Consider the following 98,499-nt stretch of genomic DNA (forward strand, 5'->3'; position numbering starts at 1 on the left):
GCCAGCATGTTCAATTTGACGGCGAGAAGATCGGCTTTCAGGGACGACAAGTCCTGGCCGCGCAACAGCAATACGAGTATCCCGATCGAGACAACGAACTTGACCAGAGTAACCAGTGCTTTTGCAGGCGGCCTCATCGGCTGGTGTCGTCCTCGGTCAGACACGGCGGGATAGTCGAGCAGCGATAGCGGTTGATGTCTATTCTCTCGCCACACGTTCCGCGGCGAGCGCACCAACCTTCGTGACGTAGTCCTGGACCTCGGCGGCATCGCTGCCGTCGGGAGCCCAGTCGGGAAATGCCGTGCGGGAGGGATCGAACGGACCGGCGGTGGTTTCGTGAAACACCAGCCATTCCGAGGTGATCAGGATCGAGTGAAACACCTGCTCGGGCATCCGGTAATAGCAGCGCTTGCCCTGGCCGTAAGGCGCCATCTCGAGCACGTCGCGAATGCGGCCGTCGTCCTCGAAGATCACGACCTGCGCGGTGCCCTCCATCACGTGAAACGATTCAGGTTTGCCAAAATGCTTGTGAGGCCGCACATAGGCCTCGCGATGATGCACGATCAGCATCTCGTGCAGGCCGGACGAGGGATCGGGATGGGTGCACAGCCGGCTGCGCAGACGCGGATTGCCGGCGGCGATGCGCTTCAGTTCCGCGATCGTGGCGTCATCCGCCGTGACGATGGCGTCGTCCGAATAATACACTTCGGGATTTTGCGCACGCAGCGAGACCGGCCGGCGCAGGCCCGCTGCTTCATTCGAAGAAGATGAACCCATGATCGCCCCGGTACCCGCATTTGTCGTAGATCCAGGCCCACGTTTCCGGACCGTGGAAACTCAGGCAGGTGAGCTGCCAGTAGAGCAGGTTGGCCTTCTCGCGCTCGTCGCGGAACGATTCCACCATCAGATATTTCGAGGCGTCGCGGCCGACGCGCTCGATCTCCGACACGGCGCGGAAAACGTCCTCGAGCGGAAGATTGTGGAGCACGCCGAGCGACACCACGAGATCAAAACTGTGGTCGGGGTAGGGGAGTTCGACGGCGTTGCCGACCTTCAATTGCGGCCGCACCTCCTCCTTGGCGTTGGCGATGCCATAGTCGGAGATGTCGATGCCGGCGATCGTGAGGCCGGGGACGAGCTGGGTGAACTCGTAGAGCAAATAGCCCTTGCCGCAGCCGACATCGAGCACGCTCATCCCGGGCTTGATGCCATAGCGGTCGATCAGGGTCTGGGCGAGCGGGCGCCACCGTCCGTCGTAGCGGTAGCCGCCATAGCCATAGCGGCGGTCGCCGTCCCAGTAGTCGTGTCCCCATTGCCGGGCCACGGTGGCGGATTCCGCCTTATCGTGCTCGACGACCCGCTGAACGTAGTTCCGCTTGGTCGATGCGTGCATCGGCTGGAGCAGGTTGATCTCGGTCATTGTCCCCAACCGGTCCGCGGCATCGTCACAGGATGGTCGCGAATTTGTTGACGAGCAGGATGTCCTCGACGGCCTGGATGTTGTCGCGCGAGGACAGCGTGATCTCCTCGACGGCCGCGTGCAGATCGCAGCCCTCGCTCAGCACGCGGTCGTAAATCTCCCGCCGCCGTGCCTCGTCGGGCGGCAGCATGAAGATGCTGTAGAGAATCAGGCCGCGCAACCGCGGCAGCTCGTCCAGGATGTCCTCGAGCACCATGTAGCTGCCCTGCATGGTGTGCTCGGCGGCGCTGAGCAGATAATGCAGGTTCTTCCGCCGCGCGTAGTCGCGGATCACGATGTTCTGGACGTGCTGCGGGGTACGGCTGCCGTTCAGCGGCCGGGCGCCGATATAGCCGCGATGGCCGGTTCGCTCAGCCATGAAAGCCTCCGGGCAGCTTGTATTGCATGCCGACGCGTGTCGCCGGGCGCAGCAGGATCGGTTCGAAGAACTCGCCGAATCGCTTGTCCGCGTACGGCGACATGATGCTCTTGAAGCGGCAGTTCATGCTCCAGCGCGAGCCGGCTTCCTCGTTGACGCGATTGCCGTGCATCAGGGTCTGGTTGAACAGCATCACGTGGCCGTAGGGGATCTCGATGAAGGTCGCGTGCGGCTTGATGGTCTTGTAGAGTTCCTCGGCGCTGCGCAGGCTGGCCATCCGGTCCTGCATGTCGCCGTTCAGGGACGGCGGCAGCAGATACATCGATTTGGTGCGGTGGACGTCGACCAGCGGTACCCATACCACGACCTCGAACGGCGAGTCGCCCGACCAGACGTCGGAATGGGTGGCGAGCAGCGAGGAATCGTCGCCCGGCAGCTGGATGCTGAGATTGACGCGGCGCTGCATGCAGAGCTCGTTGCCGACGATGGTCTCGATCGTCGAGCGCGCCAGACGGAAATAGGTCGGCCGGAACCAGGGCTCGGCGTTGAGGCCGTTGAAGACGTGCAGCCGCAGGCCGTTGAGATCATCCACACTCACCCGCGTGTGGATGGTGTCGAGCATCGCGTAGGGGTCGTTGCCGTGCGGCAGTTTCAGATGGTCCGCCGCGAGCTCGGCGGCGCGCCGCTGGATCCGGTCGAGCCCGGCGCGATCGTCGGCCGGTGTGGTGACGAAGCCGTCGTCGATGAACCGTTGCGCCAGCGCCTGCTCATCGGCCTCGAGGAAAGCCGTGTCCGTCATGCAAAATACTCCCGGGCGGTCGCGCAAACATAGCTGATATCCGAGGCCGAGAGGAACTGGTGGATGGGAAGCGTGAGGATCTGATTCGCCTGCCGCTCGGTCACCGGGAACGCGCCGCGGCCGTGACCCAGATGCGCCGCCGCCTCCTGGAGGTGGATCGGTACCGGATAGTGGATCGCGGTCTCGATACCCTTGGCGGCAAGATATTTCTGGAAGTCGTCGCGACGGTCCGTCTGCACGACGAAGGTGTGGAAGGTGTTGAACTCGATGTTGCGGCAAACCGGGATGAACAGGGGAAGGCCGGCGAGTTCGGCGCGGTATTGCGCGGCGTTGCGACGCCGGCGTTCGATGACAGAGGGCAGGTGACGCAGGCGAATGCGAAGCACCTCGGCCTGGACCGTGTCGAGGCGTGACACGATGCCCCACTCCTGGACGTCACTGCGATTGATCAGGCCGTGATTGCGCAGGCGTCGAATTCTCGCGGCAAGCTCGGCGTCGGCGGTGACGACGAAGCCGGCGTCGCCCGCGGCATTGAGATTCTTCAGCGGATGGGCGGAGAAGCAGCCGAACGTTCCGATGGTCCCGCTCATCCGCCCGTCATAGGTCGAGCCGACCGCCTGGGCGCTGTCCTCGATCACGGCGAGAGCGTGCTTGGCCGCGATCGCCATCAGCGGGTTCATGTCGGCCATGCGTCCGGTCAGGTGCACCGGCATGATCGCCCTGGTCCGCGGGGTGACGGCGGCCTCGACCGCCGCGGGATCGATATTCTGGTCCGGCAGCACGTCCGCAAACACCGGCGTGGCGCCGACGGCGATGATCGCGGCGGTCGATGCCACGAACGAATTCGGCGGGGTGATCACCTCGTCGCCGGGACCGATGTTGAGCGCCCTCAACGACAGGATCAGCGCATCGGTGCCGGAATTCAGCGTCACCACATGCGGCGAGCCGAGATAGGTGGTGAGCTCCTCTTCGAGCTTCGCAACGGCCGCGCCGCCGATGAAATCGCCGCGGCGGAACACACCCTCGACCGCCTGCATGATCTCAACGCGCTCTTCCTCGAATTGCGCGGGAAGATTGACGTAACCGATGCGCCGGCGGCCGGTGTCAGCGTCCATGGCAGAACTTCCGGACGGTCTCGATGACGCGGTCCTGCTGCGCCCGCGTCAGATGCTGGTCGACGGGGAAGCTGATGACTTCCTTGGCGTGGCGGTCGGTGACCGGGAAGCTGCCCGGCGCGTAGCCGAGATGCTTGAGGCCTTCCTGCTGATACAGCGGGATGGGGTAGTGGATCTTCGCTTCAATGCCGTTGTCCAGGCAGTATTTGTAGAGCTCGTCGCGGCGCTCGGCGAACACCATGTAGAGATGGTAGACGTGCTTCACGTTGGGCCGGCGCGGCGGAATGCGCAGGCCGGGCAGGCCGGCAAGGCCCGCGTCGTAATAGGCCGCGTTCTCGATCCGACGGCGCGTGATCTCGCTGGTCTGGCCGATCAGCCAGTTGCCGACCACCGCCTGGAGGGAATCGAGCCGCGAATTGCAGCCGAGGATCGCGATCTCGTCGCGATTCTTCATGCCGTGGTTGCGGATCAGACGAAGCCGCTCGTTCATCCCGTCGTCATTGGTGACGACGACACCGGCATCGCCCCAGACGTTGAGGTTCTTGAGCGGATGCAGGGAGAAGCCCGCCGCGATGCCGTGGGTACCGGACCGTTTTCCTGCAAACTCCGACAGGATGCCCTGGCAGGAATCCTCGACGACGGGGATGTTGTGACGCTGGGCGATCGCCATCAGCTTGCCCATGTCGGTGACCTCGCCGGTCAACTGAACCGGCATGATCGCCTTGGTCTTCTCCGTGATCGCGGCTTCGACGTAGTCGACGTTCATGCAGAAGGAATCGTCGCAGTCGACCAGCACCGGCGTCGCGCCGGTTTCCGCGATGGCGCCGACGGTGGCGATGAAGGTGTTGGCGGCGGTGATGACCTCGTCGCCATGGCCGATGCCGAGCGCCTTGAGCGGCAGCTTGAGCGCATCGGTGCCCGATCCGACGCCGATGGCGTGACGCACGCCGATCAGCTCGGCAAAGCGCCGTTCGAATTCGGCGACCGGCTTGCCCAGGGTGAAGTCACCGGTCGCCACCAGTCGGCCGATCTCGGCCAGGATCGGTGCCGGATCGGAGAATTGCTCGAGCAGATAGGAATATCGAACGTCGTGCATGGGGCCCGTCAGGTGGAATGAAGTTGAGGGGAGGAGGTGTGCGAGGCGGCGAGGGCGCGCTCGATCGAGGTCGCAATGGCGCTGGCGGAAAGTCCGTGCTTCTTCAGCAGCGAGTCCTGCGATCCATAATTGTGCATGAACCGGTCCGGCAGCGACAACCGCAGCATCGCCGGAAGGCCAGAGCCGAGCTTGTCGATCAGCGCCTCCGCGACCGCGCTGCCGAGGCCGCCGGAGGGTACGTGCTCCTCCAGCGTCGCCACGAGCTTGGTGCCCCGGATCGCTTGCAGCAGTGCCTCGGTGTCGAGCGGCTTGACCGTGTGCATGTGCAGGATGCCGGCGCGAATGCCCTGCGCTGCCAGCAGGTCGGCCGCAGCGAGTGCGCGCTGGAGCATGATGCCTGTCGTGACCATGACGACGTCGCCCGGCGGCCGCATCAGGATGGCCTTGCCGATCTCAAAGCCGTGCTCGGCCTTCGAGACGACGGCGTCGCCACCCTTGCCGAGCCGGATGTAGATCGGCCCGGTCCAGTCGAGCGTCTGCTCCATCAGCCGCGCCGCCTCGTCGGCATCGCACGGGCAGACCACCGTCATGTTCGGCAGCGCCCGCATGATGGCGATGTCCTCGATCGCCTGGTGGGTGGGGCCGAGCGGCGCATAGACGAGCCCGCCGCCATTGGCGATCAGCCGCACCGGCAGATTGTGCAGGCAGAGATCGACGGCCACCTGCTCGTAGCAGCGGCGGGTGAGGAATGTCGCGATGGTGTTGACGTAGGGCACGAAGCCTTCCATCGCGAGACCGGCCGACATGCCGATGATGTGCGCTTCCGAAATGCCTTCGATCAGGTGGCGCTTGGGAAACTCCTTGCTCATCGCGCGCAAGGTGCCCGCGCCGGGATCGGAGCCGATGTAAAGCACACGCTCGTCGCGCGTGGCGAGCTTGTGGACCATGTTCATGGCGGTGTTGCGCATGGGGAGCCGATCAAAAATCGCCGACGGCGACGCGGATGGCGTCGAGCTCGCTGTCGGTCAGCTTGTTCTTGTGATGCCAATCGGCGTTGGATTCCGCGGCCGGCAGACCCTTGCCCTTGACGGTATGGCAGATGATCGCGGTGGGCTTTCCCGGAACGGCCGGGACCTGCTTCAGGACGGTGCGCAGGGCGCCGACGTCGTGGCCGTTGAGCTCCTGCACGGCAAAGCCGAAGCTGCGCCATTTGTCCGCGAGCGGCTCCAGCGGCAGGACATAATCGGTGGGCCCGTAGCTCTGCAGCTTGTTGTAGTCGATCAGCGCGACCAGATTGTCGAGCCCGTGCTTGGCCGCGCCCATGGCGGCTTCCCACACCGATCCCTCATTGATCTCGCCGTCGCCGAGCAGGACGAAGGTGCGGTAGGTGCGCCCGCGCATGCGCGCGGCGAGCGCAAGGCCGACACCGATTGACAGGCCGTGTCCAAGCGCGCCGGTCGACGCCTCGACCCCCGGCACCATTCCGTACTCGGGATGTCCGCCCAAAATGCTGTCGGGGCCGCAGAAGCCGTCCAGCTCCGACAGCGGGAAGAAGCCGCGATCGGCGAGCAGGGCGTAGAGCGCGAGACACCCGTGCCCCTTGCTGAGGATCGCGCGGTCGCGGTTCGGATCGCGCGGGTTGTTCGGATCGATCCGCAGCACGTCGTCGTAGAGCACGCGGACCATTTCGATCAGCGACAATGCCGGACCGACATGTCCGCGTCCCGCGGAGCGGACAGAACCGAGGACCAGGCGACGCAAATAGAGACTGCGCTCGTCCAGCGTGCAGGTGAGGGCGGCTTCAGCGTGGGGTGAGATCTGGATCACGTCTGCGAATCGTTTGGGTAAATCGTTTGGTGGAGCCGTCGGGCTTTGTCGAGCTGACCGGCAAGGCGAACCGTCAGATCGCCACCTTGCGCAGTCAACGCGCGCCGGGAGCGGCTTTCCGGCAAATAGGCATTCAGGACAATCAGGCACCAAATCGCCCCGAACACAGGATACAGTACGTCACGGCGGATCGCAAACGCGTCATCCCCAGCCTCGAAGGCACGCGACAGCCGTTCGATCAAGCGATTCGCGCTCGCCTCAGGCAGATCGCTGCCGGGATGAACGGCCGTGTCGGACACCAGCTTGACCGGATCGTCCCAGCCGAAATATTCGAAGTCGATGAATCGTAAGCACCCGTCTTCGGCGCGCAGCGCGTTGTGCAGTCCGAAATCGGACGGACTTAATGCGCGATGGGTGGGCGCAAGGTCCGCCGCGGGATCCCGGCCCAGTTCCGCGTAACGTTGGCGGAGCTGCCGAATCGCGACGGCGGTGCTGGGAACGAGGCTGCCCTCCATGAACGCGCGCAGGTCGGGATGATGATCCGAGACCCGCCTCAGTCCGTCCAGGCGCTGCTCATACTGGGCAATGGCTGCCTCGGGCGAAAAGATGCTGGCCGAGGCGTTCCGCAGATTCTGCGCGCCTTCGGCGTCGCGCAGCTTCTGCAGCTCGATCAGGAAATCGGCGAGTTGATCGGCATCGTCGTCTTGGGGGCGCAGCACCGCGGCCTCGCCGTCGAACCATTGGTACAGCGCGCAGAACGCATCCGCGTCCTTGGCGACCGGCCGCGGTGTCGAGGTGATGCCGTGGCGCGACAGAAACGAGAGCGCGTCATATTCCTGTCCCAGGCGATCGCGTCCGTCGGACGGATAATGCTTGAGGGCAAGGGGCGGTCCTTCCGCCATCTCCAGCCGAAACACCCTGTTGTTGCCGCCGGACCGTGCCGGCTGGGCGGCGGCGACCCGCGCACCGGCCAGGCGGCTGCCGATCGCCATCGCATCCGGCGCGGTGATGTCGGTCTCGCTCATGCCGCAAACACCTCGCGGCGGATATCGGCCCATGTCGCGATCGGCTTGCAGTGTTCCGGGTGGGGAGACTGCGACCGCGTGAACAGGATCGATCGCGTGGCCTTCGGAAAATGCGGTTGCTCGAAGACGTCGACGAGATCGTCGATGAAGACATCGAGCTCCAGGCTCGCAAGTCTCTCGACCTTGGCGGCCAGTGTGTCCTCGAAATAGACGTCGCCGATGGCCAGCGCCGCATCCGCAGCGTCGATCAGGCTGGCCCCACGCAGCCAGCTGCGCGCGGCGTCGCGCAGATCGGTGCGGTCGGGGTCCTGATGACCGAATCGGGTCTTGTGGCTGACGATGGAGACCTTCGAGCCGGCCTGCTTGCACATCGCCAGGAATTCCCGCACGCCCGGATAGATTTCGGCGCCGCCAATTCCCTTGCCGTAGACGAAGCCTTGCAGTCCTTGCCAGGCAAGCTCGCCGCCCACGCGGGACCGGAGATGATCCCGCACGTCGGTCTTGAGCCCCTCCCACCCCTCCGGCACCAGCCCACGCTGACGTGCGACGGCGGCAAAGACCTTGTCGTAGCAGACGATCGTGTTGTCGAAATCGATGCCGATCCGCACGCCGCTCACTTCAGGCTGATGTTCTGCATCATCTTGATATTGAAGTACCGGGGGTCGTTGAGCGAGTTCGGCAGGCGGCCGCCCTTGAAGGCGTTGACGAGGCCGGACACGGCCTGCTCGATCGTGTGGGTCGGCGCAAAGCCGAGCTCGCGGCGGATCTTCTCCGAAGAGACGTGGTACGAGCGGAGATCGTCGGTCGGCTCGACGACGACGTCGACATTGCTGCCGACCACCGACTTGACGATGTCGGCGATCTTCATCAGCGAGTGGTTCTCGTAGCCGATATTGTAGGTCTTGCCGTCGATCTTTGCGTCATCCTGCTGGAGCAGGAACAGATAGGCGGCGGACATGTCCTCGATGTGCAAATTGGGCCGGCGCTGCGTTCCGCCGAACACGCGGATGCGGCCAGTATTGACCGCGAGATTGGTCAGGATGTTGACGACGACGTCGAGCCGCTGCCGCGGCGCGTAGCCGCAGACGGTTGCGGGACGAACCGTGCAGGTGACGAACCCGGACGCGGCCTCGTCGGCAAGGTCGGTCTCGCACATCGCCTTGAACTTCGAGTAGTCCGTGAGCGGCTCGCAGGACAGGTCCTCGGTCACCTCGGCCTCGTCCTTGATGCCGTAGACGCTGGACGAGGAGGCGTAGATGAAGCGCTTGATGCCCGCCTTCTTGGCGGCGCGCACCATCGGCCGGAAGCAGTCGTAATTGATGGACTTGCCGAGCCCCGGATCCAGCTCGAACGACGGGTCGTTGGAGATGCAGGCGAGGTGGATCACGGCGTTGTTGCCGCGCAGGGCCTCGTTGATCGCGGCTTCATCGCGGATGTCGCCCTTGATCAGGCGCAAATTGGGGTTGTTGCGGACGGCATCGAAGACGTCCTCGCCATACATGAACAGGTCGAGCACGGTGACCTTGTGGCCGGCGGCGAGCAACTGGGGAACCAGCACGCTGCCGACATAGCCGGCACCACCGGTGACCATCACATTCCATTTTTGACCAATCACTGTCGTTCTCCAGTATTTGCCGTTCGCGCTACTTCAACAATGCGGTGACGAACTTGACCAGCGGCACCTTTTCGACCGAGCTGCGGTGGCCGACGATCCCGACCTTGATCGCGCCGGCCGCGTTGCCGATGAAGGCGACGTCCTCGATATTGCCACCGGCGGCGACCAGCGGCGCGGTAATCGTCAGGAAGGCGTCCCCCGCGCCGACGGTGTCGACGACGGTCTTGGTGAAGGCGGGAACGCGCGCGACGCCGGTTTTCGACGAGAACGGGTAGCAGCCGAAGGAGCCGTGCGTGATGATCATGTTGTCGCAGTCGATCTTGCCATGCAGGCCGGCCGCGATCACGGATGCGATGTCGCTGAACTTGTCGGTTGCCGCCAGACGCGCCTCCGGCGCGTCGATGCAGATGTAATCAGCGCGCGGATATTTCGTGATCAGATTGTAGCCGTGGTTGCCGCTATTGCTCTGGGCGTTGACTGCCAGGAACTTGGAGTTGGCGATCAGCGCGTCGATCGTGCTCGACGCGATCATGCCGTGACCGAAATCGGTGACGATCACCACGTCCGCGCCGCGCACGCGCTCCGTAGTGATACGGTCGATCTCCTTCCGATCGGCCTCGTCGAGCGGCGTGTCGTCCATGGTGTAGACTTCGAACAGCTTGTGCAGATATCCCAGCTCGACGAACCGCGATTTGCGGGTCGTCGGACGGCCCTGAATGCGGATCGGCGTCAACGTGACATTCGGACGGACATGCGCGCGGATGAACTCCTCGGGGTAGTCGTTGCCGCCCAGCGTCGTGACGATCTCCACCGACTTGCAGAAGCTCGCGACATGGTTCGCCGCGGCAATGACGCCGCCGGCAAATTGCTCGCCGTTCTTGAACAGCGTGGCGACGATGTTTTCCTTCGAGGCCTTTCCGAGCGCCGTGACGTACTGGTATTCGTCGATGATGGTGTCGCCGACCAGCACGACGTGCATGTCCTGCACCTTGTCGATCAGCTTCAGGAGGCGATCGGCGCCGCCGCCTTCACGAACCTTTTGCAGATAGTCGCGTAGTGGAGGGTCGTAGATGTCGAAATACCGGTTCACCAGCGATGAGGAGCTGAAGGTCACGTCGCGCGTGAACACGATGCGCCCACCGTGACGCTCGACGGCGTCGCGCTCGGTCCGGATCTTGCCGGTTACGTCGTCTTCGGGGTTCTCGTAGTCGGACCCCTTCACATAGATGTCCGGCCGCACCGTATCCAGGATCGGCTCGGCGCTGGAGGTGTGATTGATGCCGACCCAATCGACGTTCGCGAGCGAGGCCAGCATCTCGGCCCGCATGTTTTCGGGGAAGATCGGCCGACCCGGTCCCTTGTTGACGTAACGGTCGGCGGTGATCGTCACCATGACGACGTCGCCTTCGTTGCGCGCCGCCTGGATATGCCTGATATGGCCGAGATGCACGAGGTCGAAGACGCCGTGGCACAGTGCAACCTTCCGGCCCTGCGCTTGCGCGGATCGCGCGATCTCGCCCAGTTCCTCGATCGTCTTGATCTTGTCGTGCGTCGCCAGTTGGTCGGTCGACGCCGCATTGTCGGTCGGAAGATTACCCATGTGAATTATCCAAAGCGCCGGTCGGCCTCAGCTGGTCGGCCCGGAATTGATCGGCTCGCGGCAAAGATATCCGGCGAACCTGTTCACGGGCTTGCCTTCTGCGGCGTGCCGGACGCCGCGGCGTTGTCGTCACCAAGATACTTGAACCAGTCCTTCGTGGCGTCCGCGATCTTGTCCACCGTCCACAGCGGCGCGTCCTTGTACTGATCCATCGAGTTCAGCATCGTCGCGACGCCGTCCTCGAATTTCACCTTCGGCGTCCATTTCAGGATGCGCTTGATCTTGGTGATATCGGCGTAGGTGCAATCCGGCTCGCCGGGACGCTTGGGAATGTGGACCTTGTCGCCGCCGAGAAGATCGACCAGCCGGTTGACACTGTAGGTGTTGTCGGAGCCGACGTTGAAAATCTCGTTCGAGACCTCGGAGCGCGCGGCAGTCACGAAGGCGTCGGCGACATCGCTGACGAAGGTGAAGTCGCGGGTCTGCTCGCCATCGCCGACCACCGTGAAGGGCTTGCCGGCGAGTTTCTGCGCCATGAACACGCCGAACACGGCGCCATAGGTGCCCGTGGTGCGATGGCGCGGCCCGTACACGTTGAACAGGCGCAGCGCTACCGCGGGCAGCTTGTAGACCTGGCACCAGTGCATGACGCACTGCTCGCCGAGATTCTTGGTCAGCGCATAGGGATACATCGGCCGGATCTCGGCGCTCTCCGGCGTCGGATAGGCGTCGGGAATTCCGTAGCAGGACGACGACGCGGCGTAAACGAAGCGGCTGACGCCCGCCTGCCGTGCAGCCTCGAGCACGTTGACCGTGCCGTCGACATTGGCGCGATGATACGGGATCGGGGACTCGATCGAGGGAACGATGTCGGCCAGCGCCGCGAGATGGAAGACCCAGTCGATGCCGACGAAATGCGGCTTGATCGATTCGAGTTCGGTGACGTCGGCCCGCACGATCTTCAGCCGGCTCGAATCAGCGCGCGACGCCAGATTTTCGGGGCGTCCGATCACGAAATTATCGAGCGCGATGACCTCGTGGCCGTCGTCGAGGAGGCGGTCGACGAGGTGACTGCCGATGAAACCGGCGCCACCAGTAACGATGCACTTCATGGGCAACATCCGTGATGCGAATGCCCAGCGAAACAGGCCCGCCAATGTTGAGTGAAACTCTCAAGCCGACTAACAGTCGCTCGCAGCTTTTGCAAGTATTATCCCTTTGCAATCCCTAGTAATAGCCGGTATCAGGGCGTCATGTTGCAGTCGAGCCGCGAGCCCATGCCTGCCGAGTCCGTCGATCCCGATCACAAGGCTTTCCTCGACGATTACGTGGGGCGCCTCCATCGCGCGACGGCGGTTGACGCCGGCGTTTTCGCCAGGATCTCCGCCACCCGCGCAACCTGGTTGCGCGCGCGCGAGCAGGGCGGTCGCGTCATCTTCATCGGCAATGGCGGCTCGGCCGGCATCGCTTCGCATCTCGCGATCGACCTGGCGAAGAACGCATCGGTGCCCGCACTCTGCTTCAGCGATGCCAGCATGATGTCGTGCCTCGCCAATGATTACGGTTTCGAGGACTGGCTTGCGCATGCCGTGCGGCTGAGCGCCCGCGCCGGCGACTGCCTCGTCGCGATCAGCTCGTCGGGACGCTCGAAGAACATTCTCAATGCGGTCGCGCAGGCGCGGACGATGAAGCTCGATGTGATCACGCTGTCGGGCATGAACGAGGACAATCCGCTGCGCAATCTCGGCGACGTCAATTATTACGTCGACAGCCGCAGCTACAACATCGTCGAAACCACGCACCAGTTCTGGATGATGGCCGCGATCGACCTCGTCATCGGTCGCGCGGAATATCCGGCGTCCTGAGGCGGGCATCCGATGCAGTCGCGGTTCAAGCAGGCGGCCCTGTTTTCGGTGAAGTTGCTGCTGTCGATCGCGGTGCTGGTCTACATCGCGCGCGGGCTCGACCTGCGCCAGTTGCGGACCCATCTCGTTTCCGTCGATCCCTTCCTGTTCGTCCTCGCGCTTGCGCTGATCTTCTTTCAGACCTTCGTGCTCAACGGTCGGTGGGAGCTGATCATGCGTGCGCTCGGCGTGCCGCTTGACTGGCTCGCGGGCTGGCGGATCCTCATGATCAGCCTCTGGTTCAACCAGGTGCTGCCGTCGTCGGTCGGCGGCGACGCGGTGCGGATGTGGCTGCTGCGCCAGCGTGGCGTGCATTGGTCGGACGCAGTCAAGGGCGTTGCGGCAGACCGTTTCACGGCGTTGATCGGGCTGATCGTGCTGATGGTGGCCGGATTGCCGTTCCTGATGTCACGCGTGTCCAATCAGGCCGCGATCCTGGCCATCGGCGGGCTGACGCTGGCGGGCGTCGCTGGCACCGTGGTTCTGTTGACGCTCGATCGTCTGCCCAAGCGCCTCATCGCGCTTCCGGCGATCGCAAGCTTCGTCCGGTTCGGAACGCTCGTCAGGTTTCTTCTCCTGCAATCCGAACGCCGCGGTCTGCTGTTCGGATCGGCGCTCCTCATCCATCTCGTGACGGCGGCGGCCTGCTACGCCTTGGCGCGCGGCGTCGGAGCGCAACTCTCCCTGCTGGATGCCGGCATCCTGATTCCGCCGGTGGTGCTGTTGACGGCTGTTCCGATCTCGATCAGCGGCTGGGGCGTTCGTGAGGGGGCGATGGTCGCCTGTCTTGGCCTCGCCGGCGTTCCTTCCGAGGAGGCGCTGTCGGTCTCTCTCCTGCTGGGCGCCGTCAGCGTGATCGTCGGTCTCGCAGGGGGCGTGATCTGGCTGATCAGTCCGGAGCGCGGCTTGTATTCAGCGGACAAGGCCGCGAAGGCTGCGGATGATTCGCCGAACTACCGGCTGGCAAAGGCCGAGGAGGTATCGAGCCACCCTTGACTCTCTTGACCATTACCATTGCCGTCGATCTGATCTCCATGGGGTGAGATTGCCTTACCCGCTCGCATGTCTCCGTTTTCCGGTTCCACGATGAAAAATCTGTTCTACGTCCGCCATACCTGCCGTCTCTGTCATTCGGACAAGCAAGAGCTGGTCGTCCCGATGGCAGGCATGCCCATCGGCACGCCGAACTTCCAGGTACCGAACGCCAGCGTCGACGATCCCGTCTTTCGGGCCGCGGTGCCGATGGCGCTGCACCTGTGCGCAGACTGCGGCCACCTCCAGATTCTCCATGTCGGCAATCCGGAGATCCAGTACCGCAACTACGTCTACACCACCTCGCTCTCGCTCGGCCTGCGGGAGCATTTCGCGGGCTATGCCAACGACGTCGTCAGCCGGTTTGGGATTGCGCCGGGCTCGCTGGTCGTCGAGCTCGGCAGCAATGACGGATCGCTGCTCGGCTTCTTCAGGGAGCGCGGCATGCGGGTGCTGGGTGTCGATCCCGCCGTCGACATCGCACGGCGGGCGACGGAAGCGGGGATCGAGACCATCGGCGATTTCTTCACCGATGCCATTGGTCACCGCATCCTGCAAAGCCACGGTGCGGCGAGCGTCGTGATCGCCAACAACATGATCGCGAATGTCGACAATCTCGATCCGCTGGTGATCGGGGTTCGCGACGTGCTTGCGCCGGACGGGCTGTTCGTTTTCGAAACGCAGTACGGCGTCGACGTCACCGAGAAAAACCTTCTCGACACCGTCTATCATGAGCATCTGTCGTATTTTAACATCAAGCCGCTGACGCGCTTCTTCGCCCGGCTCGGCATGGAAGTCATCGACGTCCAGCACATCGAGACCAAGGGCGGCTCGATCCGCGTGACGGTGCAACGTGCCGGCGGCGCCAAGAAGCCGTCCGCGGAAGTCGCGCGCTTCATCGCCGAGGAAGACCGGCTCGGTGTCGACCAGCCGGCCTACTATGCGCCCTACGCGAAGAGGATCGCTGCCATCCGCGACGAGTTGGTCGCGATGGCCGATGCCGCCCATGCGCGCGGTCAACTCGTGGCCGGCTATGGCGTCTCTGTCGGTACCACGACCTTGCTGCCGCAGTTCGGCCTGGAGAACAAGATCGACTTCCTGGTGGACGACGACACCAAGAAGGGGAACGTGATGGCCGGCCCGGGGTACGACATCCCGATCCTGCCACCCGCCGCCCTTTACGAGCGCAAGCCGGCGTTCGTCGTCGTCTTCGCCTGGCGCTATGTGGACCCGATCCGGGCCAAGCATGCCCGCTATTTCGCCGAGGGCGGAAAGTTCGTTGTGCCATTGCCGGGCATTTCGATGGTCGATCGGGCCGACTGACGGTGCAAGGTCGCCAAAGGGGCGGGGCGCCGCAGTGGTGTCGTTCTGCAAGGAATCGGATGAGGCCTCCGGACCGCGCTTTGCAGGGCGGCAGATAAGCCCTTGATCGGCCTGGGCTCTGCTCGGTCGCCCGCGGAGGTCGGTTACCCGGGCGAGCCCTCTCTATCTTGACCTTTGGTCCCATCCGCAGTAGATACCGCGCACTCGCAGCCGGCCCGTTAGACGCGGATCTCCGGCGCGGCTTTGAAACCCCCGAACAATCGAGCCCGGTTTCCGGCTCATCCTTCGAGACAGAGGGCTGGGCCAACGGCGGCTGTTCGGATCCCTGAAATTCATTCGCGTCTGTCGACGGACGTTGGACATCAAACGATGGCAGTCAGCCCGTTCAAGTTCTTGCAGGAAGTGCGCTCGGAGACCGCCAAGGTCACCTGGCCGACCCGCCGCGAGACCACGATCACCACCATCATGGTGTTCGTCATGGTCGCCGTGGCCTCGATCTTCTTCTTCGCCGCCGACCAGATCATCCGTTACCTCATCACCTTCCTTTTGGGCATTCACTGATGGCAATAGCCGCTGCAACCCAATCGTCCGACAAGCGCTGGTACATCGTCCACGCCTATTCGAACTTCGAGAAGAAGGTCGCCGAATCGATCCGCGAGCAGGCCAAGCAGCGCGGGCTCGAGGAGCTGTTCGAGCTGGTGCTGGTTCCGACCGAGAAGGTCACGGAAGTGCGCCGCGGCCGCAAGATCGACGCCGAGCGCAAGTTCTTCCCGGGCTACGTGCTGGTGAAGATGAAGCTGACCGACGAGGCGTTTCATCTGATCAAGAACACGCCGAAGGTGACCGGCTTCCTCGGCGCGGAAAACAAGCCGATGCCGATCTCGGAAGCCGAGGCCATGCGCATCCTGCACCAGGTGCAGGAGGGCGTGGAACGGCCGAAGGCGTCGGTGTCGTTCGAAATCGGCGAGAACGTGCGCGTGGCCGACGGCCCGTTCGCCTCGTTCTCCGGTGTCGTCGAGGAAATCGACGAGGCGCGTTCGCGCGTGAAGGTCGCGGTGTCGATCTTCGGCCGCGCCACGCCGGTCGAACTGGAATTCGGTCAGGTCGAGAAGGTCTGATCGGGCAGGCGTGAGACTTCGGTCTCGCGCAACAAGAGGCCGTGGGAGGGAGAGGGCGGTTGCCAGCCGCATCCGACCCAGACCACGAACCTGAAACCGCTGGCCCAGCCGGCACAACAGGAGTGATACATGGCAAAGAAAGTGACCGGATACCTGAAGCTTCAGGTCCCGGCCGGTGCGGCGAATCCTTCGCCCCCGATCGGTCCCGCGCTTGGTCAGCGCGGTCTCAACATCATGGAGTTCTGCAAGGCGTTCAACGCCCAGACCCAGAAGGAAGAGAAGAACACCCCGATCCCGGTGGTCATCACCATCTATGCGGACCGTTCCTTCACCTTCGAGATGAAGACGCCGCCGATGTCCTTTTTCCTCAAGCAGGCTGCCAAGATCCAGTCCGGCTCGAAGGCGCCGGGCCGTGACAAGGCCGGCGCCGTGACCAAGGCGCAGGTGCGCGAGATCGCCGAGAAGAAGATGAAGGATCTCAATTGCGATTCCATCGAATCGGCCATGAAGATGGTCGAGGGCTCTGCCCGCTCGATGGGCCTGGAAGTGGCGGGGTAACGGTCATGGCAATCGGAAAGCGTTTGAACAAAGCCCGCGAAGGTGTTGATCGCGAAAAGCTTTACCCGCTCGCGGACGCCATCAAGATGGTCAAGGAACGCGCGAAAGCGAAGTTCGACGAGACCATCGAGGTCGCGATCAATCTCGGCGTCGATCCGCGTCACGCCGACCAGATGGTCCGCGGCGTCGTGACCCTGCCGAACGGCACCGGCCGTACGCTCCGCGTCGGCGTGTTCGCCCGCGGCGCCAAGGCCGATGAGGCCAAGGCTGCGGGCGCCGACGTCGTCGGCGCCGAGGACCTGGTCGAGAAGGTGCAGAACGGTACGATCGATTTCGACCGCTGCATCGCCACCCCCGACATGATGCCGCTGGTCGGCCGTCTCGGTAAGGTGCTCGGCCCGCGCGGCCTGATGCCGAACCCGAAGATCGGCACCGTGACCATGGACGTCACCGGTGCGGTGAAGGGTGCCAAGGGCGGCTCGGTCGAATTCCGCGTCGAGAAGGCCGGCATTCTGCAGGCTGGTGTTGGCAAGGCCTCGTTCTCCGAAGAGAAGCTGGTCGAGAACATCAAGGCCCTGGCTGACGCTGTCTCCAAGGCCAAGCCGGCCGGTTCCAAGGGCACCTACATCCAGCGCGTTGCGGTGTCCTCGTCGATGGGCCCGGGCGTGAAGGTCGAGCCGGGCACCATTCTCGGCTAGGGTTTGGAAATTGCATGAGGCGAGGGGCGGAATTGGGCAACCGATTCCGCCCCTCGACGTTTGTGCGCGGCATTCACCGGAAACAAGAACAATGGCTGACAAGGTCCTGATCTATTCGCGCTTTCCCAAGTCGATGATGGCCCGTTTCGCCGAGCGGTTCGAACTGCTCGACACCGGCGGCAAGCCCGTGCGGGAGGTGTTCTCGGCCGACGAGCTCGGCGGCATCCGCGCGATGCTGACCGCAGGCGGCTCGCCGCTTGGCGCGGACGCGATGGACCTGTTTCCGAAGCTCGGCGCCATCGTCTGCTACGGCACTGGGTATGACGGTGTTGACCTGAAGGCCGCTGCTGCCCGCAACATCGCGGTCGGACATAGCCCCGGCGCCAATGCGGCCTCGGTCGCCGACATCGCGATGACCCTGATGCTGGCGACGACGCGGCGGATCCTGGTTGCCGACCAATATGTCCGCAGCGGGGATTGGGCCGCGTCAAAGCCCTCGCCGATGATGCGCCCGCAGGCGGGCATGCCCGGCCGCCGCATCGGCGTCTACGGCATGGGCGAGATCGGCCGCAAGATCGCGGCGCGCTGCGCCGCCTTCGAGAGCGAGGTCGGTTATTTCAGCCGGAGCAAGTACGATCTGCCCTATCAGTATTTTCCGACGCTGGAGGCACTCGCCGACTGGTGCAGTGTGCTGATGATCGCGGTCCGGGCCGGCGCCGAGACCCAGCATGCCGTCAACGCCGATATCCTCAAGCGCCTCGGAGCGGACGGCCATGTCGTCAACATCTCCCGCGGCTCAGTGATCGACGAGAAAGCCCTGGTCGCGGCGCTCTCCGACAAGACCATCGCCGGCGCCGGCCTCGACGTCTACGACAAGGAACCGCACGCCCCGGATGCACTGACGGCGCTGCCCAACGTGGTGTTCGCCCCCCATATCGGCGGCCACACCCTGGAATCGCACGTCGCCATGCAGGATTGTGTGCTGGCGAACCTGACCGCGTTTTTCGAGGGCGAGCCACTGCCTTACGGGGTCAAATGAGCCTGAATCGGCCCTTGTCGGCCCGGGTCAAGCCCCGCGGCCAATCGATTGGAACTGGTGTGAATTTTGCTCTTGGCAAGCAGGCAGAGAGCGGTTAAAGAACCGCTTCCGGACGTACCGGCCTCGGCTGGCGCGTTCGTGCACGCATTCCGAAAACCCAACACGATAGGAGATCATTCCTTTTCAGGACGTCCGCAAGGATTGGCCGGAAAAGGAAGGAAAGCCCGTCGGATGGTGGAATGCGGGCAGGGGTCGGACGGTTCGCCGGCTGACCTTGTCCTGTCCAAGACTGCAGGCGCCCGCGGGGAATTTCGATTTCTCAACGGCTTAATCGCATGGCCTGCATAGACGGGTGAAGACCGGATTTCACTTCGCTTCCCACCTTGAGGTGGTTGCGGAATGGGTTTGGTTCGGACCTCGACACGCCGTGGGCTCCAATGGGCTCCCGGAGGGCAGGCTTTGAATTGTCGTCTTGCCCGGCGTGTCCGATGGGTTTGGCCCTGAGGTTCAGGTTTGGGCGGGACGATGGGTGCAACCCGGCGGTCCCGCTTCTTGCGATGACCGCCAACCGGAAAGAGCTTGCTGTGGAACGAGCGGCAAAAAAGGAAGCGGTCGAACAGCTCAATGGGGTCTTCAAGGCCACGAGCGTCGCGGTCGTTGCCCAGTATTCCGGCCTGACCGTTGCCCAGATGCAGAAGCTGCGCATGCAGATGAAGCAGGCTGGCGCCTCGGTGAAGGTCTCGAAGAACCGTCTCGCCAAAATTGCTCTTGAAGGCACTGACGTCGTTGCCATCGGTCCCATGTTGAAGGGACCGACCGTGATCGCCACTTCGGACGATCCGGTAGCGGCGCCAAAGGTCGCCGTCGAATTCGCCAAGGCGAACGAAAAGTTCGTCATCGTTGGCGGCTCGATGGGAAAGACCGTCCTGAATGTCGACGGCGTGAAGGCACTTGCCTCGCTGCCGTCGCTTGACGAACTGCGCGCCAAGATCGTCGGCCTGCTTGTGGCCCCGGCGACCAAGATCGCTCAGCTCGCCAACGCGCCCGCGGGCAAGCTCGCGCGCGTCATCCAGGCTTATGCCTCAAAGGGCGAAGCGGCCTGACGCCCTTCGCAAAACTCAAACCCGAACCAGACTTACATTCAAGGAAACTGAACAATGGCTGACTTGCAGAAGATCGTTGACGACCTCTCGAGCCTCACCGTGCTCGAAGCTGCCGAACTCGCGAAGCTCCTCGAAGAGAAGTGGGGCGTTTCGGCTGCCGCGGCTGTCGCCGTGGCCGGCCCGGCTGGTGGTGGCGCTGCCGCCGCTCCGGTCGAAGAGAAGACCGAGTTCACGGTCGTTCTTGCCGCCGCCGGCGACAAGAAGATCGAGGTCATCAAGGAAGTCCGCGCCATCACTGGCCTGGGCCTGAAGGAAGCAAAGGACCTCGTCGAGGGCGCGCCGAAGCCTGTCAAGGAAGGCGTGAACAAGGACGAAGCCGAGAAGCTCAAGGCCCAGCTCGAGAAGGCTGGCGCGAAGGTCGAGCTCAAGTAAGCAACGCTTACTGGCGCGAGATCCCGGTGAGCATCAGCGCAACCGGGATCTCGGTCCACTCCCCCGAAAGGGTGGGCCAGATGCAAAAGGCGTGCGACGGAACGGCCCGACGCAGGTCGAACACGAAAAAGTGTGGGGATTTGAGGGTTTACCCCTCGAATCTGCACTATTGTCGTCCCATATCGGGTCGACAGCACGAAAGCGCGATGGGCAGGGATACCGCACTTCCCTGTAAGTCGTTGGGAGAGCAAGCTATTTCGGGCTTTTGCAGTCCGTGAAGAGGTTGGTTGTGACGGGCGGGCGCGCTACTGCGCCCCGCACGTCGTTTTGCGTTTTGAAGGTCTGAAGAACAGATTCAGGACATTCCTGCCTGAACTTGAGTCTCCGGCCCCCAAAGCGGGTTCGAAAAATTCAACCCGGGGAGCGGCGGTAGCCGCGTTCCGGACGGCGCGCCCAGATCGGGCGACGAAAATGAGAGGCCACGATGGCGCAGCAGACATTCACCGGTCGCAAACGCGTTCGCAAGTTCTTCGGACACATCAAGGAAGTTGCCGAGATGCCGAACCTCATCGAGGTTCAGAAGGCATCCTATGACCAGTTCCTGATGGTCGACGAGCCCCAGGGCGGTCGGTCCGATGAGGGCTTGCAGGCGGTGTTCCGCTCGGTGTTCCCGATCTCCGACTTCTCGGGCACCTCGATGCTGGAATTCGTCCGTTACGAATTCGAGCCGCCGAAATACGACGTCGACGAGTGCCGCCAGCGCGGCATGACCTTCGCGGCCCCCCTCAAGGTGACGCTGCGCCTCATCGTGTTCGATATCGACGAGGAAACCGGCGCGAAGTCGGTCAAGGACATCAAGGAGCAGGACGTCTACATGGGCGACATCCCGCTCATGACGATGAACGGCACCTTCATCGTCAACGGCACCGAGCGCGTCATCGTCTCGCAGATGCACCGTTCGCCGGGCGTGTTCTTCGACCACGACAAGGGCAAGACCCATTCCTCGGGCAAGCTGCTGTTCGCCGCCCGCGTGATCCCGTATCGCGGCTCCTGGCTCGACATCGAGTTCGACGCCAAGGACATCGTCTATGCGCGTATCGACCGTCGCCGCAAGCTTCCGGTGACGTCGCTGATGTTCGCGCTCGGCCTCGACGGCGAGGCGATCCTCAGCACGTTCTACAAGAAGATCCAGTACAAGCGGATCAAGGAAGGCTGGCGTGTTCCGTTCGATGCCAATCGTTTCCGCGGCTACTCGACCATCAACGACCTGATCGACGCCGATACCGGCAAGGTCGTGCTCGAAGCCGGCAAGAAGCTCACCGTGCGCGGCGCGCGTCAGATGCAGGAGAAGGGCCTGAAGGCGCTGCGCCTGTCGGATGCGGAGCTCGTCGGCAACTACATCGCCGAGGACCTCGTCAATCCGAAGACCGGCGAGATCCACGCGGAAGCCGGTGAAGAGATCACCGACAAGTCGATGAAGGCTCTCAACGAGCACGGCTACAAGGAGCTGCCGCTGCTCGACATCGACCACGTCAATGTCGGCGCCTACATCCGCAACACGCTCTCGGCCGACAAGAACATGACGCGTGAGGACGCGCTGTTCGACATCTACCGCGTGATGCGTCCGGGCGAGCCGCCGACGCTGGATTCGGCGCAGGCGATGTTCCAGTCGCTGTTCTTCGACGCCGAGCGCTACGACCTCTCCGCGGTCGGCCGTGTCAAGATGAACATGCGCCTCGACCTCGATGCGCCCGACACCCAGCGCACGCTGCGCAAGGAAGACATCCTCTCCGTCATCAAGACGCTGGTGGATTTGCGCGACGGCAAGGGCGAGATCGACGACATCGACCATCTCGGCAACCGCCGCGTGCGTTCGGTCGGCGAGCTCATGGAGAACCAGTACCGCATCGGCTTGCTCCGCATGGAGCGCGCGATCAAGGAGCGCATGTCCTCGGTCGACATCGACACGGTCATGCCGCAGGACCTGATCAACGCGAAGCCGGCGGCCGCCGCCGTGCGCGAGTTCTTCGGCTCCTCGCAGCTCTCGCAGTTCATGGACCAGACCAACCCGCTGTCGGAGATCACCCACAAGCGCCGTCTCTCGGCGCTTGGACCGGGCGGTCTGACCCGCGAGCGCGCCGGCTTCGAGGTGCGCGACGTGCATCCGACGCATTACGGCCGCATCTGCCCGATCGAGACGCCGGAAGGTCCGAACATCGGCCTGATCAACTCGCTCGCGACGTTCGCGCGCGTGAACAAGTACGGCTTCGTCGAGACCCCGTATCGCAAGGTCAAGGACGGCCGCGTCACCGACGAGGTCGTGTACCTCTCGGCGATGGAGGAGGGCCGCTACACGGTCGCGCAGGCCAACGTGCCGCTCGATCCGAAGGGCCGCTTCACGGAAGATCTCGTGGTCTGCCGTCACGCCGGCGAAGTCTTGCCGGTGACCCCGGACAAGGTCGACTACATGGACGTGTCGCCGAAGCAGCTCGTTTCGGTCGCAGCCGCGCTGATCCCGTTCCTCGAGAACGACGACGCCAACCGCGCGCTGATGGGCTCGAACATGCAGCGCCAGGCGGTGCCGCTGGTTCGCGCCGAGGCGCCGTTCGTCGGCACCGGCATGGAAGGCGTGGTTGCGCGTGACTCGGGTGCTGCGATCGCGGCGCGCCGTTCGGGCGTGATCGACCAGATCGACGCAACCCGCGTCGTCATCCGCGCCACGGAAGATCTCGATCCGACCAAGTCGGGCGTCGATATCTACCGGCTGATGAAGTACCAGCGCTCCAACCAGTCGACCTGCATCAACCAGCGTCCGCTGGTGAAGGTCGGCGACATCGTCAAGAAGGGCGACATCATCGCGGACGGTCCGTCGACCGATCTCGGCGAGCTCGCTCTGGGGCGCAACGTGCTGGTCGCGTTCATGCCGTGGAACGGCTACAACTTCGAAGACTCGATCCTGCTCTCCGAGCGGATCGTGAAGGAAGACGTCTTCACCTCGATCCACATCGAGGAGTTCGAGGTGATGGCCCGCGACACCAAGCTCGGGCCCGAGGAAATCACCCGCGACATTCCGAACGTCTCGGAAGAAGCGCTCAAGAATCTCGACGAAGCCGGTATCGTATACATCGGCGCGGAAGTGCGCGCCGGCGACATTCTGGTCGGCAAGATCACGCCGAAGGGCGAAAGCCCGATGACGCCGGAGGAAAAGCTCCTGCGCGCCATCTTCGGCGAGAAGGCCTCCGACGTCCGCGACACCTCGCTGCGTGTTCCTCCGGGCGTGCAGGGCACCATCGTCGAAGTGCGCGTGTTCAACCGTCACGGCGTCGACAAGGACGAGCGTGCGCTGGCGATCGAACGGGAAGAGATCGAGCGTCTGGCCAAGGACCGCGACGACGAGCAGGCGATCCTGGACCGCAACGTCTATAACCGTCTTGCCGAGCTGCTCGAGGGACGGCAGGGCATCGCCGGTCCGAAGGGCTTCAAGAAGGACACCAAGATCACCCGTGCGGTGCTCGAGGAGTACCCGAAGTCGCAGTGGTGGCTGTTCGCTTCGCCGAACGACAAGCTGATGGCCGAGATCGAGGCCATGCGGAAGCAGTACGACGAGTCGAAGAAGGGGCTGGAACAGCGCTTCCTCGACAAGGTCGAAAAGCTGCAGCGTGGTGACGAATTGCCGCCCGGCGTGATGAAGATGGTCAAGGTCTTCGTCGCGGTGAAGCGCAAGATCCAGCCCGGCGACAAGATGGCCGGCCGCCACGGCAACAAGGGCGTGGTGTCGAAGATCGTGCCGATCGAGGACATGCCGTTCCTCGAAGACGGCACGCACGCCGACATCGTGCTCAATCCGCTCGGCGTGCCCTCGCGCATGAACGTCGGACAGATCCTCGAGACCCATCTGGGCTGGGCCTGCGCCGGCCTCGGCAAGCGTATCGGCCAGACGGTCGATGCCTACCTGTCGAAGCAGGACATCAGGCCGCTGAAGGAAACCTTGAAGAAGGTCTACGGCGAGGACGAGACGATCAAGTCGCTCAACGACAACGAGTTGATCGAGCTCGGCCACAATCTGAGCCGCGGCGTGCCGATCGCGACGCCGGTGTTCGACGGCGCCAAGGAAGCCGACATCGAGGAGATGCTGAAGCTTGCCGGTCTCGACGCTTCGGGTCAGTCGACCGTCTATGACGGCCGCACCGGCGATGCCTTCGATCGCAAGGTGACGGTGGGCTACATCTACATGCTCAAGCTGCACCATCTGGTCGACGACAAGATCCACGCGCGTTCGATCGGTCCGTACTCGCTCGTCACCCAGCAACCGCTGGGCGGCAAGGCGCAGTTCGGCGGCCAGCGCTTCGGCGAAATGGAGGTGTGGGCGCTCGAGGCTTACGGCGCGGCGTACACGCTCCAGGAGATGCTGACCGTGAAGTCGGACGACGTCGCCGGCCGTACCAAGGTGTACGAGGCGATCGTGCGTGGCGACGACACCTTCGAGGCCGGTATTCCGGAATCGTTCAACGTGCTGGTCAAGGAAATGCGCTCGCTCGGCCTCAACGTCGACCTGCACAATTCCAAGGTCGGACCGGGGACGGCGGAAGCGGCCGAGTAATACGACCCTCATGCCCGGCCTGAACGGCCGGGCATCGGCGCCTAGTCCCCGAGTCGCGAGGGCAGGGCGCCCCGCATAGTGATTTTCGAATTTGCTGCCGGAGGCGACCGGCACGCGAGGAGAAGACGATGAACCAAGAAATTATGAATCTCTTTAATCCGACGACGCCGGCTCAGGTCTTCGACCAGATCCGGATCTCGATCGCGAGCCCTGAGAAGATTCTGTCCTGGTCGTACGGCGAGATCAAGAAGCCGGAAACCATCAACTACCGCACCTTCAAGCCCGAGCGCGACGGCCTGTTCTGCGCCCGCATCTTCGGGCCGATCAAGGACTACGAGTGCTTGTGCGGCAAGTACAAGCGCATGAAGTACAAGGGCATCATCTGCGAGAAGTGCTCGGTCGAGGTCACGCTGTCGCGCGTCCGGCGCGAGCGCATGGGCCATATCGAGCTCGCAGCCCCCGTCGCCCACATCTGGTTCCTGAAGTCGCTGCCCTCGCGCATCGGCCTCCTGCTCGACATGACGCTGAAGGATCTCGAGCGGATCCTCTACTTCGAATACTACGTCGTGCTCGAGCCGGGCCTCACCGCGCTGAAGGACCGTCAGCTGCTGTCGGAAGACGAGTATCTGAAGGCGCAGGACGAGTACGGCCAGGATTCCTTCACCGCCATGATCGGTGCCGAAGCGATCCGCGAGCTGCTCAAGGGCATGGACCTCGAGAAGCTCGAACTGACCTTGCGCGCGGAGATGCAGGAGACCGACTCCGACATCAAGCACAAGAAGCTCGCCAAGCGCCTGAAGATCGTGGAAGCGTTCCGCCACTCCGGCAACAAGCCGGAATGGATGATCATGACCGTGGTTCCGGTGATTCCGCCGGACCTGCGTCCGCTGGTGCCGCTGGACGGCGGCCGCTTCGCGACCTCGGACCTCAACGACCTCTACCGCCGCGTCATCAACCGCAACAACCGCTTGAAGCGGCTGATGGAGCTGCGCGCGCCGGACATCATCATCCGCAACGAGAAGCGCATGCTTCAGGAGGCCGTCGACGCGCTGTTCGACAACGGCCGCCGCGGCCGCGTCATCACCGGTGCCAACAAGCGCCCGCTGAAGTCGCTCGCCGACATGCTCAAGGGCAAGCAGGGCCGCTTCCGTCAGAACCTGCTCGGCAAGCGCGTCGACTATTCGGGCCGTTCGGTGATCGTGGTCGGTCCCGAGCTGCGCCTGCATCAGTGCGGCCTGCCGAAGAAGATGGCGCTCGAGCTGTTCAAGCCGTTCATCTATTCGCGGCTTGACGCCAAGGGCCTGTCCACCACCGTGAAGCAGGCGAAGAAGCTGGTCGAGAAGGAGCGGCCCGAGGTCTGGGACATCCTGGACGAGGTCATCCGCGAGCATCCGGTGCTGCTCAACCGCGCCCCGACGCTGCATCGCCTCGGCATCCAGGCGTTCGAGCCCGTGCTGATCGAGGGCAAGGCGATCCAGCTCCACCCGCTGGTCTGCGCCGCGTTCAACGCCGACTTCGACGGCGACCAGATGGCCGTGCACGTTCCGCTGTCGCTGGAAGCGCAGCTGGAAGCGCGCGTCCTGATGATGTCGACCAACAACATCCTGCATCCGGCGAACGGCCAGCCGATCATCGTGCCGTCGCAGGACATCGTGCTCGGTCTCTACTACGTCTCGGTCATGCGCGAAGGTCTGCCCGGCGAAGGCAAGAGGTTCGGCGAGATGGCCGAGCTCGAGCATGCCCTGCACGCGAAGGTCATCCACCTCCACACCAAGATCAAGTATCGGTGGCAAGGCATGGATGAGACCGGCAAGGTCTCGACGCGCTGGATCGAGACGACCGCAGGTCGCGTCATGCTCGGCAATCTGCTGCCGAAGAACCCGAGAATTTCGTACGAGATCATCAACAAGCTGATGACCAAGCGCGAAATCTCCGGCGTGATCGACCAGGTCTACCGCCACTGCGGTCAGAAGGAGACCGTGATCTTCTGCGACCGCATCATGGCGCTCGGCTTCTACAACGCGTTCAAGGCCGGCATCTCGTTCGGCAAGGACGACATGGTCGTGCCGCACGCCAAGTGGAAGATCGTCGACACCACCCGTGCGCTGGCGAAGGATTTCGAGCAGCAGTACAACGACGGTCTGATCACCCATGGCGAGAAGTACAACAAGGTCGTCGACGCCTGGTCGAAGGCCACGGAAGAAATCGCCAAGGCGATGATGAAGGAGATCTCCTCGACCAAGAAGACGGCGAGCGGGGCGGATGCCGACATCAACTCGATCTACATGATGGCGCACTCCGGTGCGCGCGGTTCGCCGGCGCAGATGCGTCAGCTCGCCGGCATGCGCGGCCTGATGGCCAAGCCGTCGGGTGAGATCATCGAGACGCCGATCATCTCGAACTTCAAGGAAGGCCTCTCGGTGCTCGAGTACTTCAACTCGACCCACGGCGCCCGCAAGGGCCTCGCGGACACCGCGTTGAAGACCGCGAACTCCGGCTACCTGACCCGTCGTCTCGTCGACGTCGCGCAGGACTGCATCATCACGCAGGACGATTGCGGCACCAAGCTCGGCATCAAGATGCGCGCCATCGTCGATGCCGGCACCGTGGTCGCTTCGCTCGGCTCGCGCATCCTCGGACGCACGGCCTGCGAAGACGTGCGTGACAGCTCGGGCAAGGTGATCTTCAAGCGCGGTACGCTGATGGAAGAGAGCCATCTGGATGCCATCCACCAGGGCGGCGTCCAGGAGGTGAAGATCCGCTCGGCGCTGACCTGCGAGCTCGTCAACGGCATCTGCGGCAAGTGCTACGGCCGCGATCTCGCTCGCGGCACGCCGGTCAACCACGGCGAAGCGGTCGGGGTCATCGCGGCGCAGTCGATCGGCGAGCCGGGCACCCAGCTCACCATGCGCACCTTCCACATCGGCGGTGCGGCGCAGCTGAACGAGCAATCTTTCGTCGAATCCAACTTCGACGGCAAGATCGTGATCAGGAACAAGGCCATCGCCCGCAACAGCGAAGGTCACCTGGTCGCGATGGTTCGTAACATGGTGGTGGCGATCGTCGATGCCGACGGCACCGAGCGTGCGACGCACCGTATTCAGTACGGCTCGCGCCTTCACATCGACGAGGGCGACACGGTCAAGCGCGGCCAGCGTATCGTCGAGTGGGATCCCTACACCCGTCCGCTTCTCACCGAGGTCGAAGGCACCATCGGCTTCGAGGATCTGGTCGAGGGGCAGTCGATCTCGGAAACGCTCGACGAGGCCACCGGCATCGCCAAGCGCGTGGTCATCGACTGGCGCTCGATGCGCGGCGGCGGGGACCTGCGTCCGGCCATCGTGATCAAGGGCAAGGACGGCAAGGTGCTCAAGCTCGCTCGTGGCGGCGATGCTCGCTACATGCTGTCGGTCGACGGCATTCTGTCGGTCGATATCGGAGCCAAGGTCCAGGCGGGCGACATCCTCGCCCGTGTCTCGACCGAAAGCGCCAAGACGCGTGACATCACCGGCGGTCTGCCGCGGGTGGCGGAACTGTTCGAGGCTCGGCGTCCGAAGGATGCGGCGATCATCGCCGAAATCGCGGGCACCATCCGGTTTGGGCGCGACTACAAGAACAAGCGTCGCATCTCGATCGAGCCGATGGACAAGACCGACGAGCCGCGCGAGTACCTGATCCCGAAGGGCAAGCACATCCACCTTCAGGACGGCGACGTCGTCGAAAAGGGCGACTTCATCGTGGAAGGCAACCCGGCGCCGCACGACATTCTGGCGGTCAAGGGCATCGAGGAACTCGCGGCCTATCTGGTCAACGAGATCCAGGAGGTCTACCGGCTCCAGGGCGTGCTCATCAACGACAAGCACATCGAGGTGATCGTCCGTCAGATGCTCCAGAAGGTGGAAGTCACCGACCAGGGCGACACGGACATGATCTCGGGCGAGCAGATCGACAAGATCGAGTTCGACCAGATCAACGAGAAGGCCAAGGAAGAGGGCAAGAAGATCGCCACGGGGACGCCGGTTCTGCTCGGCATCACCAAGGCGAGCCTTCAGACCCGCTCCTTCTTCTCGGCGGCCTCGTTCCAGGAGACCACCCGCGTCCTCACGGAAGCGGCGGTCAACGGCAAGGTCGATCCGCTCGAAGGCCTCAAGGAGAACGTCATCGTCGGCCGGCTGATCCCGGCAGGCACCGGCGCCTCCATGGCCAAGATCCGCGAAGTCGCCGTGAAGCGCGACAAGATGATCCTCGACGAACGCGAGAAGCAGGCGGCCGTCGTGTCGCCCGCGCCGGAAGTCGAGCCGATGGCGCTGCCGCCCGCGGAATGATCGTTCATCCGTAGGAATACCGAGGACAATGAAAAGGCCGGCGCAAGCCGGCCTTTTTGCTGCTTTGTTTGCCCGTTGCGGTGCAGGATCAACCTTTGTTCATCTTTCCTTCAGCCGCAAAAGCGCTTCTGCTAGGGGAGTTTAGACCGGTGGGGTCCCGTGACGGGGGCGGGGCCGGAGACCACGGATCTGACATGCTTGATCTCGCAATCGTAGGCGGCGGCCCCGGCGGGCTGATGAGCGCCTGGTACCTGAAGCGCAAGCTCGGGGAGCTCTGCCGCGTCACCATCTACGAGGCATCCGACCGGCTCGGCGGCAAGATCGTCACGCGCAAATTCGATTCGGCGCCCGCGATGTACGAGGCCGGCGTCGCCGAGATCTACGACTACTCGATGACCGGGCCGGATCCGCTGCGCGAGCTGATCCAGCATTTCGGCTTGCAGACCATTCCGATGGATGCCGAGCAGGTGCAGTTCGGCGGCGAGCTCCTCAACGACGTGCCGGGCATGCGCCGCAAATACGGCGCCAAGACCGCGGCCGCGATCGAGGGGTTCCGCAAGCGTTGCGCCGAGGCGATGTCGCCGATCGAATATTACGAGGGTGTCGGCGCGCACGACAACGAGAACCCCTGGGCCTACAAGACCGCCGAGCAGGTGCTCGACGAGGAGGTCGAGGACGAGACCGCAAAGCGCTTCTTCAAGGTGATGGCGCGCTCGGACCTCGCCACCGAGAGCCACAACACCAACGGGCTCAACGCGCTCAAGAACTACCTGATGGACGTCGACGGCTATATCGGCCTCTATTCCATCCAGAACGGCAATGAGCAGCTGATCGAATGCCTGCAGTCGGAAGTCAACGCCGACATCCAGCTCAACCACCGCGTCCTCACCGTCGGCAGGGCGCCGACCGGTCGCTACCAGCTCAAGATGATGAACGGCAAGGGACCGGAGACGCGGGACTTCGATCTCGTGCTGGTCTGCCTGCCGCATTCCTGGCTCGCCACCGTCGGCTGGGAGGGCGAACAGCTCCGCCAGTCGATGGTCAAGCACGTCTCCTATTTCGACCGCCCCGCGCACTACCTACGCGTCTCGATCCTGTTCGACACGCCGTTCTGGGGCGACAAGATCGCCGGCGCCTGGTTCATGTCGGAGGCCTTCGGCGGCTGCTGCGTCTACAACGAGGGCGCGCGCCACGACGTCGGCAGGCACGGCGTCTTGAACTGGCTGATTCCCGGCTCCGATGCGCTGGCCTTCGCCAATTTGTCGGACCAGGAGCTGATCGATGCCGCGCTGAAATCGCTGCCGGTCTCGCTCGGCGATGCGCGCGCGCATTTCAAGGAAGGCAAGATCCACCGCTGGCTGTCGTCGGTGAACGCGATTCCGGGCGGTCTGCCCGTGCGCGACGTCATGACCAATCACCGACCCGAACCGAAGGAGCATCCCGGCATCGTGGTGGTCGGCGACTATCTGTTCGACTCGACGCTGAATGGCCTGCTCGATTCCTCGGACGCCGCGACCGACATCATCCTGACCGAGATGATGCGCCTGCGCCGCGAGCGCGCGCAGGACGACAAGCCGCTCTCCGACAAGATCGATCGCGACTATTTCGCGAACTATCGCGGCCTCGGCCCCTATAGTGAGGCATGGCGTCACTTCACCGATCCCGATTACCTCGTCAAGCTGATCGGCATCGTCTGGGGCAAGGCCAAGGGCGCCAAGCTATTGGTCGCGGGCTCGGCCAGCGGCGAGCTGGTCGGCGCGCTGCGCGATCGCGGCATCGACGCCTTCGGCATCGAGAACAACCGCGCCATCCACGCCAAAACGCCGAAGGCGCTGAAGAAGTACAACAAGCTCGGCTCGATCACCGACATGCCGTTCAAGGACGGCGCGTTCGATTTCGTGTTCGAGACCAGCCTCTGCCACGTTTCCCCGAAGCAGGTGGTCCGCGCGATCCGTGAGCTGAACCGCGTGGTCAAGACCGGCCTCGTGTTCGGCTCGATCACATCGGACATGGCTTCAGTGGTGATCGACCGCTACGACCTGTTGCGCGGGGTCAAGAAGCTCGGCACCTGGTGGGAATGGTCCGAGCTGTTCTTCGGCAACGCCTTCGACCTGTCGATGCACCGCAAGGACTGCACCGACGCGCTGTGGGAGGCGACGCTCGCCGCCAACAAGGGCCCGGGCCAGTGGTACGCCGACGCCGACTCCTTGCGCTATTCCTTTTTCGACAAGGTCGAGGACGACGGCTAGCCGCTTGAGACGGGCGCCTTCGCCAATTGTTTTGCCGAATTCATCCTGATCGCATAGAATCGGTGCAATAGCGGTTGCCGCTATTTCCTACTTTCTCTGCGGTCATGCCGGCCGTCAGCATCGGTTGGTTTCATGGCATCCAAGCCTCTCTCGCCCGACAACCAGAAGCTCGCCGCGGAAGACGCAGCCGAGCGCGACGACAAGCTCGCCTCCGCTGCCAAGCCGGACCTCGAAGGAGACGAGGAAGACGATGCAGACGAGGAGGATGACGAGCTGGAGCTCGATGACGACGATGAGGACGAGGATCTCGTCGTCTTTACCGCGCGCGAGGCCGCCGGCGCGCTCGCGACCATCCTGGGTTTCGTCAAGCCATTCCTGACGAACTACAAGCGGATGCTGTCATTCGTGGCGTTCGGCGTCTTCGTCGAGACGCTGTTCAATGTCATCATGCCGCTCAGCCTGAAGTTCCTGATCGACGACGCGCTCGGCGAGGAGGATTTCCAGGCGCTGTACAAGATCCTCGGCGTGCTCGCGGTCGCCGGCATCTTCACCTCGATCGTCGCGGTCTGGTACGAGCGCTGGGATGCGCGGCTTGCCGCCTGCATCATCTCCGACGTCCGCAAACGGCTGTTCGAGCACGTCCAGGACCTGCCGGCGGCCTATTTCGGCCGCACCAAGCGCGGCGAGATCCTGTCGCGCTTCTCCGTCGACCTCGCGGCCTTCGAGGGCTCGGTCAAGACCTTCGCCAACAGCGCGGCGCTACCGTTCCTGGAGTTGATCGCCGGCATCATCCTGATGTTCTTCCTCAACTGGCAGCTCGCGGTGGTTGCGCTGCTGGTGTTCCCGATCACGCTGATCGGTCCGCGCATGCTCACGCCGAAGGCTGTTCAGGCGAATTACGAGCAGAAGCTCAATGAGTCCGCGCTGCTCGGCATGGTACAGGAAAACGTGGCGGCCCAGGCCGTGATCAAGGCGTTCAGCCTGCAACGCAGGATGTTCGGCTTCTTCACCTTTCGCAACGACGAGACGCGCAACAGGATGGCGTCGGCGGCGTTCCTGTCGACCATGGTGGAGCGGACGGTCACCATCTCCGTGCTGCTCTTGCATCTCGTAGTGCTCGCGATCGGCGCGTATCTGGCGACCAAGGGTCAGATCACCATCGGCACCTTCGTCACCTTCGAGAGCGCGTTCTGGGAGGTGTCGTACAACATCGCCCATGTAATGCATTTCATTCCCGTGTCGATCTCCTCGGCGGCCGCGATCCGCCACATGCAGGAGCTGCTCGACGAGCCCACGCGCAGCGCCGATCGCCCCGGCGCGCCCGACCTGCCGCGCATCACCAACGACATCACTTTCGACCACGTGACGTTCCAGTACGAAGGCAGCCAGACGCCGGTGCTGGACAATCTCAGCCTCAAGCTCAGCGTCGGCAAGCGCATCGCCATCGTCGGCCCCTCGGGCTCCGGCAAGAGCACGCTGCTCAATTTGATCCTGCGGCTCTATGTGCCGGACGAGGGGCGCGTCACCATCGACGGCGTCGACGTCCGCAAGGTGACGCTGGATTCGCTGCGCCGGAGCATGGCGGTCGTGTTCCAGGAGAACATGCTGTTCAACATGTCGATCCGCGAGAACATCCGGCTCGGCAAGGAGGGCGCGACCGACGAGGAGGTGGAGGAAGCGGCCAAGAAGGCCGAGATCCACCGCTACATCATGAGCCTGCCGCAGCGATACGACACGCCGGTGGGCGAGCGCGGCGATACCTTGTCGGGCGGCCAGCGCCAGCGCATTGCGATCGCGCGCGCGATCATCCGTAATCCCTCCGTGCTGCTGCTGGACGAAGCCACCTCGGCGCTCGACCAGACCACGGAAGCCGCGATCAACCGCACCCTGCTGAAGGTCGCAAAGGGCCGTACCATGATCTGGTCGACCCACCGCCTGACCTCGGTGGTCGAGATGGACGAGATCATCGTGATTTCAGGAGGCAGGGCGATCGAGCGCGGCTCGCATGCCGAGCTGCTTGCCAGGAACGGCACCTATCGCAAGCTGTGGAGCGACCAGACCCACCAGCCGCATGGCGCGGCGGCTCACGCCGACGAGGACAGCGACGAGGATGAAGACGACCTCGACGAGGAGGATGAGGACGGCGAGGAGGAGTGACCGAGGAAATTCGGCTCCAGATGAACGGCGCCTCCAAGCGGCCGCAATAGCCCCTGAACCGACCAGGCAATGAAGCGTGCCCAGCGCTGCGCCGTCCAGTAAGGGCTTGTCGCAATCGAGACGGAGCGGAAGTCGAACGCCTTCGCCGCCGACCATTCATCGCACGCCCGCTTGACCGGATCTGCGTAGAAGGCGGCGATCTTGCTTGTATCCATCCCGTCGGAGGCCAGCCACTGCGGGAGGTAGACGTTGCAGAGGCGTTCGACGTCGGTAAAGACCTTGTCGCAGCCGGTGCCGGCGGCGGGGCAGGAGGTCGAGAAGGCATCGCCCACCAGCACGAGGCCGGGCTGGCCGCTTGCATCGTTCACATAGAGATCGACCGGCCGGATCTTCAGCTCACCGGGAATGTCGAATGGGCCGGTGATGCGCTTGAGCCGCGGCAGCGCGGCGTTCAGCGTCTCGGCTGGTGCGCGGCGCAGCTCATGCAGCCAGGGATCGTCGAAGCCGCGATAGACGAACAGATTGGCGCGCATCCGCGTCCCGATCGGAAACAGCGTGAGGTAGGGGATGCGGTCGCTCGGCCGTTCCGAGAAATAGGTCAGCGCCGGGAAGTCGAACGCAGTCCGTCCCGCCGGGACCACGTCGAACCCGATCGAAATCGAATGGCAGGCGCTGATCACTTTTCGCGCGATTCCCAACTGATGGCGCAGGCCGACGTTGAGGCCGTTGGCGAGCACGACCAGCCGGGCCGAGACCATCTCGTCATTGGAGAGAGTGAGCTTCTGCCGTTCCGCGCTCGTCTCGACCAAGACGGCCTTGGCGCAGATGCGCTCGACGCCGGCAGGAATTTCGTCGCGGACCGCGTTGACCAGGGAATCGTAGAGGATGTTGAACTGCCGGCTCGGCGCCTTGTCGAGCAGGTGACCGAATCGCGCGATCCAGTTTTCGCCGGCAAAGCTGGCGCGGCGCAGCACCGATTCTCCGATTCCGGTCCGCAAGAATCGCTCGACCTGGGTGTCACCGCTGAGTTTTTCGACACGAAAATCCGCCGGATAGGTCTCGTGCGGGTCGATCAGCACCGTCGAAATGCCGGCACGGCCGAGCATTGCGGCGGCAGTCGAGCCGGAAAGTCCCCCGCCGATAATGGCAATGTCGGTGTACCGCATGACGCATATCTCTGCCGAAGGCGGCAGATTCACGCATCAACAGGAAAAAAAGCCTTAGCGCGGGTTATAAAAGTATATTTTACCCGGATAAAACTTGATTCTCTCTGGCGAACCGCCGCTTCGTTCCCATATCCGGAAGGCGCGGTGAGGGCGGTTAAGCGGCGATTTCTACACGCGCGGGCAAAGCTTTATGACTGACGTTTCGCCTTGACTTGACCGACTCCCACTTATAGAACCCCCCTCACTTAACGACAGGCGGTGAGCGTCGCCAACGTCGGAACGGGCCACCCGTTTGATCCTTCCAGGGTCGCCAAAACGGGCACCAACCTCGACGAATGCCGCTCAAACGCTGTCGATTATAGCTAGGCAATGCCAGGCGATTTTAGCTCTCTCGAGCACGTGCTCTTGAGATCGAACTCGGATGCATGACCTCGGTGCGCGGGCCGCAGCGTTTTCGCTGTTTGGTCCAAAGACTGCGGTCCTCTGTGGCGTCGAAGCGCTTTCTGCTCAGTGATGAGCGGTTGGCGCGATTTCGCTTTGTGCGGATAGTTCCGTGCGGGGCGGCCCCTCGGGCGGGTAGTCCGGAGAGAATTGCGGACCCGGTGACGGGCCGCGGCAAGACAGCGGACCCGAGAGGGGCCGCGGCGAACACAAAGGGTAAGGCCAGGATGCCGACGATCAACCAGCTGATCGCTCAACCGCGGGAAGTGCAGAAGTCGCGCAAGAAGGTGCCGGCGCTGCAGCAGTCGCCGCAGAAGCGCGGTGTTTGCACGCGCGTTTACACCACGACCCCGAAGAAGCCGAACTCGGCGCTTCGTAAGGTCGCCAAGGTGCGCCTGACCAACGGCTTCGAAGTGATCGGCTACATCCCTGGTGAGGGCCATAACCTCCAGGAGCACTCGGTGGTCATGATCCGCGGCGGTCGCGTCAAGGATTTGCCCGGCGTGCGCTACCACATCCTCCGCGGCGTTCTGGATACCCAGGGCGTCAAGAACCGTAAGCAGCGTCGTTCGAAGTACGGCGCCAAGCGTCCGAAGTAAGCGGGAACCAGGTCCATGTCTCGTCGCCATTCTGCTGAAAAGCGTGAAGTCCTTCCCGATCCGAAGTTCGGGAACATCATCGTCACGAAGTTCATGAACTCGGTGATGTATGCCGGCAAGAAGTCGGTCGCTGAGGGCATCGTTTACGGTGCGTTCGGCCTCATCGAAGCCAAGACCAAGCAGAGCCCGCTCGGCGTGTTCGAGCAGGCACTCGAGAACGTCATGCCGACGATCGAAGTGCGCTCCCGCCGCGTCGGTGGCGCGACCTACCAGGTTCCGGTCGAGGTTCGCTCGGTGCGCCGGCAGGCGCTGGGCATTCGCTGGCTGATCTCGGCTGCGCGCGATCGCAACGAGAAGACGATGACCGAGCGGCTCTCTGCGGAGCTCCTGGACGCGTCGAACAACCGGGGTAACGCCGTCAAGAAGCGCGAAGACGTGCACCGGATGGCGGAAGCCAACCGCGCCTTCTCGCACTATCGCTGGTAACGGCGACACACGGAATCTAAGGAACACTCCATGCCCCGCGTTCATGCCATAGAGAATTACCGCAACTTCGGTATCATGGCGCATATCGATGCCGGCAAGACCACGACCACCGAGCGCATCCTCTATTACACCGGCAAGAGTCACAAGATCGGCGAAGTGCACGAAGGTGCCGCGACGATGGACTGGATGGAGCAGGAGCAGGAGCGCGGCATTACGATTACGTCGGCTGCGACCACCGCGTTCTGGGAAGGCAAGCGTCTCAACATCATCGACACTCCCGGCCACGTCGACTTCACCATCGAAGTCGAGCGCAGCTTGCGCGTGCTCGACGGCGCCGTGTGCGTGCTCGACTCCAACCAGGGCGTCGAGCCCCAGACCGAGACAGTCTGGCGCCAGGGCGACAAGTACAAGGTTCCGCGCATCGTCTTCGCCAACAAGATGGATAAGACCGGCGCCGACTTCTACAAGTGCATGCAGGATATTATCGATCGCCTCGGCGCAAAGCCGATCGCGATCCAGCTTCCGATCGGCTCCGAGAACAACTTCAAGGGTCTGGTCGACCTCGTTCGTATGAAGGGCGTGGTCTGGGAAGAAGAGAAGCTCGACGCCAAGTTCGTAGACATCGATATTCCCGAGGACATGGTCGAGAAGGCTAAGGAATATCGCGAGAAGCTGTTGGAAGCCGCCGTCGAACTCGACGACGAAGTTCTTGCCGCGTACCTCGACGGCAAGGAGCCCGATGAGGCGACGTTGAAGCGCTTGATCCGCAAGGCCGTGCTGACTGGCGCGTTCTTCCCGGTATTGTGCGGCTCGGCGTTCAAGAACAAGGGCGTGCAGCCCTTGCTCGACGCGGTCGTGGATTATCTGCCGTCGCCGGTTGACGTGCCCGCCATCAAGGGCGTCGATGAAGACGGCAACGAGATCGTTCGTCTGCCGGACGACAAGGAGCCGCTGGCTCTGTTGGCGTTCAAGATCATGGACGACCCGTTCGTCGGCACCATCACCTTCTGCCGTATCTATTCCGGCACGCTGCTGTCGGGTACCGGCGTCATCAATTCGACGCGCGACCGCAAGGAGCGCATCGGCCGCATGTTGCTGATGCATGCGAACAACCGCGAAGACATCAAGGAAGCCTATGCCGGCGACATCGTCGCGCTGGCTGGCCTGAAGGAAGCGCGCACCGGTGACACGCTGTGCGATCCCGACAAGTCGGTGATCCTCGAGAAGATGGAATTCCCCGAGCCGGTCATCGAGATCGCGATCGAGCCGAAGTCCAAGGCCGACCAGGAAAAGCTGGGCGTGGCGCTGGCGAAGCTCGCCGCGGAGGATCCGTCCTTCCGCGTGTCGACCGACCAGGAGTCCGGCCAGACCATCCTCAAGGGCATGGGCGAACTCCATCTCGACATCAAGGTCGACATCCTCCGCCGCACCTACAAGGTCGATGCCAACATCGGCGCGCCGCAGGTGGCGTTCCGTGAGCGCGTCACCAAGAAGGCCGAAGTCAAGTACACCCACAAGAAGCAGACCGGCGGTACCGGTCAGTTCGCCGAAGTGTCGATCATCGTCGAGCCCAACGAGCCCGGCAAGGGCTATGAGTTCGAGTCCAAGATCGTCGGCGGCGCGGTGCCGAAGGAATACATCCCCGGCGTCGAAAAGGGCCTCAACAGCGTCATGGGCTCCGGTGTCGTCGCGGGCTTCCCGGTCGTCGACGTCAAGGTTTCGCTGGTCGACGGCAAGTATCACGACGTCGACTCGTCGGCGCTCGCCTTCGAAATCGCTTCGCGTGCTGCATTCCGCGAAGCCTTGCAGAAGGGCAAGTCCGTCCTGCTCGAGCCGATCATGAAGGTCGAAGTGGTGACCCCGGAAGACTACACCGGCTCGGTCATCGGCGATCTGAATTCCCGGCGCGGTCAGATCCAGGGTCAAGACATGCGCGGCAACGCCAACGTCATCAACGCGATGGTGCCGCTCATGAACATGTTCGGTTACGTGAATAACCTGCGCTCGATGAGCCAGGGTCGCGCGACCTTCACCATGCAGTTCGACCACTACGCAGAAGCGCCGGCCAACGTGTCGGCAGAAGTCCAGAAGAAGTTTGCCTGATTGTCGTCGGTTTCGAGCTGACGATTGAACGGAGAGTCAAATGGCCAAAGCAAAGTTTGAACGTAACAAGCCGCACTGCAACATCGGCACCATCGGTCACGTCGACCATGGCAAGACGTCGTTGACCGCGGCGATCACCAAGGTCCTCGCCGAAGCCGGCGGCGCGACGTTCACGGCGTACGACCAGATCGACAAGGCGCCGGAAGAGAAGGCGCGCGGTATCACGATCTCGACGGCGCACGTCGAGTACGAGACCAAGAACCGCCACTACGCGCACGTCGACTGCCCCGGCCACGCCGACTACGTCAAGAACATGATCACCGGCGCCGCCCAGATGGACGGTGCGATCCTGGTCGTGTCGGCCGCTGACGGTCCGATGCCGCAGACCCGCGAGCACATCCTGCTCGCCCGCCAGGTCGGCGTTCCCGCGCTCGTCGTGTTCCTCAACAAGTGCGACATGGTCGACGATCCGGAACTGCTCGAGCTCGTCGAGCTCGAAGTCCGCGAACTGCTCTCGAAGTACGACTTCCCGGGCGACAAGATTCCGATCGTCAAGGGTTCGGCGCTCGCCGCTCTCGAAGATTCCGACAAGAAGCTCGGCCACGATGCCATCCTCGAGCTGATGAAGAGCGTCGACGAGTACATCCCGCAGCCGGAGCGTCCGATCGACCTGCCGTTCCTGATGCCGGTTGAAGACGTGTTCTCGATCTCGGGCCGCGGCACCGTCGTGACCGGCCGGGTCGAGCGGGGCATCGTCAAGGTCGGCGAGGAAATCGAGATCGTCGGTCTGCGTGCGACCCAGAAGACGACCGTCACCGGCGTCGAAATGTTCCGCAAGCTGCTCGATCAGGGTCAGGCCGGCGACAACATCGGCGCGCTGCTTCGCGGTACCAAGCGCGAGGACGTCGAGCGCGGCCAGGTGCTGTGCAAGCCGGGTTCGGTCAAGCCGCACACCAAGTTCAAGGCTCAGGCCTATATCCTCACCAAGGAAGAGGGCGGCCGTCACACTCCGTTCTTCACCAACTATCGTCCGCAGTTCTACTTCCGCACCACCGACGTGACCGGTGTCGTGCATCTGCCGGAAGGCACCGAGATGGTGATGCCGGGCGACAACATCTCGATGGAAGTGCACCTGATCGTGCCGATCGCGATGGAAGACAATCTGCGTTTTGCCATCCGCGAAGGTGGCCGCACCGTCGGCGCCGGCGTCGTCGCCTCGATCATCGAGTAATTACGAGAATAGGGATCGGCGAATAGCGAATGTGAAATTCGCTATTCGCTATTCGCCACCCACTGAAGAGAGACCACGGCAATGAACGGCCAAAACATTCGTATCCGACTCAAGGCGTTCGACCATCGTATCCTCGATACGTCGACCCGCGAGATCGTGAACACGGCGAAGCGCACCGGCGCGCAGGTCCGCGGACCCATTCCGCTGCCTACTCGCATCGAGAAGTTCACCGTCAACCGTTCGCCGCACGTCGACAAGAAGAGCCGCGAGCAGTTCGAGATGCGCACTCACAAGCGCCTGCTCGACATCGTCGATCCGACCCCGCAGACCGTCGATGCTTTGATGAAGCTCGACCTGGCCGCCGGTGTCGACGTCGAGATCAAGCTCTAAGATTTTTGGATCACGTTCGCGACTAGCGGACAGAAAGAACAGGAAGCACGCCGATGCGCTCCGGAGTGATCGCACAAAAGGTCGGGATGACGCGGGTCTTTACAGAGGCCGGCGAACATATCCCCGTGACCGTGCTGAAGCTCGGCAATTGCCAGGTCGTAGGCCACCGCACTGAAGAGAAGAACGGCTATGTCGCGCTCCAGCTTGGTTCTGGCAGCCGCAAGACCGTCTACATGCCCAAGGCGGAGCGCGGTCAGTTCGCGGTCGCCAAGGTCGAGCCGAAGCGGCAGGTCGAGGAATTCCGCGTCTCCGCGGATCAGATGATCCCCGTCGGTGCCGAGATCCTGGCCGACCATTTTGTCGTCGGCCAGTTCGTCGACGTCACCGGTACCTCGGTCGGTAAGGGTTTTGCCGGCGGTATGAAGCGCTGGAACTTCGGCGGTCTGCGCGCCACCCACGGCGTGTCGGTCTCGCACCGCTCGATCGGTTCGACCGGTGGCCGTCAGGACCCCGGCAAGACCTGGAAGAACAAGAAGATGCCCGGCCACATGGGTGTCGACCGCATCACCACGCTCAATCTTCGAGTTGTCCAACTCGATGTCGAGCGTGGGCTGATCCTCGTCGAAGGTGCCGTTCCCGGCTCCAAGGGCGGCTGGATCCGCGTGCGCGACGCCGTCAAGAAGCCGCTGCCGAAGGACGCTCCGAAGCCCGGCAAGTTCAAGGTTGCTGGCGAAGCGGACGCTGCTCCGGCTGCGCAGGAGGCGTGAGATGGAATTGAAGGTCACGACCCTCGAAGGTAAGGAAGCCGGCTCGGTCCAGCTTTCCGACACCATTTTCGGCCTCGAGCCGCGCCAGGATATCATTGCACGTTGCGTGCAGTGGCAGCTCAACAAGCGCCAGGCCGGTACGCACAAGGCCAAGGGCCGCGCCGAGATCTGGCGCACCGGCAAGAAGATGTACAAGCAGAAGGGCACCGGCGGTGCTCGTCACGGCTCGGCCCGCGTGCCGCAGTTCCGCGGCGGCGGCCGTGCCTTCGGTCCGGTGGTGCGTTCGCACGCCACCGACCTGCCGAAGAAGGTCCGTGCGCTCGCCCTCAAGCATGCGCTTTCGGCCAAGGCCAAGGACGGCGATCTCATCGTGATCGACAAGGCTGCGCTGGAAGCCGCCAAGACCAAGGCGCTGCTCGGCCACTTCTCGGGCCTGGGCTTGACCAACGCGCTGATCATCGATGGTGCCGAGCTCAACAACGGCTTTGCCGCTGCTGCCCGCAACATCCCGAACATGGACGTGCTGCCGATCCAGGGCATCAACGTCTATGACATCCTGCGCCGTCGGAAGCTTGTTCTGACCAAGGCCGCCATCGATGCGCTGGAGGCGCGCTTCAAATGACGAAGAACATCGAGCCTCGCCATTACGACGTGATCCTGTCGCCGGTCGTGACCGAAAAGGCCACGATCGCCTCGGAGCACAACAAGGTGCTGTTCAAGGTGGCCGCGAAGGCGACCAAGCCGCAGATCAAGGAAGCGATCGAGAAGCTGTTCGACGTCAAGGTCAAGAGCGTCAACACGCTGGTCCGCAAGGGCAAGACCAAGATCTTCCGCGGCAATCTCGGCTCGCAGTCGAACTCCAAGCGCGCGATCGTGACTCTCGAAGAGGGTCACCGGATCGACGTGACCACCGGTCTGTAAGGTCGTACGACGATGGCACTGAAGACATTCAATCCCACGACGCCGGGCCAGCGCCAGCTGGTCATGGTCGATCGTTCGGCGCTCTACAAGGGCAAGCCGGTCAAGGCGCTCACCGAAGGCAAGCACTCCTCTGGCGGCCGCAACAACACCGGTCGTATCACCGTGCGGTTCCGCGGCGGTGGTCACAAGCGGACGCTGCGTACCGTCGATTTCAAGCGCGACAAGGTCGATGCGCCCGCGACGGTCGAGCGGCTGGAATATGATCCGAACCGAACCGCGTTCATCGCGCTCGTCAAGTACGAAGACGGCACCCAGGCCTATATCCTGGCGCCGCAACGCTTGGCCGTCGGCGATTCCGTCGTTGCCGGCAACTATGTCGACGTGAAGCCGGGCAACGTCATGCCGCTCGGCAACATGCCGGTCGGCACGATCATCCACAACATCGAGGTCAAGATCGGGAAGGGCGGCCAGCTCGCCCGTTCCGCGGGCACCTATGCCCAGCTCGTCGGTCGCGACCAGGACTACGTGATCATCCGCCTGAATTCGGGCGAGCAGCGCCTGGTGCATGGCCGTTGCCGCGGCACGATCGGCGCGGTGTCGAACCCGGATCACATGAACACCTCGATCGGCAAGGCCGGCCGCAACCGCTGGTTGGGCCGCAAGCCGCACAACCGCGGTGTTTCGATGAACCCGATCGACCATCCGCACGGCGGTGGTGAAGGTCGTACCTCGGGCGGTCGCCACCCGGTCACTCCGTGGGGCAAGCCGACCAAGGGCAAGAAGACCCGCTCCAACAAGTCGACCAACAAATTCATTCTCCTAAGCCGCCACAAGCGGAAGAAGTAAGGAACGCCGGACATGGTTCGTTCAGTCTGGAAAGGCCCGTTCGTCGAGGGTTCTCTGCTCAAGAAGGCAGATGCCGCGCGCGCGTCCGGCCGTCACGACGTCATCAAGATCTGGAGCCGTCGCTCGACGATCCTGCCGCAGTTCGTCGGCCTGACCTTCGGCGTCTACAACGGTCAGAAGCACGTGCCGGTGGCCGTCAACGAGGAAATGGTTGGTCACAAGTTCGGCGAGTTCTCGCCGACCCGGACCTTCCATGGCCACTCCGGTGACAAGAAAGCCAAGAAGGCTTGAGGATTAAACGATGAGCAAACCTAAGCGCGAACGGAGCCTCGCCGAGAACGAGGCCAAGGCGGTCGCCCGGATGCTGCGGGTGAGCCCGCAGAAGCTCAACCTGGTCGCCCAGCTCATTCGCGGCCGGAAAGCTGCTTCTGCGCTCGCCGACCTGCAGTTTTCGCGCAAGCGGATCGCGGTCGACGTGAAGAAGTGCCTGGAATCGGCTATTGCCAATGCCGAGAACAACCACGACCTCGACGTCGATGATCTCGTTGTGGCGCAGGCCTTCGTCGGCAACGGCCTCGTGATGAAGCGCTTTGCCGCCCGCGGCCGTGGCCGCTCGGGCCGTGTCTACAAACCATTTTCGCAGCTGACGATCATTGTTCGTCAGGTCGAAGCCGAAGCAGCGGCTTAAGGGACGCAGGAGAACACGATGGGTCAAAAGATCAATCCGATCGGTCTGCGTCTCGGCATCAACCGGACGTGGGATTCTCGCTGGTTCGCCGGCAAGCAGGAATACGGCAAGCTGTTGCACGAGGACGTCAAGATCCGCGAGATCCTGCACAAGGAGCTCAAGCAGGCGGCCGTCGCCCGCATCGTGATCGAGCGTCCGCACAAGAAGTGCCGCGTCACCATCCACTCGGCTCGTCCGGGCGTGGTGATCGGCAAGAAGGGCGCCGACATCGACAAGCTGCGCAAGAAGGTCGCGGACATCACCTCGTCCGACGTCGTCATCAACATCGTCGAGATCCGCAAGCCGGAGCTTGATGCGACGCTGGTGGCTGAATCGATCGCGCAGCAGCTGGAGCGCCGCGTGGCGTTCCGCCGCGCCATGAAGCGCGCCGTGCAGTCGGCGATGCGTCTCGGCGCGGAAGGCATCCGCATCAACTGCTCGGGGCGTCTCGGCGGCGCGGAAATCGCGCGCATGGAGTGGTATCGCGAAGGTCGCGTGCCGCTGCACACGCTGCGCGCCGACATCGACTACGGCGTTGCGACCGCGTTCACGACCTTCGGCACCTGCGGCGTCAAGGTCTGGATCTTCAAGGGTGAGATCCTCGAGCACGATCCGATGGCCCAGGACAAGAGAATGGCCGAGGGTGAGACTGGTGGCGGCGGCGATCGCGGCGGCCGGCAGCGCCGTGACAACGCGGCCTGAGGCCAGCACAGAGAATTTGAGGGCTTGAAGCCATGATGCAACCTAAGAAAACGAAGTTCCGGAAGGCGCATAAGGGCCGTATCCACGGCGTTGCGTCTTCGGGCGCGACGTTAGCGTTCGGTCAGTTCGGCCTGAAGGCGACCGAGCCTGAGCGCGTCACCGCGCGCCAGATCGAAGCCGCTCGCCGCGCGCTGACCCGCCACATGAAGCGCGCCGGCCGCGTCTGGATCCGTGTGTTCCCCGACGTTCCCGTGTCGAAGAAGCCTGCCGAAGTCCGCATGGGCTCCGGCAAGGGCGCGCCGGAATTGTGGGTCGCGCGCGTCAAGCCGGGCCGGGTGCTGTTCGAGATCGACGGCGTCAACACCCAGACCGCGCGGGAAGCGCTGACCCTGGCGGCAGCGAAGCTGCCGATCAAGACGCGCTTCGTCGAGCGCATTGCGGAGTAATGGCCATGGCCCAGATGAAAATCGAAGACATCCGCGCGTTGAGCCCCGATCAGCAGGATGACGCCATCCTGAACCTGAAGAAGGAGCGCTTCAACCTGCGCTTCCAGCGCGCCACCGGGCAGCTCGAGAACACCTCGCGCCTGCGCGAGGCTCGCCGTGACATCGCCCGGATCAAGACCGTCGCCGCGCAGACGCGCGCGAAGAAGAAGTAAGAGGCTTACGAAGATGCCGAAACGTACTTTGCAGGGCGTGGTCGTCAGCGACAAGCAAGCCAAGACCATCGTGGTGCGCGTTGATCGCCGCTTCACGCACCCGATCTACAAGAAGACGATCCGCCGTTCGAAGAATTACCACGCGCACGACGAGAGCAGCGAGTTCAAGCCGGGCGACATGGTGTGGATCGAGGAATCGAAGCCGATTTCGAAGTTGAAGCGCTGGGTCGTGATCCGGGGCGAACACAAGAAAAGCGCCTGATCTGTTGGCTTTAGCCGACTGACTTCAGGGAAATGTTGAGCGCCGGCTGGGCTGGCGCAAAGAGAAGAGGACGAGGTGCATCAATGATTCAGATGCAGACCAACCTCGACGTGGCCGACAATTCTGGCGCACGCCGTGTCATGTGTATCAAGGTGCTCGGAGGCTCCAAGCGCCGCTACGCCACGATCGGCGACATCATTGTCGTCTCGATCAAGGAAGCAATTCCGCGTGGCAAGGTGAAGAAGGGCGACGTGATGAAGGCCGTCGTGGTGCGCGTCCGCAAGGACATCCGCCGCGCTGACGGTTCGGTCATCCGCTTCGACCGCAATGCCGCCGTTCTGATCAACAATCAGTCCGAGCCGGTCGGCACCCGTATCTTCGGGCCCGTGCCGCGCGAGCTGCGCGCCAAGAACCACATGAAGATCATCTCGCTCGCGCCGGAGGTGCTGTAATGGCCGCGAAAATCCGCAAGGGCGATAAGGTCATCGTGCTGACCGGCCGCGACAAGGGTCGTACAGGCGAAGTGTTCGAAGTGCGCCCCGACGCCGGCACCGCGCTCGTGCGTGGCGTCAACATGGTCAAGCGTCACCAGAAGCAGACGCAGGCGCAAGAGGGCGGCATCATCTCGAAAGAGTCGCCGATCCAACTGTCCAACATCGCGTTTGTCGGCAAGGACGGAAAGCCGACCCGCGTGGGATTCAAGATTCTGGCGGACGGCAAGAAGGTCCGCATCGCCAAGAGCTCGGGAGCTGAGATCGATGGCTGAGGCCGCTTACACGCCGCGCCTGCGCGCGGAATTCGACGCGAAGATCCGGACGGAAATGACCGAGAAGTTCGGTTATGAGAACGTCATGCAGGTTCCGCGTCTCGACAAGGTCGTGCTGAACATGGGCGTTGGCGATTCCGTCAACGACCGGAAGAAGGCCGAGAACGCCGCTGCCGAATTGACCCAGATCGCCGGCCAGAAGGCGATCGTGACCTATTCGCGCGTCGCGATCGCGACCTTCAAGTTGCGTGAGAACCAGCCGATTGGCTGCAAGGTCACGCTGCGCAAGGCCCGCATGTACGAGTTCATCGATCGCCTGGTGACGGTCGCGCTGCCGCGCGTCCGGGATTTCCGCGGCCTGAATCCGAAGAGCTTCGACGGTCGCGGCAACTATTCGCTCGGCCTCAAGGAACACATCATTTTCCCCGAGATCGACTTCGACAAGGTCACGGAATCCCGCGGTATGGACATCACCGTCTGCACCACGGCCAAGACCGACGACGAGGCGAGGGCCTTGTTGACCGCTTTCAATTTCCCGTTCCGGCAGTGAGACGCTGACGTAAAGCCTCTCAAACGCGGATACCAAGGAGCCAAGCATGGCAAAGAAGAGTTCAGTCGAGAAGAACAACCGGCGCAAGCGGATGACGAAGAACGCCGCCCCGAAGCGCGCGCGGTTGAAGGCGATCATCGCCGACAAGACGCTGCCGATGGAGGAGCGGTTCGCCGCGACCCTGAAGCTTGCGGAAATGCCGCGCAATTCGTCGGCCACCCGCATCCGTCTGCGTTGCGAGCTGTCGGGCCGTTCGCGCTCGAATTATCGCTTGACCAAACTGTCCCGCATCGCGATGCGGGACCTTGGCTCCAAGGGCATGGTCCCGGGCCTCGTGAAGTCCAGCTGGTAAGGAGGGTCGTTTAAATGTCTACGCACGATCCAATCAGCGATCTGATCACTCGTATCCGCAACGCGCAGATGCGCTCCAAGAGCAAGGTCTCCACGCCTGGCTCGAAGATGCGCGAGAACGTGCTCGAGGTCCTCAAGACCGAGGGCTACATCCGCGGTTACGCCACGCTCGAGCACTCCTCGGGCCGCAGCGAGATCGAGATCGAGCTGAAGTATTTCGACGGCGAGCCCGTCATCCGCGAGATCGAACGAGTTTCCAAGCCCGGGCGTCGTGTCTACGCCTCGGTGAAGGCTCTGCCGCGGGTCAACAACGGGCTCGGCATTTCGGTGTTGTCGACGCCGAAGGGGATCATGGCTGACCACAGCGCGCGCGACGCGAATGTGGGCGGCGAAGTTCTCTTCACGGTGTTCTGAGAAGGATTTTTGATCCATGTCACGTGTTGGCAAAAGGCCGGTAGCGGTGCCGTCGGGTGTGACCGCGGCCGTTGACGGGCAGACCGTCAAAATGAAGGGGCCGAAGGGCCAGCTTCAATTCGTCGTCCATAGCGACGTCGAGGTGAAGCTCGAGGACGGCCAGGTCAAGGTGAACCCGCGGGTCGAGACCAACCGCGCGCGGGCCCTGTACGGGACCGCTCGCGCTCAGGTCGCGAATCTGGTCGAAGGCGTCACCAAGGGCTTTGAGAAGAAGCTTGAAATCACCGGCGTCGGTTACCGCGCCGCGCTGCAGGGCAAGAACCTGCAGCTCGCGCTCGGCTACAGCCACGATGTGGTCTACGCGATCCCGGAAGGGATCACGATCACCGTGCCGAAGCCGACCGAGATCACGGTGACGGGCAGCGACATCCAGCGCGTCGGCCAGGTCGCCGCCGAGATTCGCTCCTATCGTCCGCCGGAGCCCTACAAGGGCAAGGGCGTGAAGTATGTTGGCGAATTCATCTTCCGCAAGGAAGGCAAGAAGAAGTAACGGAGCCGGTCATGTCGAAAGCCAAGGTTACGAATGCCCGGCGCAAGCGCAGTGTACGGCTGAAGCTTCGCCGCTCCGGTGGCGGCCGTCCGCGCCTGTCGGTGTTCCGCTCGTCCAAGCACATCTACGCCCAGGTCATCGACGACCTGAAAGGCGAGACGCTGGCCTCTGCCTCTTCGCTCGAGAAGTCGATGCGCGATGGCGGCAAGACCGGCGCCGACATCGATGCGGCGAAGGCGGTCGGCAAGCTGCTGGCCGAGCGCGCCGCCGAGAAGGGTGTCAAGGAAGTCGTGTTCGATCGCGGCAGCTACCTCTATCACGGACGCGTCAAGGCTCTTGCCGACGCGGCGCGTGAGAGCGGGCTGAGCTTCTAACAGAATTTGAGGATTGAGGCGTAAGCCTCTGAAGGACTGGAAAAACCATGGCAGAACGCGAACAACGTGGTGGACGCGATCAACGCGGCGGCGGACGTGAACGCAGGGAAGAGCGCGACAGCGAGTTTGTCGACAAGCTCGTCCACATCAATCGCGTCGCCAAGGTCGTCAAGGGCGGCAAGCGCTTCGGTTTCGCAGCGCTGGTCGTGATCGGCGACCAGAAGGGCCGCGCCGGCTTCGGTCACGGCAAGGCGCGCGAAGTGCCTGAGGCGATCCGCAAGGCAACCGAATCCGCCAAGCGCAACCTGACCCGCGTGTCGTTGCGCGAGGGCCGCACGCTGCATCACGACATAGCCGGCCGTCATGGTGCGGGCCGTGTCTACCTGCGCGCAGCTCCGGCCGGTACCGGCATCATCGCCGGCGGTCCGATGCGCGCCGTGTTCGAGACGCTCGGCGTCCAGGACGTAGTCGCAAAGTCGATCGGCTCGTCGAACCCGTACAACATGGTTCGCGCGACCTTCGACGCGCTGAAGCATCAGGATTCGCCGCGCTCGGTCGCTGCCCGCCGCAACATCAAGGTGTCCACCCTCCAGTCCCGCCGTATCGGTGGCGACGCCGAGGCGGCTGCCGAATAACGGAAGCTCGGAGTAGACTCCCATGGCCAAGAGTGCCGTTACGACCGCTAAGACGATCAAGCTCGAGCAGACCGGCAGCGCGATCCGCCGCCATCACTCGCAGCGTTCGACGCTGATCGGGCTCAAGCTCAACAAGATCGGCCGCACCAGCGAACTGCCGGACACCCCGGCGGTCCGCGGCATGATCTTGAAAGTTCACCATCTCGTTCGCATCGTCGACGAGAAGTAAGCAAAGGCGCACGATCCCGAAAAGCGGGGACCCGTTTTCGGTGAAGGTCATGCGCAAGAAACAAGGAGCAGGGCGATGAAGCTCAGCGATATCGCCGACAATGCCGGCTCGCGCAAGAAGCGTATGCGCGTCGGCCGCGGCATTGGTTCGGGCAAGGGCAAGCAGGCCGGCCGCGGTGGCAAGGGCCAGACCGCGCGTTCGGGCGTGCGCATCAAGGGTTTCGAAGGCGGCCAGATGCCATTGCATCGCCGTCTGCCCAAGCGCGGCTTCAACAACATCTTCCGTGTCGAGTTCGCCGAGATCAATCTCGACCGGCTCCAGGACGCGGTCGATGCCAAGAAGATCGACGCCGGCAGCGTCGTGAACGTCGAAGCTCTGGTCAAGGCTGGCGTGTTGCGCCGCGCCAAGGGTGGTCTGCGGCTGCTCGGCCGCGGCGAGTTCAAGGCCAAGCTCAACATCGAAGTGCACGGCGCCTCGAAGACCGCGATCGCGGCGGTCGAGAAGGCCGGCGGCTCGGTGAAGATCCTCGCGCCTGCCAAGGAAGAAGGCGAGGCGGCGTAACAACTGCGTCATTGGCCCGCGGTTCGTGGGCCTTTACGCATGCGGGACGATGGACTTATCGAAGCCGTAGCCCCAGATAATGTCCGGTGTCCGGTATAATGTAGCCCGGCCGCGGGCATAACGGCGCAAAAGGCGGCGGGAGAAAGTCCAAGATGGCCTCTGCAGCGGAACAACTGGCAGCCAATCTCAATTTCGGTGCGTTTGCCAAGGCCGACGAACTGAAGAAGCGCATCTGGTTCACCCTGGGTGCGCTGCTCGTTTATCGGCTCGGAACCTACATTCCGCTGCCCGGCATCGATCCCAACATCTGGGAGCAGGTGTTCCGCTCCCAGGCGGGCGGTATCCTCGGCATGTTCAACATGTTCGCCGGCGGCGGAATTCACCGCATGGCGATCTTTGCGCTGAACATCATGCCGTACATCTCGGCCTCGATCATCATCCAGCTCCTGACCACCGTCTCGCCGCAGCTCGAGGCGCTGAAGAAGGAAGGCGAGTCCGGCCGCAAGCTGCTGAACCAGTACACCCGCTATCTCACGGTGATCCTGGCCGCGTTCCAGTCCTACGGCATCGCAGTGGGCCTCGAAGGCGCCGGCAACGTCGTCAGCGATCCCGGCATGTTCTTCCGCCTGTCCACGGCGATCACGCTGACCGGCGGCACCATGTTCCTGATGTGGCTCGGCGAGCAGATCACCTCGCGCGGCATCGGCAACGGCATCTCCCTGATCATTCTCTCCGGCATCGTCGCCGAGCTGCCCGCGGCGCTCGCCAACATGCTCGAGCTCGGCCGTCAGGGTGCGATGTCGACCGGCCTGATCCTGGTCGTCATTATCATGGCGGTCGCCGTGATCGCCTTCATCGTGTTCATGGAGCGCGCCCAGCGGCGGCTCTTGATCCAGTATCCGAAGCGCCAGGTCGGCAACAAGATGTTCGAGGGCCAGTCCTCGCATTTGCCGCTCAAGCTCAACACCTCGGGCGTGATCCCGCCGATCTTCGCGTCCTCGCTGCTGCTGCTGCCGACCACGGTTGCGAACTTCAATGCGGGCAGCGGGCCGGAATGGTTCCAGTGGATCACCACCCAGCTCGGCCACGGCCGTCCGCTGTTCCTGATCATGTATCTGGCGCTGATCGTGTTCTTCGCCTTCTTCTACACCGCCATCGTTTTCAATCCGACCGAGACCGCCGACAATCTGAAGAAGCACGGCGGGTTCATTCCGGGCATCCGTCCGGGCGAGCGGACCGCGGAATATATCGACTACGTGCTGTCGCGCGTCACCGTGCTCGGCGCGGTTTATCTGGCGATCGTCTGTTTGATCCCGGAAATCCTGATCTCCTACGCGTCGGTGCCGTTCTACTTTGGCGGCACCTCGCTGCTGATCGTCGTCAGCGTCACCATGGACACGGTGGCGCAGGTGCAGGGCTATCTGCTGGCGCATCAATACGAAGGCCTGATCCGGAAGTCGAAGCTGCGCGGCCGCCGCCGTTAAGCGCGGCGTCCTCTCGGGCGGCGCGACTGCGCCGCCGATTCGCCGTGCGAGCAACGCGCGGCGCCTGCAGGGGCGGCCAGCGAGCCATTCGGTCGCATCGGCAGAGCCGCTCTCACTGTAGCGCAATCACTGATTTCAAAGGCCTTCTTGGCGTCCCGCCATTTGCTCCCCTATGATATGGGTAGCGGTGCGGCGCTGATTATGATTTGCACTGTCACTGGACTTCAAAACACTGGTGCGCGACGTATCGCTCACCGATCCGGGGGGCGTACGCCGATGAGAATTATACTTCTGGGACCGCCGGGATCGGGCAAGGGGACCCAGGCGCAGCTGCTGCTGCAGCGCTATGGCATCGTCCAGCTCTCGACCGGCGAGATGCTGCGTGCAGCCGTGGCGGCCGGAACGCCGGTCGGGCTCAAGGCCAAGGAGATCATGGCCAGCGGCGGCCTCGTGCCCGACGACGTCGTGGTCGGAATCATCTCCGACCGGATCGATCAGCCCGACGCCAGAAACGGTTTCATCCTCGACGGTTTCCCGCGCACCGTGCCGCAGGCCGAGGCTCTGGATGAACTGCTCAAGCACAAGCACCTCAAGCTCGACGCAGTGATCGAGCTCCGCGTCAACGAGAGCGCGCTCCTGAACCGTGTCGAGACTCGCGTCGCCCAGATGCGGGAGCGCGGGGAGGAGGTCCGGCTCGACGATACCCCGGAGGTCCTGACCAAGCGACTCGCCAGCTACCGCAACCAGACGGAGCCGCTGATTCACTACTATTCCGAGCGGCGGAAGCTCTCGACCATCGACGGCATGATGGCTATCGACGAGGTCACCCGCGCCATCCATCGCCAGCTCCTGGCGCTTGGGGCGGTCGAGCCCAAGACCCATGCCCGGAGCGCGGCCAAGGCAGCCCTTGCCAAAAAGGCCAGGGCGGCTCAGAAATCGACCAAAAAGCCGGCCAAAACAGTCAAAAAGGCTGCGAAATCCGCTAAAAAGGCCGCCAAGAAGGCTGTGACAGGTGCCAAGAAGGCGGCCAAGAAAGCCGGCAAGAAGGCGGCGAAGAAGGGAACCAAAAGGACTGCCAAGAAGGCTGTCAAAAAGGGTGCCAAAAAGGCCGCAAAAAAGGTCACGAAAAAGCGAGCTAAGCGCTAGCGGCGGTTGACGAAAGCCCCCTGAATCCCTTAATAAGCCCCGCATCCAAGTCGGATAGTTTCAAACGATGCCGGGCCCCAGGAAGACCAGGGGTGGGCGTCGTGTTCGCGTTTGTGAACACCTGCCCGAGAAACCAAGCACTTAAAGCCAGATTCCTGACGAGGGATCGGCAACAGGAGAGAAGGCCGTGGCCCGTATTGCCGGCGTGAACATTCCGACCAACAAGCGCGTGCTGATCGCGCTCCAGTACATCCATGGCATCGGCCAGAAGATCGCCGGTGAGATCATCGAGAAGGTGAAGATCCCCGAGGATCGTCGCGTCAATCAGCTCAGCGACGCCGAAGTGCTCCAGATCCGCGAAGTTATCGACCGCGACTATCTCGTCGAGGGCGACCTGCGTCGTGAGGTTGGCATCAACATCAAGCGTCTGATGGACCTCGGCTGCTATCGCGGCCTGCGCCATCGTCGCGGCCTGCCGGTGCGCGGCCAGCGTACCCACACCAATGCGCGCACGCGCAAGGGTCCGGCCAAGGCCATCGCCGGCAAGAAGAAGTAAGTTTTCGAATCCAAATCGCGGCGTGTGGCGACCCGGGGATGACCCGTTCGCCACACGCCTTTCGTTCCACAGGTGTAGCCGCTGGCATTACGGCGGCGTTTGAGATCTCCAGGAAAGGTAGTCTATGGGCAAGGAAGCCACCCGCGTTCGTCGTCGTGAGCGCAAGAACATCGCCTCCGGCGTCGCGCACGTGAACTCGTCGTTCAACAACACGACCATCACCATCACCGACGCGCAGGGCAACACGATTGCCTGGTCTTCCGCCGGCACGATGGGCTTCAAGGGCTCGCGCAAGTCGACCCCGTATGCCGCGCAGGTTGCAGCCGAGGACGTGTCCAAGAAGGCGCAGGAGCACGGCATGCGCACGCTGGAAGTCGAAGTCGCCGGTCCCGGTTCGGGCCGCGAATCGGCGCTCCGCGCGCTCCAGGCCGCGGGCTTCACCGTCACCTCGATCCGCGACGTGACCACGATCCCGCACAACGGTTGCCGTCCCCGCAAGCGTCGGCGCGTTTGATACGAAGTTGCGGGCGCATTGTCGCCCGCGATGACTTTTTTTAAGAAGCCGCAGGTGCGACCTGTGGCCTTTCTCCAACGCCAGTATCTGCAACGGCAGTTTGACTGGCCTGTATGGGTGAAACAGTGACGATCCAGAAAAATTGGCAAGAACTGATTCGACCGAACAAGCTCCAGGTGCAGCCCGGCAGCGATTCGAACCGTTTCGCGACCATCGTCGCCGAGCCGCTCGAGCGCGGCTTCGGCCAGACGCTCGGCAACGCGCTGCGCCGCATCCTGTTGTCCTCGCTCCAGGGCGCGGCGGTGCAGTCGGTGCACATCGACGGCGTGCTGCACGAGTTCTCCTCGATCGCGGGCGTCCGTGAGGACGTCACCGACATCGTGCTCAACATCAAGGACATCTCGATCAAGATGCAGGGCGAAGGCCCCAAGCGCATGGTCGTGAAGAAGTCCGGCCCGGGCGTCGTCACCGCCGGTGACATCCAGACCGTCGGCGACGTCGTCGTGCTCAACCCGGACCTGCAGATCTGCACGCTCGACGAGGGCGCCGAGATCCGCATGGAGTTCACGGTCGCCACCGGCAAGGGCTACGTGCCCGCCGAGCGCAATCGTCCCGAGGACGCGCCGATCGGCCTGATCCCGGTCGACAGCCTGTACTCGCCGGTCCGCAAGGTCTCCTACAAGGTCGAGAACACCCGCGAGGGCCAGATCCTCGACTACGACAAGCTGACCATGACGATCGAGACCAACGGCGCGCTGACGCCGGATGACTCCGTGGCTTACGCGGCGCGCATCCTGCAGGATCAGCTCAACGTGTTCGTCAACTTCGAAGAGCCGCGCAAGGAAGTCGCCCAGGAGATCATCCCGGACCTCGCCTTCAACCCGGCCTTCCTCAAGAAGGTGGACGAGCTCGAACTGTCGGTGCGTTCGGCCAACTGCTTGAAGAACGACAACATCGTCTACATCGGCGACCTCGTGCAGAAGTCGGAAGCCGAAATGCTCCGCACTCCGAACTTCGGCCGCAAGTCGCTGAACGAGATCAAGGAAGTGCTGGCCCAGATGGGTCTGCACCTCGGCATGGAAGTGCCGGGCTGGCCGCCGGAGAACATCGACGAGCTCGCCAAGCGCTTCGAGGATCACTACTGATCCGAACTACAACAGGCTGAGGCGCGAATTCATCGCGCCTTAGCGGGCGAACGCAGGCAGCCCACCTGAGCAACAAGTCCGACGAACCGTCGCGACGAATGAAATTCAAGGAATAGAAAAATGCGTCACGGCAAGGTTCATCGCAAGCTCAACCGCACCGCGGAGCATCGCCGCGCGATGTTCGCCAACATGTGCGCCGCGCTGATCAAGCACGAGCAGATCGTCACCACGCTGCCGAAGGCGAAGGAATTGCGTCCGATCGTCGAGAAGCTGGTCACCCTCGGCAAGAAGGGCGGGCTGGCCATGCGCCGCCAGGCCATCTCCGAGATGCGCGACAAGGATCAGGTCAGGAAGCTGTTCGACACGCTCGCGCCCCGCTACAAGGATCGCCAGGGTGGCTACACCCGCATCATCAAGGCCGGCTTCCGCTACGGCGACAACGCCCCGATGGCCGTGATCGAGTTCGTCGATCGCGACGTCGATGCCAAGGGCCAGGATTCCGGTCCGGTGCAGGAGAAGGAAGCCGAGGCGGCGTAAGCCGACCGGTAGAGAGTTTTCAGAAAGCGGCGCCTTGGGCGCCGCTTTTTTATTGGCCGTCCTCGTTGCTTGCGTCCCGCTCCTCACGCGTCAGTGAGCGCCGATTGCTATCGTGCCGGTAGCGCACGATATCTCCACCAGAATCAATGGAGACATCGCATGAACATCGACCTTTCCGGAAAGACCGCCCTCGTGACCGGCTCGACCGCCGGCATCGGCCACGCCATCGCCAGGGGCCTTGCCGGCTCGGGTGCGAGCGTCGTGATCAACGGACGCGGCCAGGACAGGGTCGATGCGGCCGTGCGCAAGCTGGAAGCTGTGGGCGGGAAGGTCCGCGGCATCGCCGCCGACGTCTCTACCGCGGCGGGCTGCAAGGCGCTCGTCACGGCGCTGCCCGAAGTCGACATCCTCATCAACAATGCCGGTATCTTCGAGCCGAAAGACTTTTTCGACATTCCGGACGAGGACTGGAGCCGCTTCTTCGAGGTCAACGTCATGAGCGGCGTGCGTCTCTCGCGCGCGTATATGAAGGGCATGCTCAAGCGCAACTGGGGCCGCGTCGTCTTCATCTCCTCGGAGTCCGGGCTCAACATTCCCGTCGAGATGATCCACTACGGCATGAGCAAGACGGCGCAGCTTTCGGTCGCGCGCGGCCTCGCGCAGCTCACACGCGGCACCGGCGTCACGGTCAATTCCGTGCTGCCGGGCCCGACAATGTCGGAGGGCGTCGAGACGTTTGTGAAGGATCTAGCCAAGCAGAACGGCCAGTCAGTCGATGAGGCGGCGGCCAATTTCGTCAAACAGCATCGCCCAAGCTCGCTGCTCCAGCGCTTCGCCAGCGTCGATGAAATCGCCAACATGGTGGTTTATGCAGCTTCGAAGGAAGCCTCCGCGACCAACGGCGCGGCGTTGCGTGCCGAGGGCGGTGTCATCAACACCATCGCCTGAGGCCTGCGCATGCCGGCCTATGTGATCTCCGAAGTCGAGGTGCGCGACGGAGCCGCGATGGAGGCCTATCGCACGCTCGCCGCAGCGACCATCGCGCAATATGGCGGCCGCTATCTCGTGCGCGGCGGCGCCGCTGAACTCGCCGAAGGCAACCTTCCGCCCAAGACCATCATCATCGTCGAATTTCCTTCGATGGCGCGGCTCAAGGAATGGTATGCCTCGGCCGAGTACGCCGAAGCGCTGAAGCTGCGGCGGACGGCGCTGGAGCGCCGGCTGCTGTTTGTCGAGGGCGTGTTGCCGTCGTAGGCCAGCGCGAGCAGGATTCTCGCTCGAAAACGCTCTAATCCTCCTTGATCCCGGCCGTCTGCGCAATCTGCTTCATCTCCGCGATCTCCTTATTGACCGCAGAGGCCCAGTCACTGTAGCGCGCGAAGCCCGGCTCGAAGCCGACCTTGGTGAAGCGCTCGACCACGGAGGGGTTGTTGATGGTGGCTTCCAACGTGGCCGTCAGCCTGTCCCGTATGGCCGGCGGAAGTCCCTTCGGCGTGACGACAGCTCCCCAGGACGAGAAATCGATGCCGGAATAGCCGAGCTCCGCGAGGGTCGGCACATCCGGCAGGTAGGGCGTCCGCTTGGCCGAGAACACCGCGAGCACACGCACGGTGCCGGCGTCGAGCTGCGGCTTGACCGCGATCACGGTGTCGACGTGATACTGGATGTGCTTTCCGATCAGATCGTTCATCGCGGGCGCGCTGCCCTTGTACGGCAGGTGCACCATCTTGATGCCTGCACTCGACTTGAACAGCTCGCCTGCGAAGTGCGATACCGTTGCGGCGCCGAAGGACGCGAGCGACAGCCTGTCCGGATTGGCCTTGGCTTCCGCGACAAGCGCGGCCAGATCCTTGATCGGATTGTCCTTGTAGGTGACCAGCACCAGAGTGATCTTGCCGACTTGCCCTAGCGGCTCGAAATCCTTGGCCGCATCGTAGGGCACGGTTTCCTTGACGGCCGCTGGCAGGGTAAAGGTCGAGTTGGAGCTGAAGAACAGGGTGTAGCCGTCGGGCGCGGCGCGCGCGACCTCCTTGCCCGCGATCGTGGTGCCGCCACCCGGACGGTTCATGACGATGACGGGCTTGCCGAGCCGGGCCTCGAGCTCGCCGCCGATGATGCGCGCGACGACGTCGGAGGCGCCTCCAGGCGGAAACGGCACGACCAATTGCAGCGGTCTCTCGGGATAGTCGTCGGCAAGAGCCAGGTTTGCTCCGCCGAACATCGCGGCAGCAGCGAATGCAGCCGCAAAAATCTTTCTTTTCATCCAGAAGCTCATTCAGCTCATCCCTGACAATCGTCGCCCGGCTCAACGGGCGACGGATCGTAACAGAGAGGGCCGGCCGCTTGGAAGCGGCCGGATGCTGAAAACTACCACCCCTCCAGCACAATCTTGCCGCGCGACTTGCTGCTCTCGAGCAACGCATGCGCGCGCTTGAGGTTGGCCGCGTTGATCGTGCCAAAGGTCTGGTCGAGCGTGGTGCGCAGCACGCCCTTGTCGATGAGGTCGGCGACGTCGTCCAGCAGATGATGTTGCGCGATCATGTCGGCGGTCTGGAACGAGGAGCGTGTGAACATGGATTCCCAGTGCACCGAGATCGCCTTGCCCTTGAACGCGGCAACCGTGAATTCCGGGGGATCGTCGATCAGGCCGAATTTGCCCTGCGGTGCCATCAAGTCCGCGATCGCCTTGTAGTGCTGGTCGGTGAAGGTGAGGCTCGCGACCAGCGCGACCGGAGGCAGCTTCAGCTTCTCGATCTGCTCCTTCATCGGCTTGCCGTGGTCGATCACCGCATGCGCGCCGAGATCGCGGCACCATTTTTGCGATTCCGGCCGCGTCGCGGTCGCGACCACCGTCAGCCCGGTGAGGCGGCGGGCGAGCTGGATCAGGATCGAGCCGACACCGCCGGCGCCGCCCGTGATCAAGAGCGTGCGCGGATCGACACTCTTGCCGGGCACCGCACCGAGCCGGTCGAACAGCAATTCCCAGGCGGTGATGGAGGTGAGGGGAAGGGCGGCTGCCTGCGCGAACGACAGGCTCTTCGGCTTGTTGCCGACGATACGCTCGTCGACCAGATGGAATTCGGAATTGGTGCCTTGGCGCAGGATCGAGCCGGCGTAAAACACCTCGTCGCCCGGCTTGAACAGCGTGACGTCGGGACCGACGACGTCGACCACGCCGGCCGCGTCATAGCCCAGAATCTTGGTTTCCCCCTCGGGCGGGGCGGCGCGCTTGCGCACCTTGTAATCGACCGGATTGGCCGAGATCGCCTTCACGGCGACGCGGATGTCGCGCCCCCGGGGCTCGGGCTTGGCGGTCTCGAAATCGATCAGCGCGTCCTGATCCTCGATCGGAAGCGATTTCTTGTAGCCGACGGCCTTCATGGCTTGTCTCCATCAGATGGCGGCGTGCTCGCCTGCCGTCCTAACTGTCGCTCCGGCTTCAGTTTGGCAAGTACTGTAGAATCGGGGATATAGTCCCTGTTTGGATACTATTGGGAAAACACGCATGAAACGGCGCGAATTCGCCCGCCGTCCCGGCTGCTCGGTCGAGGCGACGCTGGATCTCATCGACGGCAAGTGGAAGGGCGTGATCCTCTACCACCTGCAGGGCGGCACCCAGCGTTTCGGCGAATTGCGCCGCCGGATGCCCGGCATCACCCAGCGCATGCTGACCAAGCAGCTTCGAGCGCTGGAGGAGGACAAGCTCGTCATCCGCAAGGTCTATGCGGAGGTGCCGCCGCGCGTGGAATATTCTCTCTCCGAACTCGGCGAGAGCCTGCGGCCGGTGATCGACATCTTGAAGGCCTGGGGCGAGAGCCACCAGCAGCGGCTGTCCTGCGCGCCAGCGCCGATGGTCGTGAAGAAGCCGAAGCGCGCCGCGTAGATACCGGGAGCGGTCCGTGCCGCTCCCGGAAGCGATCACCTCAGAACGCGAACTGGGTGCGCATCGCGACCGCGTCGAATTTCGAACCTACGTCGGCGGTCGAGATCGGTGAGGCCTGCTTCGACACCGTTCCATGCAGATAGTCCAGCATGAAACGGACGTTGCCGTTGACGTACCAGTTGAGTGCGAGCGTATAGACGTTCTGCCGGCCACCGGCGACGCCGTTCGCGGTCGCGAGCTGGTCGTTGAGGTCGACCGTCGAGAAGCGACCCGCGATTTCCCACGCGCCCCAGCCGCCGCCCTCGAGCGAGAACGGATGCGCGGGCTTGACGCCGTTATAGGCGGCGTTGGCTGCATTGTAGGTCCGGCCCTCGCCAGTCAGCACGTAGCCAGCCTGCGCGTAGCCGCCCTGGAATTTCAGGCTCGGCGCGCCGACCAGCGGCACGCCGGTGTTGGCGGTGCGGTCGACATTGTACCAGAAATACTCGCCCTGAACGATGAACGGACCGTAGGTCGCCGCCGCTTCGACGCTGTAGACCTGCGCGCCCGAGACATTGGCGATCGCGCCGGTCGAGACCAGCGTGGTCGGGTCGAGACGCAGTTCCGGACGATCGCTGAGCGCGACCGTCTGGGTGTTGGCGACGAGATTGCGCGGCGGCTGGATCAGCCATTGCGCGTCGGCGCCGATATGCACCGAGTAATCCTTGCCGCTGAGGGGATTGCCGGCAACGCGAGCCACCGCGCCATATTGCTCGCTCGTGCCCGCCGGCGCCGCGCTCGAGGCCGAGTGGATCGCGCCGGTCGAGGGTCCCGTGACATATCCGCCGATCCAGAGCTGGTCGTTGTACCAGCGCGTGCCGGCTGCAGAGCGGAAGTCGCCCGCGGCGATGTTGGTCGCGATGATGCCGGCCGAGGCGCGCTCCATGAACATGATGTCGTTGGAGCTCGTGGCCTCGTCCATGGTGTAAGGCAGGTCCATGATGCCGGCCTCGATCGCCATCCGTCCGCCGAACGGTTTCAAGCCGGTGTAGCTGAGATAGGCATTCTCGACGCCGGAGACGCCGCCGCCGGGCAGCGAACCCGGAGCTGCGCCGCCAAATCCGTCGGAGGAGCCGCCGAAGTCGTAGACCAGCGCGAAATTCCAGTCGTTGAAGAACTTGCCGGCGAGACCGATGCGCGCGCGGCGGACGTTCTCGCCGCTGTCGAGCTTTTGCGGCACGGTTGCCGCCGTGTTGGGACGGTAGTCATAGCCGCCGATATCGTAGTGAACGCGGCCTGTAATCCCGACGCAGTTTGCCCCATCGGCAGTACAGATGGTCGGCCGGTTGTTCGGCATCGTCACGACGACGCCGGACGCGGGCGCCGGTCCCTTGAGCGGGATCGCCGCGTTGGCGTTGGCGACGACGGCCTTCGCTTCGGAACGCGCTTCGGCTTTCGCCTCCGCCTTCGCCTCGGTCCTGGCCTTCGCCGTGGCCGCGGTGTTCGCGGCGGTCTGGCTCTGGAGCTTGTCGAGCTTCTGTTCCAGCATCTTCAACTGCTGCTTCAGGAGCGCGATCTCCTGATCGCTGCTGCTTGCCGATTGGGCCTGGGCCTGCGAGGCCGCCAGCGCGCCGGCGAGACCAATCGCTGTGGCTGCAATTCTTGTCCTGCTCACGTCATGACTCCATCGGTTGACGAACTTCCCCAAGTCGCAACGGGAGAGCCTAGATATGATCGATGACTGCCCCGCGACGTCGCGCCCGGTTGCGGGGTTCCCACTGATGCAAATTCGCCGCAACCGAATCCGCCTTGCACCACCATGCAAGGTGACGCGCATCATGCCAATCCACCGGCTCAGGCAAATTGCGATTTCGCGCGCCGGGCTTGCATGCCGGACACACCAAAAAGGGAGCCGAATATGCCGCCGGGCGCCCTTCTATTGGCGGGCGAACGCGCCTATATTCCGGCGTCTTTTCCGAGAGGTAGGAATGTTTCGATCGACCTGGACCGCCGTCGTCACGGCACTGTGCATAGCCTTTTCGGCCAACTTCAATCCGGCCGCCGCGCAAGACCGCCGTGTCCCGTCCTCGCCCGCCGAACTGCGGCTGTCCTATGCGCCGATCGTGCAGCGGGTGCAGCCGGCGGTCGTCAACGTCTATGCCGCCAAGGTGGTGCAGAACCGCAACCCGCTGCTCGACGACCCGATCTTCCGCCGCTTCTTCGGCGTGCCCGGCCAGCAACAGGAGCAGGTGCAGCGCTCGCTTGGTTCTGGCGTGATCGTCGATGCGTCCGGGCTCGTTGTCACCAATGTCCATGTCATCGAAGGCGCCGACCAGGTCAAGGTGTCGCTGTCGGACAAGCGTGAGTTCGAGGCCGAGATCGTGCTGAAGGACTCTCGCAGCGATCTCGCCGTGCTGCGTCTGAAGGACTCCAAAGAGAAGTTTCCGGCTCTCGAATTCACCAATTCGGACGAGCTGATGGTGGGCGACGTCGTGATGGCGATCGGTAATCCCTTCGGCGTCGGCCAGACCGTGACTCACGGCATCATCTCGGCGCTGGCGCGCACGCAGGTCGGTATCACCGACTACCAGTTCTTCATCCAGACCGATGCGGCGATCAATCCTGGCAATTCGGGCGGCGCGTTGGTCGACATGAACGGCAGGCTCGCGGGCATCAACACCGCGATCTATTCGCGCTCCGGCGGTTCGCAGGGCATCGGTTTCGCGATCCCCGCCAACATGGTGCGCGTCGTCGTCGCTTCTGCCAAGGGCGGCGGCAAGGCGGTGAAGCGGCCGTGGCTCGGCGCGAAATTGCAGGCGGTGACGCCCGAGATCGCCGAGAGCCTCGGCCTGCGTTCGCCGACCGGTGCGCTGGTCGCGAGCGTGGTGTCGAACGGCCCCGCGGCGAAGGCCGGTTTGAAATCCTCCGATCTCATCACCGGGATCGACGGCCAGACCGTGGATGATCCCAACGCTTTCGACTATCGCTTCGCGACGCGCCCGCTCGGCGGCACGGCGCAGATCGACGTGCAGCGCGGCGGCAAGCCGGTCAAGCTGGCAGTGGCGCTGGAAACCGCGCCGGACAACGGCCGCAACGAGCTCGTCGTCACCGCGCGCTCGCCGTTCCAGGGCGCGAAAGTCTCGACCATCACGCCGGCGGTTGCCGACGAGCTGCATCTGGACGCCGACACAGAAGGCGTCGTGATCACCGATCTCGGCGGCGACAGCGCGGCCGCGAATGTCGGGTTCCAGAAGGGCGACATCATTCTGACGGTCAATAGCCAGAAGATCGGCAAGACCGGCGACCTCGAAAAGGCCGCAGGCGATCGCCCGCGGATCTGGCGAATCACGCTGGTGCGTGGCGGCCAGCAGATCAACGTCACGCTGGGCGGATGAGTCCGAAGCGACCACAGGAGACGCCAACTCTCTTTGCCGCGGCGGGGCTCGATCACGAGGCTCCGCATCCGCTGCCCGATCGGCTGCGGCCGCGCGCGCTCTCGGAGGTCGTCGGACAGGACCACATCCTGGGTCCCGACGGCGCGCTGACGCGCATGCTGGAAACGCGCACGCTGGGCTCGCTGGTGTTCTGGGGCCCGCCCGGCACCGGCAAGACCACGGTGGCGCGGTTGCTGGCGGACGCGACCGATTTGCATTTCGAGCAGATCTCCGCGGTGTTCTCCGGCGTCGCCGATTTGAAGAAGGCCTTTGAGGCCGCGCGTGCGCGCCGCGAGATGGGCAAGGGCACGCTGCTGTTCGTCGACGAGGTGCATCGCTTCAACCGCGCCCAGCAGGATTCCTTTCTGCCCGTCATGGAAGACGGCACGGTGGTGATGGTCGGCGCCACCACCGAAAACCCATCGTTCGAGCTCAACGCGGCGCTTCTGTCTCGGGCGCGCGTGCTGGTGTTTCGCTCGCTTGACGCTGCCGCGATCGAAAAGCTGTTCGCGCATGCCGAGGAGGTCGAGGGCCGCAAGCTGCCGCTCGACGCCGAGGCGCGCGCCGTGCTGGTGCGCATGGCCGATGGCGACGGCCGCGCGTCGCTGACACTCGTCGAGGAAGTCTGGCGCGCCGCGCGCAAGGACGAGATTTTCGGCGCCGCGCAGTTGCAGGAGATTTTGCAGCGCCGCGCCCCGATCTACGATAAGTCGGCCGACGGCCATTACAATTTGATCTCGGCGCTGCACAAGTCGGTGCGCGGCTCCGATCCCGATGCCGCGCTGTATTATCTCGCGCGTATGCTGGACGCCGGCGAGGACCCGCTGTTCCTGGCCCGCCGCGTCGTGCGCATGGCGGTGGAGGACATCGGCCTTGCCGATCCGCAGGCGCTGGTCATCGCCAACGCCGCCAAGGATGCCTTCGACTTCCTCGGCCATCCCGAAGGCGAGCTCGCCATCGCGCAGGCCGTGGTCTATCTCGCCACCGCACCGAAATCGAACGCGGTCTACACCGCCTTCGGCACGGCGATGCGGGTCGCAAAGCAGGCCGGCTCGCTGCTGCCGCCGAAACACATCCTGAACTCGCCGACCAAGCTGATGAAGTCGGAAGGCTACGGCGCAGCCTACGAATACGACCACGATGCCCCCGAGGCCTTCTCCGGCCAGGACTACTTTCCGGAAGCCCTGGGCCGCCAGACGTTCTACGACCCGCCCGACCGCGGTTTTGAACGCGAGATCCGCAAGCGGCTGGATTATTGGGCGAAGTTGCGGAAGGAGCGGGGCGGCTGAGGCCAAAATCGCCATTTCGTCGTGACGAAAGGGCACTTTTGGGCTAGGCAGGCACCATGAGCCGTCGCATCAAAAGAACCGATCCAAAGCCCCGTTCGCGCGATGAGCGCAAGGAAACGCGCCCGTTCAAGGCGCGCAGCGCGAAGACAGCAGGGCTGCGGCCCAGCGGCAAGCCGGGTGCGAAGCCGCCGCGCTTTGGGGGCGAGCGCGCCGAGCGGCGTGTGTCGGAGCCTGCGCTGGAAAAGGCTGCGCCGCCAAAGCCCGTCGAGGCGCTGCTGCCAACCAAGGTGCAGACCGTCAAGGTCTCGGCCGACGAGAACAACATGCGCGTCGATCGCTTCCTCGAAGCGCGCTTTCCCGGCCTGTCGTTCTCCCACATCCAGCGCGTCGTCCGCAAAGGCGAGTTGCGGGTCGACGGCAAGCGCGTCGACAGCAAGGACCGTCTGGAGGAGGGCCAGAGCGTCCGCATTCCGCCGCTGAAGCTCGACACGCCGAAGGCGCCCAATCCGCAGTCGGAGGCAGCGCAAAAGACGCTTGCCGCGCTGAAGGAAATGACGATCTACGAGGACGACGACGTTCTTGTGCTGAACAAGCCGGCCGGCCTTGCCGTGCAGGGCGGCTCGGGCATGACGCGGCATATCGACCAGATGCTGGAGGTGATGCGCGATGCCAAGGGGCAGAAGCCGCGCCTCGTGCACCGCATCGACAGGGAGACGTCGGGCTGTCTCTTGGTCGCCAAGACCCGCTTTGCCGCCTCGCACCTGACCGGCGCGTTCCGTTCGCGGTCGGCGCGAAAAACCTATTGGGCGCTGGTGCCGGGGCTGCCGAAGCCGAAGCAGGGCCGCATCTCGACCTTCCTCGCCAAAGAGGAGAGCGAGGACGACACCATCATGCGCATCGCCCAGCATGGCGACGAGGGCGCGAGCCATGCGGTGACGTATTATGCGGTGGTCGAGACCGCCGGCAACAAGCTGACCTGGGTGTCGCTGAAGCCGGTGACGGGGCGCACCCACCAGCTGCGCGCCCACATGGAACATATCGGCCACCCCATCGTCGGCGATCCCAAATATTTCAACATCGAGAATTGGCAACTGCCGGGCGGCCTGCAAAACCGGCTGCATCTGCTTGCGCGCCGCATCGTCATTCCGCATCCGCGCGGCGGCGTGATCGACGCGACCGCACCGCTTCCGCCGCACATGCAGCAGTCGTGGAACCTGCTCGGGCTCGATGCAAGCAGATTTGATCCGATCGAGAACGCGCCTGAAGATTAGTTGAACGGGGGCGGCAGAAGGGTTGGTGACTGGACAGGGACCGAAACGAGATGCGCGAATTGTTCGATGAAGCTGCGGGGCGATCCCCGCTCGATCCGCAGGAGGCGGTCCGCCAGGCCTCGCGCGTGCCGTTGCGCAAGCGCTTCTACAAGGAGGTGGGGGTGGCCGAGGCTGAGGGCGGTTTCGCCATCATGCTCGACGGCAAGCCGATTCGGACGCCATCTGGACGCCAGGTGGCGATCCCCTCGCGAGACCTTGCCGATGCGGTGGCTGCGGAATGGGCGGATCAGAACGAGACGATCAAGCCCATGACCATGCCGCTGACGCGGATCGCCAACAGCGTGGTCGAGGGCGTCGTTGACCGCGTCGATCTCGTCACGGACGACCTTGCAAAATACCTCCAGTCCGATCTGCTGTTCTATCGCGCCGGCCATCCCGAAGGACTTGTCGCCTGCGAGGCCGCGCATTGGGACCCCGTGCTGTTCTGGGCCGCGGAGACGCTGGGGGCGCACTTCATCCTGTCCGAGGGCATCATGCATGTGAGGCAGCCGGACGAAGCAATCCAGGCCGCGCGTGCGGCACTGCCGGGGGATGCCTGGTCGGTCGCCGCCCTCCACGTGATCACGACGCTCACCGGCTCGGCGCTGCTGGCGCTGGCGCTTGCCCATGGCGTGCGCGACGCCGACCAGATCTGGGCGGCAGCCTATGTCGATGAGGACTGGAACGCCGAGAAATGGGGAGTGGACGAAGAAGCGGCCGCGCGCCGCGCTGCCCGACTGAGGGATTTCAAGGCTGCGGTCGCGGTCCTGGCGGCGGTAAAACCGCCCTCGGCCGAAGGTCCTTAACGAGAGGTTTACGACGCAGGCGTTAGGGTGACCCGTGCTCCTGGGCCCGTGAGATGCCGACGCCGATAAGCTCGATCCTTCCCGTCAGCGCTGCCAGCGCCGTGGCTGATGCGGCGACCCCTGACCTCGTGCTTCAGGCTGGTAGTGTCGTCGACGCCAAGGTGGTCAGCGTGCTCGCCGACAATCTGGTGCGGATCGCGATCGCCAACCTCTCGATGGATGTGATGTCTGAGGTGTCGCTGACGCCCGGACAAAATCTCCAGCTTGCGGTGTCGCAGAACGACGGCACCATCCGGCTCGCCATCATGGGCGGGGCAGGCGAGGCGGCCGCCGATCAGGTCATGCTGACGCCGGCTGCGGCCTCGCTGGTGGACAGCCCGTCGCTGGCGCCGTCAGTGGGCGCGGTCCGCAACACCCTCACACCGACCGAGCAGGTCGCCGTCACCGTTGCCTCGGCCGAGGCCGTGACGAAGCAAGGCAGCCAGGCGCCGCTGTTCGCCAATCTGGCCGCGGTCGTCACTAGCAGCGATCTGCCGGCGGGGCTGAAGCAGGCGATGCTGGGCGTGCTGGCGCAGCAGACCTCGCTCAACACCGGGCTCGATGGCGGCGACATCGAATCCGCATTCCAGAAGTCCGGACTGTTCCTCGAGGCCTCGCTCGCCGCAGGTGCGACGCCGTCCTCCGGCACGATGCCGGACCTGAAGGCGGCATTGCTGGTGCTGCGTCAGACGCTGACGACGCTCGAGACCACCGTGCCACAGGGTGCCGCGATTCCTGCTGCTACCCCGGGGACGCCGCAGGTTGCCGCCGCGCCGGTTCCGGCAGCAGGAGAGGCCGAGCCGGCGGCCTTGCCGTCAACCGAACCCGAGATCGTCCAACCGCCGCAAATGCCGCGCAGCGCCAATCTCGCGGCCGCTGTGCTGGCCGACATCGCTGGCGGTGCTCCGCAGGCCGCGATGCCGCGGACGATGACCGCAAGCCTTGCCGCGAGCCTCCTGCAAGAGATCACGCAAAACCTGCCGCGCATGACCGGCAACGTGCCGGGCTCGAACAAGGCCGTGCCTGACGGACACATCTTCGAGGCAGCCGCGCGCGCGACGCCACCGCCGGTTCGCGGCGCGTTGCCGTCGACGCAATCCATTGCCTCGCCGTCACTCGCACCGGATACGCCGCTCGCTGCGACCGTGCATCGGCTGCTCGACGACACCGAAGCCGCGATCGCGCGCCAGACTTTGCTCCAGGTCGCTTCGCTCCCCGATCGCACTGACGCCAGCGGTCACAGGATCGATCCGACCGTGCCGCAGTGGAATTTCGAGATTCCCTTCGCAACGCCGCAGGGCACCGCAATGGCGCAGTTCGAGATCTCGCGCGACGGCGGCAATGAGTCCGCCGATCCCGCCAAGCGCACCTGGCGCGCGCGGTTCACACTCAATGTCGAGCCGGCCGGCCCCGTGCACGCTTTGATTACTCTGAACGGCGACAAGACCCTCGTGCGGATGTGGGCGGAGCGGCCGGCGACGGCGCAGCAGCTCCGCGCCGGAATCGGCGAGCTCAACCAGGCCCTGACCAGGGCCGAGCTCAAGCCCGGCGACATCCTGGTCCGCGATGGCACCCCGCCACAGCCCGCGCCGGCCCGCGCCGGCCACTTCCTGGATCGCGCCACATGAGCGACCCGTCGAAGCTTGCGATTGCGCTACATTACGAGAAGGGCAGCAACGCGCCTGTCGTCGTCGCCAAGGGCAGAGGCACGATCGGCGAAAAAATCGTCGAGATCGCCAAGGCCAACGACATCCCGATCGAGGAGAACGAGATCTTGGCCGGCGCGCTCTCCAAGGTCGAACTCGGCGAGGAGATCCCGCCCGACCTCTACAAGGCCGTCGCCGAAGTGCTGGTGTTCGTGCTGCGGCTGTCGGGCCGGGGGCGGTAGAGCATGATCCGGACCTGAAGGGCCGCGTTAGCGCAAAGTGTGCAGCGGTTGTCCGAAGAGATCATGCTCAAGAAATAACCTGTCATCGTTTCACCACGATAATTGCTGCATGGTTGCGGCCGCTTTCATCGTTCAACGGATGTCGCTCTTGATCACCCGCCGTTCCACCCTCGGCCTTCTTGCCGCAGCTGCCACCATGCCATCGCGCTCGTTCGCCCACGTCGCGCCGCCGCGCAACGAAATCAGCGAGAGCCTCGCAAAACGCTTCACGGACCTCGGCACATCAGGCACCTTCGTCGGCTACAAGGTCGAGGATTATCTGATCGTCGCCAGCGACAAGGAGCGTTCGGGCGAAGCCAAGCCGCCGGCTTCGACCTTCAAGATTCCGAACTCGCTGATCGCGCTGGAGACCGGCGTGGTCGCTGATCCCGACAAGGACGTGTTCCCGTGGGACGGCGTGAAGCGGCCGATCGAAGCCTGGAACAAGGACCACACGCTGCGCAGCGCAATTCTCGTCAGCGCGGTGCCGGTCTATCAGGAGATCGCGCGCCGGATCGGGCAAGAGCGCATGCAGAAATACGTCGATCTGTTCGACTACGGCAATCGCGATATCGGCGGCGGCATCGACCAGTTCTGGCTCACCGGCGCCTTGCGTATCGATCCGGTCGAGCAGGTCGATTTCGTCGACAGGCTGCGCCGCCGCGCACTGCCGATTTCGAAGCGCAGCCAGGATCTCGTCGCCGACATCCTGCCGGTGACCAAGGTCGGCGACAGCGTCATTCGCGCCAAGTCCGGGCTCTTGGGCGCCGAGCGCGGCGAGCCGTCGCTTGGCTGGATGGTGGGCTGGGCCGAGAAGGGCGAAGCGCACACCGTGTTCGCGCTCAATATGGACTGCAAGGAGCCGCGTCTGGTCGGCGAGCGCATGCCGCTGACGCAAGCCTGCCTTGCCGAGATCGGCGCCATCTAGCGCTGCCGCGCTGGCGCCGCTCGACTAGCATCTCCCGGCCAAGAAACCGCGCCAAGAAACTGCGCCAAGAAACTGCGCCAAGAAAAACCGGGAGGACAAAATGAACTCAACGCCGCTCTGGCTGTCATCGGTCACGCTTGCCGCCGCAGGCGGTTGGCTCGCCGCCACGTTGTTTTGCCGGTCCCGCCACCAGCAGGGAGCCGCGCTTTCCGCAACTCACGATGGATCAGCTCGACGCGAAGCAGAAGCCGCTCGGCGAGCAGATCATGAAGGTCTCGAGCGTCGGCATCGGCGGGCCATACAATCCGATGATCCGCAGCCCGGTGCTCGGCCAGCGCCTGTTCGACCTGTTCCATTATCTGCGCTGGGAAACTTCGGTCCCGACAAAACTCAACGAGTTCGCGATCCTGATCATCGGGCGGCAGTGGCGCTCGCAGGTCGAGTGGTACGCCCATGCGCCGCTGGCGGCGAAGGCGGGCCTGTCGCCCGACACCATCGCGGAGCTGAAGGCCAACAAGCGGCCGTCGAACATGGCCGAGGACGAGGCCGTCGTCTACGACTTCGTCACCGAGCTCACCACGACCAAGAAGGTCGGCGACGAAACTTATGCGCGCGCCAAAAAGGTCTTCAACGATCAGCAGATCGTCGACCTCACCGCGCTCGCGGGTAACTATGTGATGGTCGCGATGCTGCTGGCGATGGCGGAAGAGACGGTGCCGCCGGACAAGCAGGAGCCGTTCAAGCCCGGCGAGCCGTAGGGCGGGCAGCTTCTTTGCGGCCATCCTTCGAGACGCCCGCTTCGCGGGCTCCTCAGGATGAGGTCTTGTTTCGCGGCGATATATCAGACCCTCATGGTGAGGAGCGCCGCCTTACGGCGCGTCTCGAACCATGCAGGCCGAACAGGCGCCTAACCCAGCTTGAACAGCGCCTGCAAAAACTCCTCCACCGCCTTGCGCGACTCCGCGGCCGTCGTTGGATTGCCGCCGACATGCGGATTGAGCTCGACGCAGGAATCCTTGTAGGTGAACGGCGCTTTCGTGTCGGCGTTCATCAGCACGCCGCCATCGTCTTCCTTGATCTGGCAGCTGCGCACGGTCTGCGCGCCAGTGGACACGGCGACCGTATTGACGCCGAGCAGCCCACTGTCAAAGCCGTGCGCGCTGTCGGGGTATTCGGTCAACACCACGTCGCGACCGGCCGTCTTGAGCCGCTCGACGAACGCCTTGCAGCTCTTGACGGGATTGTAGTCGTCGGGCGTGCCGTGGAAGATGCGGATCGGGCGCGCGGCGATGTCCGTGTCGTTCTGATAGGTCGTCGAGCAGTCCGGATAGAAGGGAATGTAGGCGGCGAACTGGATGCCGGACTTGTTCCAGAGCTTGTGGAAGCGCTCGAGGCTGGCATAGAGCGTCGTCTGTCCGCCGCGTGAAAAGCCCATCAGCACAATGCGGTCAGGAGCGACGCGGGGATGTTTTGCCAGGATCTCAAGCGAGCGGTAGATGTCGATGATGAGGTTGAGCCGGCCGAGCAGGGCCTGGTTCGGCCCCACCACCGTCAGCCCGCGGCCGGTAAAGCCGTCGATCACGAAGGTCGAGATGCCCATGGCGTTGAACGCGTGCACCCAGGCCTCGGTCGTGGCGCCGACGCCGCTCGAGCCGTGCATCAGCACCACGACGGGGAGTTTTCCGCTGCCTTGCGCGACGCGGAATTCGCCGGCGACCGTCACCGGCTTGCCGGCCGCGGCGTCGCCGCTGAGGAATTGCTGGTCGGAGAGGGTGAGCGAAGGGATCGGGTAGATCTCGGCGCGGGTGGCGACTTCCCTGGGAAGCGATTGTGCGTTGGCGCCAATGCCGACGAACAGCGTTGAAATACAGAGCGCCATGGCGACGCGGAATGCGGTCGGCATCGGTTCTTCCCCCGTGATTCTCAGTGAGTAGAACAACAGCCCCGCGCGCTGTCAATTTGACGCGGTTGGCGGCTTCCCTCAGGGGGGATCGGCCTTCTTCGCCGTCAGCGCCTCGTCGATCGCAAAACCGCCGATCTCGCTCATCGCCTGCGAGATCACATCGCCCTTGCGGGCAAAGCCGGCTGAGAGAAAGTCGAACTGGGTGCGCGCCAGCCGCAGCACCTCGATCGGCACGGAGATGACGGTCTCGTTGAAACTGTCGACCGAGGCGTGCAGCGTCTCCAGCTCGCTTGTGAGCTTGCCGATATGGCTCTCCGCGTGCTGCATCAGACCGAGCAGCTTGCCCCGCTCGGCATCGAACGCCGCACGTTCGTCCGCCGCGGCCGCAGCGACCTCGGCAAGCTGGCTGCGCAGCCCATCAATTTGCTTGACCATGGCATCGGATGCCCTCTCACCGGCCTCGCGCAGATCGGTGTTGCGCGTGTTCTCTTCGTGCTCCCTGTGATAGAGGCGCTCCGCCGACATCGCGCGCTGGCTCAGCGACTCGATCAGCGCGGCGGCGCGCAGCAGCATCTCGCCGTTCCGCCCCGACACCATGCTGGCCATACGCCGCAGGAAGTCGGTGGTTTCGGACGATGAGTTCGGCGGCAGGGGGACGACCGTCGCGGACATGGGTGTTGCTTGAGCCAGGGCATAATGACCGCCGCCGTACCGACTGGGCTCACGCAACATTCGGCGCCTGATCGTAAGCCTGGAGCAAGCCTGAATCGGCCGGCCCGGTCAACCGGGCCGGGCCGCCAAATTTGCGGGCAGCGCGCGGGGTCAGGTGTCCTTCTGCCGCCCGATCCGGCCGAGGTGGGTGAAGCCGAACCCGGCCGAATATTTCAAGCCATAGCCCAGCGCGCGGTCGATGCCGATATGGGCGAGCCAGATCAAGGCGATGGACAGGGTAAGCGGCGAGGCGAGGCCGAAGCCGAGCGTCATCAGCGCCACCGGCGCCATGTAGCTGTGCGCGGCGTTGTAGACCAGCGCGCCGAATTTGGCGTCGGCAAGATAGGCGAGGAAGCTCAAATCAGGGACGAGGAAGAGCAGGGCAAAGACCTGCCAGGAGCCGTCCCATGTCCAGTAGAGCATCACCATCCCCACAAACAGGGTCAGGCCCTCCAGCCGCAGCAGGATGTTGACGCCGCCCGTCGCCGCGCCGGTCTCAGCCGTTCCTTCGGTCATGCTCGCCTCCCAGGCAAAACTTTGTAATTCCTTGCGCTTTCCCGCTGCGGCAAGCCAGCCCTGCGACGCCGAAAGCCGCTTCCCGGCCCGCAAAATGCCGTGTTAGAACCCCCGGCAATCGCATTTAGGTTAAGAACTGGCGGGAGCAAATGAAACATATCCTGGACGCCCTTGAAGATCGTCGTGCCGGCGCAAAGCTCGGCGGCGGGGAGAAGCGCATCGAAGCGCAGCACGCCCGCGGCAAGCTGACTGCGCGCGAGCGCATCGAGCTTCTGCTCGACAAGGGATCGTTCGAGGAGTTCGACATGTTCGTCGAGCACCGCTCCACCGAGTTCGGCATGGAGAAGAGCAAGGTGCCCGGCGACGGCGTCGTCACCGGCTGGGGCACCGTCAACGGCCGCAAGACTTTTGTGTTCGCCAAGGATTTTACCGTGTTCGGCGGCTCGCTGTCCGAGACCCACGCGCTGAAGATCACAAAGCTGCAGGACATGGCGATGAAGGCGCGGGCGCCCATCATCGGCCTCTATGACGCGGGCGGCGCCCGCATCCAGGAGGGCGTCGCCGCGCTCGCCGGCTATTCCTACGTGTTCCGCCGCAACGTGCTCGCCTCGGGCGTGATCCCGCAGATCTCCGTCATCATGGGCCCCTGCGCCGGCGGCGACGTCTATTCGCCGGCGATGACCGACTTCATCTTCATGGTGAAGAACACCAGCTACATGTTCGTCACGGGCCCCGACGTGGTGAAGACGGTGACCAACGAGGTCGTCACCGCGGAAGAACTTGGCGGCGCCTCAGTGCACGCCACGCGCTCCTCGATCGCCGACGGCGCCTTCGAGAACGACGTCGAGACGCTGCTGCAGATGCGGCGCCTGATCGACTTCCTGCCGTCCAACAACACCGACGGTGTGCCGGAATGGCCGAGCTTCGACGACATCGGCCGCATCGACATGTCCCTCGACACGCTGATCCCCGACAATCCGAACAAGCCCTACGACATGAAGGAGCTGATCCTGAAGGTCGTGGACGAGGGCGATTTCTTCGAGATCGCGGATGCCTTCGCCAAGAACATCGTCACCGGCTTCGGCCGCATCGCCGGCCGCACCGTCGGCTTCGTCGCCAACCAGCCGATGGTGCTGGCCGGCGTGCTCGACAGCGATGCCTCGCGCAAGGCCGCGCGCTTCGTTCGTTTTTGTGATGCCTTCAACATCCCGATCGTCACCTTCGTCGACGTGCCCGGCTTCCTGCCCGGCACCGCGCAGGAGTATGGCGGCCTGATCAAGCACGGTGCAAAGCTGCTGTTTGCGTACTCGCAGTGCACGGTGCCGCTGGTCACCATCATCACCCGCAAGGCCTATGGCGGCGCCTTCGACGTCATGGCTTCCAAGGAAATCGGCGCCGACATGAACTACGCCTGGCCGACCGCCCAGATCGCAGTGATGGGCGCCAAGGGCGCGGTCGAGATCATTTTCCGTGCCGACATCGGCGACCCCGACAAGATCGCCGCCCGCACCAAGGAATACGAAGACCGCTTCCTGTCGCCGTTCATTGCGGCGGAGCGTGGCTACATCGACGACGTCATCATGCCGCACTCAACCCGCAAGCGGATCGCAAGGGCGCTGTCGATGCTGAAAGACAAGAAGGTGGAAACGCCGGCGAAGAAGCACGACAATTTGCCGTTGTAGAGAACTTGTAGCCCGGATGAGCGTAGCGACATCCGGGTTTTCTATCCAAGTCCCGCATATTGCTTCGCCCATGCGGGATACTGATTTTGTTTCTGACTTGGCATGCTCGATCCAAATGACCGAAGACGATCCGACGGACGAAATCTCCGACATCGAGGCGCGGATCGAGGCGCTGGCCGAGATCGCCGAGCGCTGCCGGAAGTACGTTCTGGCGTCCAAGATTGCCGTTGGCAGTGGAGCCGCGCTGCTGTTGGTCGCGATTCTCGGCCTGTTCGGGACCGGTCAGACCGCGGCTCTCGGATCGATCGCTCTGGTGCTGGGTGGGATCGTCTCGCTCGGCTCGAACGTCAGCACGTTGCGCCAGACCGAGAGCGCCATCGGTGTTGCGGAGGCGCGCCGTTCAGCGTTGATCAGCAGCATCGACCTTCGCGTGGTTGCCGATGCGCCGATGAAGCTGGTGTAACGCGCCGGTTTACGCGGCAGCCCTGTGCGACAGCACCTGCAACTCCGTGCGGCATTCGGCTGCGAACGCCTGAAGGCGTTGCGCGGTTTGCTGGTCGAGGATCGCCTTTGCGAGACGCTCGGCGCGGGCAAGCTGGTCTTTGAGATATTCGATGCGGGCCATGTGTCACCTTCCGCCCTGATCATTTGAAGCAATTTGCTTCGTTGCGATGGCAGGGAGCGTACGGCTGATGCCGGGTTAGTTATGTGCGGCACGTCACGCAGATCGCGCCGCGTCCGCCGCGGCGAAATGCGCCATCTGGTCGGCGTGGGCCTTGACGAAGGCCGGGCGGGCCGTGGCGCGCGCGACGTAGGCGCGGCAGGCCGGATGCTCCGTGAGGCCGTCAAAATGATCGACGAGGCGCAACACGTCCGACATCAGGATGTCGGCGACGGAGAACGGGCCCGCGAGCCATTCGCGGCCGGCCAGCACCGGCTCCATGTGCTTGAGGCGGAGCTTGAGGAAGTCGTCGAAAAACTTCACGGCTGGTGAGCCATCGTCATTCCCGGTGAATTTGAAAAGCGCCCAGGGCAGGCTCGCCATCTCCACGGAGTTGAGTGCCGCGAATACCCATTTCGTCGTCTCAACGCGGCCGCGCGGATCTGATGGCATCAGCGTCGCGCTGAGTTCGCCAAGATGCAGCAAGATCGCGCCGCTCTCGAAAATGGAAATGTTGGCATCGGTCAGCCACGGCACCTGGCCGAAGGGCTGGTGCGCCAAATGCGCCGCGCCGCGATCGCCGAACGGCACGCTCGCGACGCGATAGGGCAAGACGGCCTCTTCGAGGGCCCAGCGCACACGGAGGTCGCGCACGAAGCCCCGCGGCATCTCGGGAACCCAGTCGAAGGTGGTGAGGGTGAGGTCGACCATGCGGTGTCTCCGTGCTGTCTTGGCATAGGACGGATGGAGGGAGCGCATTCCGACAGCGGGGACAGGTTTTTTTCGTCGCCTTTCGCCAACCCACCCGACGGATCGCGGAATCTCCATCACTGCCCAAGCTTCGCCAGCTTCCCTTGCTTTGCCGCCTCGACCGCGCGCTCGGCATCCTCCGGCAGCAGCAATCGTTCCGCGACCTGCCGCGCGGCCTCGCGGCGCACCGCCGCCACATACGCGCCATCATCTGCATAGCGTTCCGCGATCGACGGCCGCGGATCGTGCACTTCCTTCCGCGCCGCCTCGGTCGGCGCGAATGGCACCACCGCGCCCTGCAGCGGATAGAGCGCTGTCGGGCCAAATCCCTGCGCCCGCGGATTCCACGCGGTGTAGGTCGCGCGTGGCACCGCGAGCGCAAGTTGGCGGATGCCGGCGATGGCCATGCCGTCATTGTCGGCCTTCGGCACGAACACGGGATAGCGGCCGATCTCCTTCGGCGGCAGCACGCTCTGGTCGGAGAAGGCGGCAAGCGTGTGGATGCCGGCGTAGGGCAGGCCGGGGATATCCGTCGGCACGGCGCCCTGCGCCGACACAAGCGTGCCATGGGCGCGCATGGGGATGCGGCTTGCGGGCGGCTTCGTGCCGTCGCTGATCCAGGCGTTGAGGTCGGTGAGCAGCGCGCGCATAGGCCCGCCCGCATGCATCGGGTTTTGCGGCAGCGATATCGCGGGCGCGCCCTTGTGCATGATGTCGGCGGCTTCGGCGAAATGCGGCGTGCCCGAGATCATGTAGGCGCGGACGTTGTCGGGCAGGTCGAGGTGATTGCCTGCGAGATCGGTGACGAGCAGCGAGGCGTGCGAGGCCCACCATTCGTGCTCGCTGTCGGTCTGCATCACCTTCGGACACGTGGCCGAAAGCGCGCAGCGGCGGAGCAGGCCGTCGGTCCTGCCGGAATAGGGATCGCTCAGGCTCGCATAGGTGAAGGGGAAGAGATCGGCCTGCCACGCCGGGTCCTGCGGATGGCGCGGGTTGCGGCCGGGCTGGCCGAAGCGGACGTTGGTCGCCATCCGCCGGGTACCCGCGACATGCGGCATCAGGCCGTCGAACACGGTTCGTCCGGAAAGGTCCTCATTGAAGCCGAGATAGAGGAAGTCGCGCAGGAAGCGGCCGGATTGCGAGACGCCGAAGCCGATGGCGTGGCTGACCGACGGATGCAGGCCGCTCAGCAGCGGGTTCGCCTGGGTCTCGTCATGGCGGAGGAAGCTGACAACGTCGCGCACGGCGGCATAGCCCATGCCGAGGGCGACCGGATCGCGCGCAGTGTAGGTGATCTCATAGAGCGCGCCGGCATCAAAACCGTCGGGCCTGACAATCTCCACCGTCGCGGGATCGATCAGCTTCGCGGAGAGACCGGATGGCGTCTGCCGGGCGTCGGCCCAGGCGGCGCGCACCGTGACATTGAGATTGGCGGCATCGGCCGCGGGCCAAATCAGCGTAGCGCGCGCGGGGTTGGTCGTGTTGTCGAAAACGAATTCTTCGCGCGCGGGTCCGGTGACGCCCTTGAGCACCGGCGCCGTCATCGCGAGCTGTCCCGGCCTGGAGGGGATGTCGCCCTGCCAGCCGACCCAGACCATCGTAAAGCCCTGGCGGTGCAGGAAGCCGATGCCGGAATCCTCGGCCTTGTCCGCATTGTTGGCGCCGGGCTGGGCGGAATCGTCGAACAGTTGCGGCGCCAGCTTGCGGCCGCGGTTGGGCACTTCCAGCAGCAGCGTGCCGTTGCCGTGCGTGGGATCGCTGGGCCTGAGGATCACGACGTCCGCGGTGGCCTCGACCTTTCCATCTGCATTGCGTGGCGCGAGTGCGAGATCGGTGATGACCGCGTTGCGGTCGTCGACCGGGTTGAGTGCGATGGTCGCGCGCGCGGTGATGCGCTCGTAGGTTCCGACGTTGCCGAAGTTACGCCCGGCAAAAGCGGGCTCGCGCGCAAGGATGTCGAAGCGGACGATTTCGGCGGGTGAGGCGGCCGGCCACAGCGAGGCGATCGCAACGAGACCCGTGATGATCCTGCGCATGGCCATTCCCCCCTTATGGGCGCGACGGCAAAATCCGCCGCGCGGGCTTTTTGTTGCCGCCACTATAACCGGGTAAGCTAACCCCAAACAACAGGAGGAAATCCGATGCCATCAGCCTTCTTCGTCGTCCGCGCCAACATCACCGATGCCGGCAAGCGCGCCGCTTTCGACACATGGTACGAGACGGAACATTTGCCCGACGCGGTGAAGGCGTTCGGTGTGAGCAAAGCCTGGCGGTTCTGGAGCCTGGACGATCCCTCGCTGCATCAGGCCATGTACCAGTTCGACGACGAGGCCAAGCTCGCTGCGATGCTGATGGGCGATGCGCTGACGCGGTTGGTGGCCGATTTCAACCGCGATTGGCCCGAAGTGAAACGCTCGCGCGAGACGCTGCTGGCGCAGGAATTTGCGAAGTAGCCACGCATCCGTGTCGCCTTTCCATAAACCTGAACGCGCGATTCAGCTTTGGTTCATGTCGTGACCACGACACTCCCTCTGCATCACTTGCCCGATAGCCCAGAGGACATGTCATGGAGCGCCGGAACTTTTTGAAGTTTGCAATCGGTGTCGCGGCCGGAGCTGCCGCGTTCACGACCGCCGCACAGGCCGCGCCGCTGGCGCCGCAGCCGCTTGGTGATCCCCGCCGCATGCCGCAAGGCAATCCAGACGCTCATCCCGCAGTCACCAGCAGCGATGAAGCCGCGCAGTTGAAGCCGGAACAGGTGCATTGGCGCGGCCACGGCCACTGGCGTCGCCGTCACTGGGGCTGGCATCGCCGTCACTGGGGCTGGCGCCGCCGGCGCTGGCATCGCCGCCACTGGTAAGCTCCGCGCAAGCCAGGCTTTGCAAGCTAGACTTTAAACGGGGACCGCGATTGCGGTCCCCGTTTTGATTCGAAGCCGTCCCGATGCGACGTCAGGCGCTAGAAAAAAGTGGCCGCGCAGGCTGATCCCGCGCGGCCACTTCGCAATGCGAAAAGAAGAGATCAGTACGGACGGCAGCGGCCGGCGTACCAGCGGAGGCCATAGGGGCAGCCGCGGGGGCGTACGACCACGACCGGCGCCGGCGCGACCACGACAACGGGACCACGGCCGGCCATCGGGCGGCAGTTGCCATAGCGGCCGCGATAGAAGCCGGGGCCGCAGCCCTCCGCGGCGCTGGCCGCCTCGCTGAAACCAACGACCGCGCTGGCGAGCATCACGGCGGCAAACAGGTATTTCATTTGATCTTCCTTCTCGTCCTTGGGGCAGGCTTGTGGGCAGGTTCTAGGAGGGCTTGGCGCTTTCGGCGCACAATGAATCAAAAGACACGATTCGACACGTTAAAGTTTGCAACATGCCGACACGGCGCGACCCAAACCTGCCAATCATGACCTGAATGCGGCATGAACGTTCTCCGCACGCAGCTTAGGACGACAGCAATGACGCTAGCGGTCGAGAAAACCCAGCACCAGCTCCTTGTACTTCTCCGGTGATTCCAGAAAGACAAGGTGGCCGGTGTCCGGGATCACTTCGGCCCGCGCATTCGGCATCTTCGCGGCCAATGCCTTCGCCAGCTCGGCGTTCTGTCCCATCTTCGCGCGCAGTGCCTCCGGCGCGCTCAGTCGGCCCGGTGCGTTGTGGTCGTCGGCACCCATGATGAACAGCGTCGGCTCGGTGATCAGTGCGACCTCGTGCGCCACCGGCTCGCGATAGATCATCTGGCCGGAGCTGACGAAGGCACGCAGCCAGCGCGGATAATCAGGGCTGCCCTTGATGTTGAAGCGGGCCTCGATGAACGGCGTGATCGCGTCCGGCGCCAGCTTGATCGCGTAATTGGTCTGGAGCTGCTTGCGATAGCCGTCGGCCGTGAGCTTGTCCTCGGTCTCGATGATCTTGTCGGTCGGCGTCGGCGGCACGTAGAGGCGATAATCCTCGAGCCCGATCGGCGCGGTCAGCACCAGATGGGCGACCCGATCCGGATAGGCGCGGGCGATGCGCACCCCGAGCATGCCGCCGAGCGAATGGGCGACGATCTCGGCCTTGTCGATCTTGAGATGATCGAGCAGCGCGACCGTGTTGCGCGCCAGCGTGTCGAAGTGCAGCTCGCCTGCCGGCTTGGAGGATTTGCCGAATCCGATCTGGTCCGGCACCACGACGCGGAAGCCGGCCTCGCTCAGCATCTTGATGACAGGCGCCCAGTAGCTCGAGGGGAAATTGCGTCCGTGCAGCAGCACCACGGTGCGGCCGTTCGGCTGCGCCGGCGCCACGTCCATATAGGCCATGCTGAGCTGCTCGCCGTCATTGATAACAGGCAGCAGGTGCACGGGATAAGGATAGGCAAAGCCTTCGAGCGCGATGCCGTAGGGCTCGCGCGGGGCGGTATCGGCGGCATGGACGGAGGTGAACGGCGAAGCGAGCAGGGCGGCGGCGAGCGCGGCCGGGAGGATACGGTTCATTGGGATCTCTGATGTGTGGCACCGATGGCCATAAACCCGTGGATGGCCGGGTCAAGCCTTGGCCGCGTCGACGGCAGGCGCTCACACGCAAATGTGCAATCTCAAGCGGCTCGCGTGATCAGTTCTGCTCATTGCCGAACAGCGCCGCAAACTGCTTTTCGCCGGTGCGCGTAAAATTCACCACGCGGCTGCCGGGCGTGGCGTCGCGGGCGGCCCATTTTAGCTCGGCGAAACGCTGCATCATGGCGGCGCCCAGCGTACCGGCGAGATGGTGGCGCCGCTCGCTCCAGTCGAGGCAGGCCTTGCAGATCGGGCGGCGCGGATGGGTGAGCATGTCGGGCGAGATCTGCAAATTTTTTGCGAGGAAGCGCTCGCCCTCCGCCGTCAGCTCGATCTCCTGCTTCTTCTGCCTGACCAGGTTTCGCGCGCGCAGGGTGTCGAGCATCTGCACGCCGAGATCGCCGGCGAGATGGTCGTAGCAGATCCGCGCACGCCGCAGCGCCGGATCCTTCGGCCCGGTGCGCACGCGCATATGGCCTGTCCGTGCGGCGAGGCCCGCAAGGCCCTCCAGTACGCCGGCGACGTCGTCGTCGGTGAGGCGGTAGTAGCGGTGGCGGCCCTGCTTCTCCGGCTCAATAAGGCCACCGGCCTCGAGCTTGGAAAGATGCGAGCTCGCGGTCTGCGGCGTGATGCCGGCCTCCTGCGCGAGCTCGCTCGCGGTGAGCGCGCGGCCGTTCATCAGCGCCGTGAGCATGTTGGCGCGGGCGGGATCGCCGACGAGCGAGGCGATCATGGCGATGTCTGGACCTGATTTCATGCTTCGATGGTAGCCGAAGCATTGCGGTCGGGCAAGGTCGTAGCGTGTCGCCACATACACGTCATTGCGAGCGAACGGCGTAGCAAAACTGAAATCTCGATCCTCACCCTGAGGAGCGCGCTCTTGCGCGCGTCTCGAAGGGCGAGGCCACCGGCGGGGCCTTCATCCTTCGAGACGCTTGCTGTGCAAGCTCCTCAGGATGAGGAGCTGACGCTTCGCTCGCGCCATCAAAGAAGAGGAAACTTAGATGTCCGTCACCGTCTTCATCCGCTACCAGCTCGATCCGTTCAAGCGCGCGCAGTTCGAGGAATATTCGAAGCGCTGGCTTACCATCATCCCGAAATGCGGCGGCGACCTGATCGGCTATTTCATGCCGCACGAGGGCACCAACAACATCGCGTTTGCGCTGATCACCTTCGAGAGTCTGGCTGCGTATGAAGCCTATCGCACCCGGCTGCGTCAGGATACGGAAGGCATGGCGAACTTCCACTTCGCCGAGGAGCACAAATTCATCCTCGCAGAAGAGCGCACGTTCCTGCGCCAAGTGGTGTTGTAAGTGGTATTGTAGGCCATCAATTCAAGGAGACGCCCATGATCGCCGTGATCTTCGAGGTCTGGCCAAAGCCGGAACACCGCCAGGATTATTTCGACCTCGCGGCCGACCTGAAGCCGATCCTGCAAACCATCGACGGCTTCATCTCGGTCGAGCGTTTCGAAAGCCTGACCGAGAAGGGCAAGATTTTGTCGGTGTCGTTCTGGCGGGATGAGGCAGCCGTGCAAGCCTGGCGCAACACGATGGAGCATCGCCGCACGCAGGCCAAGGGCCGCGCAAAAATCTTCGCCGATTACCATTTGCGTATCGCCAGCGTCATCCGTGACTACAGCATGAATGATCGCGAGCAGGCGCCGCAGGACAGCCGCGCGGTGCATGACGCGCACTAGCGCTCGCGGCGGCACGTCCCCATCTCTGCGCGGCCAACAAGGGAGAGAAACATGCATGTGACAACTGCTGACAAGCGCGCGACCTTCAGGAAGATGCACGAGAGCGGCTGCTTCATCCTGCCCAATCCGGTCGACGTTGGCAGCGCGAAAGCGTTGCAGCATCTCGGTTTCAAGGCGCTCGCCTCGTCGAGCGCGGGCTTTGCCTGGACCATCGGCAAGCCCGACAACCACGTCTCGGTCGAGGACGTCTGTCAGCATCTGGCGGCATTGAGCTCGGCGGTCGACATCCCCGTCAACGCCGATTTCGAGGGCGGCTTCGCGGTCGAGCCGGACAAGGTCGCGGACAATGTCGAGCGCTGTGTGCGCACCGGCGTTGCCGGTCTCTCGATCGAGGACTCCACCGGCGACAAGGACAAGCCGATCTACGAGCGCACACTCGCAGTCGAGCGTATCAAGGCATCTCGCAAGGCGATCGGCGACAGCGGCGCGCTGCTGGTCGGCCGCTGCGAGGCGTATCTGTGGGGCGTGACCGACCTCAAGCTCGTGATCGACCGGCTCACCGCTTACGCCGATGCGGGCGCCGATTGCCTTTACGCGCCGGGCCTGAAGACACGCGAGGATATTGCCGCGGCGGTGAAGGCTGTCGCGCCAAAACCGTTCAACCTGCTGATCGGCGGTTCCGGCCTGTCGTTGCAGGAGGCCACCGATCTCGGCGTGCGCAGGATCAGCGTCGGCGGCTCACTCGCGCGTGCCGCGTGGGGCGGCTTCATGCGGGCCGCGAAGGAGATGGCGGAGAAGGGCACCTTTGCCGAGCTCGGCAGCGGCTATCCCGGCGGCGAACTCAACAAGATGTTCGGCTAGAAACTCTAGAAACTAATGAACAGCGGCGGGATGTGAGGTCCCGCCGTTGTCGCATGTTGTTGCAAGTCGTTACTTCGCGCCGTCAGACGGCGCCTGCGTATCCGGGGCCGGCTTGCTCGGCGCGGCGCCCGTGGTCATGCCCGGCCCGGCGTTGTTGCGCGGCGTCACGTCGCGCATGCCGGGAGGTGCGGCCGGATTGGTGGACGGCGCCTGTTGCGCGGTTTGCGTCGCCGGCGCATTGCTCGCCTGGTTGCCGGTGCTCGTATTGTTCAGGCCGTAGAACACGGCACCCAGCACCAAGGCGATTGCCACTGCGAACAGGGCTACCTTGCCACTGGAGGCGGGGCCTTCGCCAAGCTCGGCGTCGGCCTGAAGCTGGGCATCCCGTCGCGCCGCGTTGCGATACTCATCATCGGCGAGATTCGGGCGATACGGATCGTTGGTAAAACGGTCGTCAGCCATCGATTGGGTCTCCTCGATTATTGCGGCTGGACAACCCATAGATGCGAGATTCGGTTCCGCCCTTCCTTGGGCTTTCCTTGGGCTTTCGTCGCATGTTGCGCCCGGACCGGGAATCGGGAACCTGTTCACTTGGGAACCCAAAGCGCAAGTTCCGCTGGGGAAAGGGAACAAAACGATGTGGAGCCTGCCGCCGAGCGATAGTGTTCTGCATCTGTTGTCGCTGGTCGCGGTCGCGGCGCAAGGCATGACCGCCGCGCTCGCAGCCGGCCGCCGCAACATGGACTGGCTCGGCGTCTGCTTCCTCGGCTGCATCACGGCGCTCGGCGGCGGCACCTTGCGCGATCTCTTTCTGGGCCACTATCCGCTGGCCTGGGTGCAAAACCCCATCTATCTCGCGCTGGCCGGGGGCGCCGCCTTCCTCACCATTCTGATGGCGCGCCTCGTGCACCGGTTGAAGGTGGCCTTCATCGTGCTTGACGCCATCGGCCTCGTCGTCTTCACCATGGCCGGCTGCGACATCGCCTGGCAGATGGACGCGACGTTGCCGATCGTCATCGTCTCCGGCATGGTGACGGGCTGCGCCGGCGGTGTGTTGCGCGACGTGCTCTGCAATGACGTGCCGCTGCTGTTCCGCTCCGAGCTCTATGCCAGCGTCTCGGTCGTCACCGGCCTGTTCTATGCGACCGCTTTCGGCCTCAAGCTCAACGCCGAGCTCTGGACCATTTTGACCTTCGCCCTCGGCATCAGCTTCCGCCTGCTGGCGGTGCGCTACAAATGGGAGATGCCGAAGTTTGTCTTCACGGAACAGGAGGAGCGGGAGCCTTGAGCTACGGCGCCTGCAGCTACGGCGCCTGCTTCCGCGCCTTCGCCACCTGCGCCGGCGTCACCAGCGGGGCTGCGTTGCCCCAGGAATTGCGGATGTAGTTCGTCACCGCCGCGACCTCTTGGTCGGACAATTGCCTGGTGTAGGCCGGCATCTCGCCGGTGTTGGGTGCGCGCGGTGTCGTCACGGTGTGGGCGCCGTCGAGGATGATGCGCAAGGTCGAGGACGGATTGACCGATTGCAGCAGCGCGTTGCCGGGCAGCGGCGGATAGATGCGCGGTGCGCCGGAGCCGTCGGCTTCATGGCAGGCGATGCAGAGTTTGGCGTAGACGGCCTGGCCGGCCTTCATCTCGGCCTCGTCAGGCGGCGTCACGATGGTCTCACGCCGTGCCGGCGGCAGGCTCTTCAAGTAAACCGCGATCGCGCGCACGTCGGCATCGCTCATCTTCGAGGTCGAGTTGACAACCACCTCCGCCATCAGCCCGTCGGCATGGCTCCTGGCGTTGCGCCCGCTCTGAAGATATTCCGTGACGTCCTCGACGCTCCACGACTTCAGCCCGGTGCGGGCGGCGCCATCGAGCCTTGGCGCGTACCAGCCGCCGACCTCGTTGCCTGAGAGTGCCTGCGCCTGCTTGTCCGCGCCAAGATAGTTCTTCGGCGTATGGCAGGCGCCGCAATGGCCGAGCCCGGTGACGAGATAGCCGCCCCGATTCCACGCCGCGCTCTGGCTCTGGTCCGGCTCGAACAGGCCGGGCTTGAAATACACAATGTTCCAGATCCGGATCAGGCCGCGATAGCCAAACGGCCAGCGCAGCTCCGGCGGCTTGTTGCGGTTCGTGACGGCCGCGAGAGTTCCGAGATAGGCCCGGATCGCCAGCGTGTCGTCCTTCGTCATCCGCGTGAAATAGGGATAGGGGAACGCCGGATAATAGTTCGAGCCGTCGGGCGCGACGCCGGTGCGCACGGCGCGGGTGAAATCGGCATCGGTCCAGGCGCCGATCCCGGTGTCGCGGTCCGGTGTCAGGTTCGGCGCGTAGATCGCCCCGAAGGGCGTGTCGATGCGCTTTCCGCCTGCGAACGGTTTTGCGGGATCGGCGGTGTGGCAGCCCGCACAGTCGCCGGCCTCGACCAGCGCCTTGCCGTAGGCGATCAGCTCCGCCGACGGCTCGGCAGCGCTGGCCGCACTCGCAACCGCACTGCACAACGCCAGACCCATAAGCGCCAAGCCAGCCAGAATCGTCCGCATCGAAAGCCTCTCCTGCGACCGATCGACGTCGTCCCGCCTCACCGGGGCGTCACGTCGTTTCGCGACGGCGGGGGTATGGTGACACAAATTGAAAATCGCCGATGCCATTGCAGCCACGAAATTGCGATTTTTACCCGGCGCTGCCTTTGGTCCAGATTTGTGATGCGGAGCGTGAAATATCCGACATAGAGTGGCGAAGATGGTCGGCGCGCCCCAGCTAAAAACAACGGGCAGGCAACGGCTTAAGCAGCCAAGCGCTCAAAAGGGCGGAAGAGGACATAATGGGCATCAACCAGGGTCCGATCAGTCTTGATCAAAAATACACCCAGGGCACCGGACATATTTTCACAACCGGCATTCAGGCCCTGGTCCGCCTGCCGATGGCCCAGATCCGGCGCGACCGTGCCGCGGGGCTGAACACCGCGGGCTTCATCTCCGGCTATCGCGGCTCGCCGCTCGGCGGCTATGACCAGCAGCTCTTCGCCGCGCGCAAGCATCTCGAGCAGTACAACATCAAGTTCCAGCCCGGCGTGAACGAGGATCTGGCCGCTACCGCGGTCTGGGGCTCGCAGCAGCTCAACCTCTCGCCGGGGGCCAAATACGACGGCGTGGTCGGCATCTGGTACGGCAAGGGCCCCGGCGTCGATCGCTGCGGCGACGTCTTCCGCCACGGCAATGCCGCGGGCTCCGCCAAGAACGGCGGCGTCTTGTGTCTCGCCGGCGACGACCACGGCGCAAAATCCTCGACGGTCCCGCATCAGTCCGACCACGCCTTCATATCGGCGCTGATGCCCTATCTCTACCCGTCGAGCGTCCATGAGATGATCGAGATGGGCCTTCTTGGTATCGCGATGTCGCGCTACTCGGGCTGCTGGGTCGGCATGAAGGTGATTACGGAGACGGTGGAGACCACCGCCGAGATCGACCTCACCGACGAGATGACGCCGTTCGTGATCCCGACCGATTTCGAGATGCCGGAAGGTGGCCTCAATCTGCGCTGGCCCGACGACCGTTTCGCCCAGGACCGCCGCCTGCAGGACTACAAGGGCTTTGCCGCGATCGCCTTTGCGCGCGCCAACAAGGTCAATCGCATCACCATGGACTCGCCGAACGCCCGCTACGGCATCATGGCGTCCGGCAAGAGCTACGAGGATATCCGGCAGGCGCTACGCGAGCTCGGTATCACACCCGAGGTCGCGGCCAAGATCGGACTTCGATTGTACAAGATCGGCATGCCTTGGCCTCTGGAACCGGAAGGCGTCAGGCAATTCGCCGTAGGCCTCGAGGAAATCTTCATCATCGAAGAGCGCCGCGAGATCGTCGAGAATCAAGTGAAGCAGGAGCTGTTCAATTGGCGCGACGATGTCCGTCCCCGCATCATCGGCAAGATGGACGATCACGACAAGCGCTTCCTTCCCTTTGCCGAAGAACTCAGCGTCGCCTCTTTGGCCAGTTCGCTGACCGAGCGTCTGCTTCGCCTGGATCTTAACCCCGAAATTGCAACCATGCTGCGTGCCAAGGCCGATTGGTTCAACGGCCGCCAGGCTTCGCAAATGCAGGCGACCGCGCCTGTCGCCCGCACCCCGTATTTCTGCTCCGGCTGCCCGCACAACACCTCGACCAAGGTGCCCGAAGGCAGCCGTGCCTTTGCCGGCATCGGCTGCCACTTCATGGCGCTGTGGATGGATCGCTCCACCGAGACCTTCACACACATGGGCGGCGAGGGTGTGCCGTGGGTCGGCGTTGCCCCCTTTACCAAGGAAGAGCACGTGTTCGCCAATCTCGGCGACGGCACGTATTTCCACTCCGGCAGCCTCGCGATCCGTCAGGCGATCGCCTCCGGCGCCAACATCACCTACAAGATCCTCTATAACGACGCGACCGCGATGACCGGCGGCCAGCATGTCGATGGCGAATTGTCGCCGCAGCAGATCACCTTCCAGCTCCACAGCGAAGGCATCCGCGAGATCTATCTGGTCTCCGAAAATCCCGACGCCTATCCCGCGAACGAGATCGCGCCCGGCGTCAAGACCGCGCATCGCGACGAGCTCGACACGGTCCAGAAAACGCTCCGCAAGGTGAAGGGTGCATCCGCAATCGTCTTCGTGCAGACCTGCGCCGCCGAGAAGCGCCGCCGCCGCAAGCGCGGCACCCTGGAGGATCCGGCGCGCCGTGTGCTCATCAATCCCGCGGTGTGCGAAGGCTGCGGCGATTGCTCGGTGCAATCGAACTGCATTTCGGTCGAGCCGCTGGAGACCGAGTTCGGCCGCAAGCGCGCCATCAACCAGTCGACCTGCAACAAGGATTATTCCTGCGTAAAAGGCTTTTGCCCGTCCTTCGTCACCATCGATGGCGGCAAGATGCGCAAGCGCGCGCCGGCGGGCGTTGGCGATATCGGCGATCTGCCGGAGCCGGCGTCGCGCCCCAACCTGGACAAGCCCTACAACATCGCGGTCGGTGGCGTCGGCGGCACCGGCGTGCTGACCATCGGCGCGCTGCTTGGCATGGCCGCGCATATCGAGGGCAAGGCCTCCATGATCCTGGACATGTCGGGCCTCGCGCAGAAGGGCGGCGCGGTGCTGAGCCATGTCCGCCTGTCGGATCATCCGGCCGAAGTGACCTGCTCGCGCATCGTCACCGGCACCGCCGATCTCGTGCTTGCCGCCGACGAGGTGGTCGCGGTCGCCAAGGACACCATCTCGCTCTGCGACTCGGGCCGCACCCGCGGCATCATCAATAGCCACGTCATCCCCACGGCCGACTTCGTCCTCAACCGCGATTTCAACTTCCAGACCCGCAAGCTGACTGGGTTGCTGGAAACGGCGCTGCACAAGGACACGACCTTCTTCGACTTCACCAAGCCGGCAGAGCAGTTGCTCGGCGACAGCATTGCCACCAACATGATGATGATGGGGTACGCCTATCAGAAGGGCCTCTTGCCCTTGTCGGCGGAGTCGATCGAGCAGGCGATCGAGGTCAACGGCGTCTCGGTCAAGATGAACAAGGAAGCCTTCCGCCTCGGCCGCCTCGCGGTCGCCGATCCCCAGCGCCTAGCCGACATGCTGAAGGGGACGGACGAGGTCGTCGCGCCCAAGTCCCTGGACGCAATGACGTTGGACGAGGTCATCGCGCATCGCGCCAAGCATCTCACCGCGTATCAGAACGGCCGGCTGGCAAAACGCTACCGCAAGCTGGTCGACCAGGTCAGCGACGCCGCCAGGCAGGGCGGCTATGACGAGGCGCTGACGCGCGCGGTTGCGATCAACTACGCCAAGCTGCTGGCGTACAAGGACGAATACGAGGTCGCGCGCCTCTATACCGACGGTGCTTTCGAAAAGCAGCTCCGCGACCAGTTCGAAGGCGACTTCAAATTCAACTTCAACCTGGCCCCGCCGATCCTCAGCCGTGGAGTCGATGCGCTGGGACGCCCGAAGAAGCGCGCGTTCGGCCCGTGGATGCTGAAGGCATTCCGCGTGCTGGCGAAATTCAAGGCCCTGCGCGGCACGTCGTTCGACATCTTCGGGCGCAGCGCTGACCGCAAGCTCGAACGCGATCTGATCACAGGCTACGAAAAGGACGTCGCCACCGTGCTCGGCCTGCTGTCGCCGCTCACGATCGATACCGCGGTCGAACTGCTCTCGCTGCCCGACCGCATCCGCGGCTACGGCCCGGTGAAGGAGAAGGCCGTCGCGGACGCCAAGGCCCGCTACGCCCAGCTCGCCGCCGACCTCGCCAACCCGCCGCCGGCACCACGGCAGATCGCGGCGGAGTAGGATGGTCTCGTAGCCCGGATGGAGCGAAGCGCAATCCGGGACAACTGTATCCGCGGATGACGACCCCGGATTGCGCAACGCTCCATCCGGGCTACGCCACTTCTTAACTAGATCCTGTACGATACCATCGACAGCAGATGAAGCTGCCCTACGAAGAAGGCTCCGTGTTCGCAATGCCGCTTCGAAACGGCGGATTTGCCCGTGGAGTCGTCGCGCGGTCGCCGCGCCGGGGAAAGGTTCTGCTGGGATACTTTTTCGGTCCGCGTCTCGAAACGCCAGGGTCGGCAACGTTCGATGACCTTCGTCCCGATCTTGCTGTGGCCAGAATTCGCTTCGGAGACCTCGGGCTGATTGAGGGCCGGTGGTTGATCATCGGCAAGGTGGCCAACTGGGATCGGAGAGATTGGTCAATGCCCGACTTTGTCAGGCGAGATCCGATATCGAGAAAGGCTCGGCTGGTGCGGTACGCGGACGACGATCCGCTTAGGAGCGTATCCGAGCTGCTTCCAGACTATGATGACTTACAGGTATTGGAAAGTGACGGCCTGTTCGGTGCCGGAGCGGCCGAGACAAAGATTTCAAAACTCCTGGCTCCTCCGCTGCATTAGTTGGTCAGTAGTGTGGTGGCGCAGGTGCTTCCGGCAAACCCGCCCGTTGCCGCCGTAGCCCGGATGGAGCGAAGCTTAATCCGGGACGGTTGCGCAGGGTATACGTCGGATTACGCTGCGCTCCATTCGGGCTAGATCCACCCTACGATTTTCCGTTTGAAATCAATCACCGTTCTACTGTGCATGGGGTTGTTTTCGATAAAAGGGTTTCTTTCGATAAAGCGAAACCGCTTGTGCTGTCGGGCAAAACACCTTTACGACTTGGTCCGGCTCTCGTGCCCCGGACGCAGCGCAGCGCTTCTTTAGCGATGCGCTGCAGAGCCGGGGCCCATGCAACGATGTGCGTGGTCACATGGGTCCCGGCTCTGCGCGGCAACGCTTAGGCGTTGCAGCGCGTCCGGGACACGGAAGCATCATTTGCGCCAAGCCGCTGCCCTGTCGCCCGACGGAATATTTCCGCGCTTGCCAATCAGGCCACCGGGGTTCAGAAAAACCGAGCAAGAAGAAACGCCAGCGGAGACCTGAAGTTTTGACCATCAAGGGCAAGGCCTACATTGCCGGGATTTTTGAACACCCGACCCGGCATGCGCCGGACAAATCCACCGCGCAGCTCCATGCCGAGGTCGCCAAGGGCGCGATCGAGGATGCCGGGCTCAGCAAGGACGATGTCGACGGCTATTTCTGCGCCGGCGACGCGCCCGGCGGCGCCTGGCCGATGGTCGATTATCTCGGCCTGAACACCAAAAAGCTCCGTCACGTCGATTCCACCGAGACCGGCGGCTGTTCCTACATCATCCATCTCGGTCATGCCGCCGAAGCGATCGCCGCGGGAAAATGCTCGATCGCGCTGATCACGCTTGCCGGCAAGCCGCGCACCGGCGCAATGCCGCCGCGCGCGGCTGGCGCGGAAGCCGATTTCGAATCCGCTTACGGTGCGACCACCCACAATGCCTATGGCATGTGTGCCATGCGCCACATGCACGACTACGGCACCACCTCTGAACAGCTCGCCTGGATCAAGGTCGCAGCCTCGCATCATGCGCAATACAATCCGCATGCGATGCTCAAGGACGTCGTCACCGTCGAGGACGTCCTGAACTCGCCGATGATCTCCGATCCCCTGCATCGCATGGATTGCTGCGTCGTCTCTGACGGCGGCGGCGCGTTGATCGTGACGACGCCCGAGATCGCCAGGAGCCTGAAGAAGCCGCTGGTCAAGCTGATCGGCCATGGCGAGGCGATGAAGGGCCCGCGCGGCGGCAAGGATCTCGATCTCACTTATTCCGCCGGCATCTGGTCCGGTCCGCGCGCGTTCGAGGAAGCCGGCATCACGCCGAAGGACATCAAATACGCCTCGATCTACGACAGCTTCACCATCACGGTGCTGATGCAGCTCGAAGACCTCGGCTTCTGCAAGAAGGGCGAGGGCGGCAAGTTCGTCGCCGACGGCAATCTGATCTCGGGCGTCGGCAAGCTGCCGTTCAACACCGACGGCGGCGGCCTTTGCAGCAACCACCCCGTCAACCGCGGCGGCATGACCAAGATCCTCGAGGCCGTCAGGCAGTTGCGCGGCGAGGCGCATCCGAAGGTGCAGGTTCAAAACTGCGATCTCGCCATCGCGCACGGCACCGGCGGTCTCTTGGGCGTCCGCCACGCCGCATCGACGGCCATTCTGGAGCGCGTGTGATGAGCGAAGCCAAGAAATATCCGGCCCCGGTGACCAACCCCGAGACGGCGGCGTTCTGGGATGCGGCCAAGGAGGGCAAGTTCATGATCAAGCGCTGCACCGCTTGCGGTGAAGCGCATTACTTCCCGCGCGCGATCTGCCCGTTCTGCTACTCGGACAAGACGGTGTGGGAAGAGTCTTCGGGCGAGGCCACGATCTACACCTGGAGCCTGATGCGGAAGTCGCCGACCGGTCCTTACGCGATCGGCTACGTCACGCTGAAGGAAGGCCCGTCGCTGCAGACCAATTTCGTCGATTGCGATCTGACAACGCTCAAGATCGGCCAGAAGGTGAAGGTGGTGTTCAAGCCGACCGATGGCGCGCCGCTGCCGTTCTTCACGCCGGTCTGACTTCTTCCTTCTCCCCTTGTGGGAGAAGGTGGCGCGAAGCGCCGGATGAGGGGTCTGTCTCCGCGGAGAGACCGTCTGTCTCGAGCCAACCCCTCACCCAAACGAGTTTGTTGCTGATGCCGGTGCAGCCCTCTCCCACAAGGGGAGAGGGCACAGTAACGGGCAGCGGCGCAGAGGAAATCCGGGGAGGTAACCAGGAAAATGTCCGCCAGATACGAAGAACTCAAAGCCCTCAAAAACATCGGCCAGAAATATGCCTACAGCGATCGCGAAGTGATGCTCTATGCCTATGGCATCGGGCTCGGCGCCGATCCGATGGATGAAAACGAGCTCGCCTTCGTCAATGAGGGCACGCTGACGCCGCGGCCGCTCAAGGTGGTGCCGACCTTTGCGTCCGTCGCGGCGTGGGGCGCAGGGCCAGGCGAAATGAACCTCAACCGCGTCATGGTCGTCGACGGCGAGCGCGACATCACCTTCCATCAGCCGCTGCCGGTGGCCGCGCACATCACCGCCGACTCCTCCGTTGTCGAGGTCTACGACAAGGGCAAGGACAAGGGCGTCGTGATCAGCCACCAGACCGTGCTCAAGAACGAGAAGGGCGAGAAGCTGGCGACGCTGGTCGCCTCGCGCTTCGCCCGCGGCGACGGCGGCTTTGGCGGGCCGAACCTGACCCAGCCCGACCCGCACAAGATCCCGTCGCGCGCGCCCGACAGGACCATCGACATCGTCACGCGTCCCGACCAGGCACTGGTCTATCGCCTCTGCGGCGACCGCAACCCGCTGCACTCGGATCCCGAGTTCGCGAAGAAGGCCGGCTTCCCGCGTCCGATCCTGCACGGCATGTGCACCTACGGCATCACCTGCCGCGGCGTGCTCCAGACCTATGCCGATTACGACGCCTCCGCCTTCCGCCAGCACGTCGCGCGGTTCTCCTCGCCGGTCTATCCCGGCGAGACCGTGACCATGGACCTCTGGAAAGACGGCAACACGATCTCGTTCGAAGCCAAGGTGAAGTCGCGCGGCGTCACCGTGATCAAGAACGGCAGGACGGTGCTGGGTTAGCAACACGCGACGGCCGTCGTCTCCCTCGCCCCGCTCTCTTGTCCGCCGAAGCCCGCCTTCGGGCGAAGGCGGATGCGGGGAGAGGGCGGGGTGAGGGCTCTCACCACGAGCCGAGACGGTATTGAGAGCTGTACCCCCTCACCCGGATCGCAAGGGCGATCCGACCTCTCCCCGCAAGCGGGGCGAGGTAAGAAAAACAACCAGGGAGAGGCCACCATGGGACTACTCGACGGCAAGGTTGCGCTGATCACCGGCGCGGGCGGGGGGCTCGGTGAGGCCTACGCAAAGCTGTTTGCGCGGGAAGGGGCGTCCGTCGTCGTCAACGACCTCGGCGGGCCCCGTGACGGCTCCGGCGCCGACAAATCGATGGCGCAGCTCGTGGTCGACGCGATCAAGGCCGAGGGCGGCAAGGCCGTCGCCAACGGCGCGGACATCTCCACCATGGAGGGCGGCCAGTCGGTGTTCGACGACGCCATCAAGCACTTCGGCCGTGCCGACATCCTCGTCAACAATGCCGGCATCCTGCGTGACCAGACTTTCTCCAAGGCCTCCGAGTCCGATTGGGACAAGGTCATCAAGGTGCATCTGAAGGGCACCTTTTGTTGCACCATGCCGGTGTTTCGCTGGATGCGGGAAAATGGCGGCGGCGTCATCGTCAACACCTCCTCGACCTCGGGCCTGATCGGCAATTTCGGCCAGACCAATTACGCCGCGGCCAAGGGCGGCATCTGGGGCCTGTCCAACGTGCTGGCGATCGAGGGTCGAAAATACAACATCCGGATCTGGACGCTGGCACCCGGCGCGCTGACCCGCATGACCGCAGACCTGCCCCGCTATAAGGAGAACCCCGGTGCGGCGCTGGGGCCGGACGGCATCGCGCCGGCCGTGCTATACATGGTCAGCGACTTGTCCGGCGACCAGACCGGCAAGGTGTTGGGCGTGTCCGGGCCCCGCGGCGTGCGCGAGATGCGGATGATGGAAATGGAAGGCTGGAAACCGCCGCACACGGGCTGGAACGCCCGGGACATCGCCGATCATGCCCAGGAGATCTTCTTCTCCGAAGAGCAGATCAAGATGGGTGCGCGGCGGTTTTAGCTACACTGTCATTCCGGGGCGCGACGAAGTCGCGAGCCCGTAAATGACGACAGACGATAGGACAGAGAGACCCAATGAAGCTTACCGCCGACGCCAAGGGCACCTTCGCAATCGCGCCGACGCCGTTCCACGATGACGGCCGGATCGACGAGCGCTCGATCGACCGCCTGACCGATTTCTACGAGGAGGTCGGCTGTGACGGCGTCACCGTGCTAGGCATCCTCGGCGAGGCACCGAAGCTCGACGCCGCCGAGGCCGAGCAGGTGGCGGTGCGCTTCGTCAAGCGCGCCAAGAAGATGCAGGTGATCGTCGGCGTCTCCGCGCCGGGCTTTGCCACCATGCGCTCGCTGGCGAAGGCCTCGATGGACGCAGGCGCTGCCGGCGTGATGATCGCGCCGCCGCCCTCGCTCCGCACCGACGACCAGATCGTCGGCTATTACAAGCAGGCGGCCGAGGCCATCGATCCCGACGTGCCGTGGGTGCTTCAGGACTATCCGCTGACGCTCTCGGTGGTGTTCACGCCGGCCGTGATCCGCAAGATCGTCATGGACAATCCGAATTGCGTGATGCTCAAGCACGAGGACTGGCCGGGCCTGGAAAAGATCTCGACGCTACGCGGCTTCCAGAAGGACGGCTCGCTCCGGCCGCTCTCGATCCTCTGCGGCAATGGCGGCACGTTCCTGGATTTCGAGATGGAGCGCGGCGCCGACGGCGCCATGACCGGCTACGCCTTCCCCGAGCTTCTGATCGACGTCGTGAACCTCTCGAAGGCCGGCAAGCGCGACGCCGCGCATGATCTGTTCGACGCGCATCTGCCGCTGATCCGTTACGAGCAGCAGCCCGGCGCGGGCCTTGCCGTGCGCAAATACGTGCTGCAGAAGCGCGGCATCATCGCCTCCAGCGCCCAGCGCAAGCCCGCCGCGACCATCACGCCGGCGGCGAAGGCGGAGGTCGAGTACCTGCTGTCGCGCGTCGCCCGTGTTGACAAGCGCGCCAATCTCGGCCCGCAATCCAGCGCGGCAGGTTAGTTGAATGGTCGAGACCTCAGCATCGCGGCCGGCGTCGACGATCCTCCTGCTGCGCGACGGCACGACGGTCAACGGCGAGAGCCGCGACGAAATTGAAGTCTTCATGATGGTCCGCCATCATCAGATCGAGTTCAATTCGGGCGCGCTGGTGTTTCCCGGCGGCAGCGTCGATGCCGGCGATCAGGAGATCGTCGCGCGCGCTGATCTGTATTCGGGGGGCGAGGGCCTGAGCGAAGCGGACCGCGGTTTTCGGATCGCCGCGATCCGCGAGACCTTTGAGGAAAGCGGCATCCTGCTGGCACGGACGAAGGATTCGGGCACGCCTGTTGATGCTAAGCGCGCCGGCGAGATCGCCGATGCGCATCGCGTCGCGCTCAACGAGCACAAGATCAGCTTCCTGAGCATTCTGGCTGACAACGGCCTCCAGCTCGCGCTCGATACGCTTGTGCCTTACGCGCACTGGATCACGCCGGAGGGCATGCCGAAGCGTTTCGACACCTGGTTCTTCCTTGCGGCAGCGCCGCCCGATCAGCTCGGCGCGCATGACGGAAGGGAGTCGACCGATTCGATCTGGGTCTCGCCGCGCGAGGCGGTGGAGGGCGGCGAGAGCGGCCGCTTCAAGCTGCCGTTCCCTACCACGCGCAATTTGATCCGGCTGGCGAAGCAGGGCAGCGTGAAGGCCGCGCTCGACCATGCAAGCGGCATGTCCATCGTCACGGTGATGCCTGTCATGACCAAGACCGAAACCGGCCGCCAGCTCCGCATCCCCCGCGAGGCCGGCTATGACGGCGAGGTGTTCGAGGTCGGGGCGGTCGGCTAGGACACTTCGACACAAAGCGAAGTATTGGCGAGGCCAGACGCGCTAGGTTCCGTCCCTGACAACGGGACGGAGCGCGCGACATGGACAACCGGCAGGATAACAACATCGCCGTCGAGCTGGCGCTGCTGGTTGCGCTCGCAACGCTCTGGGGCGGCTCCTACACCTTCATCAAGCTCGGCGTCGCAACCATTCCGCCGATCACGCTGATCGCAGCGCGCACCACGATTGCGGGCCTGCTGCTGCTCGCGATCATGTGGGCGCGGGGCATCAGGATGCCGACGGATGCCGCGACCTGGCAACGCTTCGCCTTCCAGGCCGTGCTCAACAGCGTGATCCCCTGGACGTTGATCGCCTGGGGCGAGCGCCACGTCGATGCCGCGCTCGCCACCATCCTCAACTCGGCCGGGCCGATCTTCACCTTCCTGCTCACGGCGGTCGTCACCCGCCACGAGACGACGACACCGCGAAAGCTGTTCGGCGTCATGGCGGGGATGGCCGGCATCTTGCTGATCGTCGGCGTCGATGCCTTCCATGATATCGGCAGCGGTCTCGTCGCGGAGGCCGCGATCGTTGCCGCCACCATCTGTTACGCATGCGCCGCGATCTTCGGTCGCGGTTTCAAAGGTCTCGATCCCATGGCGCCCGCGGCCGGCTCGCTGCTGGCAGGGGCGGCGGCGCTGATCCCGGCCTCGCTGATCGTCGAACAGCCCTGGACGCTGTCGCCCTCGCTGAGTTCCGTGCTGGCGCTGCTCGCGCTGGCGACCTTCTCGACCGCCGCAGCCTTCGTGATCTATTTCCGCCTGATCCAGACCCTGGGCTCGGTCGGCACCACCGCGCAGGCCTATCTGCGCGTGCCGATCGGGGTTGCCATCAGCGTCGGCTTCCTCGGCGAGAGCCTGAGCCGGACCGCCTGGATCGGCCTTGCCTGCGTCGTCCTCGGCGTCGCCGCCATGACCATCCCGGCCCGGCGGCCGGCCAGCGTGAAAACGTCATAAAGCCGGGACCGGGGGGCGGCGGGGTCGCAACATTAAGGATATTCGGCGGCCAGACGCATGTTCCCCCGGGGCCGCAATACGTCGTATATTGGGCCTCCAATAGCCCGGTCCTCAAATCACGAATGTCCGCCGAATTGACGCCGACCCCTGAGAAAAAGCGAACATTCTCGCTCTCCATCGGCCAGCTCACCTTCGGCAGCTTCCTTCTGGTGCTGGCGGTGATCATCGTCACCTCGACCGCGAGCGTGATCGCGATCCGGCACATCGACACGACCTTTGCCGAATTGCAGCGGCTCCAGAGCGTCGGCGACCTCGCCGAGGACATCGACCGCCGCATGAACGAGTTGCGGCTCGCGGCGCGCGACTTCGTCACCGACCCCGGCGCCGGCACCCAGTTCAAGCAGGTGGGCGAGGCGGCCTCGACGCTCAGCGACATCCTGAAGAAGACCCGCATCGAGCTCGCGCCCGAGCAGCAGGATATGATCGACGGGGTCACCGAGCGGCTGGCGACCTACCGCAGCGGCCTGGAGCGGATCTCGACCCTGATCGACCGCCGCGCCCAACTGCTCGCCGGCCTGCCGCCGCTTCGCGACCAGTTCGACGCGGCTGTCTCCGGCACCGCGGACCGCGAGCTGGCGTCCCGTCTGTCGGAGGCGCAGAGCCGGATCGCGCTCGGATTGCTCGCGCGCAACCCGTCCGCGGCCGAGCAGGCGGCGCAGAGCATGCGGGCGATGGGCTTCCCTGATGCCAAGCTGAGATCGGCCGTCAACGACTACGCTGAGGCGATCATCGCGGTCGCTGTCCGGGAGCGGCAGATCGCCGACATCGATCGCGAGGTGCTGGGAACCGAGGGCCGGCTGATCGGCCGCGTCACCGAATTGCTTCGCGAGGTCAGCGCCCGGCGCGGCCACGTGCTGTCGCGCGACTTTGCCCGCACGCTGACGGAGGCGCGCTGGCAGAGCATCGTGCTCGGCACGATCGGCGTGCTGATCGGCATGGGTGCGGCGTTGTTCGTGGTGCGCAGGACGGTGCGTCCGCTCGCCCAGATCGCTCGGTCCATTCGCGCGCTTGCGGCGGGCGAGAAAGACACTTCGATCCCGTCCGCCGACCTCGACAATGAGATCGGCGACATCGCGCGGGCGGCCGAAGTGTTCCGCCGTGCGCTGGAGGAGGCCGACACGGCACGCGAGGCGGCGGTGCGCGCACTGACCGAGCAACGCCTCGCCGAAGAGAGCTACCGGAAACTGTTCGAGGGCTCGGTCGACGGCATCTATGTCACGACGCCGGCCGGTGATCTCCTCAACGCCAATCCGGCGCTGGCGCGGATGATGGGCTATGACAGCCCCAAGCACCTCATCGACAGCATCAACGACATCGCCCACACCATCTACGTCAATCCCGAGGCGCGCGTCGAATATCAGCGGCTGATGGCCCGCGACGGCATGGTGCGCGAGTTCGAATACCAGGTGCGCCAGCGCAGCGGCGATATCCTGTGGCTGTCCGACAGCGCCACCGGCGTGCGGGATGAGGCGGGCAACATCGTCCGCTACGAGGGTACGCTGCGCGACATCACCGACCAGAAGCGGGCGGAGGACGCCATCGCCGAAGGACGGCGCCTGCTCCAGCAGGTCATCGACACCGTGCCCGCGGTCATCAACGTCAAGAACCGCGACCTGCGCTACATGCTGATGAACCGTTACATGGCCGGCATCTTCGGCATCGAGCCCGGCGATGCGCTCGGCCGCACCACGGCGGACCTGATGTCGCGCTACGGCGCGGCCAAGTCCGACGAGAGCGACAAGCGCGTGCTCACGCTTCGAAAGGGTCTCGGCTTCTACGAAGAGGAGTACAAGGACTCTTCCGGCCACATGCGGCAATGGCTGGTCAACAAGCTGCCGCTGCTCGATGCCGAAGGCGAGATCGAGCGCATCGTCACCGTGGCGCTCGACATCGGCGAGCGCAAGCGCGGCGAGCAGGAGATGCGGAAAGCCAAGGAATCTGCCGAGACCGCGCTGCGCAATCTGCGCGAGACCCAGGCCTCGCTGATCGAGGCGGAGAAGCTGGCGGCGCTCGGGCGCCTCGTCGCCGGCGTCGCGCACGAAGTCAACAATCCCGTCGGCATCAGCCTCACGGTCGCCTCCGCGCTGGAGCGCAAGACCGCGATGTTCACCGCCGAGGTCGAGCGCGGCGAGCTGCGCCGCTCCACGCTCAACGACTTCCTCAACACCAGCCGCGACGCGTCCTCGCAGCTCGTCTCCAATCTCAATCGCGCGGCCGAGCTGATCCAGTCATTCAAGCAGGTCGCCGCCGACCGCAACTATTCGGACCAGCGCAGCTTCGATCTCGGTGACCTCACCGAACAGGTGGTGATGAGTCTGCGGCCCGGCCTGCGCAAGCACAATCTGACGCTCAATGTCGAATGCCAGCCTGATCTGACCATGAACAGCTATCCCGGACCATACGGCCAGGTGCTGACCAATCTGTTTCTCAACGCGGTGGCGCACGCCTTCCCGGACGGCAGGCCGGGGACCATCGACATCCAGGTGCGCGAGTCCGGCAAGGACAATGTCGAGATCATCTTCTCCGACAATGGCTGCGGCATGTCGCTCGACGTCCGCCGCCGTGCCTTCGATCCGTTCTTCACGACGCGGCGCGACCAGGGCGGCACCGGCCTCGGGCTGCACATCGTCTACAGCATCGTCACGAACCGGCTCGGCGGACGCCTCGATCTCGATTCCGAACCGGGCAGCGGCACGCGCATCCAGATCGTCCTGCCGCGCGTGGCTCCGCTCGAGCAGGCCGCGGAATAGCCTGAGCGTTTTCGCGCGAAGTGGATACCGGTTCGCGTAAAGAAAACCCGTCAAAGCTACAATCTAGAGCCCCGTTCCGATTCCATCGGAACGGAAATGGCTCTAGGGTCTGTTGAGATTCAGGATTCACAGATTGGAACGTCCGTGATTCAAGCTCCGAAAGGAGTTTTGGATGCAGCGATTCGTTTTGACGGACGCCCAGTGGGCGAAGATGCAGCCGCTTTGT

General features: G+C 63.9%; 102 protein-coding genes and 1 pseudogene (1 of these 103 running past the window's edge). 74 read left to right on the forward strand and 29 right to left on the reverse strand.

The window, feature by feature from the left end; translation table 11 throughout:
* The 14 genes from QCM77_RS16260 to QCM77_RS16325 form a co-directional block, all read right to left on the reverse strand.
* Positions 1 to 137, reverse strand: the start of a protein-coding gene (locus QCM77_RS16260; protein ID WP_279684258.1) for a lysylphosphatidylglycerol synthase transmembrane domain-containing protein. It extends 850 nt beyond the left edge of the window; 137 of the gene's 987 nt are visible here — the first part of the coding sequence; the start codon lies at positions 135 to 137; its stop codon lies beyond the left edge, outside the window.
* A 61-nt stretch (positions 138 to 198) separates the two neighbouring features.
* Positions 199 to 777: a WbuC family cupin fold metalloprotein gene (locus tag QCM77_RS16265; protein ID WP_279661914.1), complete on the reverse strand. Its 579-nt coding sequence runs from the start codon at positions 775 to 777 to the stop codon at positions 199 to 201.
* The gene (locus tag QCM77_RS16270; RefSeq protein ID WP_279661916.1) at positions 755 to 1,420 is read right to left on the reverse strand and encodes a class I SAM-dependent methyltransferase; all 666 of its coding nucleotides are present in this window, start codon (positions 1,418 to 1,420) and stop codon (positions 755 to 757) included. The genes QCM77_RS16265 and QCM77_RS16270 overlap by 23 nt, the downstream gene beginning before the upstream one ends.
* Before the next feature lie 25 nt (positions 1,421 to 1,445).
* A complete protein-coding gene (locus QCM77_RS16275) occupies positions 1,446 to 1,838 on the reverse strand; it encodes an LIC12192 family sporadic carbohydrate cluster protein (RefSeq protein WP_279684224.1) in 393 nt (130 codons plus the stop codon).
* Positions 1,831 to 2,637 (reverse strand): sporadic carbohydrate cluster 2OG-Fe(II) oxygenase, encoded by an 807-nt coding sequence (locus QCM77_RS16280; RefSeq protein WP_279661920.1) that lies wholly within the window; start codon positions 2,635 to 2,637, stop codon positions 1,831 to 1,833. Before QCM77_RS16280 ends, QCM77_RS16275 begins: the two co-directional genes overlap by 8 nt.
* The gene (locus QCM77_RS16285; protein WP_279684225.1) at positions 2,634 to 3,752 is read right to left on the reverse strand and encodes a DegT/DnrJ/EryC1/StrS family aminotransferase; all 1,119 of its coding nucleotides are present in this window, start codon (positions 3,750 to 3,752) and stop codon (positions 2,634 to 2,636) included. Before QCM77_RS16285 ends, QCM77_RS16280 begins: the two co-directional genes overlap by 4 nt.
* Positions 3,742 to 4,848, reverse strand: a complete 1,107-nt coding sequence (locus QCM77_RS16290) for a DegT/DnrJ/EryC1/StrS family aminotransferase (RefSeq protein ID WP_279684226.1) — start codon at positions 4,846 to 4,848, stop codon at positions 3,742 to 3,744. Before QCM77_RS16290 ends, QCM77_RS16285 begins: the two co-directional genes overlap by 11 nt.
* Before the next feature lie 8 nt (positions 4,849 to 4,856).
* A complete protein-coding gene (locus QCM77_RS16295) occupies positions 4,857 to 5,816 on the reverse strand; it encodes a transketolase family protein (RefSeq protein ID WP_279661926.1) in 960 nt (319 codons plus the stop codon).
* A gap of 10 nt (positions 5,817 to 5,826) precedes the next feature.
* Positions 5,827 to 6,675, reverse strand: coding sequence for a transketolase (locus QCM77_RS16300; protein ID WP_279661928.1), 849 nt, complete (start codon positions 6,673 to 6,675; stop codon positions 5,827 to 5,829).
* Positions 6,672 to 7,700, reverse strand: a complete 1,029-nt coding sequence (locus tag QCM77_RS16305; RefSeq protein ID WP_279684227.1) for a phosphotransferase — start codon at positions 7,698 to 7,700, stop codon at positions 6,672 to 6,674. The genes QCM77_RS16300 and QCM77_RS16305 overlap by 4 nt, the downstream gene beginning before the upstream one ends.
* Positions 7,697 to 8,308, reverse strand: coding sequence for an HAD family hydrolase (locus QCM77_RS16310; RefSeq protein WP_279684228.1), 612 nt, complete (start codon positions 8,306 to 8,308; stop codon positions 7,697 to 7,699). Before QCM77_RS16310 ends, QCM77_RS16305 begins: the two co-directional genes overlap by 4 nt.
* Positions 8,309 to 8,313: 5 nt before the next feature.
* The gene (locus tag QCM77_RS16315) at positions 8,314 to 9,315 is read right to left on the reverse strand and encodes an NAD-dependent epimerase/dehydratase family protein (protein WP_275168114.1); all 1,002 of its coding nucleotides are present in this window, start codon (positions 9,313 to 9,315) and stop codon (positions 8,314 to 8,316) included.
* Positions 9,316 to 9,343: 28 nt separating this feature from the next.
* Positions 9,344 to 10,915 (reverse strand): PfkB family carbohydrate kinase, encoded by a 1,572-nt coding sequence (locus QCM77_RS16320; protein WP_279684229.1) that lies wholly within the window; start codon positions 10,913 to 10,915, stop codon positions 9,344 to 9,346.
* 83 nt (positions 10,916 to 10,998) lie between these two features.
* Positions 10,999 to 12,027: an SDR family oxidoreductase gene (locus QCM77_RS16325; RefSeq protein ID WP_279684230.1), complete on the reverse strand. Its 1,029-nt coding sequence runs from the start codon at positions 12,025 to 12,027 to the stop codon at positions 10,999 to 11,001.
* A gap of 165 nt (positions 12,028 to 12,192) precedes the next feature.
* Between QCM77_RS16325 and QCM77_RS16330 the strand changes: the two genes are divergently transcribed.
* From QCM77_RS16330 to QCM77_RS16395, 14 genes are all read left to right on the forward strand, one after another.
* Positions 12,193 to 12,780: an SIS domain-containing protein gene (locus tag QCM77_RS16330; protein ID WP_279684231.1), complete on the forward strand. Its 588-nt coding sequence runs from the start codon at positions 12,193 to 12,195 to the stop codon at positions 12,778 to 12,780.
* 12 nt (positions 12,781 to 12,792) lie between these two features.
* Entirely contained in the window at positions 12,793 to 13,815 is a 1,023-nt protein-coding gene (locus QCM77_RS16335) for a lysylphosphatidylglycerol synthase transmembrane domain-containing protein (RefSeq protein ID WP_279684232.1), read from the forward strand.
* A 90-nt stretch (positions 13,816 to 13,905) separates the two neighbouring features.
* Positions 13,906 to 15,174, forward strand: coding sequence for a methyltransferase domain-containing protein (locus tag QCM77_RS16340; RefSeq protein WP_279661944.1), 1,269 nt, complete (start codon positions 13,906 to 13,908; stop codon positions 15,172 to 15,174).
* Between the two features lie 369 nt (positions 15,175 to 15,543).
* On the forward strand, positions 15,544 to 15,735 hold the full coding sequence (secE, locus tag QCM77_RS16345) for a preprotein translocase subunit SecE (RefSeq protein ID WP_007611620.1): 192 nt from the start codon (positions 15,544 to 15,546) through the stop codon (positions 15,733 to 15,735).
* A complete protein-coding gene (nusG, locus tag QCM77_RS16350) occupies positions 15,735 to 16,292 on the forward strand; it encodes a transcription termination/antitermination protein NusG (protein WP_279661968.1) in 558 nt (185 codons plus the stop codon). Before secE ends, nusG begins: the two co-directional genes overlap by 1 nt.
* A gap of 129 nt (positions 16,293 to 16,421) precedes the next feature.
* The gene (gene rplK, locus QCM77_RS16355; protein ID WP_007602986.1) at positions 16,422 to 16,850 is read left to right on the forward strand and encodes a 50S ribosomal protein L11; all 429 of its coding nucleotides are present in this window, start codon (positions 16,422 to 16,424) and stop codon (positions 16,848 to 16,850) included.
* A 5-nt stretch (positions 16,851 to 16,855) separates the two neighbouring features.
* On the forward strand, positions 16,856 to 17,548 hold the full coding sequence (gene rplA, locus QCM77_RS16360) for a 50S ribosomal protein L1 (protein WP_092034881.1): 693 nt from the start codon (positions 16,856 to 16,858) through the stop codon (positions 17,546 to 17,548).
* 91 nt (positions 17,549 to 17,639) lie between these two features.
* Complete coding sequence (locus QCM77_RS16365) at positions 17,640 to 18,587, forward strand: 2-hydroxyacid dehydrogenase (RefSeq protein WP_279661985.1); 948 nt, start codon at positions 17,640 to 17,642, stop codon at positions 18,585 to 18,587.
* 584 nt (positions 18,588 to 19,171) lie between these two features.
* A complete protein-coding gene (rplJ, locus tag QCM77_RS16370) occupies positions 19,172 to 19,690 on the forward strand; it encodes a 50S ribosomal protein L10 (protein ID WP_279661987.1) in 519 nt (172 codons plus the stop codon).
* Positions 19,691 to 19,744: 54 nt separating this feature from the next.
* Entirely contained in the window at positions 19,745 to 20,122 is a 378-nt protein-coding gene (gene rplL / locus QCM77_RS16375) for a 50S ribosomal protein L7/L12 (RefSeq protein ID WP_279661989.1), read from the forward strand.
* Between the two features lie 484 nt (positions 20,123 to 20,606).
* The gene (gene rpoB / locus QCM77_RS16380) at positions 20,607 to 24,722 is read left to right on the forward strand and encodes a DNA-directed RNA polymerase subunit beta (protein ID WP_279661991.1); all 4,116 of its coding nucleotides are present in this window, start codon (positions 20,607 to 20,609) and stop codon (positions 24,720 to 24,722) included.
* A 128-nt stretch (positions 24,723 to 24,850) separates the two neighbouring features.
* The gene (gene rpoC, locus QCM77_RS16385) at positions 24,851 to 29,047 is read left to right on the forward strand and encodes a DNA-directed RNA polymerase subunit beta' (RefSeq protein WP_279661993.1); all 4,197 of its coding nucleotides are present in this window, start codon (positions 24,851 to 24,853) and stop codon (positions 29,045 to 29,047) included.
* 194 nt (positions 29,048 to 29,241) lie between these two features.
* Complete coding sequence (locus QCM77_RS16390; protein WP_279684233.1) at positions 29,242 to 31,296, forward strand: FAD-dependent oxidoreductase; 2,055 nt, start codon at positions 29,242 to 29,244, stop codon at positions 31,294 to 31,296.
* A 132-nt stretch (positions 31,297 to 31,428) separates the two neighbouring features.
* Positions 31,429 to 33,453 carry an ABC transporter ATP-binding protein gene (locus tag QCM77_RS16395; RefSeq protein ID WP_279661996.1) on the forward strand — a complete coding sequence of 675 codons (2,025 nt, stop codon included), beginning with the start codon at positions 31,429 to 31,431 and terminating at the stop codon, positions 33,451 to 33,453.
* Here QCM77_RS16395 and QCM77_RS16400 read toward each other — a convergent pair.
* The gene (locus QCM77_RS16400; protein ID WP_279661998.1) at positions 33,381 to 34,619 is read right to left on the reverse strand and encodes an FAD-dependent oxidoreductase; all 1,239 of its coding nucleotides are present in this window, start codon (positions 34,617 to 34,619) and stop codon (positions 33,381 to 33,383) included. The genes QCM77_RS16395 and QCM77_RS16400 overlap by 73 nt on opposite strands.
* 668 nt (positions 34,620 to 35,287) lie before the next feature.
* Between QCM77_RS16400 and rpsL the strand changes: the two genes are divergently transcribed.
* The 33 genes from rpsL (at position 35,288) to QCM77_RS16565 (ending at position 55,818) form a co-directional block, all read left to right on the forward strand.
* Entirely contained in the window at positions 35,288 to 35,659 is a 372-nt protein-coding gene (gene rpsL, locus QCM77_RS16405) for a 30S ribosomal protein S12 (RefSeq protein ID WP_007603006.1), read from the forward strand.
* A 15-nt stretch (positions 35,660 to 35,674) separates the two neighbouring features.
* Complete coding sequence (rpsG, locus tag QCM77_RS16410; RefSeq protein ID WP_279662032.1) at positions 35,675 to 36,145, forward strand: 30S ribosomal protein S7; 471 nt, start codon at positions 35,675 to 35,677, stop codon at positions 36,143 to 36,145.
* 30 nt (positions 36,146 to 36,175) lie between these two features.
* Positions 36,176 to 38,248: an elongation factor G gene (fusA, locus tag QCM77_RS16415; RefSeq protein WP_279662033.1), complete on the forward strand. Its 2,073-nt coding sequence runs from the start codon at positions 36,176 to 36,178 to the stop codon at positions 38,246 to 38,248.
* A 40-nt stretch (positions 38,249 to 38,288) separates the two neighbouring features.
* Positions 38,289 to 39,479: an elongation factor Tu gene (tuf, locus tag QCM77_RS16420; RefSeq protein WP_279684234.1), complete on the forward strand. Its 1,191-nt coding sequence runs from the start codon at positions 38,289 to 38,291 to the stop codon at positions 39,477 to 39,479.
* 81 nt (positions 39,480 to 39,560) lie between these two features.
* Positions 39,561 to 39,869, forward strand: a complete 309-nt coding sequence (gene rpsJ / locus QCM77_RS16425; RefSeq protein ID WP_002712302.1) for a 30S ribosomal protein S10 — start codon at positions 39,561 to 39,563, stop codon at positions 39,867 to 39,869.
* A 53-nt stretch (positions 39,870 to 39,922) separates the two neighbouring features.
* On the forward strand, positions 39,923 to 40,636 hold the full coding sequence (gene rplC / locus QCM77_RS16430; protein WP_106944315.1) for a 50S ribosomal protein L3: 714 nt from the start codon (positions 39,923 to 39,925) through the stop codon (positions 40,634 to 40,636).
* 1 nt (position 40,637) lies between these two features.
* Entirely contained in the window at positions 40,638 to 41,258 is a 621-nt protein-coding gene (rplD, locus tag QCM77_RS16435) for a 50S ribosomal protein L4 (protein WP_007603018.1), read from the forward strand.
* The gene (locus QCM77_RS16440) at positions 41,255 to 41,557 is read left to right on the forward strand and encodes a 50S ribosomal protein L23 (RefSeq protein WP_007603019.1); all 303 of its coding nucleotides are present in this window, start codon (positions 41,255 to 41,257) and stop codon (positions 41,555 to 41,557) included. Before rplD ends, QCM77_RS16440 begins: the two co-directional genes overlap by 4 nt.
* Positions 41,558 to 41,569: 12 nt before the next feature.
* Positions 41,570 to 42,403: a 50S ribosomal protein L2 gene (gene rplB / locus QCM77_RS16445; RefSeq protein WP_007611609.1), complete on the forward strand. Its 834-nt coding sequence runs from the start codon at positions 41,570 to 41,572 to the stop codon at positions 42,401 to 42,403.
* Between the two features lie 12 nt (positions 42,404 to 42,415).
* Positions 42,416 to 42,694 carry a 30S ribosomal protein S19 gene (gene rpsS, locus QCM77_RS16450; RefSeq protein WP_008136357.1) on the forward strand — a complete coding sequence of 93 codons (279 nt, stop codon included), beginning with the start codon at positions 42,416 to 42,418 and terminating at the stop codon, positions 42,692 to 42,694.
* A gap of 10 nt (positions 42,695 to 42,704) precedes the next feature.
* On the forward strand, positions 42,705 to 43,091 hold the full coding sequence (gene rplV / locus QCM77_RS16455) for a 50S ribosomal protein L22 (RefSeq protein WP_092034894.1): 387 nt from the start codon (positions 42,705 to 42,707) through the stop codon (positions 43,089 to 43,091).
* Positions 43,092 to 43,109: 18 nt separating this feature from the next.
* Positions 43,110 to 43,832: a 30S ribosomal protein S3 gene (gene rpsC, locus QCM77_RS16460; RefSeq protein ID WP_247341170.1), complete on the forward strand. Its 723-nt coding sequence runs from the start codon at positions 43,110 to 43,112 to the stop codon at positions 43,830 to 43,832.
* A 32-nt stretch (positions 43,833 to 43,864) separates the two neighbouring features.
* The gene (gene rplP, locus QCM77_RS16465; RefSeq protein ID WP_063982581.1) at positions 43,865 to 44,278 is read left to right on the forward strand and encodes a 50S ribosomal protein L16; all 414 of its coding nucleotides are present in this window, start codon (positions 43,865 to 43,867) and stop codon (positions 44,276 to 44,278) included.
* 5 nt (positions 44,279 to 44,283) lie between these two features.
* On the forward strand, positions 44,284 to 44,490 hold the full coding sequence (gene rpmC / locus QCM77_RS16470; protein ID WP_007603026.1) for a 50S ribosomal protein L29: 207 nt from the start codon (positions 44,284 to 44,286) through the stop codon (positions 44,488 to 44,490).
* Positions 44,491 to 44,503: 13 nt separating this feature from the next.
* Complete coding sequence (gene rpsQ, locus QCM77_RS16475; protein WP_279662106.1) at positions 44,504 to 44,752, forward strand: 30S ribosomal protein S17; 249 nt, start codon at positions 44,504 to 44,506, stop codon at positions 44,750 to 44,752.
* An 83-nt stretch (positions 44,753 to 44,835) separates the two neighbouring features.
* Positions 44,836 to 45,204 (forward strand): 50S ribosomal protein L14, encoded by a 369-nt coding sequence (rplN, locus tag QCM77_RS16480; RefSeq protein WP_007603030.1) that lies wholly within the window; start codon positions 44,836 to 44,838, stop codon positions 45,202 to 45,204.
* The gene (rplX, locus tag QCM77_RS16485) at positions 45,204 to 45,518 is read left to right on the forward strand and encodes a 50S ribosomal protein L24 (RefSeq protein WP_279662111.1); all 315 of its coding nucleotides are present in this window, start codon (positions 45,204 to 45,206) and stop codon (positions 45,516 to 45,518) included. The genes rplN and rplX overlap by 1 nt, the downstream gene beginning before the upstream one ends.
* Positions 45,511 to 46,068: a 50S ribosomal protein L5 gene (gene rplE / locus QCM77_RS16490; protein WP_279662113.1), complete on the forward strand. Its 558-nt coding sequence runs from the start codon at positions 45,511 to 45,513 to the stop codon at positions 46,066 to 46,068. Before rplX ends, rplE begins: the two co-directional genes overlap by 8 nt.
* 46 nt (positions 46,069 to 46,114) lie before the next feature.
* On the forward strand, positions 46,115 to 46,420 hold the full coding sequence (gene rpsN / locus QCM77_RS16495) for a 30S ribosomal protein S14 (protein WP_279662115.1): 306 nt from the start codon (positions 46,115 to 46,117) through the stop codon (positions 46,418 to 46,420).
* 14 nt (positions 46,421 to 46,434) lie between these two features.
* On the forward strand, positions 46,435 to 46,833 hold the full coding sequence (gene rpsH, locus QCM77_RS16500; protein WP_129268073.1) for a 30S ribosomal protein S8: 399 nt from the start codon (positions 46,435 to 46,437) through the stop codon (positions 46,831 to 46,833).
* 16 nt (positions 46,834 to 46,849) lie between these two features.
* Positions 46,850 to 47,383, forward strand: a complete 534-nt coding sequence (gene rplF, locus QCM77_RS16505; protein ID WP_247341181.1) for a 50S ribosomal protein L6 — start codon at positions 46,850 to 46,852, stop codon at positions 47,381 to 47,383.
* A gap of 11 nt (positions 47,384 to 47,394) precedes the next feature.
* Positions 47,395 to 47,757, forward strand: a complete 363-nt coding sequence (gene rplR, locus QCM77_RS16510) for a 50S ribosomal protein L18 (RefSeq protein ID WP_007603036.1) — start codon at positions 47,395 to 47,397, stop codon at positions 47,755 to 47,757.
* A 47-nt stretch (positions 47,758 to 47,804) separates the two neighbouring features.
* The gene (gene rpsE / locus QCM77_RS16515; RefSeq protein WP_211399433.1) at positions 47,805 to 48,392 is read left to right on the forward strand and encodes a 30S ribosomal protein S5; all 588 of its coding nucleotides are present in this window, start codon (positions 47,805 to 47,807) and stop codon (positions 48,390 to 48,392) included.
* 22 nt (positions 48,393 to 48,414) lie between these two features.
* A complete protein-coding gene (gene rpmD, locus QCM77_RS16520) occupies positions 48,415 to 48,621 on the forward strand; it encodes a 50S ribosomal protein L30 (protein ID WP_211399432.1) in 207 nt (68 codons plus the stop codon).
* 75 nt (positions 48,622 to 48,696) lie between these two features.
* Positions 48,697 to 49,182, forward strand: a complete 486-nt coding sequence (gene rplO / locus QCM77_RS16525) for a 50S ribosomal protein L15 (protein ID WP_279662123.1) — start codon at positions 48,697 to 48,699, stop codon at positions 49,180 to 49,182.
* 152 nt (positions 49,183 to 49,334) lie between these two features.
* Positions 49,335 to 50,666 carry a preprotein translocase subunit SecY gene (gene secY, locus QCM77_RS16530; protein ID WP_279662125.1) on the forward strand — a complete coding sequence of 444 codons (1,332 nt, stop codon included), beginning with the start codon at positions 49,335 to 49,337 and terminating at the stop codon, positions 50,664 to 50,666.
* Positions 50,667 to 50,942: 276 nt separating this feature from the next.
* Complete coding sequence (locus QCM77_RS16535; protein ID WP_279662126.1) at positions 50,943 to 51,812, forward strand: adenylate kinase; 870 nt, start codon at positions 50,943 to 50,945, stop codon at positions 51,810 to 51,812.
* A gap of 187 nt (positions 51,813 to 51,999) precedes the next feature.
* Positions 52,000 to 52,368, forward strand: coding sequence for a 30S ribosomal protein S13 (gene rpsM / locus QCM77_RS16540; RefSeq protein ID WP_092034909.1), 369 nt, complete (start codon positions 52,000 to 52,002; stop codon positions 52,366 to 52,368).
* A 124-nt stretch (positions 52,369 to 52,492) separates the two neighbouring features.
* Positions 52,493 to 52,882, forward strand: a complete 390-nt coding sequence (gene rpsK / locus QCM77_RS16545) for a 30S ribosomal protein S11 (protein ID WP_007603045.1) — start codon at positions 52,493 to 52,495, stop codon at positions 52,880 to 52,882.
* A 113-nt stretch (positions 52,883 to 52,995) separates the two neighbouring features.
* The gene (locus QCM77_RS16550) at positions 52,996 to 54,027 is read left to right on the forward strand and encodes a DNA-directed RNA polymerase subunit alpha (protein WP_035961343.1); all 1,032 of its coding nucleotides are present in this window, start codon (positions 52,996 to 52,998) and stop codon (positions 54,025 to 54,027) included.
* A gap of 120 nt (positions 54,028 to 54,147) precedes the next feature.
* Positions 54,148 to 54,564, forward strand: a complete 417-nt coding sequence (gene rplQ / locus QCM77_RS16555; protein ID WP_279662138.1) for a 50S ribosomal protein L17 — start codon at positions 54,148 to 54,150, stop codon at positions 54,562 to 54,564.
* 159 nt (positions 54,565 to 54,723) lie between these two features.
* Positions 54,724 to 55,512, forward strand: a complete 789-nt coding sequence (locus QCM77_RS16560; protein ID WP_279684235.1) for an SDR family NAD(P)-dependent oxidoreductase — start codon at positions 54,724 to 54,726, stop codon at positions 55,510 to 55,512.
* Between the two features lie 9 nt (positions 55,513 to 55,521).
* Positions 55,522 to 55,818, forward strand: coding sequence for a DUF1330 domain-containing protein (locus QCM77_RS16565; protein WP_279662141.1), 297 nt, complete (start codon positions 55,522 to 55,524; stop codon positions 55,816 to 55,818).
* 34 nt (positions 55,819 to 55,852) lie between these two features.
* On the opposite strand, the gene QCM77_RS16570 is transcribed toward QCM77_RS16565, so the two are convergent.
* Positions 55,853 to 56,827 (reverse strand): Bug family tripartite tricarboxylate transporter substrate binding protein, encoded by a 975-nt coding sequence (locus QCM77_RS16570; protein WP_279684236.1) that lies wholly within the window; start codon positions 56,825 to 56,827, stop codon positions 55,853 to 55,855.
* A gap of 104 nt (positions 56,828 to 56,931) precedes the next feature.
* Positions 56,932 to 57,945 (reverse strand): zinc-binding alcohol dehydrogenase family protein, encoded by a 1,014-nt coding sequence (locus tag QCM77_RS16575; protein ID WP_279684237.1) that lies wholly within the window; start codon positions 57,943 to 57,945, stop codon positions 56,932 to 56,934.
* A 124-nt stretch (positions 57,946 to 58,069) separates the two neighbouring features.
* On the opposite strand from QCM77_RS16575, the gene QCM77_RS16580 reads away from it, so the two are divergent.
* Positions 58,070 to 58,447 carry a winged helix-turn-helix transcriptional regulator gene (locus tag QCM77_RS16580; protein ID WP_279662147.1) on the forward strand — a complete coding sequence of 126 codons (378 nt, stop codon included), beginning with the start codon at positions 58,070 to 58,072 and terminating at the stop codon, positions 58,445 to 58,447.
* A 40-nt stretch (positions 58,448 to 58,487) separates the two neighbouring features.
* Here QCM77_RS16580 and QCM77_RS16585 read toward each other — a convergent pair whose 3' ends face one another.
* Positions 58,488 to 60,101, reverse strand: coding sequence for an OprO/OprP family phosphate-selective porin (locus tag QCM77_RS16585; protein ID WP_279684238.1), 1,614 nt, complete (start codon positions 60,099 to 60,101; stop codon positions 58,488 to 58,490).
* Between the two features lie 313 nt (positions 60,102 to 60,414).
* Between QCM77_RS16585 and QCM77_RS16590 the strand changes: the two genes are divergently transcribed.
* The 8 genes and pseudogenes from QCM77_RS16590 (at position 60,415) to QCM77_RS16625 (ending at position 68,917) form a co-directional block, all read left to right on the forward strand.
* Positions 60,415 to 61,821: a DegQ family serine endoprotease gene (locus QCM77_RS16590; RefSeq protein ID WP_279662150.1), complete on the forward strand. Its 1,407-nt coding sequence runs from the start codon at positions 60,415 to 60,417 to the stop codon at positions 61,819 to 61,821.
* Positions 61,818 to 63,149 (forward strand): replication-associated recombination protein A, encoded by a 1,332-nt coding sequence (locus QCM77_RS16595; protein WP_279684239.1) that lies wholly within the window; start codon positions 61,818 to 61,820, stop codon positions 63,147 to 63,149. The genes QCM77_RS16590 and QCM77_RS16595 overlap by 4 nt, the downstream gene beginning before the upstream one ends.
* Before the next feature lie 56 nt (positions 63,150 to 63,205).
* Positions 63,206 to 64,420, forward strand: a complete 1,215-nt coding sequence (locus QCM77_RS16600; protein ID WP_279684240.1) for an RluA family pseudouridine synthase — start codon at positions 63,206 to 63,208, stop codon at positions 64,418 to 64,420.
* Positions 64,421 to 64,470: 50 nt separating this feature from the next.
* On the forward strand, positions 64,471 to 65,265 hold the full coding sequence (locus QCM77_RS16605; protein ID WP_279684241.1) for an ATP12 family chaperone protein: 795 nt from the start codon (positions 64,471 to 64,473) through the stop codon (positions 65,263 to 65,265).
* A gap of 53 nt (positions 65,266 to 65,318) precedes the next feature.
* Positions 65,319 to 66,932 (forward strand): flagellar hook-length control protein FliK, encoded by a 1,614-nt coding sequence (fliK, locus tag QCM77_RS16610; protein ID WP_279684242.1) that lies wholly within the window; start codon positions 65,319 to 65,321, stop codon positions 66,930 to 66,932.
* Positions 66,929 to 67,192, forward strand: a complete 264-nt coding sequence (locus QCM77_RS16615) for an EscU/YscU/HrcU family type III secretion system export apparatus switch protein (protein WP_279662161.1) — start codon at positions 66,929 to 66,931, stop codon at positions 67,190 to 67,192. The genes fliK and QCM77_RS16615 overlap by 4 nt, the downstream gene beginning before the upstream one ends.
* 139 nt (positions 67,193 to 67,331) lie before the next feature.
* The gene (locus tag QCM77_RS16620; RefSeq protein WP_462804327.1) at positions 67,332 to 68,159 is read left to right on the forward strand and encodes a penicillin-binding transpeptidase domain-containing protein; all 828 of its coding nucleotides are present in this window, start codon (positions 67,332 to 67,334) and stop codon (positions 68,157 to 68,159) included.
* Positions 68,160 to 68,259: 100 nt separating this feature from the next.
* Positions 68,260 to 68,917, forward strand: a pseudogene (locus tag QCM77_RS16625) (carboxymuconolactone decarboxylase family protein).
* A gap of 149 nt (positions 68,918 to 69,066) precedes the next feature.
* Here the strand turns inward: QCM77_RS16625 and QCM77_RS16630 are convergent.
* The 3 genes from QCM77_RS16630 to QCM77_RS16640 all read right to left on the reverse strand — a co-directional run bounded on the left by QCM77_RS16630 (position 69,067) and on the right by QCM77_RS16640 (position 71,289).
* Positions 69,067 to 70,062: a dienelactone hydrolase family protein gene (locus QCM77_RS16630; RefSeq protein ID WP_279684243.1), complete on the reverse strand. Its 996-nt coding sequence runs from the start codon at positions 70,060 to 70,062 to the stop codon at positions 69,067 to 69,069.
* A 78-nt stretch (positions 70,063 to 70,140) separates the two neighbouring features.
* Complete coding sequence (locus tag QCM77_RS16635) at positions 70,141 to 70,734, reverse strand: hypothetical protein (protein WP_279662166.1); 594 nt, start codon at positions 70,732 to 70,734, stop codon at positions 70,141 to 70,143.
* A gap of 150 nt (positions 70,735 to 70,884) precedes the next feature.
* Entirely contained in the window at positions 70,885 to 71,289 is a 405-nt protein-coding gene (locus tag QCM77_RS16640) for a DUF4260 domain-containing protein (RefSeq protein ID WP_279662168.1), read from the reverse strand.
* 149 nt (positions 71,290 to 71,438) lie between these two features.
* Here QCM77_RS16640 and QCM77_RS16645 point away from each other — a divergent pair, with 149 nt between their 5' ends.
* On the forward strand, positions 71,439 to 72,971 hold the full coding sequence (locus QCM77_RS16645; RefSeq protein ID WP_279684244.1) for an acyl-CoA carboxylase subunit beta: 1,533 nt from the start codon (positions 71,439 to 71,441) through the stop codon (positions 72,969 to 72,971).
* A 115-nt stretch (positions 72,972 to 73,086) separates the two neighbouring features.
* The gene (locus QCM77_RS16650; protein WP_279662372.1) at positions 73,087 to 73,434 is read left to right on the forward strand and encodes a hypothetical protein; all 348 of its coding nucleotides are present in this window, start codon (positions 73,087 to 73,089) and stop codon (positions 73,432 to 73,434) included.
* A 9-nt stretch (positions 73,435 to 73,443) separates the two neighbouring features.
* Here the strand turns inward: QCM77_RS16650 and QCM77_RS16655 are convergent, their stop codons facing one another.
* The 3 genes from QCM77_RS16655 to QCM77_RS16665 all read right to left on the reverse strand — a co-directional run bounded on the left by QCM77_RS16655 (position 73,444) and on the right by QCM77_RS16665 (position 76,418).
* Positions 73,444 to 73,596 carry a hypothetical protein gene (locus tag QCM77_RS16655; RefSeq protein WP_279662172.1) on the reverse strand — a complete coding sequence of 51 codons (153 nt, stop codon included), beginning with the start codon at positions 73,594 to 73,596 and terminating at the stop codon, positions 73,444 to 73,446.
* Positions 73,597 to 73,689: 93 nt separating this feature from the next.
* Positions 73,690 to 74,343, reverse strand: coding sequence for a glutathione S-transferase family protein (locus QCM77_RS16660; RefSeq protein ID WP_279684245.1), 654 nt, complete (start codon positions 74,341 to 74,343; stop codon positions 73,690 to 73,692).
* Between the two features lie 116 nt (positions 74,344 to 74,459).
* On the reverse strand, positions 74,460 to 76,418 hold the full coding sequence (locus tag QCM77_RS16665) for an alpha/beta hydrolase domain-containing protein (RefSeq protein ID WP_279684246.1): 1,959 nt from the start codon (positions 76,416 to 76,418) through the stop codon (positions 74,460 to 74,462).
* Positions 76,419 to 76,523: 105 nt separating this feature from the next.
* Between QCM77_RS16665 and QCM77_RS16670 the strand changes: the two genes are divergently transcribed.
* Positions 76,524 to 76,835 (forward strand): hypothetical protein, encoded by a 312-nt coding sequence (locus QCM77_RS16670; protein ID WP_279684247.1) that lies wholly within the window; start codon positions 76,524 to 76,526, stop codon positions 76,833 to 76,835.
* A gap of 113 nt (positions 76,836 to 76,948) precedes the next feature.
* Positions 76,949 to 77,242, forward strand: coding sequence for a twin-arginine translocation signal domain-containing protein (locus QCM77_RS16675; protein WP_279684248.1), 294 nt, complete (start codon positions 76,949 to 76,951; stop codon positions 77,240 to 77,242).
* Positions 77,243 to 77,403: 161 nt separating this feature from the next.
* Here QCM77_RS16675 and QCM77_RS16680 read toward each other — a convergent pair whose 3' ends face one another.
* The 3 genes from QCM77_RS16680 to QCM77_RS16690 all read right to left on the reverse strand — a co-directional run bounded on the left by QCM77_RS16680 (position 77,404) and on the right by QCM77_RS16690 (position 79,672).
* Positions 77,404 to 77,640 carry a GCG_CRPN prefix-to-repeats domain-containing protein gene (locus QCM77_RS16680; protein WP_279662182.1) on the reverse strand — a complete coding sequence of 79 codons (237 nt, stop codon included), beginning with the start codon at positions 77,638 to 77,640 and terminating at the stop codon, positions 77,404 to 77,406.
* Between the two features lie 204 nt (positions 77,641 to 77,844).
* Positions 77,845 to 78,855 (reverse strand): alpha/beta fold hydrolase, encoded by a 1,011-nt coding sequence (locus QCM77_RS16685; RefSeq protein WP_279684249.1) that lies wholly within the window; start codon positions 78,853 to 78,855, stop codon positions 77,845 to 77,847.
* A gap of 118 nt (positions 78,856 to 78,973) precedes the next feature.
* Entirely contained in the window at positions 78,974 to 79,672 is a 699-nt protein-coding gene (locus QCM77_RS16690; protein WP_279662185.1) for a metalloregulator ArsR/SmtB family transcription factor, read from the reverse strand.
* Between the two features lie 247 nt (positions 79,673 to 79,919).
* Between QCM77_RS16690 and QCM77_RS16695 the strand changes: the two genes are divergently transcribed.
* From QCM77_RS16695 to QCM77_RS16705, 3 genes are read left to right on the forward strand one after another with little or no spacing between them, the layout of a single operon-like run.
* The gene (locus tag QCM77_RS16695) at positions 79,920 to 80,228 is read left to right on the forward strand and encodes an NIPSNAP family protein (protein WP_279662189.1); all 309 of its coding nucleotides are present in this window, start codon (positions 79,920 to 79,922) and stop codon (positions 80,226 to 80,228) included.
* A gap of 35 nt (positions 80,229 to 80,263) precedes the next feature.
* Positions 80,264 to 80,614: an antibiotic biosynthesis monooxygenase family protein gene (locus QCM77_RS16700; protein WP_279684250.1), complete on the forward strand. Its 351-nt coding sequence runs from the start codon at positions 80,264 to 80,266 to the stop codon at positions 80,612 to 80,614.
* A 51-nt stretch (positions 80,615 to 80,665) separates the two neighbouring features.
* Complete coding sequence (locus tag QCM77_RS16705; RefSeq protein WP_279662193.1) at positions 80,666 to 81,475, forward strand: isocitrate lyase/PEP mutase family protein; 810 nt, start codon at positions 80,666 to 80,668, stop codon at positions 81,473 to 81,475.
* A gap of 69 nt (positions 81,476 to 81,544) precedes the next feature.
* Here QCM77_RS16705 and QCM77_RS16710 read toward each other — a convergent pair whose 3' ends face one another.
* Positions 81,545 to 81,937, reverse strand: coding sequence for a hypothetical protein (locus tag QCM77_RS16710; RefSeq protein ID WP_279662195.1), 393 nt, complete (start codon positions 81,935 to 81,937; stop codon positions 81,545 to 81,547).
* A 175-nt stretch (positions 81,938 to 82,112) separates the two neighbouring features.
* Between QCM77_RS16710 and QCM77_RS16715 the strand changes: the two genes are divergently transcribed.
* A complete protein-coding gene (locus QCM77_RS16715; RefSeq protein ID WP_279662197.1) occupies positions 82,113 to 82,763 on the forward strand; it encodes a trimeric intracellular cation channel family protein in 651 nt (216 codons plus the stop codon).
* Positions 82,764 to 82,779: 16 nt separating this feature from the next.
* On the opposite strand, the gene QCM77_RS16720 is transcribed toward QCM77_RS16715, so the two are convergent.
* Positions 82,780 to 84,006, reverse strand: a complete 1,227-nt coding sequence (locus QCM77_RS16720; protein WP_279662199.1) for a c-type cytochrome — start codon at positions 84,004 to 84,006, stop codon at positions 82,780 to 82,782.
* 281 nt (positions 84,007 to 84,287) lie between these two features.
* Between QCM77_RS16720 and QCM77_RS16725 the strand changes: the two genes are divergently transcribed.
* The 10 genes from QCM77_RS16725 (at position 84,288) to QCM77_RS16770 (ending at position 98,273) form a co-directional block, all read left to right on the forward strand.
* Complete coding sequence (locus tag QCM77_RS16725) at positions 84,288 to 87,779, forward strand: indolepyruvate ferredoxin oxidoreductase family protein (protein ID WP_279662201.1); 3,492 nt, start codon at positions 84,288 to 84,290, stop codon at positions 87,777 to 87,779.
* Positions 87,780 to 87,916: 137 nt separating this feature from the next.
* Complete coding sequence (locus QCM77_RS16730; RefSeq protein ID WP_279684251.1) at positions 87,917 to 88,387, forward strand: immunity 26/phosphotriesterase HocA family protein; 471 nt, start codon at positions 87,917 to 87,919, stop codon at positions 88,385 to 88,387.
* Positions 88,388 to 88,916: 529 nt separating this feature from the next.
* Complete coding sequence (locus tag QCM77_RS16735) at positions 88,917 to 90,074, forward strand: thiolase family protein (protein WP_279684252.1); 1,158 nt, start codon at positions 88,917 to 88,919, stop codon at positions 90,072 to 90,074.
* Positions 90,074 to 90,463, forward strand: a complete 390-nt coding sequence (locus tag QCM77_RS16740; protein WP_279684253.1) for a Zn-ribbon domain-containing OB-fold protein — start codon at positions 90,074 to 90,076, stop codon at positions 90,461 to 90,463. The genes QCM77_RS16735 and QCM77_RS16740 overlap by 1 nt, the downstream gene beginning before the upstream one ends.
* A 201-nt stretch (positions 90,464 to 90,664) precedes the next feature.
* Positions 90,665 to 91,525: a MaoC family dehydratase gene (locus tag QCM77_RS16745; protein WP_279684254.1), complete on the forward strand. Its 861-nt coding sequence runs from the start codon at positions 90,665 to 90,667 to the stop codon at positions 91,523 to 91,525.
* Between the two features lie 216 nt (positions 91,526 to 91,741).
* Entirely contained in the window at positions 91,742 to 92,620 is an 879-nt protein-coding gene (locus QCM77_RS16750; protein ID WP_279684255.1) for an SDR family oxidoreductase, read from the forward strand.
* Between the two features lie 74 nt (positions 92,621 to 92,694).
* Positions 92,695 to 93,648, forward strand: a complete 954-nt coding sequence (locus QCM77_RS16755) for a dihydrodipicolinate synthase family protein (protein ID WP_279662213.1) — start codon at positions 92,695 to 92,697, stop codon at positions 93,646 to 93,648.
* Positions 93,649 to 93,652: 4 nt separating this feature from the next.
* On the forward strand, positions 93,653 to 94,468 hold the full coding sequence (locus QCM77_RS16760) for an NUDIX hydrolase (protein WP_279684256.1): 816 nt from the start codon (positions 93,653 to 93,655) through the stop codon (positions 94,466 to 94,468).
* An 80-nt stretch (positions 94,469 to 94,548) separates the two neighbouring features.
* Complete coding sequence (locus tag QCM77_RS16765) at positions 94,549 to 95,463, forward strand: DMT family transporter (protein WP_279662217.1); 915 nt, start codon at positions 94,549 to 94,551, stop codon at positions 95,461 to 95,463.
* A 122-nt stretch (positions 95,464 to 95,585) separates the two neighbouring features.
* Positions 95,586 to 98,273, forward strand: coding sequence for a PAS domain S-box protein (locus QCM77_RS16770; protein ID WP_279684257.1), 2,688 nt, complete (start codon positions 95,586 to 95,588; stop codon positions 98,271 to 98,273).
* Positions 98,274 to 98,499: the final 226 nt, after the last annotated feature.

The organism is Bradyrhizobium nivariense (assembly GCF_029846695.2).
In the GTDB taxonomy this organism is placed as follows: domain Bacteria; phylum Pseudomonadota; class Alphaproteobacteria; order Rhizobiales; family Xanthobacteraceae; genus Bradyrhizobium.

What these genes read in the sequence shown, in the direction of transcription:
- QCM77_RS16265 (WP_279661914.1), bottom strand. Translation starts at nt 777, where the DNA reads ATGGGTTCATCTTCTTCGAATGAAGCAGCGGGCCTGCGCCGGCCGGTC.
- QCM77_RS16270 (WP_279661916.1), bottom strand. Translation starts at nt 1,420, where the DNA reads ATGACCGAGATCAACCTGCTCCAGCCGATGCACGCATCGACCAAGCGG.
- QCM77_RS16275 (WP_279684224.1), bottom strand. Translation starts at nt 1,838, where the DNA reads ATGGCTGAGCGAACCGGCCATCGCGGCTATATCGGCGCCCGGCCGCTG.
- QCM77_RS16280 (WP_279661920.1), bottom strand. Translation starts at nt 2,637, where the DNA reads ATGACGGACACGGCTTTCCTCGAGGCCGATGAGCAGGCGCTGGCGCAA.
- QCM77_RS16285 (WP_279684225.1), bottom strand. Translation starts at nt 3,752, where the DNA reads ATGGACGCTGACACCGGCCGCCGGCGCATCGGTTACGTCAATCTTCCC.
- QCM77_RS16290 (WP_279684226.1), bottom strand. Translation starts at nt 4,848, where the DNA reads ATGCACGACGTTCGATATTCCTATCTGCTCGAGCAATTCTCCGATCCG.
- QCM77_RS16295 (WP_279661926.1), bottom strand. Translation starts at nt 5,816, where the DNA reads ATGCGCAACACCGCCATGAACATGGTCCACAAGCTCGCCACGCGCGAC.
- QCM77_RS16305 (WP_279684227.1), bottom strand. Translation starts at nt 7,700, where the DNA reads ATGAGCGAGACCGACATCACCGCGCCGGATGCGATGGCGATCGGCAGC.
- QCM77_RS16320 (WP_279684229.1), bottom strand. Translation starts at nt 10,915, where the DNA reads ATGGGTAATCTTCCGACCGACAATGCGGCGTCGACCGACCAACTGGCG.
- QCM77_RS16325 (WP_279684230.1), bottom strand. Translation starts at nt 12,027, where the DNA reads ATGAAGTGCATCGTTACTGGTGGCGCCGGTTTCATCGGCAGTCACCTC.
- QCM77_RS16330 (WP_279684231.1), top strand. Translation starts at nt 12,193, where the DNA reads ATGCCTGCCGAGTCCGTCGATCCCGATCACAAGGCTTTCCTCGACGAT.
- QCM77_RS16335 (WP_279684232.1), top strand. Translation starts at nt 12,793, where the DNA reads ATGCAGTCGCGGTTCAAGCAGGCGGCCCTGTTTTCGGTGAAGTTGCTG.
- QCM77_RS16340 (WP_279661944.1), top strand. Translation starts at nt 13,906, where the DNA reads ATGAAAAATCTGTTCTACGTCCGCCATACCTGCCGTCTCTGTCATTCG.
- secE (WP_007611620.1), top strand. Translation starts at nt 15,544, where the DNA reads ATGGCAGTCAGCCCGTTCAAGTTCTTGCAGGAAGTGCGCTCGGAGACC.
- nusG (WP_279661968.1), top strand. Translation starts at nt 15,735, where the DNA reads ATGGCAATAGCCGCTGCAACCCAATCGTCCGACAAGCGCTGGTACATC.
- rplK (WP_007602986.1), top strand. Translation starts at nt 16,422, where the DNA reads ATGGCAAAGAAAGTGACCGGATACCTGAAGCTTCAGGTCCCGGCCGGT.
- rplA (WP_092034881.1), top strand. Translation starts at nt 16,856, where the DNA reads ATGGCAATCGGAAAGCGTTTGAACAAAGCCCGCGAAGGTGTTGATCGC.
- QCM77_RS16365 (WP_279661985.1), top strand. Translation starts at nt 17,640, where the DNA reads ATGGCTGACAAGGTCCTGATCTATTCGCGCTTTCCCAAGTCGATGATG.
- rplL (WP_279661989.1), top strand. Translation starts at nt 19,745, where the DNA reads ATGGCTGACTTGCAGAAGATCGTTGACGACCTCTCGAGCCTCACCGTG.
- rpoB (WP_279661991.1), top strand. Translation starts at nt 20,607, where the DNA reads ATGGCGCAGCAGACATTCACCGGTCGCAAACGCGTTCGCAAGTTCTTC.
- rpoC (WP_279661993.1), top strand. Translation starts at nt 24,851, where the DNA reads ATGAACCAAGAAATTATGAATCTCTTTAATCCGACGACGCCGGCTCAG.
- QCM77_RS16390 (WP_279684233.1), top strand. Translation starts at nt 29,242, where the DNA reads ATGCTTGATCTCGCAATCGTAGGCGGCGGCCCCGGCGGGCTGATGAGC.
- QCM77_RS16395 (WP_279661996.1), top strand. Translation starts at nt 31,429, where the DNA reads ATGGCATCCAAGCCTCTCTCGCCCGACAACCAGAAGCTCGCCGCGGAA.
- QCM77_RS16400 (WP_279661998.1), bottom strand. Translation starts at nt 34,619, where the DNA reads ATGCGGTACACCGACATTGCCATTATCGGCGGGGGACTTTCCGGCTCG.
- rpsL (WP_007603006.1), top strand. Translation starts at nt 35,288, where the DNA reads ATGCCGACGATCAACCAGCTGATCGCTCAACCGCGGGAAGTGCAGAAG.
- rpsG (WP_279662032.1), top strand. Translation starts at nt 35,675, where the DNA reads ATGTCTCGTCGCCATTCTGCTGAAAAGCGTGAAGTCCTTCCCGATCCG.
- fusA (WP_279662033.1), top strand. Translation starts at nt 36,176, where the DNA reads ATGCCCCGCGTTCATGCCATAGAGAATTACCGCAACTTCGGTATCATG.
- tuf (WP_279684234.1), top strand. Translation starts at nt 38,289, where the DNA reads ATGGCCAAAGCAAAGTTTGAACGTAACAAGCCGCACTGCAACATCGGC.
- rpsJ (WP_002712302.1), top strand. Translation starts at nt 39,561, where the DNA reads ATGAACGGCCAAAACATTCGTATCCGACTCAAGGCGTTCGACCATCGT.
- rplC (WP_106944315.1), top strand. Translation starts at nt 39,923, where the DNA reads ATGCGCTCCGGAGTGATCGCACAAAAGGTCGGGATGACGCGGGTCTTT.
- rplD (WP_007603018.1), top strand. Translation starts at nt 40,638, where the DNA reads ATGGAATTGAAGGTCACGACCCTCGAAGGTAAGGAAGCCGGCTCGGTC.
- QCM77_RS16440 (WP_007603019.1), top strand. Translation starts at nt 41,255, where the DNA reads ATGACGAAGAACATCGAGCCTCGCCATTACGACGTGATCCTGTCGCCG.
- rplB (WP_007611609.1), top strand. Translation starts at nt 41,570, where the DNA reads ATGGCACTGAAGACATTCAATCCCACGACGCCGGGCCAGCGCCAGCTG.
- rpsS (WP_008136357.1), top strand. Translation starts at nt 42,416, where the DNA reads ATGGTTCGTTCAGTCTGGAAAGGCCCGTTCGTCGAGGGTTCTCTGCTC.
- rplV (WP_092034894.1), top strand. Translation starts at nt 42,705, where the DNA reads ATGAGCAAACCTAAGCGCGAACGGAGCCTCGCCGAGAACGAGGCCAAG.
- rpsC (WP_247341170.1), top strand. Translation starts at nt 43,110, where the DNA reads ATGGGTCAAAAGATCAATCCGATCGGTCTGCGTCTCGGCATCAACCGG.
- rplP (WP_063982581.1), top strand. Translation starts at nt 43,865, where the DNA reads ATGATGCAACCTAAGAAAACGAAGTTCCGGAAGGCGCATAAGGGCCGT.
- rpmC (WP_007603026.1), top strand. Translation starts at nt 44,284, where the DNA reads ATGGCCCAGATGAAAATCGAAGACATCCGCGCGTTGAGCCCCGATCAG.
- rpsQ (WP_279662106.1), top strand. Translation starts at nt 44,504, where the DNA reads ATGCCGAAACGTACTTTGCAGGGCGTGGTCGTCAGCGACAAGCAAGCC.
- rplN (WP_007603030.1), top strand. Translation starts at nt 44,836, where the DNA reads ATGATTCAGATGCAGACCAACCTCGACGTGGCCGACAATTCTGGCGCA.
- rplX (WP_279662111.1), top strand. Translation starts at nt 45,204, where the DNA reads ATGGCCGCGAAAATCCGCAAGGGCGATAAGGTCATCGTGCTGACCGGC.
- rplE (WP_279662113.1), top strand. Translation starts at nt 45,511, where the DNA reads ATGGCTGAGGCCGCTTACACGCCGCGCCTGCGCGCGGAATTCGACGCG.
- rpsN (WP_279662115.1), top strand. Translation starts at nt 46,115, where the DNA reads ATGGCAAAGAAGAGTTCAGTCGAGAAGAACAACCGGCGCAAGCGGATG.
- rpsH (WP_129268073.1), top strand. Translation starts at nt 46,435, where the DNA reads ATGTCTACGCACGATCCAATCAGCGATCTGATCACTCGTATCCGCAAC.
- rplF (WP_247341181.1), top strand. Translation starts at nt 46,850, where the DNA reads ATGTCACGTGTTGGCAAAAGGCCGGTAGCGGTGCCGTCGGGTGTGACC.
- rplR (WP_007603036.1), top strand. Translation starts at nt 47,395, where the DNA reads ATGTCGAAAGCCAAGGTTACGAATGCCCGGCGCAAGCGCAGTGTACGG.
- rpsE (WP_211399433.1), top strand. Translation starts at nt 47,805, where the DNA reads ATGGCAGAACGCGAACAACGTGGTGGACGCGATCAACGCGGCGGCGGA.
- rpmD (WP_211399432.1), top strand. Translation starts at nt 48,415, where the DNA reads ATGGCCAAGAGTGCCGTTACGACCGCTAAGACGATCAAGCTCGAGCAG.
- rplO (WP_279662123.1), top strand. Translation starts at nt 48,697, where the DNA reads ATGAAGCTCAGCGATATCGCCGACAATGCCGGCTCGCGCAAGAAGCGT.
- secY (WP_279662125.1), top strand. Translation starts at nt 49,335, where the DNA reads ATGGCCTCTGCAGCGGAACAACTGGCAGCCAATCTCAATTTCGGTGCG.
- QCM77_RS16535 (WP_279662126.1), top strand. Translation starts at nt 50,943, where the DNA reads ATGAGAATTATACTTCTGGGACCGCCGGGATCGGGCAAGGGGACCCAG.
- rpsK (WP_007603045.1), top strand. Translation starts at nt 52,493, where the DNA reads ATGGGCAAGGAAGCCACCCGCGTTCGTCGTCGTGAGCGCAAGAACATC.
- QCM77_RS16550 (WP_035961343.1), top strand. Translation starts at nt 52,996, where the DNA reads ATGGGTGAAACAGTGACGATCCAGAAAAATTGGCAAGAACTGATTCGA.
- rplQ (WP_279662138.1), top strand. Translation starts at nt 54,148, where the DNA reads ATGCGTCACGGCAAGGTTCATCGCAAGCTCAACCGCACCGCGGAGCAT.
- QCM77_RS16560 (WP_279684235.1), top strand. Translation starts at nt 54,724, where the DNA reads ATGAACATCGACCTTTCCGGAAAGACCGCCCTCGTGACCGGCTCGACC.
- QCM77_RS16565 (WP_279662141.1), top strand. Translation starts at nt 55,522, where the DNA reads ATGCCGGCCTATGTGATCTCCGAAGTCGAGGTGCGCGACGGAGCCGCG.
- QCM77_RS16570 (WP_279684236.1), bottom strand. Translation starts at nt 56,827, where the DNA reads ATGAAAAGAAAGATTTTTGCGGCTGCATTCGCTGCTGCCGCGATGTTC.
- QCM77_RS16575 (WP_279684237.1), bottom strand. Translation starts at nt 57,945, where the DNA reads ATGAAGGCCGTCGGCTACAAGAAATCGCTTCCGATCGAGGATCAGGAC.
- QCM77_RS16580 (WP_279662147.1), top strand. Translation starts at nt 58,070, where the DNA reads ATGAAACGGCGCGAATTCGCCCGCCGTCCCGGCTGCTCGGTCGAGGCG.
- QCM77_RS16590 (WP_279662150.1), top strand. Translation starts at nt 60,415, where the DNA reads ATGTTTCGATCGACCTGGACCGCCGTCGTCACGGCACTGTGCATAGCC.
- QCM77_RS16595 (WP_279684239.1), top strand. Translation starts at nt 61,818, where the DNA reads ATGAGTCCGAAGCGACCACAGGAGACGCCAACTCTCTTTGCCGCGGCG.
- QCM77_RS16600 (WP_279684240.1), top strand. Translation starts at nt 63,206, where the DNA reads ATGAGCCGTCGCATCAAAAGAACCGATCCAAAGCCCCGTTCGCGCGAT.
- QCM77_RS16605 (WP_279684241.1), top strand. Translation starts at nt 64,471, where the DNA reads ATGCGCGAATTGTTCGATGAAGCTGCGGGGCGATCCCCGCTCGATCCG.
- fliK (WP_279684242.1), top strand. Translation starts at nt 65,319, where the DNA reads ATGCCGACGCCGATAAGCTCGATCCTTCCCGTCAGCGCTGCCAGCGCC.
- QCM77_RS16615 (WP_279662161.1), top strand. Translation starts at nt 66,929, where the DNA reads ATGAGCGACCCGTCGAAGCTTGCGATTGCGCTACATTACGAGAAGGGC.
- QCM77_RS16620 (WP_462804327.1), top strand. Translation starts at nt 67,332, where the DNA reads ATGTCGCTCTTGATCACCCGCCGTTCCACCCTCGGCCTTCTTGCCGCA.
- QCM77_RS16630 (WP_279684243.1), bottom strand. Translation starts at nt 70,062, where the DNA reads ATGCCGACCGCATTCCGCGTCGCCATGGCGCTCTGTATTTCAACGCTG.
- QCM77_RS16635 (WP_279662166.1), bottom strand. Translation starts at nt 70,734, where the DNA reads ATGTCCGCGACGGTCGTCCCCCTGCCGCCGAACTCATCGTCCGAAACC.
- QCM77_RS16640 (WP_279662168.1), bottom strand. Translation starts at nt 71,289, where the DNA reads ATGACCGAAGGAACGGCTGAGACCGGCGCGGCGACGGGCGGCGTCAAC.
- QCM77_RS16645 (WP_279684244.1), top strand. Translation starts at nt 71,439, where the DNA reads ATGAAACATATCCTGGACGCCCTTGAAGATCGTCGTGCCGGCGCAAAG.
- QCM77_RS16650 (WP_279662372.1), top strand. Translation starts at nt 73,087, where the DNA reads ATGACCGAAGACGATCCGACGGACGAAATCTCCGACATCGAGGCGCGG.
- QCM77_RS16655 (WP_279662172.1), bottom strand. Translation starts at nt 73,596, where the DNA reads ATGGCCCGCATCGAATATCTCAAAGACCAGCTTGCCCGCGCCGAGCGT.
- QCM77_RS16660 (WP_279684245.1), bottom strand. Translation starts at nt 74,343, where the DNA reads ATGGTCGACCTCACCCTCACCACCTTCGACTGGGTTCCCGAGATGCCG.
- QCM77_RS16665 (WP_279684246.1), bottom strand. Translation starts at nt 76,418, where the DNA reads ATGCGCAGGATCATCACGGGTCTCGTTGCGATCGCCTCGCTGTGGCCG.
- QCM77_RS16670 (WP_279684247.1), top strand. Translation starts at nt 76,524, where the DNA reads ATGCCATCAGCCTTCTTCGTCGTCCGCGCCAACATCACCGATGCCGGC.
- QCM77_RS16675 (WP_279684248.1), top strand. Translation starts at nt 76,949, where the DNA reads ATGGAGCGCCGGAACTTTTTGAAGTTTGCAATCGGTGTCGCGGCCGGA.
- QCM77_RS16680 (WP_279662182.1), bottom strand. Translation starts at nt 77,640, where the DNA reads ATGAAATACCTGTTTGCCGCCGTGATGCTCGCCAGCGCGGTCGTTGGT.
- QCM77_RS16685 (WP_279684249.1), bottom strand. Translation starts at nt 78,855, where the DNA reads ATGAACCGTATCCTCCCGGCCGCGCTCGCCGCCGCCCTGCTCGCTTCG.
- QCM77_RS16690 (WP_279662185.1), bottom strand. Translation starts at nt 79,672, where the DNA reads ATGAAATCAGGTCCAGACATCGCCATGATCGCCTCGCTCGTCGGCGAT.
- QCM77_RS16695 (WP_279662189.1), top strand. Translation starts at nt 79,920, where the DNA reads ATGTCCGTCACCGTCTTCATCCGCTACCAGCTCGATCCGTTCAAGCGC.
- QCM77_RS16700 (WP_279684250.1), top strand. Translation starts at nt 80,264, where the DNA reads ATGATCGCCGTGATCTTCGAGGTCTGGCCAAAGCCGGAACACCGCCAG.
- QCM77_RS16705 (WP_279662193.1), top strand. Translation starts at nt 80,666, where the DNA reads ATGCATGTGACAACTGCTGACAAGCGCGCGACCTTCAGGAAGATGCAC.
- QCM77_RS16710 (WP_279662195.1), bottom strand. Translation starts at nt 81,937, where the DNA reads ATGGCTGACGACCGTTTTACCAACGATCCGTATCGCCCGAATCTCGCC.
- QCM77_RS16715 (WP_279662197.1), top strand. Translation starts at nt 82,113, where the DNA reads ATGTGGAGCCTGCCGCCGAGCGATAGTGTTCTGCATCTGTTGTCGCTG.
- QCM77_RS16720 (WP_279662199.1), bottom strand. Translation starts at nt 84,006, where the DNA reads ATGCGGACGATTCTGGCTGGCTTGGCGCTTATGGGTCTGGCGTTGTGC.
- QCM77_RS16725 (WP_279662201.1), top strand. Translation starts at nt 84,288, where the DNA reads ATGGGCATCAACCAGGGTCCGATCAGTCTTGATCAAAAATACACCCAG.
- QCM77_RS16730 (WP_279684251.1), top strand. Translation starts at nt 87,917, where the DNA reads ATGAAGCTGCCCTACGAAGAAGGCTCCGTGTTCGCAATGCCGCTTCGA.
- QCM77_RS16740 (WP_279684253.1), top strand. Translation starts at nt 90,074, where the DNA reads ATGAGCGAAGCCAAGAAATATCCGGCCCCGGTGACCAACCCCGAGACG.
- QCM77_RS16745 (WP_279684254.1), top strand. Translation starts at nt 90,665, where the DNA reads ATGTCCGCCAGATACGAAGAACTCAAAGCCCTCAAAAACATCGGCCAG.
- QCM77_RS16750 (WP_279684255.1), top strand. Translation starts at nt 91,742, where the DNA reads ATGGGACTACTCGACGGCAAGGTTGCGCTGATCACCGGCGCGGGCGGG.
- QCM77_RS16755 (WP_279662213.1), top strand. Translation starts at nt 92,695, where the DNA reads ATGAAGCTTACCGCCGACGCCAAGGGCACCTTCGCAATCGCGCCGACG.
- QCM77_RS16760 (WP_279684256.1), top strand. Translation starts at nt 93,653, where the DNA reads ATGGTCGAGACCTCAGCATCGCGGCCGGCGTCGACGATCCTCCTGCTG.
- QCM77_RS16765 (WP_279662217.1), top strand. Translation starts at nt 94,549, where the DNA reads ATGGACAACCGGCAGGATAACAACATCGCCGTCGAGCTGGCGCTGCTG.
- QCM77_RS16770 (WP_279684257.1), top strand. Translation starts at nt 95,586, where the DNA reads ATGTCCGCCGAATTGACGCCGACCCCTGAGAAAAAGCGAACATTCTCG.